Consider the following 115,343-nt stretch of genomic DNA (forward strand, 5'->3'; position numbering starts at 1 on the left):
GAAGTAGCTGCTGGTGCCGTCGCGGGTCAGCAAGCGCTTGACGGCGATTTCAGCGAACTGGTTCCACTGCCCGCCGGCGCGGCCGTCTTCGTTGGCGAACACCAGCTCCACGCTGGCGCGGCTGGCCGGTTTGCGATTGCCCGAGCCGTTGAAGATCACGTCCTGCATGGACTCGCCGCGCAACTCCGAGGCCTTGCTCTCGCCCAAGACCCAGCGCACCGCATCCATGATGTTGGATTTGCCGCAGCCGTTGGGGCCCACCACGCCCACCAATTGCCCAGGCAACTGGAACACCGTCGGATCGGCAAAGGACTTAAAGCCCGAAAGCTTGATCGAGTTCAGACGCATGCTTGCTTGGCACCCTCGCGGTGGCGCACCACCGAATAACCGCTAAACCATTGATTTATCTAAAAAAAAGCGCCTTCACTCGGCGCCTCGACGGGGCCAAATCATAGCATCGCGTACCGCCCTAGCCGGGCACGGTGGCGCAGCCCCTGTCGTGCAGCAAAGCCGGCCTGTTTTGCGGCAGACGCCGAAGGCATGGCCAGGACCGGCAAAGCTGCGGGCCAAGACGCTTCTCAGTCTTCGCCAGACTTCAAGGCCTGCCGCGCTAAGCTCTTGATTTAGCGACATAAAGCCAGGCCACGCACCAGGCCCAAAGCCCGGCGACCCAGGCGGTGCCAAGGGGCGCGGTGTTACCATCGCGCCCTCCTTCTGAATTGACAGCGGGGCGTTTGCGCGCCCGCGCCAGCACCGACCCATGGCCAAGACTCCCTCGCCCAAAGCCGCAGCCGCGCTGCCCAAGACCAGCGCCGCCGCCCCTGCTGCCAAGCCCAAGCCGGCCGCTCGCAAGGCCAAAGCCACGGCCGAACTTGCGCCGCCGATGCGCGAGATGCCGCCCAACCCGCCCTCGCGCCCCAGCAAGGAATTGCACGCCTTCCCTAACCCCGCGCCTGAGCGGGACTATGTGATCCAGTTCCAGGTGCCCGAGTTCACCTGCCACTGCCCGCTGACCGGCCAGCCGGACTTCGCCCACTTCACCATCGACATGATTGCGGACAAGCATTGCGTCGAACTGAAGAGCCTGAAGATGTATTTCTGGAGCTACCGCGACGAAGGCGCCTTCCACGAGAAGGTCACCAACACGATTCTGGAAGACATCGTGCGCGTCACCCAGCCGCGTTTCATCCGCATCACGGCCAAGTGGTATGTGCGCGGCGGCATCTACACCAATGTGGTGGTGGAGCATCAGAAAAAGGGTTGGAAGCCGGCACCCCGCGTCGACCTGCCCACGCATGGTTTTGAGTCAGGCCTGCTGCGCTGATGAACCCGGCCATGCCCGCGCCCCACAATCCCCTGCTCGACCGCCTTCACCCCTACCCCTTTGAGCGCCTGCGTGCGCTCAATGCCGGCATTCAGCCCAACCCCGCGTTGCGGCCGATCAGCCTGGGCATTGGCGAGCCCAAACACCCGGCGCCCAAGCTGATCGAAGACGCCTTGATGGCCAGCCTCAAGGGCTTGTCGGTCTATCCGGCCACGGCCGGGGAGCCGGCTCTGCGCGAAAGCATTTGCGCCTGGATTGAGCGGCGCTATGGCCTCAAACTCGACGCAGCCAGCCAGGTGCTGCCGGTCAACGGTTCGCGCGAGGCCTTGTTTGCCCTGGCGCAAACCGTGATTGACCCCAACCGCCCCGGCGCCACGGTGGTCTGCCCGAATCCGTTTTACCAAATCTACGAGGGCGCGGCCCTGCTGGCCGGCGCGCAAACCGCTTTTGCCAACAGCGACCCGGCGCGCAATTTCGCGGCCGACTGGTCGCAGATCGACGCCGCCACCTGGGCCAAAACCCAGCTGCTCTACGTCTGCTCGCCCGGCAACCCGACAGGCGCAGTGATGCCGCTGGAAGAGTGGCGCACCCTGTTTGAGCTGAGCGACCGCTACGGCTTCGTGATCGCTTCGGACGAGTGCTACTCCGAAATCTACTTCCGCGATGAAGCGCCGCTGGGCGGCCTGGAAGCGGCGGCCAAGCTCGGCCGGCACGACTACCGCAATCTGATCGCCTTCACCAGCCTATCCAAGCGCAGCAATGTGCCGGGCCTGCGCTCGGGATTTGTGGCAGGTGACGTGGCCATCCTCAAGCGCTTCTTGCTCTACCGCACCTATCACGGCAGCGCCATGAACCCGATGGTGCAAGCCGCCAGCATCGCGGCCTGGAACGATGAGGCCCATGTGGTGGCCAATCGCGAGCAGTACCGCGCCAAATTCGCCCAGGTTACGCCGGTGCTGACGCCGCATCTGCATGTGGCCTTGCCGGATGCCGGCTTCTATCTGTGGGCGCAAGTGCCGGCCAACTGCTGCGGCGGGGACGACATCGCCTTCGCCCAGGGCCTGCTGGCTCAATACAATGTGGCGGTCCTGCCCGGCAGCTTGTTGGCGCGCGAGGCCCACGGCGTGAACCCGGGCGCCGGGCGCATCCGCCTGGCCCTGGTGGCCGAGACGGCGGAATGCCTGGAAGCCGCCCACCGCATTGCCGCCTTCGCTCAGCAAGAAACCCGCGCTTGAACCCTTTTTTCACCTTTGCCTGATTCCATCCCCATGACACAACAGCTGCAATCCATCATCGACCAAGCCTGGGAAGGCCGTGCCTCCATCAACGCCAGCAACTCCCCCGAAGTGCGCGAAGCCGTCGAGCATGTGATTGCCGAGCTGGACGCCGGCCGCCTGCGCGTGGCCGAGCGCCAAGCCGTGGGCCAGTGGACCGTGCACCAGTGGATCAAAAAGGCCGTGCTGCTGTCCTTCCGCCTGAATGACAACCAGATCATGGGTTCGGGCGATATGACCTTCTTCGACAAGGTGCCGACCAAGTTCGCTGGCCTGAGCGACGAAGCCATCCGCGCCATGGGCGTGCGCGTGGTGCCGCCCGCAGTGGCGCGCCGCGGCAGTTTCCAGGGCAAGAACGTGGTGCTGATGCCTTCCTACGTGAACATCGGCGCCTATGTGGATGAAGGCGCCATGGTGGACACCTGGGCCACCGTGGGTTCCTGCGCGCAGATCGGCAAGAACGTGCATCTGAGCGGCGGCGTCGGCATTGGCGGCGTGCTCGAGCCCCTGCAAGCCAACCCCACCATCATCGAAGACAACTGCTTCATCGGCGCACGCTCCGAAGTGGTTGAGGGCGTGATCGTGGAAGAGAACTCGGTGATTTCGATGGGCGTTTACATCGGCCAAAGCACCAAGATTTATGACCGCGCCACCGGCGAAGTGAGCTACGGCCGCATCCCCGCAGGCTCGGTGGTGGTGAGCGGAAATCTGCCCTCGGCCGATGGCAAGTACAGCCTCTACTGCGCAGTGATCGTCAAGCGCGTCGATGCGCAAACACGCTCCAAGACCAGCATCAACGAGCTGCTGCGCGGCGCCTGAGCATGGCCCTGCCCTTGAGCGCGAGGCACGCCACCCACAGGGGGCGCGCCGGCACAGCCGCCCCAAGCCAGCCTAGCGGCCCAGCCGCTATGGCTGCGGGGGCGAAGCGCTCTGGGGCCAGCACGGAGCCGCCACGGCTTGTCGGACGAAGCGTTGAAGGAATTCCCACATGAGTGGAAACATGGAGCGCATCCTGCGCCTGATGGCCGACAAGGGTGCGTCTGACGTCTACCTCTCGGCCAATATGCCGGTGCTGATCCGCTTGAACGGGCAGATCGTGCAGCTGTCGGATCAGCTGCTCTCGCCTTCACAGCCCCGCCAATTGCTGGCCGAGGTGCTGAGCCCGCCTCAACTGGCCGAGCTGGATCAGAGCGGCGAGCTGAATATGGCGGTGTCGGTGCCCGGCGTGGGCTCCTTCCGCCTCTCGGGCTTTCGCCAGCGCGGCACCATTGCCGGCGTGTTCCGGCATATTCCGCATGTGATCCCTTCGCTGGAGCAGCTCAATCTGCCGCCCGTGCTGGGCAAGCTGGTGCAGGAAAAGCGCGGCCTGATCCTGATGGTGGGCGCCACCGGCACGGGCAAGAGCACCACGCTGGCCTCCATGCTGGAGCAGCGCAATCTGAATATGGCCGGCCACATCCTCACCATCGAGGATCCGCTGGAATACCTGTTCAGCAATAAGCGCTCGGTGGTCAACCAGCGTGAAGTCGGCCGCGACACCGCCTCGCTGCAAGTGGCGCTGAAAAACGCGCTGCGCCAATCGCCCGACTGCATCTTGATTGGTGAGATCCGCGACCGCGAGACCATGACGGCGGCGATTTCCTACGCCCTGTCCGGCCACTTGGTGCTGGCCACCTTGCACGGCAATAACAGCTATCACGCGCTCAACCGCATCTTGTCCTTCTACACGCCCGAGTCACGCCCGGCGCTGCTGAACGACTTGGCGGCGGGCCTCAAGTCCATCGTCTCGCAGCGCTTGGTCAAGGCCACGGCGGGCGGGCGCATTCCGGTGATTGAGATCTTGCTCAACACCAAGCTGATCGCCGAGTTCATCGAGCAAGGTGACTTCGCCTCGGTCAAGGAAGCGATGGAGAAGTCCATCGCCGAAGGCTCGCAGACCTACGAAGAGCATTTCGCCAAGCTCATCAAGGACGGCACCATCACCCGCGAAGAAGGCCTGGCCTTCGCTGACTCGCCCACCAATCTGCTCTGGCGTTTGCAAAACGAAGGCCCCGCAATGGGCAAGGCAGCTGCAGGCAAGAAGGAAGAAGCCGCCAGCGACGAGGCCAGCTTCACCGAAATCACGCTCGACGTGCGCCACGACTGAGCCCGCCCCTCGATGAGCCAAACCCTTGCCCTTTTGGAGGCGCTGATCGCGCGCCCTTCGGTCACGCCCGATGACGCCGGTTGCCTGGAACTGATCGGCCAACGCCTGTCTCAGCTGGGCTTCGAGCTGCAGCGCATGGACAGCGGCCCGGACAATTTCCGCGTCAGCAATCTGTGGGCCATCAAGCGCGGTGCGCCGGACGGCCCGGTGCTGGTGTTTGCCGGCCACACCGATGTGGTGCCGCCCGGGCGGCTCGACGCCTGGAGCTCCGACCCCTTTGTGCCCAGCTACCGCGACGGCCGCATCTACGGCCGCGGTGCCGCCGATATGAAGGGTTCGCTGGCCGCTTTTGTGGTGGCCGCCGAAGAATTCTGCGCCGCCCATCCCAGCCATATGGGCAGCCTGGCCTGCTTGCTGACCAGCGATGAAGAAGGCCCTTCGGTCGATGGCACCAAGGTCTGCTGCGAACAGCTCAAAGCCCAAGGCCAACGCCTGGACTATTGCATCGTCGGCGAGCCGACCTCGGTGGAACGCGTAGGCGATATGGTCAAGAACGGCCGGCGCGGCTCGCTCAGCGGCAAGCTGCGCATCAAGGGCGTGCAAGGCCATGTGGCCTACCCGCAATTGGCGCGCAACCCGGTGCACCAAGCGGCACCCGCCATCGCCGAGCTGACGGCCATGCACTGGGACGATGGCAATAGCTACTTCCCGGCCACCACCTTTCAGATTTCCAACATCAAGGCCGGCACCGGCGCCACCAATGTGATTCCCGGTGAGATGGTGTTGGACTTCAATTTCCGTTTCTCAACCGAGTCCACGCCGGAGTCGCTGAAGACCCGGGTGCAAGCCCTGCTGGCCCGCCACGGGCTGGAATATGCGCTGGACTGGACCCTGGGTGGCGAGCCCTTCCTGACCCCGGTGGGCAGCTTGAGCGAAGCCTTGAGACAGGCCATCCTGGCCGAGACCGGCTTGAGCACGCAGCTGTCCACCACAGGCGGCACCTCGGACGGCCGCTTCATCGCCAAGATCTGCCCCCAGGTCGTGGAATTCGGCCCCATCAACGCCAGCATCCACAAGATCGACGAGTACCTGCCCGCCGACAGCCTGGAACCGCTGAAGAATATCTACCGACGCACGCTGGAGAACCTGCTGCTGTGAACCTGATCTCCTGCATTGAATTGCACGCCGCCCGCCTGACCGAGGCGGGCGTTTCATTTGGGCATGGCACCACCAACGCCTTTGACGAAGCCGCCTGGCTGGTCTTGTGGCGCTTGCAATTGCCGCTGGACAGCCTGGACGAACACGCTGAGCGCGCGCTCAGCGATGCCGAACAAAGCCAAATCGCCGCCTTGATTGAAGAGCGCATCGCCACCCGCAAGCCGGCCGCCTACCTGACCCGCGAGGCCTGGCTGCAGGGCGTGGATTTCTACGTCGACGAGCGCGCCATCGTGCCGCGCAGCTTCATTGCTGAGCTGCTGGCCGATGGCAGCATTGACGCTTGGTTGTCCGACCAAACCCAGGCCGTGCTGGACCTGTGCACCGGCAATGGCAGCCTGGCAGTCTTGGCAGCCATGGCCTGGCCCGAGGTGGCGGTGGATGCCATCGACCTCAGCGCCGACGCCCTGGCCGTGGCCCGCATCAATGTGGACAAACACGGCCTGCAAGCGCGCATCCGCCTGCTGCAAGGCGACGGCCTGCAGCCCGCCGGGGCCAAGCGTTATGACCTGATTCTGTGCAACCCGCCTTACGTCAACAGCCAGTCCATGGCCGCCCTGCCGGCCGAGTACCGGGCCGAGCCCGAGCTGGCCCTGGCGGGCGGCAGCGACGGCATGGACTTTGTGCGCGAGCTGCTGCGTGCCGCGCCCGCGCACCTCAACGAGCACGGCGTGTTGGTGCTGGAGATCGGCAACGAGCGCGAGTTTTTTGAAGCGGCATTCCCGCAATTGGAAGTGGCCTGGATGGAAACATCGGCCGGAGAAGATCAGGTGTTGCTGGTGACCCAGGAAGCGCTGTTGAAGTCGATGAACAAGAACAATGAGGGCGCCCAGCCATGATCACCATTCGCAATGTCACCCTGCGCCGCGGCAGCAAAATCGTCCTGGACGATGCCTCGGTCACCCTGCAGCCGGGTGAAAAAATCGGCCTGGTGGGCCGCAACGGCGCCGGCAAGTCCAGCTTGTTCGCACTGCTGACCGACCGGCTGCAAAGCGATAAGGGTGAGGTCGACATCCCACGCCAATGGGCGGTGGGCGAAGTGGCGCAGAACATGCCGGAAACCGAAGACTCGGCCACCGACTATGTGCTGGAAGGCGATGTGCGCCTGATGGCTGCACGCAAGGCACTCGAAGAGGCGGAAGCCGCCGAAGACGGCCACGCGATGGCCGATGCCCACGCCATGCTGATGGACGCCGGCGCTTTCGACGCCAAGCCGCGCGCGCAAGCCCTGCTGATGGGCTTGGGCTTCAAGGGCGAGCAGGTCGAGGCCCCGGTGAATAGCTTCTCGGGCGGCTGGCGCATGCGCTTGCAACTGGCGCGCGCGCTGATGTGCCCGGCCGAGTTGATGCTGCTGGACGAGCCGACCAACCACTTGGACTTGGACGCCCTGGTCTGGCTGGAAGCCTGGTTGCAGCGCTATGACGGCACCCTGATCGTCATCAGCCATGACCGCGAATTCCTCGATGCCATCACCAAGGTCACCCTGCACCTGGATGAAACCAAGCTGATGCGCTACGGCGGCAACTACACCGCCTTTGAATCCATGCGCGCCGAGCGCATGGAACAGCAAACCGCCGCCTTCGGCAAGCAGCAAGAGCGCATCGCCCACTTGCAGAAGTTCATTGACCGCTTCAAGGCCAAGGCCAGCAAGGCCAAGCAGGCACAAAGCCGGGTCAAGGCCCTGGAGCGCATGGAAAAGCTGGCGCCAGTGCTGGCGGCGGCCGACTTCAACTTCGAATTCCGCGAGCCCGTCAGCCTGCCCAACCCCATGCTGATGTTCGACGAAGTGGCTTGCGGCTACGAGGTCGATGGCGTCGAGAACATCATCGTGCGCGGCATCAACCGCTCGGTGCTGGCCGGCCAGCGCATCGGCATCTTGGGTGCTAACGGCCAGGGCAAGTCCACCGTGGTCAAAACCGTGGCGCGCATGCAGCGCGCCATGGGCGGCAAGATCACCGAAGGCAAGGGCCTGACCATTGGCTACTTCGCCCAGCAGGAAATGGATGTGCTGCGCCCCGACGAAGGCCCGCTCTCGCACATGGTGCGCTTGGCCAAGGAATGCAGCCCTGGCGCGCGCGAGCAAGAGCTGCGCGACTTCCTGGGCCAGTTCCGCTTTGTCGGCGAGATGGTGAACCAGCAAGTGGGCAGCCTCTCGGGTGGCGAAAAGGCGCGCCTGGTGCTGGCCATGCTGGTCTGGCAGCGCCCCAACCTCTTGCTGCTGGACGAGCCAACCAACCATTTGGACCTCAACACCCGCGAGGCACTGTCCATCGCGCTGAACGAGTTTGAAGGCACGGTGATGCTGGTCAGCCACGACCGCGCCTTGCTGCGTGAAGTCTGCGATGAGTTCTGGCTGGTGACCAAGGGCGCGGTGTCTCCCTTTGACGGTGACCTGGACGACTACCAGAAGTGGTTGCTCGAGCAATCCAAGGAAGCCGCCAAGGCCGCCAAGGAAGCTGCCAAACAAGCCAGCAAGGCGATGGGCAAGAAGCCCGCTGTCGCTGCTGAGGCCGCGCCCGTGGCAGCCGCCGCACCTGCCGCCGAAGCGGCCAAGCCTGCGGCGCGCGAGGATCGCAAACTCAGCGGCCAAGCCCGTCAACGCCTGGCCGAGCAGACGAAACCGCTGCGCCGCGAGATGGATGCCATCGACGTCAAGCTGAACAAGTTGGCCGATGAACGCAGCGCGGTTGAGGCCGAACTGGCCTCGGGCAAGGCAACGCCCGCGCAAATCGCCGAATTGGGCAAGCGCCTGAAAGGCATTCACGACGAACTGGAAGCCGCCGAGCTGCGCTGGCTGGCCCTGGGCGCCGAGGTCGACGCCATTCAGGCGGCCAGCTAACGCTAGGCCTCAGCGCATCAGCGCACCAGCCGTATTTCCGCATCAAAGCGCAGCTAAGCGCGCAACTGCGGAATGCAAACAAAAGGGCCTTCGGGCCCTTTTTTCATACCTGTTCGCCTGGCTGCCGACCTGGGGCAGACGCTCCGAACTTGCCCAAACGCCCTAGCCCGTTTAGCACTTCTCTGAATAACCATTTAAGTTGTACGCAATTCAATTGCCAACTACAGTTACGCCATGCCTTCCACGCAAAGCCCCAAATCAGCCAACACCGCAGGCTCATCACGCCGCAGCCCACCCGATTGGCTACAGCTGGACCAGCAACTGTGCTTCGCGCTCTACGCCAGCTCGCTGGCCATGACCAAGCTCTACAAGCCGCTGCTGGCGCCGCTAGGCCTGACCTATCCGCAGTATTTGGTGATGCTGGTGTTGTGGGAGCAAGACGGCATCAGCGTCTCGGCCTTGGGTCAGCGCCTGTCGCTGGACTCCGGCACCTTGACGCCATTGCTCAAGCGCTTGGAAGCCGCCACCCTGATCAGCCGCCAGCGCGCCAAAGATGACGAGCGCCGTGTCGACATTGGCTTGACGCCTGCTGGCAAAGCATTAAGGGCCCAAGCCAAAAGCATCCCGCATGAACTGGCTTGCGCCAGCGCCTGTTCACTCGAAGAAATCTCCTCCCTCACACAGCGTTTACATGCGCTGCGCCTGGAGCTTTCCAAAGCCCAAGCCAGCGACTGATTTCGTTTTTCATTTTTTTTTCCCCCACCCACCAACGACCTCACGGAGTACATGACCATGGCCCTCGACAAAGTTCTCTACACCGCTACCGCTACCGCCAACGGCGGCCGTCAAGGCAATGCATCGTCCAGCGACGGCGCGCTCAAAGTTGAGCTGAGCACACCCCGTGAATTGGGTGGCGCCGGCGGCCCCGGCACCAACCCGGAGCAGCTCTTCGCGGCCGGCTACTCCGCCTGCTTCATCGGCGCCATGAAGGCTGTTGCTGCCGGCCAAAAGATCAGCGTTCCGGCGGATGTTTCCATCACCTCGGACGTGGGCATTGGCCCCATCACCGGCGGATTCGGCATTCAAGTGGCAATGCGCATCAGCTTGCCGGGCATGGACCGGGACGCTGCACAGGCCCTGATCAACGCCGCGCACCAGGTCTGCCCTTACTCGAACGCCACCCGCGGCAATATCGACGTGACGCTGACGTTGGTCTAAAAGTCCTCGTCACAAGGGAGTCACGGAGGGGCTCTATGGTTTGAAGCTTTGTCGAACTTCTTCCACAAAGGTCAAGCCATGAGCTCCAAGCACGCCCTTCAACGACTCGCCAGCCTGATCGCCATCGGGCTGGCAGCCGCCGCAGCCGCCACGCCGGCCGCAGCGACCATCACTTTGGTGGCCACGGGCAGCCTGAGTGGCGCGCTGCGCGATCTCTCCGGCCAAAGTGCCGCACTTGAAAACGGCATCGCCGGCGATCTGCTTGGCGGCCTCGGTTCAGCCGTGGCCTGGGCCGGCGGCAACACCTTCATCGCACTGCCTGACCGCGGTCCCAACGCGACAAACTGGAACGGCGCGGTCGACAACACCACCTCCTTCATTCCTCGCCTACAAACCATGCAGCTGAGCTTGACCGCATCAGCCGGCGGCGCCCTGCCCTTCACCTTGGGTGCCAAGCTGAATGCCACCACCTTGCTCTACAGTGCCAGCGCCTTGAACTACGGCAGCGCACCGAGCTTGAGCAAGGATGGCAAGAACTACTTCACCGGCCGCTCCGATGCCTTCGGCGCCGGCGGGTCTTTGAACAGCGGCAACGCCCGCCTCGACCCGGAAGGTCTGCGCCTCTCGAACGACGGCCGCAGCGTCTTCGTGAGCGATGAGTACGGCCCCGCCGTCTATCAATTCGACCGCGCCACCGGCGCCCGACTCAAGTCATTCGTCCTGCCGGCCAATCTGGGCATCAGCCAGCAAAATGCTCAAGGCGCCCTCGAGATTGCCAACAACACCGGCAGCGGACGCGTCACCAACAAGGGCATGGAAGGCCTGGCCATCACGCCCGATGGCAAGACCCTGATGGGCTTTATGCAAAGCCCGCTTGCACAAGACGGCGGTGACGGTGGCGCTGCCAACCGCTTCATCAGCATCGACATCGCCACCGGCGCCACCAAGCAATTCGCCTATAACAACTACGATCCCATCACCAAGAAGAACTACAACAGTAGCGAAATCCTGGCGCTGAACGATCACGAGTTCCTGGTCTTGGAACGTGATGGCAAGGGCTTGGGCGACGACTCGAGCACCAAGTTCAAAAGCATTTACAAAGTAGATCTGGCCAACGCCACCGACGTCAGCGGCATCTCCGGCGAGAAAAACCTGCTGGCACTCGCTCCAAGCAAGAGCCTGTTCCTGGACCTCAAGCAAGCCCTGAATGCCCAAGGCATCAGCGATGCGCAGATTCCAGCCAAGCTCGAAGGCATGAGCTTTGGCGAAGACATCATGGTGGGCGGCGTGCTCAAGCACACCCTGTACATCGCCAATGACAACGACTTCTTGGCCAGCTCACCCAAGGGCTTGAACAACCCCAACCAGTGGTATGTGTTTGCTTTCAGCGATGCAGATCTGAACGGCTCCGCCTACGTGCCCCAGCAAATCAGCGCCGTGCCGGAACCCGGCAGCTATGCGCTGCTGCTGGCCGGTTTGATGGCGGGCATCCCCTTGGCCGCCGCCCGCCGCCGCAAGGCAGCCAACAGCAACTGAGCGCGGATCTGTCCGCAGTTCAGGCCAGGAGCTGAAGCATCAGCTCCACCCTGGCCTTGACGGCCGACAGCGTGCCTGCACTGGGCAGGCCGCTGTCGTCGCCACCGATCACCGGCCCCGCGTCGCAGCGGCTGCAGCGCAGCACCCGCACGCCCTGGGCCTGAGCCTGCAGCAAAGCCTGAGTCAGGCGCTCGCTCAGCGTGCCATTGCCGGTGCCGGCCACCACCAAGCCGGCGCAGCCCAAGCCCACCAAGGCTTCCACCAGCAGCCCATCGGCACCCACATGGTTCAGCACAATCTGCACCTGTGGCCACTGATCCGCCGGCTTGGCGATGCGATCCAGGCCCACCGCCACACCGCGCGGCCAAGCGCCCCACTCACGCAAAACGCCCTCTTCCATCACGCCGCAAATCGCATCGTCGCGGGAGCGAAAAGCGTCAATGCGGTAGCTGTGCGCTTTTTGCACTTGCTCGGCCGCATGGACACGACCAGCGGCCATCACAAGTACACCCGAGGCACGTGCGTCCTGGGCCAGCACCACGGCATCCAGCAGATTCTGCGGGCCATCTGCCTGCAAGGCCGTGGCCGGGCGCATCGCACAGGTCAGCACCACCGGTTTACTCGGCGCCAGCACGCGCTGCAAAAAGTAGGCGGTTTCTTCCAGCGTATCGGTGCCATGGGTGATGACAATGCCAGCCACTTCTGGGCGCGCCAAATGTGCGGCAACTGCTTGAGCCAAGCGTTGCCAGGTGGCGATGTCCATGTCTTTGCTGTCTAACTGCGCCACTTGCTGCATTTCCAGCCGGTGGCTGGCCAGCGCAGGGACGGCCTGCACCAAATGATCGACACCGAGCTGGGCGGCTTGGTAACCCACATTGTCCGCAGCATTGGCCGCGGTGCCGGCAATCGTGCCGCCGGTGCCAAGAATGACGACCAGACTGGCGGTAGTGGAGAGAGGGCCAACACCCTCGATGCTTGATTTTTCGGCGCTCATTGACATATTTTCTTGCTTTGACTGGATGAAAATACAGCTACTGGATATATATTCAGGCAGTTGATCATTGGATCACAAACGAGGACCGATATGGATGACAGCCCCAAACTCACGCCCCGCCAACAGCAAATTCTGGATCTGGTGCGCCAAGCCATCGAACTGACTGGCGCCCCACCGACGCGTGCAGAAATCGCAGCCGAGCTCGGCTTCAAATCGGCCAATGCGGCGGAAGAGCATCTGCAGGCCTTGGCGCGCAAGGGTGCGATTGAATTGGTGGGCGGCACCTCGCGTGGAATTCGGCTCAAGTCAGGCACTTTGCGTGCGCTGAATGAAGCACGCGATGCCAAAGAGGCGCGCGCCAGCGGTATTTCTGCGGGCGGTAGCCGCTTGAAAGGCCAGTCAGCCGCGCAGTTTTCGCTGCCGCTGGCCAGCTTGGCTCAGCTGACCCTGCCTTTGGTCGGGCGCGTGGCAGCTGGCCACCCCATCTTGGCCCAGGAACACATCGAACAAAGCTATACGGTCGAAGCCAGCATGTTCGCGCGCCGGCCGGACTTTCTGCTCAAGGTCAAAGGCATGAGCATGAAAGACATCGGCATTCTGGACGGCGACCTGCTCGCGGTGCAAAAGTGCAGCGAAGCCAAGAATGGCCAGATCGTTGTGGCGCGCCTGGGTGACGAAGTGACGGTCAAGCGCTACCAGCGCAGCCGCAACGGCATTGAATTGCACCCCGAGAACGCCGAGTTCGAGCCCATACTGATTGCGAAAGCGGATGAAGACAGCTTCGCCCTGGAAGGCTTGGCCGTCGGCTTGATTCGCAACAGCCTATTTAATTGAGGCGATTGGGCAGGCAATTAGAGGGCGGTTGATTGGCGCTTGGGGAATGATCTGCACGAGTATGCAAATACTCTTGCCGATCATCACAGCCACGAAGTAACTGCATACCAATCTAATTCTGTTTGCCAGTTAAGTATTCAGGCAAAGAAAAAGCCCCGATAACAAGTTATCGGGGCTTTCAAAATGTTGGCGGAGTGGACGGGACTCGAACCCGCGACCCCCGGCGTGACAGGCCGGTATTCTAACCAACTGAACTACCACTCCAGATGTGCGAATATAGTTTCGCAACATCGATAAGTTATGTAACTGCTAGCAGTTACCAAGCCTTATCAAACTTGGCGTCCCCTAGGGGATTCGAACCCCTGTAGTCACCGTGAAAGGGTGGTGTCCTAGGCCTCTAGACGAAGGGGACTAAACCTTCTAATTTTCAATTCACACCCGAACCGCGCGCCGCCTTGACCCCACCCACAGGATGAAATCATGGTGGAGGTAAGCGGGATCGAACCGCTGACCTCTTGCATGCCATGCAAGCGCTCTCCCAGCTGAGCTATACCCCCGAATCTTGTCAGAATGCGGGCATCGCGCCGTTCAAGCTAAAACTCTAAACTCAACTCTTAAATGCAAGCGGCCAATCTCTTGGCCGCTTGTCGACTCATTAAGTTGAGCCTTCAAACACATACACAGACCGAAATCTATGCATTTAATACGTTGGCGGAGTGGACGGGACTCGAACCCGCGACCCCCGGCGTGACAGGCCGGTATTCTAACCAACTGAACTACCACTCCAGATGAAGAACTGATATTATATCAGCACTCATCGACAAGTTTTGTAAATATTTTCAGATTATTTCTAATCTCTCAAACATTTACCAAGCCTTATCAAACTTGGCGTCCCCTAGGGGATTCGAACCCCTGTAGTCACCGTGAAAGGGTGGTGTCCTAGGCCTCTAGACGAAGGGGACTAAACCTTCTTCAATATTGCTGCGCATTATACACAACATTATCGCTACTTACCGAACTGCGCGCCACTTAGAGTATAAATTTTTAAATCTAATACTTTGGTGGAGGTAAGCGGGATCGAACCGCTGACCTCTTGCATGCCATGCAAGCGCTCTCCCAGCTGAGCTATACCCCCAAACTCTTTACTTTTTGCCGCACAAGAATTCTAGCTAGCCAGACCCTCATTCGACCCAAAGCAGCGTTTTGATGTTTCGCGCTGTTCAAGCAAGACGTAGATTGTAGAACGAAAATTAGGCGCTGCGCAAGCGTTTGATGACAATTTCTTTATCAAACAGTTCCAGCACTGCATCGACGCTGGGCGTTTGCACCCGACCGCACACCAAAGCACGCACCGGCATGGCGAGTTGGGGCATCTTCAAGCCATGGGCAGCGATGGTTTCCTTGATGGCCGCGGCAATGCTCGCCTTGTTCCACTCGATGCCAGCCAACTTGTCAGCGAAGGTCGCCAAAGCGGGTTTGACTGCATCGGTGACATGGGTCGCCAGATCGTCAGCGCTTGGGTTCACATCATTGAAGTACATGGCCAGCCAATCGGTCAAGGCCACTGTGGTTGCACAACGATCCTTGAACAAGGCCGCCATGGCTTTCAACTGCGGTAGTTCAGCGCTGATGCCACGCTTGAGCAATTGCGCTTGCACCAGACCAGCCAGATGAGCGTCATCAGCCTGCTTCATGTAGTGGCTATTGACCCACTCCAGCTTGGCCGGGTCCCACTGCGCCGGGCTCTTGTTGAGATGGGTGCCATCGAACCAAGCCACCAATTGCTCACGCGAGTACAACTCGTCATCACCGTGGCTCCAGCCCAGGCGTGACAGATAGTTGAGCATGGCTTCCGGCAGATAGCCCATTTCTTCATAGTTGGTGACGCTGACGGCGCCGCGGCGCTTGGACAGCTTCAAACCATCGTCACCCAGAATCACCGGGAAGTGGCCGAACTTGGGCAGCGGTGCACCCAGGGCATTGAAGATATTGATCTGCCAAGGCGTGTTGTTGACATGCTCGTCGCCGCGGAAGACGTGGCTGATCTTCATGTCCCAGTCATCCACCACCACACAAAAGTTGTAGGTCGGCACGCCGTCGGGCCGCACGATGATCAAGTCGTCGATTTCGCGGTTATTGATGGTGATGGGGCCTTTGACCAGATCGTCCCAAGTCACATCGCCTTCGGGCGGGTTCATGAAACGGATCACCGGCGCCACGCCTTCGGGCACGGGCGGCAGCACCTTGCCGGGAGCCGGGCGCCAACGGCCGTCGTAGCCGGTCTTCTCACCACGCGCGCGCTGGCCTTCGCGCATTTCTTCCAGCTCTTCCGGCGAGCAATAGCAGCGATAAGCGGTGCCGGCAGCCAACATGCTGTCCACCACGGCTTGGTAGCGATCCAGACGCTGCATCTGATAGATCGGGCCTTCGTCGTAAGTCAGGCCCAGCCAGTTCATGGACGCAATGATTTGATCCACCGAATCTTGGGTGGAGCGGGCCACATCGGTGTCTTCAATGCGCAGCACGAACTCACCACCGAAGTGGCGGGCATAGGCCCAGGAGAACAAGGCGGTGCGGGCCGTGCCCAGGTGCAGGAAACCGGTCGGCGACGGCGCAATACGGGTGCGGACAGGGGTGATGGCTTGGCTCATTTCGAGTGATTCAAAGTTGATAGACCGCGAAGCAGGTCGTCGGTGATGTCGTCCACATGCTCCAGGCCAACGGCCAGACGGATCAAGCCCTGGCTGATGCCGGCGGCTTGGCGCTGCGCGTCAGACAAGCGCCCGTGCGAGGTGGTGGCCGGGTGAGTGATGATGGACTTGGTGTCGCCCAGATTGGTGGCGACGCTGAGCACGCGGGTGCTGTCGATGATGTGGAAAGCCGCCGCCCGTGCCGCTTCAGGTGAATCGGCATGCAGTTCGAATGACAGCACCGCACCGCCCTGCCCCGACTGCTGGCGCATCGCCAAATCATGCTGGGGATGCGAGGCCAGCGTCGGGTAGTAGACGCGAGCGACCTCGGGGCGGGCTTCGAGCCAGCGGGCCACGGCCAATGCTTGATCGCTCTGTGCCTTCATGCGCAAGCTCAAGGTCTCCAAGCCCTTCAGCACAACCCAGGCGTTAAAGGGCGCCAAGGTCATGCCGACTGTGCGCAGCACCGGGCCAAACACGTCACGGATCAGACGATTCGTGCCACACAAGGCACCGGCCATCACGCGGCCCTGGCCGTCCATGTACTTGGTCGCCGAGTGCATGACGACATCGGCACCGAAATCGACCGGCCGTTGCAGTGCGGGCGTCGAGTAGGTGTTGTCCACCGCCAGCAAGGCACCGGCCGCGTGGGCGATGTCGGCCAGCGCCTGGATGTCGCACACCTCGGTCAGCGGATTGGTCGGCGTCTCGGCGAACAGCAGCTTGGTCGTTGGCCGGACGGCAGCCTGCCATTCAGCCGGATCGGTCTGCGAGACGAACGTGGTCTCGACACCGAACTTGCCGAACTCCTTGGCGAACAGATTGATCGTCGACCCGAACACCGAGCGCGAGCAGATCACATGGTCGCCCGCTTTCAGCAGGCCCATGCCGAGCAGCAGGATGGCGCTCATGCCGGTTGCGGTAGCTACGGCGGCTTCGGTGCCTTCCATCGCCGCCAGACGTGCTTCAAGGCTGCGCACGGTCGGGTTGCTGGTGCGCGCGTAGGTGAAATCTTCAGAGGCTGCAAAACGCTGCGCCGAGGTGGCAGCGTCGGGCTGCACAAAGGCGCTGGTCAGGAACAAGGCCTCGGAATTCTCGCCATGCTGGCTGGGCGCCAGCGCGGTGCGCACCGCCAGCGTCTCGGGGCGCAAGCCCTCGGGCAGGCGAGCGCGGGCAATGCGGCGCTCTTCGTCACTCAAACTCATCCCGCTCACTCCTGCCGGCTTTGCAGTGCCAGGCGGCTGCGCGCCGGGCCTTCTTCCTCGTCGCCTTGGCTCAGGCGCTGAGCCTCCATCTTGGCGAAGTCTTCTGCCGTCACATCGCCGGTGATGTAGTGCCCGTCGAAGCACGAAGCTTCGAAGCCCTTCAGCGCCGGCTGCAAGGCCGCCACCACTCGCTTCATCGCGTCCACGTCTTGGTAGATCAGCGCATCAGCGCCGATGAACTGGCGGATCTCTTCGATCGAGCGGTTGTGCGCCACCAACTCGGAGCTGGTGGGCATATCGATGCCGTAGACATTGCGATAACGCACCGGCGGCGCGGCCGAGGCCAAATAGACCTTGCGGGCACCGGCCTCGCGGGCCATCTGCACAATTTCCTTCGAGGTGGTGCCGCGCACGATGGAGTCATCCACCAGCAGCACATTGCGGTTCTTGAATTCCAGGCCAATCGCATTGAGCTTCTGGCGCACCGACTTCTTACGCGCGCCCTGCCCCGGCATGATGAAGGTGCGGCCGACATAGCGGTTCTTCACAAAGCCTTCGCGGTAAGGCTTGCCGATACGGTGGGCCAATTGCATGGCCGAGGGACGGCTCGACTCCGGAATCGGGATCACCACATCGATGTCGCTGGGCGGCATGGTGGAGATCAGGCGCTGGGCCAGCGTTTCACCCATATTCAGTCGCGCTTGGTAGACCGAGATGCCGTCCATCACCGAGTCCGGGCGGGCCAGGTAGACAAACTCAAACATGCACGGGTTCAGCGTCGGGTTCTCAGCGCATTGCTGGCTGGTCATTTGACCCTTCATGTCGATGAACAAGGCCTCGCCCGGCGCCACATCGCGCACCAGTTGGTGGCCGGTGCCTTCCAAGGCCACGCTCTCGCTGGCCACCATGAATTCACCATCCGCCGCTTGGCCGAAGCACAGCGGGCGAATGCCGTAGGGGTCACGGAAAGCCAGCAAGCCGTGGCCGGCGATCAGCGCGATCACGGCGTAGCTGCCCTTGATGCGCTTGTGCACGGCGGCGACGGCCTTGAACACCTCGGCGGGTGTCAGCGGCAGGTCGCGTGCCACCATTTCCAGCTCATGGGCCAGCACATTCAGCAACACCTCAGAATCGCTTTCGGTGTTGATATGGCGGCGATCCACATCAAACAACTCGGTCTTGAGGCTTTGCGCATTGGTCAGGTTGCCGTTGTGCACCAGCACGAGGCCGAAAGGCGCGTTGACGTAGAAGGGCTGGGCCTCTTCTTCGTTATAGGCATTGCCGGCCGTGGGGTAACGCACCTGGCCCAAGCCGATGCTGCCCGGCAAGGCGCGCATATTGCGGGTGCGGAACACATCGCGCACCATGCCGCGGGCCTTGTGCATGAAGCACTTATTGCCTTGCATGGTGACGATGCCGGCGGCATCCTGACCACGGTGCTGCAGCAGCAACAGCGCGTCGTAAATCAGCTGATTGACGGGGTTGGGGGAGATCACGCCGACGATGCCACACATGGCTTTTCCTTCACTCACTGCTTCTAAACACGAGGCCCAAGCAAGATGCTCAGGCCGGAATCAACTTCAATACTTCCGCCGGCAATACCGGCTTGGCGGCCTGGATCACAGTTTGCAAACCAGGCACCAATTGCGAACTCAACCAAATCTCGGACTCGACCGCTGGCGTCATGCTGACCAAGAGCACTACCGCAATGCAAATCAAGAGCCCGCGCAGCACGCCGAAACCTGCGCCGGCCAGCCGGTCCAGCACGCTCAGCGGCGTGGCATGAATCAGGCTGCGCAGCAGCTTGGCGCAAATGCCCCACAAGAGCAAGACCAGCACAAAACTCAAGCCCAAGCTGAGGGCCTGCGCCAAGCCCGGGCCCAACTTTTCTTGCGGCAAAAATTCTTGCAGCACCGGCGCCAACCAGGGCATGCAAAAGTAGGCCACCACCCAGCCCGCCAGCGACAAAACCTCAAACACCAAGCCGCGCCACAAGCCCATCAAGATGGACAAGGCCAGCACGGCCAGAAAAATCCAGTCAAGCCAAATCATGCGCGACCCCGCAAGAAAGCGGCCGACTCACAGCGTCAGCACAGCCGTGCTCAGGCCCGTGGCCCGCACCTTGGCTGCGGCTTTGTCCGCTTCCTCGCGGCTGGCGAAAGGCCCCACCCGCACGCGGATGCGCGTGCCTGAAGGCGTATTCACCTCTTGCGTATAAGTCTTGAGGCCCAGCTTTTCGACCTTGTGCCGCGCCTCTTGAGCCGCATGCATATCCGCATAAGCGCCCACCTGCAGGATCACGCGTATGGCGCCATCGGCGGGCTTTTTGTTCTCATCCGGCTTGGGCGGCATCTTGCCGTCCAGCAAGGCTTGCACCCGCGCCGCTTCTTGGCTGCTGGCACTCGTGGACTGCGGCTTAGGCTTATCGGCGGGCTTTTCGGCCACTTTCTCGGCGGGCTTGTCGACGTGCCTATCTGCCTGTTTCTCGGCCGCCTTCTCGCTCGCTTTCGCGACAGGCTTGTCAGCCGCCACCTTGGCGCTTGGCGCTGGGACCGGCTTGGCAGTTTCTGTAGCCGCAACTTGGCTAGGCTTCGGGGCTGCCAACTGAGCTGACTGAGTCGACTGCGCCGGTTGCGGCTGGGGTTTGACTTGCGCCACCGGCTCACTGGCCGTCCCTGGTTCAGGCTGCACCGGCTCGGGCCGCGAAGGTTCAGTCGTGCGGGTCAACGCAGGCGGCTCCAACACCGCCACTTTGGGGCCCACCTTGCCGGCCAAGCCCGGGGGCGAGCTCAACACCGGCACGCCATCTTTGTCCGGAATGGTGATCAAAAGATCGACCGGAATGGGCCGAGGCTGGGTCTCAAACACCAGCGGGAAGCCGATCACCCCAATCGCCACCAGCACCGCGGCACCAATCAAGCGTCGGCGTGCGCGTACCCGCAACTGCTGAACCGCATCGGCTGTGTCAGACACCGGCTTGGCCGCCGGCTTATTGCTTGATCGCTTAAGGAATGACAGCAAGCCCATGGCTAGATTGGCAGCTCAAACGCTGGGTTAGGGGTTACAAGTGAAGGGCGCAACGCCCAATAGTGCAAAACCAAGACCGCCCCCGGCTACTGCAAACCCGGGGAGACGGTCAAAAAAAACAGCTGTTCGGTGGCGTTCAAACCCTGCCCGGCATGGCTCAGGCGCGCTGCAAACGAGGCACGCCCTGCTTGAGCACGCCGCCCACCGTGTAGAAGGAACCAAACACCAGAATTCTATCAGCCGGGTCTGCCACAGCCGCTGCTGCAGCCAGGGCGGCCAGGGGATCGGCATGGGAGTGCAAGCTGACTTGCGGCGGTGTTTTCAAGGCACCTGCTTGCTGCAGAGCTTCAAACTGCTGCCGCAGGTCGGCGGCCTTGGCGGCGCGCGGAATCTCCAGGTCGCAGAAGTGCCAAGCATCGACCAGTGGCGCCATCTTTTGGAAGATCGCGGCGAGGTCTTTATCGGCCATGGCGCCAAACACCACATGGGTGCGCGGGAAGAAACCCATTTGATCGAGGTTCTGGGCCAGCGCCGCCACCGCATGCGGGTTGTGCGCCACGTCCAGCACCAGCGCGGGCTGGCCCGCCACCACTTGGAAACGGCCGGGTAACTCCACCATCGCCAGACCATTGCGCACCGCTTGGGCACTGATGGGTAGGCGCGCATACAGTGCCTCGAACACGGCGAGCACACCGGAGGCGTTGAGCAGCTGATTGACGCCACGCAGCGCCGGATAAGCCAGGCCGCTGAAACGCTTCTCACGGCCGGTCCACTGCCATTGCTGACGGTCGCCGCTGTAGGTGAAGTCTTTGCCCAACTGGCGCAAGTCGGCACCGATCTCGGCCGCACGCGCTGCCAGGCTGGCCGGCGGCATGGGGTCGCTCACCACCACCGGGCGGCCGGCCCGCATGATGCCGGCCTTCTCGCGGCCCACCGACTCTCGGTCGGGGCCAAGGTATTCGGTGTGATCCAGGTCGATGCTTGTGATGACCGAGCAGTCCGCGTCGATCGCATTGACGGCGTCCAAACGACCGCCGAGACCTACTTCCAGAATCACCAGATCCAGCGGCTCGGCCGCCAGACGCAGCATGATGGCCAGGGTGGTGAACTCGAAGTAGCTCAGCGTCATCTCGCCGCGCGCTTCTTCAACGGCGGCGAAGAATGGCAGCAGCGACTCTGCGGTCACCGACTCGCCGCCCACCCGGCAGCGCTCCTGAAAATGCACCAGATGCGGCTTGATGTAGAGACCCACCCGGTAGCCGGCCTGCAAGGCAATGCACTCCAGCATCGCGCAGGTGCTGCCCTTGCCATTGGTGCCGGCCACCATCACCACCGGGGCCTCGAACTTCAGGCCCAGGCGGTCGCGCATCAGCTGCACGCGCTCCAGGGTCATGTCGATGGTCTTGGGGTGCAGGCGCTCGCAATGGGCGAGCCAGTCATCAAGCGTTTGGGGCAACATGTCTTTTTTCCGCTCAAGCAAAACGGCCAAGCCTTGTGGGCCTGGCCGTTGAATTCAAAAAATCAGGAGGTTTGCGATCAAGCCACCGCGTCGGAGCTCTGGCGCTGCAGCATGGCAAGCTGGCGGGCGATGGTCTCGCGCAGCTTGCGGCGATCAACAATCATGTCGACTGCGCCCTTCTCCATCAAGAACTCGGCGCGCTGGAAGCCGGCTGGCAGCTTTTCACGCACGGTGTTCTCGATCACGCGCGGGCCGGCAAAGCCGATCAGCGCCTTGGGCTCGGCAATCACCACATCGCCCACAAAGGCAAAGCTGGCCGACACGCCGCCCATGGTCGGGTCCGTCAACACACTGATGTAAGGCAGTTTGGCCTTGGCCAGGTGCGTCAAGGCCGCATTGGTCTTGGCCATCTGCATCAAGCTCAGCAAGCCTTCTTGCATGCGCGCGCCGCCGGTGGCGGTGAAGCAGATGAAAGGCGTCTTTTGCTCGATGGCGGTTTCCACGCCGCGCACAAAACGCTCACCCACCACGGAGCCCATCGAGCCGCCCATGAAGCTGAACTCGAAGCAAGCAGCCACCACAGGCACCGTCATCACCGCGCCGCCGAACACCACGAGCGCATCGGTTTCACCGGTGTGCTCCAGCGCTTCTTTCAGGCGATCGGGGTACTTCTTGCTGTCCTTGAACTTCAAAGCATCGACGGGCAGCACTTCCTGACCGATTTCGTAGCGGCCTTCGCCGTCCAGGAAGGCGTTCAGGCGCTCACGCGCGCCGATGCGGTGATGGTGGCTGCACTTGGGGCAGACGTTGACGTTCTGCTCCAGGTCGGTCTTGTAGAGCACGGTCTCGCAAGACGGGCATTTGATCCAAAGCCCCTCGGGCACCATGCGGCGCTCGTTGGGATCGGTTTGCTGCATCTTGGGCGGCAGTAGTTTTTCAAGCCAACTCATGGGCAGATTCCTCTAAAAAAATTGACTCTGACCCCAGATACTGGGATTTAGGCGTCGAGCGCGGCGCGGATTTCTCGGATGAACTGCGCCCCTGTTGCGGCGACATTATCGCGCGGCTGAGCCTCGAGCAATTCAACCAGGCGCGAACCGATGACGACGGCGTCCGAGTGATCGGCCACCGCGCGCGCGCTGACGGCATCGCGAATGCCAAAACCCACACCCACCGGCACGCTGACATGGCGGCGGATGCGCGGAATCATCGCAGCCACCGCCGCGGTGTCCAGATGCCCTGCCCCGGTCACGCCCTTGATCGACACATAGTAGACATAGCCGCGCGCCACCTTGCCGACGCGCGCCATGCGCTCCTCGGTCGAAGTGGGGGCCAGCAAGAAGATGGGATCCATGTCCTGCGCATGCAGCAGCGCGGCAAAGGCCTCGCATTCCTCGGGCGGATAGTCCACCACCAGCACGCCGTCCACACCTGCCGCCTTGGCATCGCTGACAAAACGGGCCTGGCCGTAGCGCTCAATCGGGTTGGCATAGCCCATCAACACCACCGGCGTACTGGTGTTGCTGGCGCGAAAGCGCTGCACATCGGCCAGGACTTGCTTCATGCCCACACCGGCGCGCACGGCGCGCTCGGCCGCGCGCTGAATCACCGGGCCGTCGGCCATGGGGTCGGAAAATGGCACGCCCAGCTCGATCACATCGGCGCCCGCCTCGGCCATGGCCAGCATCAGCTCGACGGTGACATCGGGATAAGGATCGCCGCTCGTGACGAAGGGAATCAAAGCCTTGCGGCCCTCAGCGGCCAGGCGCTCAAACGTGCTTTGGATGCGGCTCATGGCTGGGCTCCTGTCTTGCTTTGCCCATGCAAGGCATCCAGCGAAATCGTGTCACCCCCCTTGACCGATTGCCCGGTGCAAGAAGGTCGGCAGAAGAAGGAGGCGTGCGACAAATCAGCCACCGTGCCAATGTCCTTGTCACCGCGACCGGACAAGTTCACCAGCAAATGCTGATCCGCCGGCAGCGTTGGCGCCAGCTTGATCGCATAGGCCAGCGCATGGCTGGATTCCAGCGCCGGGATGATGCCTTCGGTGCGGCACAGGCGATGGAAGGCGCTGAGTGCCTCATCGTCCGTGACCGACACATATTCGGCCCGGCCGATGTCTTTCAAATACGCATGCTCTGGGCCCACGCCGGGGTAGTCCAGGCCAGCCGACACCGAGTGCGTCTCGATGATCTGGCCGTTATCGTCCTGCAGCAAATAGGTGCGGTTGCCATGCAAAACGCCCGGCGTGCCCTTGGACAGCGTGGCGGCATGCTTGTCGGTGTCCACACCCAAACCAGCCGCTTCAACGCCGATCAGGCGCGTGGCTTCATGCTCGATATAGGGATAGAAAATGCCGATGGCATTGCTGCCACCGCCCACGCAGGCGATCACCGCATCGGGCTGGCGGCCAGTCATCTCCGGCATCTGCGTCAGGCACTCATCGCCGATGATGCGCTGGAAGTCGCGCACCATCATTGGATAGGGATGCGGGCCGGCCACGGTGCCGATGATGTAGAAGGTCGATTCCACATTCGTCACCCAGTCGCGCATCGCTTCATTCAGCGCGTCCTTCAGGGTCTTGGAACCCGACTCCACCGGCACCACACGGGCGCCCAGCAGATTCATGCGGTAGACATTGGGGCTTTGGCGCTTGACGTCCTCGCTGCCCATATAGACCACGCACTCCATGCCGTAGCGCGCGCAGATGGTGGCCGTGGCCACGCCATGCTGGCCCGCGCCGGTCTCGGCAATGATGCGCTTCTTGCCCATGCGCTTGGCCAACAAGGCCTGGCCGATGGTGTTGTTGATCTTGTGCGCCCCGGTGTGGTTCAGGTCTTCACGCTTGAGGAAGATCTGCGCGCCACCGAGTTCGCGGCTTAGGCGGTCAGCGTGATAGATGGGGCTCGGGCGGCCCACGAAGTGCGCCAGTTCCTTGTTGAACTCAGCGATGAACTCGGGATCCCTGCTGTAGTGCGCATAGGCTTGCTTGAGTTCGTCAAGCGCGTGGACCAGGGTCTCGGCGACAAAGCTGCCGCCATAGGTCTGGCCCTTGACCGGGCCGAAATGCCCATTGGCATCGGGCTGTTGATACTTGCTCATGGTGCTGGATTTCTCTGTTCAGGTTGAAAGTTCCTGGATGCGCGCATCGGCTTGACGCACGGCATCACAGAACTGACGGATCAGGGCGGCGCTCTTGAGGCCTTTGGCCTCCTCCACGCCGGAACTCACGTCAACGGCGATAGGCCGAACCTGAAGAATCCCGGTCAGCACATTTCCGGCATGCAACCCACCAGACAAAACGACTGGAGAGGGCACGTTTTTTGGAATGAGTGACCAATCGAAAACCTTTCCACCGCCGCCGTAACCCTCGACATGGGCGTCGAGCAGCACGGCTTGGGCACTTGAGTACTGTGTGGCGAAGTTTAGCAAATCAAAACCCTCGCCCATGCGCGCGGCACGCAGATAGGGCCGCCCTGCCCGCTCGCACTCCTGTGGACTTTCATCCCCATGAAACTGCAGCAGCATATTGGGCAGCGCCTGCAAGCCCGCCGCCAACTCGGCCTCACTGGCGTTGACGAACAAGCCCACCGGCGTGACAAAGGGTGGCAGCAAGCGCGCCAACTCCGCCGCGCGGGCCGGGCTGACATAACGCGGGCTTTTGGCGTACATCACAAAGCCGATCGCATCGGCACCGGCTGCCACGGCCGCGGCCACATCGGCCTCACGGGTCAGGCCACAAATCTTGATTCGGGTACGGCTCATCATCGTCATCCGGGCAGCCAGTCCATGGTTGCGGTGTGTTCGGGAATATCAAACTGAGGCTCGTAGTACGGCCCAATGAAGTAAAGCCCATCGGCCGGAAAGGTGGGCGCGGCCAAGGCGCGGTCCCGCCCCGCCAAGACCTGAGCCAACCACTCGAGCGACTGGCTGCCATTGCCCACGGCGATCAAGCAACCCATGATGTTGCGCACCATATGGTGCAAAAAGGCCGAGGCATCAAAGTCAAAACGCCAATAGGCGCCGCGCCGGCTGATGCTGATCTTGCGCAGGGTTTTGATGGGCGACTTGGCCTGGCATTGCGCAGCGCGAAACGCACTGAAGTCATGCTCGCCGATCAGCAGGTCAGCGGCCGCGCGCATGGCCTCAGCGTTCAGCGGCCGAAACACCCAGCCCACGCCGCCGGCTTCAATCGCCGGGCGCACCACCGACTCCAGCACCAAAAAGGTATAACGCCGACCTTGAGCGGAAAAGCGCGCATGGAAGTCGTCACCCGGAAAGCGGCACCACTGAACCGCCACGTCGGCAGGTAGATAACGATTGGTGCCCCGCACCCAGGAGGCGGCCTCGCGACTGATCTCGGTATCAAAGTGCACGACCTGGTTGAGGCCATGCACCCCGGTATCGGTGCGGCCGGCGCAAATGCTGCGAATTGGCGTGGCCGCGAACTCGCTCAGGGCTGCTTCCAGCACATCCTGAACCGTTTGCCCATCCACCTGGCTTTGCCAGCCGTGATAGGCCTGACCGCGGTAACTCACTCCCAGCGCAACGCGCATGCCATCCATCCTCATTTGCCTATTGGCGCTTTGGCGACTCGGCTGCTTCAGTAACAAGCCTTGCCGCCATGAAAAAAGGCGCCCCGGTTGCGAGCGCCTTTTGGGTTCAAGTCGAGCAGCTTAACTTAACGCAGCTCGTTGAGCATGGACTGAGCCTTTTCCTTCAGCAGGCCGCTGGCCTTACCGATCAGTTCCTGCAGCACTTCGCGAGCGCCTTCGGTGTCACCGATCTGACGGAACTCGTCGGCAAGTTCCAGCTGCCGCATCAGCGGATCGCCATCGTCATCGGGCAATTCCTCGATCACATGAGCAACGGGCTCCTGCGGCGCTTCAGCGGCTTCAACCACCTCACCCGGCTGATTCAGCATGGCGGCGAAGTCGGCCGGCAGATCATCGTCCAAGCTCGAAGACTCGGCAGCCGGAATCGCTGCAGGTTTGCTGTCATCCAGACTCAGGTCGATGGACGACATATCGAAGTCCAGCGCGCCGTCAGTCGCAGGGGCAGCAGGGGCCGATGCGGGTGCGCTGGCATGCTCGCCCAGATCAGGTAGATCCAGATCAAACTCTAGATCCGCCTTGCCATCGCTTTGCACCGTGGTGGGCTCAGGATCCGACAAGTCGAAATCCATTGACAAAGGCGCTTGCTCCACCGAGGTGGCCATAGCCTGCGTGGCGGCCATGGCTGAAGCTGGCGCCGGGCTTGGGCCACCCAGATCAAGATCGAGATCCAGATCGAAGCCACTCATTGGGCCGGAATCGGCTGCAACACTGCTGGACAGCGGCGCGGTAGCCAAATGGGCACCGGCACTGACTGTATGCGGCATGGTGCTGGCATCCATCGGCTCGGGATGAATGTCGCGGCCATCATCGGTCTGCGTCGGCGCGCCGCCGGGCTGATAAAGCGGGTTGTCAGGGTCAATCTGACGACCCAGCTCTTGCGCCTTGGCCCAGTCATCACCCAGGCCATGGGTCTCAGCAAACAACTGAATGGCCAGTTGCTCAAAGCCCTTCGTATCGCGGCGTTTGGCGTAGACCTCCAGCAGCTTGAGGCGAATCGCCAAGCGCTCGGGATTGGCGCGTAGGGCTTCCTTGAGGATTTCCTCGGCCTGCAGGTCACGGCCATAAGCTAGGTAAACATCGGCCTCGGCCACCGGGTCGACGTCGCCAATTGCATCCAACTGGCTGAGCGAATAATTCATCGATGAACCGGTCGCTTCACGCGTATCCACTCTGGCCCCACCCGAGGCACCGAAGAATGAATCCGGTTGCGCACGACTCTCTTGGAAGCCGGTGTCCGCCTTGCTGGCCACCTTGCGGCCACGCAAGCGATACAGACCGAAGGCGCCAAGCGCGGCCACCAGGGCACCGGCAATCGGCAGCACCAGGGGACTCTCAAGCAAGTCTTCCAGGAAGCTGGGTTCGGCGGGGCTGCTGACCGGCGCCGGCATGGCGGGCATGCTGGCAGCCGAGGCGGCGGCCAGCACAGGCCGTGCGGCTGAGGCCGGCTTGCTTGCTGGCTCTGCGGCCACCACAGCAGGCGCAGCACTGGCTTGCGGCACGGCCGGAACAGGTGCTGCCACCACGGCAGGTGCCGCAGGCATCGCTGGCGCCGTCGAAGCCGCGGGCGCAGTTGCAGGCGCTGGCTTAGCCGCGCTGGAGAGCTTTTTCAGCTCTTCCACATTGCGGGTCAGCTCGGCCATGCGGGCGCTGGCATCCTTCTTTTCAGTCTCTTTGGAAGCCTGAGCCAATTTAGCGTTAGCCGCGCTCTGCGCCTCGGCCGCGCTGGCGGCCTTGCTCAGCGTCAGCTTGTCGGGTTTGGCCGCTGCAGATGCTTTCTTGTCATCTACCGCTGCTTGCACCTGGCCTTTGGCGGCACGCTCGTTCTGCTCTTGCTGCAGCGCAGGCGCAGCCGTACCCAGTTGTTGGCGGTAGGCATTGAAGTCCGTGCTCTGCGCACGGATCACTTGCCTAGCTTGCGCGGTGCTGAGATCACTCAGGCTATCGCTGCTCGGCACTTGCATGACGGCACCGACCTTCAGGCGGTTCATATTGCCGTCGACAAAAGCCTCCGGATTGCTGCGGTACAAGCCCACCAGCATTTGATCCAGCGAAACGCCTTGCGGCTGTGTCTTTGCGGCGATGCGATACAGCACGTCGCCGGGCTTGACGCGATATTCGGAGGCCGACTGCGGCGCTTCAGCGCGCGGCTTGGGTTCGGGCTTGGCTTCGGCCTTGGCACGAGTGGCTGCTGGGGCCGCCGGGCTCGGCGCGGGCGAAGGCCTGGGGGCAATCGTGGACGAAGCGGACGGCGTCGGCGCGGCAACGGCATCACTCACTGCACCAGATGGCTGAGGGGCGGCGGCAATCACTGCAGGCGCCACCGGCGCAGGTGCGGCGCCGGGGCGCGGGGCATTCACTGGCGGATCGAACAGCAAGGTGTATTCGCGCACCAAGCGGCCGGTGGCCCAGTTCAGCTCAAGAATCACGTCCACAAAGGGCTCTTGCACCGCGCGGTCACTGCTGACGCGCAGGTAGGTGCGGCCGTCACGGCGGCTCACCTGCACCTGGGTGCCGGTCAAGACGCTGTTGTATTCCACGCCGGTGGCGCGGTAGGCATCCGGCGAGGCAACCTTGACCCTCAGGGTGCTGGCTTCCTCGGCACTCAGGCTGGTGACATCGATCTCGGCCTTGAGCGTTTCGCCCAAAGCGGATTGCACCGTCAAACGCCCCAAGCCCACGGCACCCGCTTGGGCGCTGAGCAAAAGCAAAGTCGCCGCAGCGATACGGGAGAAGGCAAAAAGGCCGGGCTGCAAGAGCCCTTGGGTCAAGCGGCTGGGCGCTTGGCCCGTGGCTTCATTCATTGCGCTGCGACTTTGTTTCAAGGCATCCCCCAAAGCAAGAAAGCGGGTCCTCCCGGGCGCCCGCTCGCTTCATTGATGATCATTTCTTTGTATTGAACAGCGCTCACGGTGCCATCCCTTGACGCGGCATCGCCCTCGCGTGCCACTGAAATTCCTAACAGGGGCAAGCATATACGCAAGCAAGCTCAGGTAAAGCCGCATAAGCCCTCAGGAGGCCCGGCAGTTCAAGGCACTGGACATCGCCTGTCGTATACAGACAACGGCCGAGCAAGTGCTCGGCCGCGGTCTGTGACTCTTTGTAAAAGTGCTTGCAAGCAGGCGCTTGCCAAGCACTTGGCTGCGGCGGCTCAGCGCGCCAGCAGAATGCGGAGCATGCGGCGCAGCGGCTCGGCAGCACCCCACAGCAACTGGTCGCCAATGGTGAAGGCGCCCAGATACTCAGGGCCCATGGCCAGCTTGCGCAGGCGGCCGACGGGGATGGTCATGGTGCCGGTGACGGCGACCGGGGTCAGGTCTTTCACCGTCGCCTCGCGGGTGTTGGGCACCACTTTGACCCATTCGTTGTCGGCGGCAATCATGGCCTCAATGTCAGCCAAGGGCACATCTTTCTTCAGCTTGAAGGTCAGCGCCTGGCTGTGGCAGCGCATCGCACCGACGCGCACGCAGAAGCCGTCCACCGGAATGGCTGGCGCGCTAAAGCCTTCGCCCTGACCCAGGATCTTGTTGGTCTCGGCCATGCCCTTCCACTCTTCCTTAGACATGCCATTGCCCAAGTCTTTGTCGATCCAGGGAATCAGCGAGCCGCCCAGCGGCACGCCGAAATTGGCCGTCTCGGCGGCACTCAGGCCACGCTGAGTCGCGATGACCTGGCGATCGATTTCGAGAATGGCGCTCTTGGGGTCATCCAGCAGACCGCGCACCGACGCATTCAGCGTGCCGTACTGCGTCAGAAGCTCGCGCATATGCTGCGCGCCACCGCCCGAAGCAGCCTGGTAGGTCTGGGTGCTCATCCACTCGACCAAGCCGGCCTTGTAGAGCGCGCCCACGCCCATCAACATGCAAGACACGGTGCAGTTGCCGCCGACCCAGTTCTTGCCGCCCTTGTCCAATGCTTGCTGGATCACCGGCATATTGACGGGATCCAGGATGATGACGGCATCGGACTCCATACGCAGCGTGGACGCGGCGTCAATCCAGTGGCCGTCCCAGCCGGCAGCGCGCAGCTTGGGGAAGACCTCGCTGGTGTAGTCGCCGCCCTGCGCGGTGATGATGATGTCGCAGCGCTTGAGCTGCTCGATATCAAACGCGTTCTGCAGCTTGGTCTCGTTCTTGGCTTGCGCGGGAGCGGCGCCGCCGGCGTTCGATGTGCTGAAGAATAGCGGCTCGATCAAGTCGAAATCGCGCTCAGCGCTCATGCGATCCATGAGCACCGAGCCCACCATGCCGCGCCAGCCTACCAGTCCAACCAGTGTTGTCATCTTGATTACCTCTATCGCCCTAAAGATTCAGTCCAACTCTCGCCAAAGCGCTGCAGCGTTTCTCAAGTGCACGGCAGTACAACTAAGTACTGTCTTTGACTCTTGGCTTCGCTGCAGCAGTATTTTTGAAAGTCCTGTTAACTTGGAACTTTGCTCCCCCCGGCTTGTTCGCCTAAGGGGTAGGGGCGAGACAAACCGGAGCTGAACTAGCCCTTAATGGTTTTGGTCATGGTGATCGCAGCGACAACCGCATCACCCATCTCGCGCGTGCCCACCTTCTGGGTGCCCTCGCTCCAAATGTCTGGCGTGCGCAGACCTTGGGCCAATACAGCGGCCACAGCCGACTCAATACGAGCGGCGGCAACTGGTTGGTTGAGGGAAAATTTGAGCATCATGGCAGCAGAGAGAATTGTAGCCAAAGGATTGGCCACGCCCTTGCCTGCGATGTCCGGCGCACTGCCGTGACTCGGTTCGTACAGGCCTTTGTTGTTCTTGTCCAACGAGGCCGAGGGCAGCATGCCGATGGAGCCGGTCAGCATTGCTGCCGCGTCCGAGAGGATGTCGCCGAACATATTGCCGGTCACCAGCACGTCAAAGCGCTTGGGCGCCTTGACCAACTGCATGGCGGCGTTGTCCACATACATATGATCCAGCTCCACATCCGGGTACTGGGCGCCGATCTCGATCATCACGTCTTTCCAGAACTGGAAGGTCTCCAGCACATTGGCCTTGTCGACGCTGGTGACGCGCTTGCCGCGCTTGCGAGCAGCCTGGAAGGCGACGTGGGCAATGCGCTCGATCTCCGGGCGCGAGTAGCGCATGGTGTCGAAGGCTTCTTCGCTGCCGGGGAAATGACCGTCCACCGCCGTGCGGCGGCCGCGCGGCTGGCCGAAGTAGATGTCACCGGTCAGCTCACGGATGATGAGGATGTCCAGGCCGGCCACCAGCTCGGGCTTCAGGCTCGAGGCATGTGTCAGCTCGGGGTAGCAAATCGCCGGGCGGAAGTTGGCAAACAGACCCAGATGCTTGCGCAGACCCAGAATCGCTTGCTCAGGGCGCAGCGGGCGATCGAGCTTGTCGTATTTCCAGTCGCCGACGGCGCCAAACAGAATGGCATCGGCATCTTTGGCCAGTTGAAGCGTCGCGTCGGGCAGCGGATGGCCGCTGGACTCATAGGCCGCGCCGCCCACATCGGCATGCTCCAACTCCAACGGCAGGTCCAAGACCTTCAGGACCTTGACGGCCTCGGCGACGATTTCGGTGCCAATGCCGTCACCTGGCAAAACTGCGATTTTCACGATATCTCCTTCACTTCGACGACTGGACCGAAGTCTTTTGGGGTTAGTGGTTGATAGGGGTAGCAACTGACTTAACGGGAGAGGCCGTCAGCGACAGGGGTCTTTCAATAAGAACGAAAAGCAGGAATGACGGAATCAAGGTAACAGCAAACAGCAATGGCACCAGCAATAAGAACAGCATGGGACCAACCGCAGCCACAGGCAAAGCGTATGGAAGAATCAGAACGGCGGCATTGAGCGCCAAACCGTGAATCAAATAGTAGGAATAGGACATATTGCCCAACCAACGCAAGGGTGTCCAACTCAGTGCACGCGCCAGAAAAACCTCTCGCGAATAGAAGACGGATAGGCAAAGCACAAAAAACAAAAAACCGAGCAATAGAGTCCAGCCAACCTGAGCCTCCGGCCCTGGGGCCGGTTGCATGGCAAGCATTAGGGCCAGTACAAGAGATATCAATCCCAAGCCGCTACCCAAAGTTCTACCCAAGCCTGCCGCACGGGCCTCAAACAACAATATGCCAGACACGAACATAAGCATGCGAACTGGCCCGCCAAGCAGTGAAAAAGCAATGGATGCGCCTGCTCCGAGTACGATAAAAAACAATACTCGGGTGCGCCGACCACAATCGCGCAAACCAAAAACACCAATTAACACCGGCATCAATAAGTAATAAAAAACCTCATAACTCAAAGACCAGGCCACGGTAATCAAGGGCTCGATCGGCCATAGGCCTGGCATCAAGAGCAGGTTTTGCAATATATAAACTAAGGTGGCATCGGCTTCTTGCGGCAACTTACTTTTTGACGGCACCAACCAAGACAACATTAGGTAGACGAAAAACACCACCAGAAAGGTTGGATAAATCCGCCGAATGCGCCTAGCGACAAATCCCCAAAAAGGCTGAACTTTGCTGATGAGCGCGCCATAAATTAGAAAGCCACTCAATACAAAGAATAAGTCCACCCCAACATTACCCATCGCGTGCACGTTAGTTGCAATTTGAGCAAGCCTCACCTTTTCTTTCCACCATGGCTCCGTCAAGGAGACAAAGTGCACCAAAAAAACCAAAAATACTGCGAGCCCCCGCAACCCTTCCATCGGTCGTAAATTCGAGCTGGATCCAGCACGATCTAGCTCCAATTTTTGCTCGAACCAGGCATGTAAGCGCCAGTTCCTAGATTCGCCAGCATTTTTGGGAAATTCAGGCTTCATTGCGATCTCAGCGCAATCGATTGTTCAACCAGGGCTTGGCTGCCAAGCGCTCGGCTTCATAGCTGCGGATCTTGTCCGCATGGCGCAGCGTCAGGCCAATATCGTCAAAGCCGTTGAGCAGGCAGAACTTGCGAAAGGCTTGCACCTCGAAGGGCACTTCGCTGCCGTCGGCCAGGATCACCACCTGGCGCGGCAAGTCCACCGTCAGCTGATAGCCCGGGAAGGCGGCCACTTCGTCAAACAGCTTGGCCACGACGCTCTCAGGCAACTGGATCGGCAGCACCCCGTTCTTGAAGCAGTTGTTGAAGAAGATGTCGGCAAAGCTGGGCGCGATGATGACGCGAAAGCCGTACTGCTCCAGCGCCCAAGGTGCATGCTCCCGGCTGGAGCCGCAGCCGAAATTGCTGCGTGCCAGCAGCACCGAAGCGCCTTGGTAGCGCGGCTGATTCAGCACGAAATCCGGGTTGGGCTTGCGGGTGGCGGGGTCTTGGCCGGGTTCGCCGGCGTCCAGATAACGCCACTCATCGAACAGGTTGGGGCCGAAGCCCGAGCGCTTGATCGACTTGAGGAATTGCTTGGGGATGATGGCATCGGTGTCGACGTTGTCGCGATCCATCGGGGCCACCAGGCCCTTGTGCAGGGTGAACTTTTCCATGATGTTGTGAGGCTCCTGATCAGGACTTGCTGACGTCAACGAAATGGCCGCGCATGGCTGCCGCAGCGGCCATGGCCGGGCTAACCAAATGGGTGCGGCCACCAGCGCCTTGACGACCTTCGAAGTTGCGGTTGCTGGTCGAGGCGCAGCGCTCGCCCGGCTCCAAGCGGTCGGCATTCATGGCCAAGCACATGCTGCAGCCAGGCTCACGCCACTCAAAGCCAGCGGCCTTGAAGACCTGATCCAGCCCTTCGGACTCAGCTTGCGCTTTCACCAGGCCGGAGCCCGGCACCACCATGGCCAGCTTGACGTTGGCCGCGATCTTGCCGCCCAGCTTGCGCACCACGGCGGCGGCTTCACGCATGTCTTCGATGCGGCTATTGGTGCAAGAGCCGATGAAAACCTTGTCGATGTGGATGTCGGCAATCGCCTTGTTCGGCTGCAGCGCCATGTACTGCAGGGCGCGCTCGATGGCGCCGCGCTTGACGGCATCCTTTTCCTTGTCGGGATCGGGCACACGGTCATTGATGGACAGCACCATCTCGGGCGATGTGCCCCAGGTCACCTGGGGCTGAATCTCAGCGGCATTGAGTTCAACCACCGCGTCAAACTTGGCGCCGGCATCCGTGTGCAGCTCGCGCCAGTAAGTCATGGCCTGCGCCAACTCGACGCCCGTAGGCGTGAAGGGGCGGCCGACCACGTAGTTGAGCGTGGTGTCGTCCACACCGATCAGGCCCGCGCGCGCGCCGGCCTCGATGGCCATATTGCAGACCGTCATGCGGCCCTCCATGCTCAGGGCGCGAATGGCCGAGCCGCCGAATTCGATGGTGTAGCCGGTGCCGCCAGCGGTGCCGATCTTGCCGATGATGGCCAGAACGATGTCTTTGGCGCCCACGCCGGGTGCGACCTGACCCTCGACGCGGATCAACATATTCTTGGCCTTCTTGGCCAGCAAGGTCTGGGTCGCCAGCACATGCTCCACCTCGGAAGTGCCGATGCCATGCGCCAGCGCGCCGAAGGCGCCGTGGGTGGAGGTGTGGCTGTCACCGCAAACGACGGTCATGCCAGGCAAGGTGGCGCCCTGCTCCGGGCCGATGACGTGGACGATGCCTTGGCGCAGATCGTTCATCTTGAACTGGGTCAGGCCGAAGCGGTCGCAGTTCTGATCAAGGGTGTCGACCTGCAGTTTGGACACCGGGTCGCTGATGCCGCCGCTGCGGTCGGTGGTGGGCACATTGTGGTCACTCACCGCCAGATTGGCCGAGACGCGCCAAACCTTGCGCGCGGCCAGATCCAGGCCTTCAAAAGCCTGCGGGCTGGTGACTTCGTGCAGCAGATGGCGGTCGATGTAGAGCACGGTGGTGCCGTCTTCTTCGACGTGCACAACATGCTCATCCCAGAGCTTGTCGTAAAGCGTGCGCGGATTGTGGTTCGCAGTCATGGGGACTTCTTCCTTTTTCTGAAGGGTCAATGCTCGGAGCTTGTTCTCGATTGGGGGCACAGCGCATCAACAAAGCGCTGCAGCACGGCCGGCATGCGCTCTTGCTGGGCCACGCCCAAGCGGTATTCGCGGGCGGCCCAGCTCTCGTCCAAGCGCAGCAGGCGCAGCTTGAAGACGCGGGAAAATCGTTCGGCCGGCCCTTCGGGCAAAACCGCCACGCCCAGGCCCGCTTCCACCAACTGGGCGATGGCGTCAAAGCCACGCACTTGCAGGCGCGCCTTGAGCGTACGGCCGCGCGCCTGCGCCTGTTCACGCATCAATTCCTGGGCGCTGGCGCCGGCATGAAGGCCGATCAAATCAAAGTCCAGCAGGTCGGAGAAATTCACCGCCTCACGGCCCGCCAATTCATGGTCCTGCGGCACCAAGACGGCCAAGCGCGCTTCCCGGTAAAGCCAATGTTGCAAGCGGTTGTCCAGCAAGGGCGGCGTGAATATGCCGACATCGGCACGCCCCTCAGCCACCGCCGCTTGCACCTCGGCGCTGGTTTGATCTTCCAGGCTGATGCGAATTTGCGGGTGCGCTTGCGAGAAGGCGGCCAAATCAGCGGGCAGGCATTCGGCAATCGCGCCGCTATTGGCGGCAATGCGCAAATGCCCTTTGATGCCGCGGGCGAACTCCACCACTTCGCTTTCCAGCGCATGCAAGGATGCGTGCAGACTGCGGATATGACGCACCAGAGCGCGGCAGGCCTCGGTGGGCTCCACGCCACGAGCGCGGCGCTCAAACAGCTGCACACCCAGGCGCGCTTCCAGGTCCGACACCCGCTTGCTGGCCGCCGCGAGCGCCAAATGCTCGCGCGCCGCCCCCTTGGTGATGGAGCGGGTTTGCTCGATCGCCAAGACGAGGTTGAGGGTGGTCAGGTCAAGCCGCATGGGGAGGAGAATAAACCTTCGCGCAAATGATGCGCTGCGTCAGAAAACAATAGACCATTCTCGCACCGCGAAGGGTTGATATCCCAATTCCGCTGCAATTCGATCAGCGCCCACACCCTCACCGACTCCTCAGCAAGGCATATCGAGAAGCGCAAACAGCCCTGCGCTCGCCATGCAGTCACGACCGCGCGGCGGGATGCAATTCAGCCGAGCGTGCAAAGGCCTCAGGGGGAAAAAGTGGCAGGAATCAGGTATTTCAGGATTCGACTACCATCAACCCGGCGTAGGCTCGCGCAGAGCGCGCCAGGACCAGCAAGCAGGGAAGCGCTGAATTCGGTTTGCGATATCAACCCCCGAGCGCGTGCCCACAGCACGCCGGACAGACATGATTTCTCGTCGAGTTCATCCACTGAAAGTCGGGCCATGCCCATAGCGCGACGCAAACTCATACTGGCCGGCCTGGGCGGCGCGTCAGCCTTGCCCAGCTGGGGCCAGACCGGCACCGGCGACGAGCGGGACGTGACTTGGGTGGTCGAGAACTTCGAGCCCTACTTCATTCAGTCCGGCCCACTGAAGGGCAAGGGAATTGGCGATCGCGTCAATCAAACCCTCATCGGCGGGCTGCCTGACTACCGGCATCAGACCGCCCATGTGCCAATATTGCGCATCACCGAAGGCTTCAAAGCCGGCCGACACCTGGCCATCACCACCTATCTCAAAAACCCCGCCGACGTTGAACTGGTGCACTACAGCATCACCAGCCTGGTGGTTCCGCCGCTCGAATTGACGCTGCGCCGCGCCGACTGGCAACTCATCTGGCGCTCCGCCCCGCAGATCAGCCTGCGGCGCTTTTTGCAAAGCGGCAAGGTGATTGGCGTGGCCGGCAGGCGCTTTTACGGCGAGGCCATTTCCAACATCGTGGCGGACAAGCAGCATGACCCCAAGGGCGTCTTCACTCAACAATCCACCCATTACCGCAATCTGGCCGAGATGGTGGCGCGCAAGCGTATTGACGCCACCATTGGCTACGGCGCCGAACTGAGATTTCTTGAGTTGAGTAACCCGCCTGCCGAGCCCCTGGTCAGCGTGCCGATTGTCGAAAACGCCGACTATCTTTATGCCCACGTCGCCGTGCCAAAGACACCCTGGGGTGAAGAGCTGCGGGATCAGGTGGACAAAGTGCTGCGCAAACAACGCAACACCCCCGCCTACCGCGCCATCATGCTGGATTGGTTCGGGCACTCAGCGGCGCTGGAGCACGCCATCACGGCGCGCTTTAGTTCAGGGCTCTGAGGCAAGCCGAGCCGGGGCCACACAAGCCAGGCCAAGGCCCTGCCCATGCAGCACAGCCCGTTTCAGGACAAGGCCGCCACAACGTCCGGCGGCGCCTGCACCAACTCGATCAACACGCCCTCCCCGCCAATCGGGAACTCGGCGCTGCTCTTGGGGTGGATGAAGCAGATGTCGTAGCCCGCTGCGCCAGGGCGGATGCCTCCCGGCGCAAATCGCACACCATTGGCGCTCATCCATTCAACGGCCTTGGGCAGGTCATCCACCCACAGGCCCACATGATTCAGCGGCGTGCTGTGCACGGCGGGCTTTTTCTCGGGGTCCAGAGGCTGCATCAGGTCAACCTCCACCTTGTGCGGGCCGCTACCAATGGTGCAGATGTCTTCGTCCACGTTCTCGCGTTCGGAGACGAAGTTGCCGGTGACAGTGAGGCCCAGCACATCCACCCACAGCTTGCGCAAAGCGGTCTTGTCAGGGCCGCCAATGGCAATCTGCTGAATGCCGAGAATCTTGTAAGGCTTGCTCGTGCTCATCACTCGAACCTCAGAATCGGCTGATCCACCGACAGGCTTTCGCCCGGCTTGGCCAGTACTTCAGCGACCTTCACATCCTGCGTTGCCAGCAAAATGTTTTCCATCTTCATGGCTTCGATGATGGCCAGGCGCTCACCCGCCTGCACCACCTGGCCCGGCTGCACCGTCACCTGGGCCAGCAGCCCCGGCATGGGCGAGAGCAAGAACTTGCTGGTGTCCGGCGGCGCCTTGTAAGGCATCAAGGCATGCAACTCGGCCGCGCGCGGCGACAGCACCGTGACCTTGATGGACAAGCCGTTGTGGCTGATGCGATAGGCCAAGGGGTTCTTGGTTGTGCCGCGCTCGGCCTGGGCGAAGAAGGGCTGGCCATTGACCAAGCCGCTGACGCGGATATCACTCAGGCGCGAGCGGCATTCGATCTTGTAGCTTTGCTCGCCGATGCGGATGGTGGCTTGGCCGGCCAGGCCCAGGTACTCCGACACATGCACCTCATGGCGCAAGACCTGACCCTGGCCTTGGTGAACGATGGCGACGTAGTCACTGTCCAACTGCATTTCATGGCCAGCCAATTGCCCGCTGATGCCGGCGGCGCGCTCATTGGCCTTGCGGCGAATGAAGGCCGCCAAGGCCACCAGGAACAAGGGGTCCTCATGCGGCACATCCTCGGCACGGAAGCCGTCCGCATAGTGCTGGGCGATGAAGCCGGTGTTGAAGTTGCCCGAGACGAAGTCCGGATGCGCCAGCAGCGCCGACTGGAAGGGGATGTTGCTGGAGATGCCGCGAATCACAAAGCCATTGAGTGCCTCGCGCATCTTGGCAATGGCGTCCAGGCGATCCTTGCCGTGCACGATCAGCTTGGCGATCATCGAGTCGTAGAACATCGGGATCTCGCCGCCTTCGTAGACGCCGGTATCCACCCGCACGCCATCCGGCAAGGGCCGGTCACGCGGCGGCGTGGTGGCGGCCTCCAGGCTGGTGGGCGGCGGCAGATAACTCACCAAACGGCCGGTGGAAGGCAGGAAATTGCGGAACGGGTCTTCGGCATTGATGCGGCATTCAATCGCCCAGCCATCACGGCGCAGGTCTTCTTGCTTGAAGGCCAGCGCTTCGCCGGCCGCCACGCGAATCATCTGCTCCACCAGGTCCAGGCCGGTGATGCATTCCGTCACTGGATGCTCCACCTGCAAGCGGGTGTTCATCTCCAGAAAGTAAAAGCTCTGGTCTTTACCGACCACAAACTCTACCGTGCCGGCGCTCTGGTACTTCACGGCTTTAGCCAAGGCCACGGCCTGCTCGCCCATGGCTTTGCGGGTGGCTTCGGAAATGAAGGGCGACGGCGCCTCTTCGATCACCTTCTGGTGGCGGCGCTGGATGGAGCATTCACGCTCCCAGAGGTAAAGCACATTGCCCTGCGAGTCGCCCAGCACCTGTATCTCGATATGGCGTGGCTCCTCGACGAACTTCTCCATGAAGACGCGGTCGTCGCCAAAGCTATTGCGCGCCTCGTTGCGGCAGCTGGTGAAGCCTTCGAAGCACTCCTTGTCGTTGAAGGCAACCCGCAAGCCCTTGCCGCCGCCACCGGCGCTGGCCTTGATCATCACCGGGTAGCCGATGCCTTGCGCGATCTTGACGGCATCTTCGGCCGCCAGAATCGGCTCGTTGTGGCCGGGAATGGTGTTGACCTGGGCCGCGCCGGCCAGCTTCTTGGAAGCAATCTTGTCGCCCATCGCCGCGATGGAATGCGCCTTGGGGCCGATGAAGACCAAGCCTTCTTCTTCCACACGGCGCGCGAACTCTTCGTTTTCGCTCAGGAAACCGTAGCCGGGGTGGATGGCTTCAGCACCGGTGCTCTTGGCCGCCGCAATGATCTTGTCGGCCACCAGATAGGACTCGCGCGAGGGTGCTGGGCCCAGCAGAACGGCCTCGTCGGCCAGCTCCACATGGCGGGCGTCACGATCCGCCTCGGAGTAAACCGCCACCGTCTTGATGCCCATTTTCTGGGCCGTCTTGATCACCCGGCAGGCGATCTCACCTCGGTTCGCGATCAGGATTTTCTTAAACATGCTGCTCTCCCGGGGTGAACTCGCCTGCGGCGCAAGCACCGCGATGGGTCATGAGGAACTTGGTCAACATTGTCAGTCTCCAAACTAAATTTTTTGATCGTTTACTTGGGCAGCAGCAAGCGGCCGGCCAGGCATTGCTCGGTCCAATCGGCCACGCGGCGGTCGATCCAGGCCCGGCTTTGCCCCACCACCGGGCCAGCGCCCTGGTAGGTGAAGGACAGCATCAAGGGCGCACGGCGGGCCTGCTCACCCTCGTCGTCCAAGCCGCCGGCCCGCTTCAAATCGGCGGCGGCTGCGGCGCGGCTTTGGCCATCGACGCGGTAGAGCAAGATCACCGGCAAGGTTGTTAAATCAAACTCGCAAGCCGCGATCCGCGCCTGCGCGCTCTCGCCGTAAATGCGCCGGGCGCAAGCGGCAAAGCCCTCCGCAGCGACGGCGCGGCTCTTGGCCTCGCTCCACTCGCCTTGTTCGGCCAAGGGTTTGGCCGCACTCAAAGCCTGCTCCAGGTCGCGCGCCAAGACGCCTTGCGCCTGCGCAGCCGAATCTAGGCTCTGGCGTGCAGCCGCCTCGCCCTTGGCCGCCGGCGCGATCAGCAAGGACTGCTCCAGCGGCAGCGCATGAATGGCCACGCAAGGCTTGGCTCGGCTGGGCGTGGCGCCCCCCAAAGGCATGAGGTTAGGCGCCTGCGCTTGCACCGCCTGCGCCAAGCCGGCCGAAGCCAAGCCCGCCGCCAGCAGCGCATTCAAAAAGACCTTGGCACGCATGGGGCGCCCCATCACAGCGGCATATTGCCGTGCTTGCGCCACGGGTTTTCCAGCTTCTTGTCCTTCAACATGGCCAGGCTGCGGCAGATGCGCTTGCGCGTCTCATGCGGCTGGATCACATCGTCGATGAAGCCGCGCGCGCCGGCCACAAAGGGGTTGGCAAAACGGGCCTTGTACTCGGCTTCTTTGGCGGCCAGCTTGGCGGGGTCACCCTTGTCTTCGCGGAAGATGATCTCCACCGCGCCCTTAGCGCCCATCACCGCGATTTCAGCGTTAGGCCAAGCAAAGTTGACGTCGCCACGCAGATGCTTGGAGCTCATCACATCGTAAGCGCCGCCGTAGGCCTTGCGGGTGATCACGGTGACCTTGGGCACCGTGCACTCGGCATAGGCATAAAGCAGCTTGGCGCCATGCTTGATGATGCCGCCGTACTCTTGGCTAGTGCCGGGCATGAAGCCGGGCACATCGACGAAGGTGATGACGGGAATATTGAAGGCATCGCAAAAGCGCACAAAGCGCGCGGCCTTGATGCTGCTCTTGATGTCCAGGCAGCCGGCCAGCACCAGGGGCTGGTTGGCGACGATGCCCACCGTTTGACCTTCCATGCGGGCGAAGCCGGTGAGGATGTTTTTGGCGTACTCGGGCTGCAGCTCGAAGAAGTCGCCGTCGTCCACGACCTTGAGCAAGAGCTCCTTCATGTCGTAGGGCTTGTTGGCGTTGTCGGGCACCAAGGTGTCCAGCGAATAGTCCAAGCGGCCAGCCGGGTCGCCACCGTTGAAGCCCTGACGGGTGGGGGCCTTTTCGCGGTTGTTCAGCGGCAGGTAGTTGAAGAAGCGACGCAACATCAGAATCGCCTCGACATCATTGTCGAAAGCCAGGTCGGCCACGCCGCTCTTGGATGTGTGCGTCGCCGCGCCGCCCAATTCCTCGGCGGTGACTTCTTCATGAGTGACGGTCTTCACCACCTCGGGGCCGGTGACGAACATATAGCTGGAGTCCTTCACCATGAAGATGAAGTCCGTCATCGCCGGGCTGTAGACCGCGCCACCGGCGCAGGGGCCCATGATCATGCTGATTTGCGGAATCACGCCCGAAGCCAGCACATTGCGCTGGAACACATCGGCATAGCCGCCCAAGGAGGCCACGCCTTCCTGAATGCGCGCACCGCCCGAGTCGTTCAAGCCGATCACCGGCGCGCCGACCTTCATGGCCTGGTCCATCACCTTGCAGATCTTCTCGGCATGCGATTCGCTCAGCGCGCCGCCGAAGACGGTGAAGTCCTGGCTGAAGCTAAAAGCCAGGCGCCCGTTGATCATGCCGTAGCCGGTCACCACGCCGTCGCCGGGGATCTTGTTGTCGGCCATACCGAAGTCCACGCAGCGGTGCTCGACGAACATATCCCATTCTTCGAAGGTACCTTCGTCGAACAGCAGTTCCAGCCGCTCGCGCGCCGTCAGCTTGCCCTTGGCATGTTGGGCCGCAATGCGCTTCTCGCCGCCGCCCAGGCGGGCCAGGGCGCGCTTTTCTTCTAGCCTTTGTTGGATGTCATGCATGCTTGTCTCCAGAGAAATGAGCGAGTAGTTGACGCGCCGCCGTACTGGGCGCGAGTTGGCCGGCCAGCACTTGTTCAATGCTAGGTGCCAGGGCCGCTTGCACGGCGGTGTGGGTAGAAAACTGTTGTTGCAAGCCGGCTTGGATGCGTTCCCACATCCAAGCCAGGGCCTGCTGGCGGCGCTTCTCGGCCAAAGCGCCATTGGCCTCTTGCAGGCTGCGGTAGCGACACACCGCCGCCCAAAACTCTTCCAGCCCTTGGGCTTTCAAAGCGCTGAGTTGCATCACCTGCGGATACCAGGCCGGAGCCTGCTCCGCATGATCGTGGCCGTGGCCATGCATGGCATGGACGCGCAGATTGCTGCTGATGTGGGCACGCGCCCGGGTGGCGGCGAGCGGGTCGAGATCGGCCTTGTTGATCACCACCAAGTCGGCCAACTCCATCACGCCTTTTTTGATGGCCTGCAAGTCATCGCCCGCATTGGGCAATTGCAAGAGCACATACATATCCGTCATGCCGGCCACGGCGGTTTCGCTCTGGCCCACACCCACGGTTTCAACGATGACGACGTCATAGCCCGCCGCCTCACAAACCAGCATGGCTTCGCGCGTTTTCTCGGCCACGCCGCCCAGGGTGCCGCTGCTGGGGCTGGGGCGGATATAAGCTTGGGCATGCATGGAAAGCCGCTCCATGCGGGTCTTGTCACCCAAGATGGAGCCGCCGGACACGGTGCTTGAGGGATCCACAGCCAACACCGCCACGCGCAGGCCGCGCTCGATCAAGAAGAGGCCAAGCGCTTCAATGAAAGTGCTCTTACCCACACCTGGCACGCCGGAGATGCCCAGGCGAAAGGCGCGGCCGGTCAGCGGCAGGATCTCGGTCAGCAAGGCATCGGCCTGCAAGCGATGGTCCGCGCGGGTCGACTCCAGCAAGGTGATGGCCTTGGCCATGGCCCGGCGCTGCACCGGCCCAGAGCCTGATTGCAAGTCCGCCGCCAGCTTCATGTGCGCAACTCCATGGCCGGGCTCCAGCGGTACTCCACATCGAACTCCTGCTCGGCCACTTGCTGAAAGCCGTGGGCCTGGTAGAAGTCATTCGACCGGCTCAGCTTGAGTGCGCCGAGGCTGATCTCACAAGCGCTCAGGCGCGCTTGACGCTTGATATGTTCCATCACCCAGCTACCGGCCCCGTGGCCTTGAGCTGCTGGACTGAGGTAGAGATGCTCCAAACGCAAGACCTGACCCTCAGGGCGTGGCTTGACGGTGAAGAAGCCCAGCCTCTGCCCGGACCCGGCACTGACGATGTGATGCATGAAAGCGGGCTCGAAGCCGGCCTGAAAGCGCGCCCGCGCCCGCGCTGGGTCAAAACGACCCAGCCGTTCCAGGCTTTCCTGCAAGGCGGCGATGCGCAGGGCCAGCAGCGACTCAAAGTCGGCCTCGACCACGGGCTCCAGCCGCCATTTCAGCGATGCTGGCGCAGGGCTCAAGCGGCCACCGCCTGGCGGATTTGCTCCAGCACGTCTTTGGCACTCGCCGGGATGGGCGTGCCCGGGCCGTAAATGCCCTTGACGCCGGACTGGTACAGGAACTCGTAATCCTGCGCCGGGATGACGCCGCCGACAAACACGATGATGTCGTCCGCGCCTTGCTCTTTCAGCGCCGCGATGATGGCGGGCACCAAGGTCTTGTGCCCTGCCGCCAAGGTGGACACGCCAACGGCGTGCACATCGTTCTCGATCGCTTGGCGGGCGCATTCTTCGGGCGTCTGGAACAGCGGGCCGATGTCCACATCGAAGCCCAGGTCGGCATAGGCACTGGCCACCACCTTGGCGCCGCGGTCATGGCCGTCCTGTCCCAGCTTGGCGATCATCACGCGGGGGCGGCGGCCTTGGCCTTCAGCAAAAGCCTTGATCTCGTCTTGCAGCTTGGCCCAACCTTCGGCCGAGTCGTAAGCGGCGGCATAGACACCGCTGACCTTCTGAGTGTCGGCGCGGTGGCGGCCGAACTCGGCTTCCAGCGCATCGCTGATCTCACCCACAGTGGCGCGCAAACGGGTGGCCTTAATGGCCAAGTCCAGCAGATTGCCCTGCCCGGTACGGGCCGACTCCGTCAGCGCCGCCAAGGCGGCCTGCACCGCCGCCGCATCCCGGGTGGCGCGAATCTGCTTCAGGCGGGTGATCTGGCCATCGCGCACGCGCACATTGTCCACATCAAGAATCTCGATCGGGTCTTCCTTGGCCAGCTTGTATTTGTTGACGCCAACAATCACGTCTTTGCCGGAGTCGATGCGGGCCTGCTTCTCCGCCGCGCTGGCCTCGATCTTGAGCTTGGCCCAGCCTCTGTCCACCGCCTTGACCATGCCGCCCATGGCCTCGACCTCTTCGATGATGGACCAGGCCTTGTCGGCCATGTCCTGCGTCAGCTTCTCCATCATGTAGCTGCCGGCCCAGGGGTCGATGACGCTGGTGATGTGCGTCTCTTCCTGGATGATCAGCTGGGTGTTGCGGGCGATGCGCGAGGAAAACTCGGTGGGCAGCGCGATCGCTTCGTCCAGCGAGTTGGTGTGCAGCGACTGCGTGCCGCCAAACACCGCTGCCATCGCTTCGATGGTGGTGCGCACGACGTTGTTGTAGGGATCTTGCTCGGTCAGCGACCAGCCCGAGGTCTGGCTATGGGTGCGCAGCATCAGGCTCTTGGGCTTCTTGGCATCAAAGCCCTTCATGATCCGGCACCACAGCAGGCGTGCGGCCCGCATCTTGGCGATTTCCAGATAGAAGTTCATGCCCACGGCCCAGAAGAAGCTCAGGCGGCCGGCAAAGTCGTCCACATCCATGCCCTTGGCAATGGCGGTCTTGACGTACTCCTTGCCATCGGCCAGGGTGAAGGCCAGCTCCAAAGCTTGATTGGCGCCCGCCTCTTGCATGTGATAGCCCGAGATCGAGATCGAGTTGAATTTCGGCATGTGCTGGGCCGTGTACTCGATGATGTCGCCGATGATCTTCATCGACGGCTCGGGCGGGTAGATGTAAGTGTTGCGAACCATGAACTCCTTGAGGATGTCGTTCTGGATCGTGCCGCTCAGCTGATCTTGTGCAACGCCCTGCTCCTCGGCCGCCACCACATAGCCGGCCAACACCGGCAGCACCGCACCATTCATGGTCATGGACACCGAGACCTTGTCGAGCGGAATGCCGTCGAACAAGATCTTCATGTCCTCGGCCGAATCAATCGCCACACCGGCCTTGCCGACGTCACCGGTGACGCGCGGGTGATCGCTGTCATAACCGCGGTGGGTCGCCAGGTCGAAGGCCACCGACACGCCCTGCCCGCCCGCCGCCAAGGCCTTGCGGTAGAAGGCATTACTTTCCTCGGCAGTAGAGAAACCGGCGTACTGGCGAATGGTCCAGGGGCGCACCGCATACATGGTGGCTTGCGGGCCGCGCAAAAAGGGCTCGAAGCCGGGCAAGGTATTGGCGTGGGGCAGTTCCGCCGTGTCTTCTGCCGTGTACAGGGGCTTGACCACCAAGCCTTCCGGCGTATGCCAGTTCAAAGCATCCACATTGCCGCCGGGGGCCGACTTGGCAGCGGCCTTATGCCACTGCGCCAGATCGGCTGCAGCAAATTCGCCAGCCGCCGAAGGCGAGTTGACTGACGCCGTTGACGCGGGCGCGGGTGCTGCTGCAGCTGAGGCGGGAACTGATGAACGTGAATCTGACATGGGATGCTCCGGTCGTTCAACTACGCTGTCGAACTTTGATTCATAATTATAAATTCAAAAATGACTGAACTCTGACAAATCCAATGGCCACACCCCAAGCTCTGGCACCGCGAGCCCTCTACCAAGAGGTGGCCGAACGCCTGCGCGCGCAAATCTTCAGCCGCGAACTCGAGCCCGGCCATTGGATTGATGAGCTCAAGATTTGCCGCGACCTCGGCATCAGCCGGACGCCACTGCGCGAAGCCCTGAAAGTCTTGGCGGCCGAAGGACTCGTCACGATGAAGGTGCGGCGTGGCGCCTATGTGACCGAAATGTCGGAGCGCGATGTGCGCGAGGCCTACCAACTGCTGGCCCTGCTGGAAAGCGATGCCACCGCACGCGTCTGCCAACTGGCAAACGCGGAGCAACTGCGAGAGCTACAGGCCCTGCACCAGACCCTTGTGGACCAAGCAGAGCATCACGAGGCCTTTTTCGCGACCAATGAGCGCTTTCACCTGCGCATCCTGGAAATTGAAGGCAATCGCTGGCGCCAGCAAATCGTCACTGACCTGCGCCGGGTGATGAAGCTCAATCGCCATCACTCCTTGTTCAAGCAAGGACGCATCCAAGATTCGCTGCAGGAGCATGACATGCTGATCGCCGCGCTGGTCGAACGCCGCAGCGAGGACGCGGCGCGACTCATGCGCATGCATTTCGACAACGGCCTCGCCGCGGCCACCCACGGCACGCCCGCATCAGGCGCAGCAGACTAACGTCAGGCTGCGACGGCGCGCACCACATACTGAAGCGGCAGCGCATCCCGCACCGCCCCTTCCGGGTCCCGCCCCATGGCCACGGCCATTTGCCGGATGGCCGCCAGCACAGGCTCCCGCCCCGGCTCGTTGAAAATGCGCGGCACGCCGGCCTCCACCCTCAAGCCGGCCGACTGAAACAGCTCGAACAAGGTGATGCGGGTGAACCAGCGCAAATGGGTTCGGTCCAGCAGGCCATCGGCCTCATAACGGAAATCCCCCACGGCCAAACGCCCTTGCAGGCTCCAATGCTGCACATTGGGAATGCTGGCCACCACGCAAGCGCCCGGCGGCATGACCTTGCGTATCTGGCTCAGCACGCGCCAGGGGTCGCGCAAATGCTCCAGCACATCGCCAAAAATCCAGCAGTCGCGGTCGGCGAAGTCACGGAACAAGGCCTCGTCGGCCGCTTCGATGTCCAAATTCAAGACCTCGTTGCAATGCCCACGCGCCACTTGGGCCGCCTTGGGATCAAGCTCCAAGCCCATGATGTGCACATCCGGCCTTTGTAACTTCAGGGCATGCGCCAGCGCACCGGTGCTGCACCCCACCTCCAGAATGCGCCTCGCGCCGGGCGGAATCATGGGCAGCAAATCGGGGTTGTAGCCGGTTGGCGCCGTGCCTTGAGCTTGTGCCAGCTTTTGCTGGGCCCGCGCCTGCGTCTCAGCCATCCACTCTTCCAAGTGGTAGCCCTGGGTAGCGGTGACCGTGCCACGCCCGATGTGATCCAAATAGAGCTTGCGGGTATCAGGGGTGACGTCGTTGAGCGTCCAGTCCAGATGCCGCAGCAGATGCGAGCGCCCCGCATCATGCAGGGCCAACATCGGCGCCACCATGGGCGCGCCATGCTTGATGGGCAGCGGCCATTGCTTCATCACCTCGATATTGCACAGCATGCAAGGCGGGTGGAGATAAGGCACGGCCCCGTAGGCATAGGGAATATCAAAACCCTCGCGATTGACGTAGGCCACGCCACCCACGCCATAGTCCTCGGGCTGCAGATGGGACAGCAAATCCTCAATAAAGCCCGGCTTCAGGACCACGATATCGCTATCCAGAAACAAAGCACGAGGCCCCAGATCCAACTGACTGATGGCCCAGGCCATGCCCGGGCCATGGTGGATATTGAATTCCTGCGCATGCAGAGTCACGCCCTCAAACTCGGCCAGCATGGTGCGGATGTCGGCCAATGGACCGGGCTCCGACCCGTCCACCACGTGGACAGGATTGGGATAGAAGCTCCGAAAGGAGCTCAATAGATTGCGCAGCAAGTCCACGCTGTTGTAGGACACCACCACCACCGGCAGGGTTTGGGCTTCAGAGGCAACAAGACTCATGGCTGGCTTTCTGGCGAATCGTTCTCGGGCACTTGGTTCGGAATCAAAACTTGTGGCTGCGCAGGAATTGCTCCCACAGGAGCAGGAACTCCGCCTCAGCCTCGGCTTCGCCCGCAGCCAGGCGCCCCAGCACGGGAATGAAGGGCGCCACATCGGGCTCAGCGGCGTAACGATCCAGCAAGGCCTGATGCAGGCCAGCGTAACCCTTGCGCGCACTGTCAGGGCTTAGACGCTCCAGACGCACCGCACCCAGGCTCAAGGCTGCGTAGGCCAGATGAGCGGCCTTCATATGCTTGCCCAGCAACTGCGCCGAGTGCCCCTCGCCGCCCGCCCGGAACGCACCCAATCGGTCCTGGATATAGGCCACCGGCCCGATCAGGCTGGCCGCCAAAAATGCACCCAAATCCCACAGGCCTTCATAGGAGACGCCAGCAAACTGGGGGCTGAACAGCAAATCGGCGGCCTCCTTGCGCATCACGCAGTTGGAGAACTCGCCCAGCCAGTTGGTGCAATCAGGCAAGGTGCTGGAAAACAGCAAGGATGCTTCGAGCAAGACGATACGGTCGTTAGACAGCCAGACATTCTTCGGAATGGGCATGCCCTCCACCGGCTGGCCGCGCTCATTGGTGCACCAGCGGGCGCTGATGCTACTGGGGCTGCGGCAGCTGGCATGCGCCATCAGGTGGCGCATATAAAAGTCGGGGTAGAGGATGTCGTCATCCAACAAGAGGTGGACCAATTCGGTCGAACCATCCCACAAGCGCAGCAGGTGTTTGAAGTTTTCGTAGGCACCAGCGCGCGGGCCGGTGTGCACCTCGATTTGCAGCTTGTGCCGCGCCAACTCCATCTGCGGCGACTGCAATAAGGCACCGAAAACGCCATCCGGGCTGTCGTCCGACACGATGACTTTTTGCGGCTTGAGCGTCTGCGTCATCAGCCCCGTCAACAACTCAACGATGTACTTGGTCTTGTAAGCAGGAATCAGGGTGGTGACTTGCATGGCGAGTGTGCCCAACAGGCTTGACGCCGATGTTGAGCATTACAGCGAGAACACAGGCACAGCCATCCTGCCAAAAGCTGCACGTTTGGGCAGCTTTTCCATCCAATGCCTGCTTGCCAGACACCTAGCATGCCGACAGAGATTTGCTGAGATGCCTGACTGCGTCGTTTTGACGTTATCCAGCCAGAAAAAGCATTCGGCAAAAAACACCTAATCAGCACATGTCTGAGCGAAAGCCCTGCATGTGAAGCCATGGCTGCTAAAGATTGGCAGCCTTGTGCCGAAGTTTGCAGATATCGCCCCAGAGCCCAAGCCCAAATTGAGCCCAAACCCTGGAACCACAGACAGTTTTTAGTTCTGTACCTGAGCACGGCACCCTGCGTTTTTGACGCCGAGCGCCGTGCCCAAAGCATTCACGTGACTGTAGCGAAACGATCCGGTGAGCCTCCAAGTTCAGTCTTGAATTCACCAGCCCCGAACGGTCACGCCCACCTGAGGTAAAGCTCATGCCCTCGATCATCACAAGCCTTTCCACCGACCAAATTGATGGTCTGACCACGGCGACTCTGCGCAAGCTGACTTCAGAAGACTGGGCAGCATTTACGTCTGATCAGCTGAAAGCGCTGACGACCGAGCAGACGGCCAGCTTGTCCACCTTGGCGATCAAGTCACTCAGCTCGGAGCAGATCAGCTTCTTCGAGACCGAGGACTTCGCTAAATTCAGCACGGCGGCCATACAGGCCTTCAGCGCGAATCAGATCAAGGGCATGACCAGTGAGCAAGCACAGGCACTGACCACTAAACAGGTCAGTGCCTTTGTCACTGAACACATGGCCGCTTTGGAGTCGCAGGACCTGAAAGCCTTGGGGACCGAGGTTTTCAAGGTCATCAATTCCAAGCAACTCGGCGCCCTGACCTCGGATCAGCTTTCAAAGATCGAGACCGAAGACGTCGCCAAGCTGAGCACCTCAGCACTGCGAGGCGTCACCAGTGATTCACTGGGCGCATTTGGCACCGACCAGATCAACGCCCTGCTGACCAATCAGATTCAGGCCCTCACGACCCAGCAGCTCAAGGGCATGGGAACCGACCAGGTTGCCAAACTGGAAACCGAGGATTTGCGCGCCCTGTCGACGGCGCAGATTCGTTCCTTGGCCACCGATCAATTCAACGCACTGGGCACCGACCAGATCGCCCAGCTGACCACGGCACAGGTCCAGTCGCTTAACACCACCCAGCTTGCTGGCATGGAGTCGGCCGACCTGAAAGCCCTGGCCACCGACCAAGCCAAGATCCTCAGCTCCGCGCAAGTCGGCGCCCTGGCTTCGGACCAACTCAACAAGCTGGAGACCGAAGACTTCGCCCTGCTGACCACGGCCGCCCTGCGTGGCCTGACGTCCGACGGCATCCGTGCCCTGGTGTCTGACCAGATCAACGCGCTGGGCTCGGCTCAGATCCAATCCCTGACGACCCAGCAACTCAAGGGTCTGGGCACCGATCAGGTCGCCTCGATGGAAACCGCCGATCTGCGCGCGCTGACCACCGTGCAGTTGCGCTCCCTCGGCACCGATCAGTTCAATGCGCTGGGCACCGATCAGATTGGCCAGCTGACCAACGCACAGATCCAATCCCTGACGACGGCTCAACTCGCCGGCATGGAATCGGCCGACCTGAAGGCCCTGGCCACCGATCAAGCCAAGCTGCTCAGCTCCGCTCAGATCGGCGCGCTGGCCTCGGATCAGCTCAACAAGCTGGAGACCGAAGACTTCGCCCTGCTGAGCACGGCCGCTCTGCGTGGCCTGACTTCCGACGGCATCCGTGCCCTGGTGTCTGACCAGATCAACTCCCTGGGCTCGAACCAGATCCAGTCGCTGACGACCCAGCAACTCAAGGGCTTGGGAACCGATCAGGTCGGCTCGATGGAAACCGCCGATCTGCGCGCGTTGACCACGGCACAGATCCGCTCTTTGGCGACCGACCAATTCAATGCCCTCGGCACTGACCAGATCGGTCAGCTGACCACCCTGCAGGTGCAAGCCCTGACGACGGCCCAGTTCGCCGGCATGGAATCGGCCGACCTGAAGGCCTTGGCCACCGACCAGGCCAAGATCCTCAGCTCCGCCCAAATCGGCGCCTTGGCTTCGGATCAGCTCAACAAGCTGGAGACCGAAGACTTCGCCCTGCTGACCACGGCCGCCCTGCGAGGCCTGAGCTCCGACGGCATCCGTGCCCTGGTGTCTGACCAGATCAATGCGCTGGGCACAGCACAGATCCAGTCCTTGACCACCCAGCAACTCAACGGTCTGGGCACCGATCAGGTCGCATCGATGGAAACGGCCGATCTGCGTGCCCTGACCACCGTACAACTGCGCTCCCTCGCGACCGATCAATTCAATGCGCTGGGCACCGATCAAATTGCCCAGTTGACCAGTGCGCAAATCCAATCCCTGACAACGGCCCAGGTCGCTGGCATGGAGTCGGCCGACCTGAAGGCCCTGGCCACCGACCAAGCCAAGCTGCTCAGCTCGGCCCAGATTGGCGCCCTGGCCTCGGATCAGCTCAACAAGCTGGAGACCGAAGACTTCGCCCTGCTGACCACGGCCGCCCTGCGTGGCCTGACTTCCGACGGCATCCGTGCCCTGGTGTCTGACCAGATCAATGCCCTGGGCTCGGCGCAGATCCAGTCGCTGACCACTCAGCAACTCAAGGGTCTGGGCACCGATCAGATCGCCGCGATGGAAACCGCCGATCTGCGTGCCTTGACCACGGCGCAGATCCGGTCCCTCGGCACCGACCAGATCAACGCCCTGGGCACCGACCAGATCAGTCAGCTGACCACGGCTCAGATACAGGCCCTGACGACTGCACAAATGGCCGGCATGGAGTCGGCCGACCTGAAGGCACTGGCCACCGACCAGGCCAAGATCCTCAGCTCCGCTCAGATCGGCGCCCTGGCTTCCGACCAGCTCAACAAGCTGGAGACCGAAGACTTCGCCCTGCTGAGCACCGCTGCATTGCGCGGCCTGACGTCCGACGGCATCCGTGCCCTGGTGTCTGACCAGATCAATGCCCTGGGCTCGAACCAGATCCAATCGCTGACAACCCGGCAACTCGACGGTCTGGGCACCGATCAGATCGCCTCGATGGAAAGCGCCGATCTGCGCGCGCTGACCACGGGTCAGCTGCGCTCCTTGGGCACCGACCAACTCAATGCCTTGGGCACCGACCAGATCGGCCATCTGACCACCACTCAGATCCAGGCCATCACGACAACACAGGCCGCCGGAATCGAAACCACCGATATCCGTGCCCTGACCACTGAGCAGGCCAAAGTTCTGAGTTCGGCCCAAATCGCCGCACTGGCGTCTGACCAGCTCAGCAAGATGGAGACCGAAGACTTCGCCTTGCTGACCACAGCCGCCCTGCGTGGCCTGGGTTCCGACGGCATCCGTGCCCTGGTGTCTGACCAGATCAATGCCCTGGGCTCGAACCAGATCCAGTCGCTGACCACTCAGCAACTCAAGGGTTTGGGGACCGACCAGGTCGCCTCGATGGAAACCGCCGATCTGCGCGCCTTGACCACGGCCCAGATTCGCTCCCTGGCCACCGATCAGTTCAATGCCTTGGGCACTGACCAGATCGCGCAGCTGACCACCCTGCAGGTGCAAGCCCTGTCGACGGCCCAGTTCGCCGGTATGGAGTCGGCCGACCTGAAGGCCCTGGCCACCGACCATGCCAAGATCCTCAGCTCCGCTCAGATCGGCGCCCTGGCCTCGGATCAGCTCAACAAGCTGGAGACCGAAGACTTCGCCCTGCTGACCACGGCCGCCCTGCGTGGCCTGGGTTCGGACGGCATCCGTGCATTGGTGTCTGACCAGATCAATGCCTTGGGCTCAGCTCAGATCCAGTCCCTGACAACCCGGCAACTCGACGGTCTGGGCACCGATCAGATCGCCTCGATGGAGACCGCTGATCTGCGCGCTTTGACCACGGCGCAGATCCGCTCCCTGGGTACCGACCAGATCAACGCCCTGGGCACCGATCAGATCGCTCAGCTGACCAGTGCGCAGATCCAAGCCCTGACGACGACCCAGGTTGCCGGCATGGAGTCGGCCGACCTGAAGGCCCTGGCCACCGACCAAGCCAAGCTGCTCAGCTCGGCCCAGCTCGGCGCGCTGGCGTCGGATCAGCTCAACAAGCTGGAGACCGAAGACTTCGCCCTGCTGACCACAGCTGCCCTGCGTGGCCTGACATCCGACGGCATACGCGCCCTGGTGTCTGACCAGATCAATGCCCTGGGCTCGAACCAGATCCAGTCGCTGACCACTCAGCAACTCAAGGGTCTGGGCACCGATCAGGTCGCATCGATGGAAACCGCCGATCTGCGTGCCTTGACCACGGCACAGATCCGTTCGCTGGCCACCGATCAGCTCAACGCCATGGGCACCGACCAGATCAGCCAACTGACCACAACTCAGATCCAGGCCCTGACGACCATCCAATTGGCGGGCATGGAGTCGGCCGACCTGAAGGCCTTGGCCACCGATCAAGCCAAGATCCTCAGCTCCGCTCAGATCGGCGCCCTGGCTTCGGATCAGCTCAACAAGCTAGAGACCGAAGACTTCGCCCTGCTGACCACGGCCGCCTTGCGAGGCCTGACATCCGAAGGCATCCGCGCCCTGGTGTCTGACCAGATCAATGCCCTGGGCTCGGCCCAGATCCAAGCCTTGACGACGCAACAGCTCAAGGGTCTGGGCACCGACCAGCTTGCCTCGCTGGAAACCGCCGATCTGCGAGCCCTGACCACGGCACAGATCCGCTCCTTGGCCACCGACCAGCTCAATGCCTTGGGCACTGACCAGGTCGCGCAGCTGACCACCCTGCAGGTGCAAGCCCTGTCGACGGCCCAGTTCGCCGGTATGGAGTCGGCCGACCTGAAGGCCCTGGCCACCGACCATGCCAAGATCCTCAGCTCCGCACAGATCGGCGCCCTGGCCTCGGACCAGCTCAACAAGCTGGAGACCGAAGACTTTGCCCTGCTGACAACTGCAGCCCTGCGTGGCCTGACATCCGACGGCATCCGCGCCCTGGTGTCTGACCAAATCAATGCTCTGGGCACAGCACAGATCCAGTCGCTGACCACCCAGCAACTCAACGGCCTGGGCACCGATCAGATCGCCTCGATGGAAACGGCCGATCTGCGTGCCTTGACCACCGCGCAAATCCGCTCCCTGGGTACCGACCAGATCAACGCCCTGGGCACCGATCAGATCGCTCAGTTGACCAGTGCGCAGATCCAAGCCCTGACGACGACCCAGGTTGCCGGCATGGAGTCGGCTGACCTGAAGGCCCTGGCCACCGACCAAGCCAAGCTGCTCAGCTCGGCCCAGATCGGCGCCCTGGCCTCGGATCAGCTCAACAAGCTGGAGACCGAAGACTTTGCCCTGCTGACCACGGCCGCCCTGCGTGGCTTGGGTTCGGACGGCATCCGTGCCCTGGTGTCTGACCAGATCAATGCCCTGGGCTCGGCGCAGATCCAGTCGCTGACGACCCAGCAACTCAAGGGTCTGGGCACCGATCAAGTTGCGTCGATGGAAACCGCTGATCTGCGGGCCTTGACCACGGCACAGATCCGCTCCCTGGCCACTGATCAGCTCAACGCCATGGGCACCGACCAGATCAGCCAGCTGACGACCGCCCAGATCCAGTCTCTGACGACCACCCAGTTGGCCGGCATGGAGTCGGCCGACCTGAAGGCCCTGGCCACCGATCAAGCCAAGATCCTCAGCTCCGCTCAGATCGGCGCTCTGGCTTCGGATCAGCTCAACAAGCTGGAGACAGAAGACTTCGCCCTGCTGACCACAGCTGCCCTGCGTGGCCTGACGTCCGACGGCATCCGTGCCCTGGTGTCTGACCAAATCAACGCCTTGGGCTCGAACCAGATCCAGTCGCTGACGACCCAGCAACTCAAGGGCCTGGGCACCGATCAAGTTGCGTCGATGGAAACCGCTGATCTGCGGGCCTTGACCACGGCACAGATCCGCTCCTTGGCGACCGATCAGTTCAATGCCTTGGGCACTGACCAGATCGCTCAGCTGACCACCCTGCAGGTGCAAGCCCTGACGACAGCCCAGTTCGCCGGTATGGAGTCGGCCGACCTGAAGGCCCTGGCCACCGATCAGGCCAAGATCCTCAGCTCCGCTCAGATCGGCGCCCTGGCCTCGGACCAGCTCAACAAGCTGGAGACTGAAGACTTTGCCCTGCTGACCACGGCCGCCCTGCGTGGCTTGGGTTCGGACGGCATCCGTGCCCTGGTGTCTGACCAGATCAATGCCTTGGGCACAGCACAGATCCAGTCGCTGACCACCCAGCAACTCAACGGCCTGGGCACCGATCAGATCGCCTCGATGGAAACGGCCGATCTGCGCGCCCTGACCACTGCGCAGCTGCGTTCCCTCGGCACGGATCAAATCAATGCCCTGGGCACCGATCAAATAGCACAGCTCACCAGTGTGCAGATCCAAGCCCTGACGACGGCTCAGTTCGCCGGCATGGAGTCAGCCGACCTGAAGGCCCTGGCCACCGACCAAGCCAAGCTGCTCAGCTCGGCTCAGATCGGCGCCCTGGCTTCGGATCAGCTCAACAAGCTGGAGACAGAAGACTTCGCCCTGCTGACCACAGCGGCCCTGCGTGGCCTGACATCCGACGGCATCCGCGCCCTGGTGTCTGACCAGATCAATGCCCTGGGCTCGGCGCAGATCCAGTCGCTGACGACCCAGCAACTCAAGGGTCTGGGCACCGATCAGGTTGCCGCGATGGAAACCGCTGACCTGCGGGCCCTGACCACGGCACAGATCCGCTCGCTGGCCACCGATCAGCTCAACGCCATGGGCACCGACCAGATCAGCCAGCTGACCACGGCTCAGATCCAGGCCCTGACGACCACCCAGTTGGCGGGCATGGAGTCCGCCGACCTGAAGGCCTTGGCCACCGACCAGGCCAAGGTCCTCAGCTCCGCTCAGATCGGCGCCTTGGCTTCGGATCAGCTCAACAAGCTGGAGACCGAAGACTTCGCCCTGCTGACCACGGCCGCCCTGCGAGGCCTGGGTTCGGACGGTATCCGCGCCCTGGTGTCTGATCAGATCAATGCGCTTGGCTCGGCTCAGATCCAGTCGCTGACGACTCAGCAGCTCAAGGGCCTGGGCACCGATCAGGTCGCCTCACTGGAAACCGCTGATCTGCGTGCATTGACGACGACTCAGATTCGCGCCCTGGCGACAGACCAGCTCAATGCCATGGGCACGGACCAGATCGCTCAGCTGACCACCCTTCAGGTGCAAGCGCTGTCGACGGCCCAGTTCGCTGGCATGGAGTCGGCCGACCTGAAGGCACTGACCACTGAACAGGCCAAGATCCTCAGCTCCGCTCAGATCGGCGCCCTGGCTTCGGACCAACTCAACAAGCTGGAGACCGAAGACTTTGCCCTGCTGACCACGGCCGCCCTGCGTGGCTTGGGTTCGGACGGCATCCGCGCCCTGGTGTCTGACCAGATCAATGCCCTGGGCTCGGCTCAGATCCAGTCGCTGACAACCCAGCAGCTGAAGGGTCTGGGCACCGATCAGATGGCCGCTCTGGAAACCAGCGATCTGCGTGCCCTGACGACGGCGCAGATCCGCGCCCTAGGCACCGACCAGCTCAATGCGCTGACTTCCGACCAAATCGGCCAGCTGACCTCGGCGCATATCCAAGCGCTCAGCACGGCTCAGTTTGCCGGCATGGAAACAGCTGATCTGAAGGCGCTGACCAGCGATCAGTTCAAGCAACTCAGCTCGGCTCAACTGTCCGCACTTGGCTCCGACCAGGTCCGGGCGCTGGAGACCGATGACCTGAGCCAGCTGAGCAGCAATGCCCTGCGCGGCTTCGGATCCGAACATCTGGCCGCCTTCATCACCGATCAGATCGTGGGCCTCAGCAGCGCACAAATTGCGTCTCTGAGCACGACACAGATCCGCGGCATGACGAGTGAACACTTCCGGGTCATGGAATCGGAGGACGTGCAGGCCTTGAGCACAGCACAAATCCGCGCCATCGCCTCCGACCAGTTCACCGCCCTGCACTCGGATCAGCTGACGGCGATGAGCAGCGCACAGCTGGCCGCGATCAACTCTGAGCAACTGCACACGCTGAGCTCGGAAGAGATTCGCGCCTTCGACAGCAGCGACATCAGCTACTTCAGCACGGCGGCTCTGCGTGGCTTCACCAGCGACCAGATCCAGGCCCTGCAGACCGATGACATCAAGGCCTTGACCTCGGCCCAGTTCTCTACCTTTACGACGGAGCAGATCCACTCGTTGATCAGCGAGCAGATTGCCGGCTTGGATGCGTCGGATATCAGCAAGCTCTCGATGACGCAGGCGACCTCCTTCGCCACCGAGGCGATCAACGCCATGAGCAGCGAACAGCTCAATGCACTGGTCGCAGCCCAGGTCTCGCCCATCATCCTTGACCTGGACGGCAACGGCGTGGAGACCATCGCTGCCGAGAACGGCGTCACCTACGACCTCCTGGGCATGGGTGTCTGGCAGAAGTGGGGCTGGGTGGGTGGCAATGACGGCCTGCTGGTACGCGACATCAACGGCGACGGTCAGATCAACGATGGCCGCGAACTCTTCGGTGAAGGCACCCGCTTGGCCGATGGCTCACACGCCAAGGATGGCTACGCGGCGATGTCAGCCCTGGATGGCAACCAAGACGGCAAACTGGACGCCAAGGACAAGGACTTTGCCCAGCTGCAAGTGTGGGTGGACGGCAACCACGACGGCGTCACCCAGGCCGGCGAGCTGAAGTCCCTGGACTCCCTGCATATTGCCAGCCTGGATCTGCACGCCCAGACATCGACGGCGGTCAATAACGGCAATCTGGTGGGCCTGGTCTCTGGCTATCAGACGACGGACGGCAATACCCACGATATGGCCGACGTCTGGTTCAGCCGCGACTCTAGCCAAGCAGCCTCGACCACGGCGCCCACGGCCGTGACGGGCAGCGACGGTGCCAAGCTGCAGCTCAGCGATGTGCTGGTGCCGCCCGCCGAGGTTCCGCTGCCAGGAGCGCCAAGTGTCGACAGGCTGACGCAGCAGGCCGTGGATGGTCCGGCCCTGATCAAGCAGAAGAACCCGGGCGATGACGACGACCTGAGTCGCCACCTGCCTCTGATCTGAGTTTGATCGACGACAAATCCGGATGCATCGTGAACGATGCATCCGGTTTGTCCACTTTGTGAGGCCCTGTTTGAACGAGAGCCAAGCGCCGCCCCCTAACATCCCAGCCAAGCGTCGCGCCTACTCCAGGGCGATCGCGCCGCTGGGGTTGAACCCTTGTCCTTTTGCAATGCTGCTGCCGGCTCCAGCCTGATCAAGCAGAACAGCCATGGCCACCTCCGTCCCCACACCACCGAGCCCCGAAGAGCTTGCTCAGCTGAGCACGCAGGCCCTCGCCAAGCTCAGTCCGGCTGTGTGGGCGCAGTTCACCCCTGACCATATTGCCGCGCTGAGTTATGAGCAGGCCCTGTCATTGAAGGCTGGGGCGTTCAAATCTTTGCCCGCCAGCTTGATGTCGGCCTTTTCCGTCGAACAGCTGCAGGCCCTCACCCCCACCGTCTTCAAGGCGCTCAACACTGCCCAGCTGGGCGCCTTGACCCTGGACCAGTTTTCTCAGCTGCTGCCCGAGCAGGTCGGCAGCCTGCAGTCCAAACAATTTCCAGGTATACGTGCCGAGCAATTTGAGGTCTTGGGCGTGGACCAGTTGGTGCAGATCAATCCCGCTCAGCTCAAGGGCATGTCCACCAGCCTGTTGGCGGTGATCGCACCCAACGAGCTCAGCGAGCTGAGCACCAAGTTCATTTCCAGCCTCTCCGGCGGCCAGCTCAGTTCCCTGGCGCCCGAACAAATCACCGCCTTGACGGTGGAGCAAATCGGCGGCCTCAACGGCAGCCACGGCAGTGCGCTGAAGGCGACGCTGCTCGCCACCTTATCGCCGGAGGCCTTGCAAAACCTGTCCTCAGCGGCCATCCGAGCCATCAGCGGCGCCACTTTGCGCGAACTGCCGGCCGAGCTGCTGCAGACCTTCGCCAGCGGCCAAATCCGAGCCATGAGCACCGGCCAGATCAGCAGCTTGGGCAGCGCCGGCATCGACGCCCTGAGCAGTGATCAAATCCCTGCCCTGAGCACGGCGCAACTCAAGAGCCTCAGCACCAGCCAGCTGAGCGTACTCAGCACCAGCGACTTTGAGCAGCTGGGCACCAACGCCCTGAAGGGCTTTAGCGCCAAGCAGCTGGGCGTGCTGCAGTCGGACCAGCTCGGCGGGCTCAGCGGCGCACAACTCGGTGTGCTGACCTCCGCCCAAGCCATGGGGCTCAAGTCGGACCAGCTGCAAATGCTGTCCAGCGATGCCTTGCCCGGCTTGTCCACCGGCGCGATTCGTGGTCTGACGCTCAGTGCCTTGCAAGGTCTGGTCAGCGATCAAGTCGCCTCGCTCGCCACCCGCCAGATCGCCTCATTCAGCTCCCGCCAGTTTGCGGTGCTGGACAGCGCTGACCTGATGGCCATGAGCACCCAGCAGTTCCGCAGCCTCAGCTCTGCCCAACTCGTTGCCCTGAGCAGCCGTCAGATCGGTGCCCTGGAAACCGAAGATGTAGCCGCCATCAGCAGCGCTGGCATACGCGCACTCAGCGGCAACACACTCAATGCCTTGGCCAGCGATCAGCTGCAAGGCCTACGCACATCCCAGGTCGCAGCATTGAGTTCGGCCCAAGTCTCTGCGCTGAGCAGCAAGCAACTGAGCCTGCTGGAAACCGAAGATCTGCGCAGCCTGAGCACATCAGCCCTACAGTCCTTGCGCAGCACACAGCTGAGTGCACTGAGCAGCGATCAGTGGCAAAGCCTGTCCACCGTCCAGATTCGATCACTGAGCACGGATCAGATTCAGTGGCTGAGCACCGAGCAGCTCAATCTGATGAGCACCTTGCAAATGGCCGCGCTCAGCTCCAAGCAATTGCAAGCGCTCAGTGCCAATCAACTGGCCCATCTGGAGACCGACGACTTTGCCGCGCTGTCGACCGCCGCATTCAAGTCGCTGACCGGGGAGCAGCTGCATTCGCTGGACCCCAATCTCTTGCGCGTGCTGAGCAGCAGCCAGGCTGCAATTCTGAGCTCGGCCCAGATTGCAGGCCTGAGTTCCGAGCAGTTCGTGCAGATCGGCAGCGAAGCCTTGCAGGCCTTCAGCAGTGGCGCCATTCGAGGCTTGCAAGCCACCCAGCTGAACCAGCTGACCGAGGCTCAGGTGCAGATGCTGAGTTCACGCCAGTTGATGGCGCTGAGTTCGGAGCAAATTGCAGCGCTGCGCATCGATCAACTCATCGCCCTGGCTACCGAGCAATGGGCGGCCCTTGGCTCGCAGCAGGTCGCAGGCCTGAGCCCTGAGCGCATTGACGAGCTGAGCATGCAGTCCCTCAATGCCTTGACCAGCGCCGGACTGCGAGCTTTGTCGGCCGCCCAGGTCGATGCCCTCACCGTTGATCAATGGGGGGCCATCAGTTCCCGCCAAATGGCCTTGATGACTTCACAGCAATTGGCCAAGTTGGGCACCGACGAGATGTGGGCCCTGCCGGTTGATGCCTTGTTGGCCATCAGCACCGCCGCCATCCGGGGACTCACCTCCAGCCAGCTGGCCAATATCGACCTGAGCCAAGTTGCGACCCTGACTACCGCCCAAGTTGCAGCGCTGAGCAGCCAGCAGCTGGGTCAACTCAGCACCGACGCCATCCAGGTCATGCTGAGCGAGCAATTCAGCGTCTTGAGCGACAAGCAACTGATGGGCCTAAGCACCCAACAAGTCGCGGCCATGGAGCTGGCCGATGTGGTGGCCCTCGGTGCGCGCGGCGTGCGAGCCTTGTCAGCGAAGCAACTCGCCGCCATGACGCTGGAGCAGTTGACAGGACTCAGCAGCGCCCAGGTCGCGGGCCTGGGCACGTCGCAGCTGGCCCTGCTCAGCTCGGACCAAATCATGGCCATCGTCGCCGACGATCTGGCCGCCATGACCACGGCCGCCTTGCGCGCCTTGTCCACCGCCCAATTCGCAGCCTTTGGCGCGGCGGAGCTGGTGCAGCTCAACACGGCGCAGCTCGCCACCCTGGGCTCGGTGCAGCTGGCAGCCATCAGCACCGAAGAGATCGCCCAGCTGCTGCCCGAGCAATTCACCGCCCTGAACGCCGATCAGCTGCGCTTTCTCGACAGCGCACAACTGACAGCCATCAGCGCCGATGGCCTCGCCGCCATCAGCAGCCAGGCCCTGCGCGGCTTGAGCAGCAGCCAGCTGCAGCAGCTCAATAGCGAGCAGTTCGCCTCGCTCAGCAGCGAGCAATTGCAGTCACTCAATAGCGCGCAACTGCGCAGCCTGGAGACCAATGACCTGGTGGCGCTGACCGAGGCTCAATGGGCGGTGATGAGCTCGGCCCAGCTCAATGGCTTGAGTTCGACCCAGATCGCCAGCATTGAACTCGCGGACATTGCCGCCATCAGCAGCAATGCCCTGCGCGGCTGGTCCACCGCTGGCCTAGATGCCTTGCAGAGTGATCAGGTGGCCACCCTCACGGCGCAACAAGTAGGTGTTTTGCAAGCCAATCAGATGGCTGGCCTGAACAGCGCGGACATCGCCCTGCTGTCAGCGGAAGGCCTGGGCCTGCTCAGCAGCAAGTCCATCCAGGCCTTGAACAGCAGCCAGGTCTTTGCACTCAATGGAAGTCAAATCCAAGCCTTGAGCAGCGAACAGATCCGCGCCATCAGCACCTTGGCCGTGGGCAATCTCTCCAGCGAGGCGGTGCTGGCACTGGCAACCGAACAGATCACAGCCCTGAGCACGGCACAACTGCGGGCCCTCAGCAGCGAGGAGCTGCAGCTGTTTTCGCAGCAGCAACTCATCAGCCTGGAATCCGACCAGATTCGCGGTTTGGGCTCGCGCCAACTCAGCATGTTGGCCAGCGAACAGTTTGCCCTGCTGGCCAGCGAACAACTGGGTCTGCTGAGCAGCGCACAAATCCGCGGCCTTTCCAGCGAAGACATCACAGCACTGAGTCCTTTGCAGCTGCAGGCTTTGAGCACCGGCGCGCTTGCCGGCATGACCACCTTGCAAATCGCCAGCTTGAGCGGCGCACAGGTCGAGGGCCTGAGCACGCTGCAGATTCGCTCGCTCTCCTCCCTGGCCCTCAACGGTTTGAGCACCGAGGCCTTTGATGCCTTGGGCTCAGACCAGATTGCGGCCCTCAGCAGCGCGCAGCTGGCGCGCCTGAGCACCGAGAACATCTCTTTGTTGGCGGGCAGCGATATGCACGCCATGCTGAGCGAATCCCTGCGCGCCTTCAGCAGCCTGCAGCTCGGCGCCTTCAGCACCGAAGCCATTGCCGAGCTGAGTCAGGCGCAGATGAGTGCCCTGAGCAGCCGCCAAGCGGGTGGCTTCAAGCTCGCCCAGCTGGCGGCCATCGAGACCGAAGACATCGTGGCTTTGAGCACCTCGGTCTTGCAGTCACTCAGCACCAACCAACTCAATGCCTTCACCACAGACCAGTTCGGCGCCCTGCTGACCCAGCAGCTGAGGGGCCTCAGCAGCAAGCAGATTCGCTCCCTGGAGACCGAAGACATTGCCGCCTTGCAGACCTGGCAGATCGCGGGCCTTAACTCCCGCAGCATTGCCGCGCTGAGCACTGATCAGATCCGCGCACTGGAAACCGAGGATATCGCGGCCCTCAGCTCAGCCCAGCTGCGCGCCTGGAGCACGGCCCAGATTCACGCGCTGCTGACCGAGCAGATCCAGGGCCTGGAATCGCAAGACATCGCCGGCTTGAATATGCAGCAGGTGCATGCCTTCAGCACCGAGCAAATCGCGGCCATGAGCGCCAATCAGGTGGATGCCTTGTTCGCGGCCACACCCATCGTGCTGGACCTGGACGGCAATGGTGTTCGCACCAGCGCTGCGGCCCAGGGCGTGCAGTTCGACCTCAATGCCACCGGCAAGACCCAGCAATGGGGCTGGACCGATGGCAAGGACGGATTGCTGGTGATGGACCGCAACCACAATGGGCAAATCGACAACGGCGCCGAGTTGTTCGGCAGCGGCGTGCATTTGGCCGATGGCAAACGCGCGGGCGACGGTTATGCCGCCATGCGCAGCCTGGACAGCAATAGCGACGGGCTTCTGAATACTCACGACGCGGCCTTCGCCGATCTGCGCGTCTGGGTGGACAGCAATCGTGATGGTTTGAGCACGGCGGCGGAGCTGCTCAACCTGTCTGAGCTGAACATCGTCTCGCTGGACTTGCAGGCCCAGAAGAGTAGCCAGATGGATGCGGGCAATCTGATCGGCCTGGTGTCCGGCTACACCTTGAGCGACGGCAGCCAGAAGCTCATGGCCGATGTCTGGTTCGCCAAAAACACGCCCGAGGATGTGCCTCTGGCCCAGGAGATCGCCACTCATGGTGAGCACGATGCCGTCCAGCCTGTGCAGCCTGGAATAGCCAGCGCAAACACCCCGCTACCCAATCTGCAGGACCTGTTGGTGGCGGCCGATCAAATCCTGCCGGCCTCACTGAGCCAGGCGGCCCCGGCCGCGCAGGCCCAGGCCGCGGACCCAGACGCCCTTCTGCGTCAGGCGCTTGCACACCGCCGACCCGCTCATGAAGATGGCGACCCCTGGTTGCCGCTGATCTAAGCGCAACACAGGTCTCGCAGGAAATGGTGGCAGGCATGGGTATGCTTGCCATATGAGCGAACAGAACGACGCCCCCAAGATTCACCCCCTGGCCGATGTGGCCAGCCCCCATATTGGCCCGCGCACCCGCATCTGGCAGTTTTGCGTGGTGCTGGCAGGCGCCCGCATCGGCGCGGACTGCAATATCAACGCCCAGGTGTTGATAGAGAACGAGGTCGAGATCGGGGACCGGGTCACCGTCAAGAGCGGCGTGCAACTGTGGGACGGCCTGCGGGTGGAGGACGATGTCTTCATCGGCCCCAACGCCACCTTCACCAATGACCGCACACCGCGCTCACGCCAGTACCCGGCGCAGTTTCAAACCATCACGTTGGAGCGCGGCGCCTCCATCGGCGCCAATGCCACCATTCTGGGCGGGGTGCGCATCGGGTCCGGCGCCATGATTGGCGCCGGCAGCGTGGTCACACGCGATGTGCCGCCGGGCGAGCTTTGGGTGGGCAATCCGGCACGCAGCCGAGGCCCGGCTCCCGCGCCTTGGGTGAAAAAAAGCGAAGAGGCTTAAACGCTGGCCCGTACGACACGAATCACGCGATCGATCTGCGCCTCGCTCATGCCGGGCCACAGTGGCAAGCTCAGCACCTCGCGGTGCATGGCCTCGCTGATGGGGAAGTCACCCGCCGCATAGCCCAATTCGGCATAAGCCGGCTGCAGATGCGGCGGCACCGGGTAGTGAATCAGGCTGCCCACACCTTGGCGGGCGAGTTCGGCCTGCAGGCGATCCCGTGCCTCATGCCTCACGACGAACAAATGCCAGGCCGACTCCAGATGCGCGGCCGGTGATGTTGGCAGTTGCAGGGGCAGACCCGCCAGGCCATCGAGCAAACGTGTAGCAATGCGGCGCCGCTCTTCGGTCTGAGCCTGCAGATGCGGCAGCTTGGCAGACAGCACGGCGGCCTGAATTTCGTCCAGCCGCGAATTACGTCCCTTGACCTCGTTGTGATACTTGACCCGCGAGCCGTAGTTGCGCAGCACCCGGATCTGATCCAGCAAGGCCGGGTCGGCGCCGGTCACACCGCCACCGTCACCAAAAGCGCCGAGGTTTTTGCCGGGATAGAAGCTCCAGGCCGACAAATCCGCCAGGCTGCCAACAGCGCGGCCCCGATACATCGCCCCATGGGCTTGGGCGCAATCGTCCAGCACCTTGAGGCCATGGCGCCGGGCGATCTGCAAAATCTCATCCATCTCGGCCGGCAAGCCGTAGAGATGCACCGGCAGGATGACCTTGCTGCGCGGCGTGATGGCCGCCTCAATTCGGGCGGGGTCGATGTTGTAGCTGAGCGGATCAGGCTCCACCGGCACCGGGCGGGCGCCGCATTGGCTGACGGCCAACCAGGTGGCGATATAGGTATTGGCGGGCACGATGACCTCATCGCCCGGCCCCACGCCAAGCGCTTGCAAAGCTAAGGCCAGCGCATCCAGGCCATTGGCCACGCCCACACAGCCTTGAGCGCCCACGCTTCGCGCATAGGCCACCTCGAAGCTTTGCAACTCCTGCCCCAACAAGAACCAGCCGCTACGGGCTACGCGCAGCAGGGCAGCATCAATCTCGGCCTGCGCAAGCTGATAAGCGGGCTGCAAATTCAGGAACGGGATGGGCGCCTCGGGAGCGGCAGCTTCAAGCACGGCAGCTTCAGGCACGTTGAATGGCGGCGAGGTAGTCGTCATAGCTGCGGATGTAGTCTTGAGCGTCATAGGGGTCCGAGGCCAGCACCAGCAGGACGGCGTCGGCGCTGAAGCGGTACTGTATGCCCCAGACCATGGGCGGGATGTGTAAGCCCAGGCGGGGGTTGTCCAGCAGCAACTCGTCGCGGCGCTCGCCATCGTCCAGCACCACGCTGAGGCTGCCCTTCACACAAACCAGAAATTGATGGCAGAGCTTGTGCGCATGCTCGCCACGCACCTCGCGACTGGGCACGTCGTAGACCATGAAAAAGCGCTGCGGCGTGAAAGGCAGCTGCTTGCCGATCTCCCCCACGCAAAGCGAGCCCCGCATATCCACGGCTTGCGGCAGTTGCACCAGCGAGGCGCCGGCCACCTGCAAGCGCTCAGGCGCCTGGCCAGGCCGTGTTGCCGAGGGCAGCGTGGCAGGCTCCGCCGGATGCAAGGTATCCACATAACCGATGACATGAGCGGGATTTCCCGCCACGATGGCATTGGCCGGCACATCGCGGGTCACCACCGCGCCGTCCTGCACCATGGCATGGGCGCCAATGGTGACGCCTGGCCTCACGGTGGCATTGGAGCCCAAGCTGGCCCCCTTGCGCACGCGGGTCTGAACAAACTGCTCGGGCCGCTGCTTGCTGCGCGGGAAGGCATCGTTGCTGAAGGTCACATTGGGGCCGATGAAGACATCATCCTCAATGCGCACCCCATCCCAGAGTTGTACGCCGCACTTGATCGTCACCCGATCTCCCACCTCCACATCGTTCTCGATGAAGACATGGTCACAAATATTGGCGTCCCGCCCGATGCGCGCACCCGGCAGGATGTGCACAAAGGCCCAGACCCGTGTACCCGCGCCGATATGCGGGCTCTCGACCAGGGCATGGGCATGGATGGAGCAAGAGGAGGTCGACGGCATGGCTTGGACTTGAAAACAAGAATGCCTGAACGCTAACAGCTGCGGGCACCCTGCGATGGCCAGAAATCCGGGGCAATCCCTGCCCTGCATTTCTTTGCTGGGCCAAGCCCCTGGCAAGGCCACTCTGCCCCGAGCGCCCAGGGCTGCAAAATAGACCACCCGCCTGCGCTTTTTTCAGGGATCAAGCACCCTCAAGTGCGGCGAAAGTCACAACAAGCCTGTGGTTCAGCCTGGGCACCCTTCAACCAACCTTCGGCACACCATGCTCAACGGCAAATCCATCCTCATCACCGGCGCTACCGGTTCCTTCGGCAAGGCATTTGTCGACACGGTGTTCAAGCGCTATCCCGATGTCCGGAGAGTGGTGGTGTTCTCGCGCGACGAGCTCAAGCAGTTTGAGATGGCCCAACGCTTCAGCGAGCGGGAGTTCCCCAGCATTCGCTATTTCCTGGGTGATGTGCGTGACGAGTCCCGGCTGCGCCGCGCGCTTGAAGGCATTGACATCGTCATCCACGCCGCTGCGCTCAAGCAGGTGCCGGCGGCTGAGTACAACCCTTTTGAGTGCATCAAGACCAATATCCTGGGTGCGCAGAATTTGATCGAAGCCTGCATGGACCAGAACGTGGAGCGGGTGGTTGCCCTGTCCACCGACAAGGCCGCTGCGCCCATCAATCTCTACGGCGCCACCAAGCTGTGCTCAGACAAGCTCTTCATCGCCGCCAACAATATCCGCGGCCATCGCCCCACCCGCTACTCGGTCGTGCGCTACGGCAATGTGATGGGCAGCCGGGGCTCGGTGATCCCTTTCTTCGTGGATAAGCGCGCCAGCGGCGTCTTGCCCATCACCGATCCCAATATGACCCGCTTCAATATCTCCTTGCAAGACGGGGTGGAGATGGTCTTGTGGGCCTTGCAAAACGCCGAAGGCGGCGAGATCTTTGTGCCCAAGATTCCTTCTTATCGCATCGGCGATGTGGCCACCGCCGTGGCGCCCGACTGCCGCCAGGAGATTGTGGGCATTCGCCCCGGCGAGAAGATCCACGAAGAGATGATCACCGGCAGCGACAGCTACCAAACCGTTGATCTGGGCCGTTACTACGCCATCCTGCCCTCCAACTGCGAGTACAGCATTGAGCAGTATTGCAAGAAGACCGGTGCCGAGCGCGTGCCCGCCGGCTTTGCCTATGACAGCGGCAGCAACCCCGATTTCCTCAGCGTGGCGCAGTTGCGTGAGCTGATCATGGAGCATGTACCCGAAGCTCGCCTGAGCTGAGAGGGTGAGAACTTTTTACTGCGCGGCCGCCATGCGTCGTTGGCCAAATGCTCGAAATCCTCACGTACAGGAAGTACGTTCCGGTTCCTGCGCTTCGTCCGCCTAGCTTGACAAGCGCTCGCTACAAAAGTGCCCACCCTCTAAGCCCCGCTCATGACAGTTGCATCCATCCCCTACAGCCGCCAGCAGATCAGCGAAGAAGACATCGCTGCGGTCTGCGCCGTGCTGCGCTCCGACTTCCTGACGCAAGGCCCCGAGCTGCCCGCCTTCGAGGCCGAATTCGCCGCCCTGCACCAAGTACCGCACGCCATTGCCGTTAGCAATGCCACCGCCGGCCTGCACATTGCTTGCCTGGCGCTGGGCGTGGGCCCGCAGTCCCTGGTCTGGACGACACCGAACAGCTTTTTGGCCTCGGCCAATTGCGCGCGCTATTGCGGCGCCAGTGTTGACTTCGTCGAGATTGATCCCTTCAGCCGCCAAATGGGCATCGAAGCCCTGAGCAGCAAGCTGGCCCAAGCCCAGAGTGCTGGCCGCCTGCCCGATGTGGTGATCCCGGTGGACTTTGCCGGCCTGCCTTGCGACTGGCCGGCCCTGCGGGCCCTGGCCGATCGCTATGGCTTCAAGCTGCTGCAAGACGCCTCCCACGCCACCGGCGCCAGCCTGCAAGGCCGGCCCATGGGTTCGGACTGGGCCGATATCTCGGTCTTCAGCTTTCACGCCGTCAAGGTAGTCACCACAGCCGAAGGCGGCATGCTCACCTGTCGTGATCCGCAGCTGGCCCAAGCTCTGCAAGGCCTGCGTTCGCACGGCATGGTGCGCGAAGCCTCCGCCATGACCCAGCCGCCCGAAGGCGCCTGGGTTTATGAGCAACAGGCGCTGGGCTACAACTACCGCATGACGGAGTTGCAAGCTGCCCTCGGCCGCTCGCAACTGCGCCGCCTGCCCCAGATGCAAGCCGCACGCGAAGCCCTGGCGGCGCGCTATGACCAGTTGCTTAAGGACTTGCCGCTGCGCCTGCCACCGCGCTTTGCCGACCGGCAATCGGCCTGGCATTTGTATGCCGTGGAGCTGGATGCCCAGCGCTGCCCCATCACTCGGGCTCAGCTCTTTGCCGCCCTGCGCGAGCAAGGCTTTGGCGTGCAGGTGCACTACATCCCCATTCACACCCAGCCCTATTACCAAGCCCTGGGCTTCAAGCCCGGCGACTTCCCGCTGGCCGAGGCCTATTACGCCCACTGCATCTCCCTGCCCCTGTTCCCTGCCATGACGGAGGCTGATCAGGATCGCGTCGTCGCCACGCTGCGTCAGCTGCTGGCGCAATGAGTCAGGCCATGGAACTGGCGCTGGGTACTGTGCAATTTGGCCTCGCTTATGGCGCGGTCGGCAGCGGCCAGACCGTGGCTGAGGCTGAGGTCGAACGCATCTTGGCCGCCGCCTGGCAGCAAGGCGTGCGTACGCTGGACACGGCAGCGGCTTACGGCGATATCGAAGCCAGGCTGGCCCGCCTGTGCGGCACGCTGGGCTTTCGCATCATCAGCAAGATCAGGCCTTTGAGCGGGCTCTCGCAAGCCCAAGCCTTGGCTGCCGTGCAGATGAGCATTGAGCAATCCCGCCAACGCCTGGGCGAACGACTGAACGCGCTGCTGTTCCACAGCGCCGCTGACCTTTTGGCCGCAGGCGGCCCAGCGCTTTGGGAACAGGCCGAGCAGCAACTCAAGGGCAGCGGCATCCGCCTGGGTGTCTCCTGCTACGGACCGGAGGAGTTGCTGACGCTGCGCCAGCGCCAAGACATTCGCATCGCCCAGCTGCCGGCCAATGCCCTGGATCAACGCCTGCAGCAAACCCTGCAAGGCCCACAGGCCGAGCTGCTGACGGGTGTGGAACTGCATGTGCGCTCGGCCTTTTTGCAAGGCCTGCTGCTGGCGCCTGAACGCGGGGCCCAACGCGTGCCGGCGGCCGCGCCATTTCTGCAAGCCTGGCAAAAAGACTGCCAAGCCCAAGACCTATCGCCCACCGTGGCCGCGCTAGGCCTCGTCAAGGCCCTGCCCCAGGTGCACAGCTGCGTGGTCGGCGTGGAGAGCTTGGCGCAATGGCAAGACATCGCCGGCGCCTGGCAGCATGCCCGGCCCCTGCATCGCCCTCACCTGGCCTGCGACCTGCCCGAAGCCTACGACCCCCGCCTGTGGCCCAAACCATGAGTTCAATGAATCCGCGCCCTGCTTGCTTGGCGATTGTGCAAGCCCGTCTGTCCAGCAGCCGCCTGCCTGGCAAGGTCTTGATGCCGCTGGCCGGCATGCCGATGATTTTGTTCATGCTGGAGCGCGTCAAACGCGCCACGCTCATCGACCAGATCGTGCTGGCCACCAGCACCGACGCCAGCGATGACGCGCTGGCGGACGCCGTGCGCGAAGCCGGTTATGCAGTTCATCGTGGCCCGCTGAACGATGTGCTGGCCCGCTTTGCCGGCGCCGCCCAGGCCAGCGACGCCGAACTGATCGTGCGCCTGACAGGCGACTGTCCCCTGATTGACCCGGCCCTGATCGACCGCGTCATCAGCCAGCTCTGTGCGCAGAAGCTGGACTACTGCACGAATAGCGAGCCCGCCAGTTACCCCGATGGCCTGGATGTCGAGGTCTTCACCCGCCAAGCCCTGCTGCAAGCCGCGGAACACGCCCGCTTGCCCAGCGAGCGTGAGCACGTCACCCCCTGGCTGCGCGCGCAAGCCCAGAAGCTGCGCATTGGCAGCCTGAGCAGCGTGATTCCACTGGCCCAGCTGCGCTGGACCGTGGACCATCTGGATGATTTGCAACTGGTGCGCGCCCTGGTCGACGCCCTGGATGCCCAAGCCGGCCCCGGTGCCGCCCTGCGCGCCGATCTGTTTGACTTTCTGCGCTTGCTCGACGCCCGGCCTGAGCTGCTGCAGCTCAACCCGCACCAGCGCAATGAGGGCTATGCCAAGAGCCTGCGCAATGACGCGCTGCAAGCCGCTGCCGCCCAGCCCTGACTCCGAACACCTATTTCCAAAGAGACTGCCATCATGCGTACATTCACCGCTTCCGAAGCCATGCTGGAGCGCGCCGAGCGCGTCATCCCCCTGGGCAGCCAAACCTTCAGCAAGAGCCGCACCCAGTACCCCAAGGGTGTCTCGCCCTTCTTCATCGAACGTGGCCAGGGTGCGCGCGTTTGGGATGTGGACGGCAATGAGTATCTGGACCTGGTGATGAGCCTGGCCTCGGTCACCCTGGGCTATCAAGACGCAGAGGTCAACAGCGCCGTCAGCCGGCAACTGCAGGATTCAGGCGTCATCTTCAGCCTGCCGCACCGCTTGGAGTGCGAGGTGGCCGAGCTGATCGTGGACATGGTGCCTTGTGCCGAGAAAGTGCGCTTCGGCAAGAACGGCTCCGACGCCACCTCCGGCGCCGTGCGCCTGGCCCGCGCCTTCACCGGCCGCGACCATATCGCTGTTTGCGGCTACCACGGCTGGCAGGACTGGTATATCGGCAGCACCGCCCGCCATCGCGGCGTGCCCGAAGCCACCCGCGCCCTCACCCATGCCTTTGCCTACAACGATCTGAGCTCGCTGGAGGCCTTGTTCCAGCAATTCCCCGAACAGCTGGCCGCCGTGATTCTGGAGCCCATGAATGTGGCCGCGCCGCAGCCCGGCTTTCTGGAAGGCGTCAAGGCCCTGGCCCACAAGCATGGCGCCTTGCTGGTGTTTGATGAAACCATCACAGGCTTCCGCTTCGCCAACGGCGGCGCGCAGGAGCTGTTCGGCGTCACCCCCGATCTCGCCACCTTTGGCAAGGGCTTGGCCAATGGCTTCCCGGTCTCGGCCATTGCTGGTCGGGCCGATGTGATGCAGCTGATGGAAGAGATCTTCTTCTCCTTCACCTTCGGCGGCGAAGCCCTGTCCCTGGCTGCTGCCAAGGCCACGCTGAGCAAGCTCAAGCGCGAGCCTGTTTTGGCCGGCATCGCGGCCAAGGGCGAACAGCTGCAAACCGGTTTGCGCCGCTTGCTGGATGAACAGAACTTGAACGATTTGTTCTCGGTCAGCGGCCATCCGAGCTGGACCTTCCTGAACGTGCGCGAAGCGCGTGGCGCCAATATCTTCGACATCAAAACCCTGCTGGCGCAAGAGCAGCATCAGCGCGGCGTGCTGGGTCTGGGCACCCACAACCTCAGCCACGCTCACAGCACGGCCGACATCGAGCAGGTGCTGGCCATGTACCGCGAGCTGCTGCCCATGGTGGGTGAAGCCGCCAGTGCCGGCCGGGTGCCGGAACTCTTGCGCTGCGCCCCCCTGGTGCCCCTGTTCAAGCTGCGCTGATGCGGGTCGCCTTCCGCGCCGATGGCTCCTCCCAGATCGGGCTGGGTCATCTGCGCCGCTGCCTCTCGCTCGCCCAGGCCTTGCAGCGTCTGGGGGCTCAAACGCTGTTTCTTTGCCGAACCAGTGATGTTGACGCGCAGGCCTTGCTGGCCTCGGCCGGCATCGAATGCCGCCTGCTGGCGCAGCTGCCGGCGGTCATTCAGCCGGGCGCTTTGGCCGACGCGGCAGACGATGCCCAAGCCTGCATCGAAGTCCTCAAGAACGAGGCGCCCGCCCTGCTCGTCGTTGACCACTACGGTCTGGCCGCTGACTGGCACGAGGCCTTGCGCCAAGCCCTGGGCTGCCGCATTGCGGTGATCGACGATCTGGCCGACAGGCCTTTGAGCGCCGACGCCTTGATCGACCAAAACCTCTGCGTCGAGTCCAGCCATCAAACCCGTTATGCCCCCTGGCTGCGCCGCCCGCCCGCACGCAGGTTTTGCGGACCCGGCTTTGCCCTGCTGGGTGAAAGCTATGCCGAACTGCAAGCTCATGTGCCAGCGGCCGAGGTGCGCAGCATCGGCATATTTCTGGGTGGCACCGACCCACTGAACCTCAGCCCCACGGCCCTGCAAGCCTGCCGAAGCGGCGTTGGTTTCCAAGGGCCGATCGAGATCGTTTCCACCCACGCTAATCCCCATCTCGCCAGCTTGCGCGAAGCCGTGCGCGCAGACCCGCAAGCCCAGCTGAGCCTGGATTTGCCCGAGCTCAGCGCCTTCTACGCCCGCCATGATTTGCAGGTCGGCGCGGCCGGAGGCGCAGCCTGGGAGCGCTGTGCCGTCGGCGTGCCCTCCTTGACGCTTTGCCTGGCCGACAACCAGCGCGCCGTCCTGCCCGAGCTGGAACGCCGCCAGGCCGTGCTGGCCGCCACCGGCCTGGATGCACCCGCACTGGCCAAAGGCCTGCGCCGCCTGCTGGACGATGCGAGCTTGCGCCAGACGCTGGCGACGAATAGCCGCGCCCTGGTCGATGGCCAAGGCGCGCGCAAGGTGGCGCTGGGCTTGCTGGTGCTGGCCCAGGCGCCGCTGCAACTGCGCCCGGCCGAGCTGAGCGATGCCGAATGCCTATGGCGCTGGCGCAATCACCCCAGCACCCGCCAGGTCTCACGCTCGCAAGAGGAAATTCCGCTGAGCGCCCACCGCGCTTGGCTGGAGCGCCTGCTGGCGGCCGGGCAGAGTCGGCTCTTTCTGGCCTATCTGGGCTCGTTTGCAGTCGGCGTGATTCGCTTCGATCCCTTGCTCACATCGGATCCGGAAGCCGCCGTCGAGGTCTCGCTTTATCTGGATCCTCAGCTGCAAGGCCTGGGGCTGGGACGCGCCCTGCTGCAAGCCGGTGAAGCGGCAATCGCCGAGATGCATGCGGATGCCGCCTTGAACATTCATGCCGAAGTCTTGCCCGGCAATGAGAGCTCCCTGGCCTTGTTCCGCGGCGCCGGCTATGGCCCTGGGGCCACGCCGCTGCGCTTCATCAAACGCCTGGTGCCATAGGCCAGACAAACTCTGGCCGAGCAAACACATGGCTGGCAAAGCCCTGCTTGAAGGCTGAAATCGACAGTTGCTTGGCGCTGGGCGTGGGCTGATCCTGGGCGAATTGCCGCTCGCCCAGGCGGTACCAACGGGTGCCCTGGCGCTTGAGGTACTCAATTGCCACCTGCTGCACCACATGGCCCAAGGGCTTGTCGAACAGGGCGCGGTCATAAGCCCCCACGCCGTACAAGCCTTCATCCCGGTTGATCTGGAACACGCCAGCCCCCACCAGCCGGTGAGTCTCCGGATCGCGCAAGGTGACCATAAACGCCTCGCCCGCCTGAATCATGGAGAACTGGCGCTGCCAACTGTCGTCACTGCGAGTCTTGCGCCCGGCCACGTCCAGATGCAAGGCTTTGAGTTCCTCCCAGACTGCTGCATCCGCCGCTGCCGCGTCCATCAAGTCCACCTGCCAATGGCGCAGGCCAGCGTTGATCAAGGGGCGAAAGCTCTTGCGAAAACCAGCGCGGATCTCGTCCAAAGAGGGGCTCAGATCCACAAACAAATCATGCTTGACCGTGACCGAGGCACCGGCCGCCAGCAGCTGTTGAGACCACTCGCTCAGGCCCAGCGCTGCTTGATCAGGCAGCACAGCCTGCTGCAGACTCAGGCTGCTCTGGCTCAGGCGTTGCGCCAGCATTTGCAGCAGTTCCAGCAGGCGCGCGCAGATCTTCTTGACGGTATTGGGCGACAGGCCTTGCACAAACAGCGGCGCCATCAAGGGCCCACCAAAGCCGCTCAAGCTCACGCTACCCGGCGGGCCACCCAAGGCGAGCGGGAAGATACCGCAGGGTCGGCCATCGGTTTGCAGAATCAGGCTGATGTCCTGCAACTGCCAGCCGGCATCCTCCAGATAGGCTTGCTGATAAGCCAGCGAGCTTGGCGCATAGCTGACCGAGCGATAGGCCAAGCCCTCCCACACCTGCGCCCAGGCCTGGGGCTGCTGATGCGCCAGGCTGGCGTCCAGGCGGCTGTCATTCAACAAGGCCTGCAAGGCAGCAGGCTCAAGCATTTGCTTCATTTCAGGCATGGGCATGCTCGCAAGGCTCAGGCGCTGACCAGCAAACCATGCTGTTTGAGTTGGCTGACAACGGGGCCTAACTCCCAAATCGGGCGGCCAATGCGCTCGGCCACTTCCAGCAAGCTCTCGCTGCCGTCGCAATAGGCCAGCAAATTCATCATGGCCTCCACTTGCTTACCGCTTTCCTTGGTGCTGATAGAGGGGTAAAGCCCGCGCTTGCCCAGCTGGGGTTCACACAGGGTGGTGCAGTTGAGGGTCTCGTCGGCTTCGATGGCCTCGATGCAGCGCTGCACGGCGGTGAAACCACCGGCTAGGCCGGCTGGCGTCACCAGTTCCAGATCGTCCAGCGAGGTGTGGTACTCGGGGTAGCAGGCGTATTTGCTGCGCATCACCGAGGCCACGGGCAGGTCCACGCCAGGGCTGCAGTACTGGCGCTCATCGCTGCCACGGTCCAGAAAAGAATAGCTGCCATAGCCCGGTGCCAGATGCGACAGCACATGGCGCGCAGCTCGGTCGGCCAGCGTCGTGCCCCGCCGAGAGGGCAGGAAGGAATAGGCCCGCTCATCCCCCATGCAGCTCAAGACATAGCCCGCCACCACATTCTTCTTCATGGCGTCGAGATGGCGACTGAGGTAGGTGATGGCGCCAATCGTCTCAGGCACGATCAGCAGACGGTAGCTATAGCGGCGCCGGGGCAGGCTTTGCAGCCAGCGGGCCAAATAGGTCCCCACCACCGGACCACTGAGCTCGTTATTGGCCATGGAGGGGTGGCAGAGATAGCTGGACAGCAGCACCTCTTGCTCGGTCTCGCCTCGGATCAAGGCCTCGCCGTAGTTCAAGACGCCGGGCTCCAGGCTGGCGTCGATATGCACGCGGTAGCGCCCGGGCTGCAGGGTTTGACGCTGCTTGTGTGTCAGGCAGAACCCCCAGCGGCGGCTGTAGTAGGAGGTGATGTAGGGAATCGCGTCCGGCTGCTCGGGCAGGGAATACAGATGCGGCTGCAAGTCCTCTAGCGACAGTTCGGCCTCCACCGGCTCGGAGTAGCCCATCACATGCAGATTGTGCTGGGCCAAATCGCAGATGCGGCTGCCGTCTGGGGCCTCAATCCAGGCGGAGCGGATATTCCACTCCAGCGGCACGGTCCAGTCGAAGGCCTGGGTGCCGCTGGGCACCGCATGCATCGTCAGGGCCGGCAGTTCGCGCCGCAAGATGTCCATGGAGCTGCGAAAACCTGCGCCAGTGAGCGAGCGACAGATAGGAAACAGCTCGCGGCAAAGCGCGTGCATCTGCTGACCTAATTCAAGATTCATAGTTCCCAATTCCTACATCCAATACCCACTTCACGGCAAAGCGGGCCCACTTAAGCGCTCGCCTTGGCGCATCCTATGGCAGGCCAAGCATGGCCGAGGTTCGGAGTATCCGGGCGCAAACCGCCTATCTTTGCGGACGCCTGTATTGGGCCGGCTCCCGCCCCCTATTTCACTCTTGAGCGAGCACCTAGCTGTGCGAGCATGCGAAACCGAAAGCCAATTGCCACAGGCCCACCATGCAGATTTCGCAACGCCTCATTGATCAAACCCAAAGGCCCTATCTGATTGCCGAGATGTCGGGCAATCACAATCAATCGCTGCAAAGGGCTTTGCAGATCGTTGAGGCCGCCGCGGCCTCGGGTGCTGACGCGATCAAGCTGCAGACCTATACCGCCGACACCATGACCTTGAAGGTCGACGCACCCGACTTCGTCATCCAGGACAAGAACAGCCTGTGGGCGGGCCGTCATCTGCATGAGCTCTATGATGAGGCCCACACGCCCTGGGAATGGCATGGCCCCATCATGCAAAGAGCCAAGGAGCTGGGCATGCACTGCTTCAGCACGCCTTTCGACGAGACCTCGGTCGACTTCCTCGAAGAGCTGGGCGTGCCCGCTTACAAGATTGCCTCTTTTGAGCTGACCGATCTGCCCCTGATCGCCAAGGTGGCCAGCACCGGCAAGCCCATGATCATGTCCACCGGTATGGCCTCGGTCGCCGAGATTGATGAGGCCGTGCGCACCGCACGCGGGGCCGGCGCCAAGGACCTGATTCTGCTCAAGTGCACCAGCACTTATCCCGCCACGCCTGAGAACAGCCATTTGCGCACCCTGCCCAATATGCGCGCCACCTTCGGCTGCGAAGTGGGTCTGTCAGACCACACCATGGGTGTGGGCGCGGCCATCGCCGCTGTGGCCCTGGGCGCCAGCTTGATCGAAAAGCACTTCACCTTGCGACGAGCTGACGGCGGCGTGGACTCGGCCTTTTCGATGGAACCCGAAGAGTTCAAGCTTCTGCGCTGCGAGACCGAGCGCGCCTGGGCGGCCCTGGGCCAGACCAATTACGGCGGCAGCCAGGCGGAGGAAAAATCCAAGGCCTTCCGACGCTCCATCTATGTGGCCGTGCCAGTGCAGGCCGGCGAAGCCCTGCGGGCCGAGCACCTGCGCATCGTGCGCCCCGGCTTTGGCCTGGCGCCCAAGTTCTACGACACCGTGCTGGGCAAGCGCGCCAGCCGCGATTTGAGCCCGGGCACGCCCCTGGCCTGGGACTGCATCGGTTAATTTGCCTTCATTGCGGAGACTGAATTTGAGCGAGATCGTCGTCGTCGTCAATCGATTCGACCTGCCGATTGCGGCCACCTTGCTGAGTCAGCGGGATGCGCAAGTGCTGGTCGCTGACCCCTTGTTGCAAAACCACGCCCAGGCCCAAGGCATGGCCGCGCCACTGCTCGAGCCTGGCCTGGATGCCCACGCCTACCTGCGCGCGTTCCGGCAGGCCGAACAAGCCGCCTTGCAACTCAACCGAGCGCTGGCACCTTTGCTAGAGCATTGGGCGCCCAACGCCGCCGCCGCCGCCTGGTCCAGCCACCGCACGCTGCAGATGTTCTCCACCCTGTTCTGCTACCGGGACATCTGGAAACATGTGGTCCCCGCCCATGCCCAGCGCAGCTGGCATGTGCTGCTGCCCAGCAACCCGCATGACTATGGCGTGCACTCCTTTCTGCCGGGCCTGACCCTGGTGGATGCCTTGCAGGCGGCGGGTATCTCGCACACCGCCTATGGCTATGACTGCCCCGGTGCCGACGCTTTTGTCTTGCCGGACTTGCGCCAGCTGCCGGCCGAGATGGACCTGCTCTGCCATCTGCCAACTTGCTTCCACGACGCCGCCTACTTCGGCGAAGAGCTGCATGCCAGCGGCCTGCGCTGCGGCATCCTCAGCTCGCAGCGCTACGACGTGGCCTTGCCAGGTCATACAGCCACCGGTCTGATTGATCTGGCTACCGTGGCCGCTGAACTCGGTGCAGAAGGGCGGGCCCGGATTGATGCGCTGGAAGTCGAGATCAAAGAAGTCTTGCTCAGCCATCTGCGGCCCCACATCCTGCAGCGCAGCTTTCTGCTCAAGCAGATCGATTCGCTGTGGGAAGTCTTGGCCCTGCAAGGCCTGTTCTACCTCTGGCTAGAGCAGCGCCTGGGCGCCAAGCCACCGGCGCAGCTGCTGATCTCCAATCACGACGCCACGGTGCACGGCGCCTTGATGAGCTTTGCCCAGAATCACGGCATGAAGATCACCGTCATACCGCATTCCCGGGTGCACAACTCCTTGCTCAAGACCGATGGGCTCAAGCCGGTTTGCCTGCACCACGGCATGCAAGATGGCCCGGTGCTGGACTTGTCGGAGCGCGTATTGCCCTCGCGCCGCCTGAGCTACCCAGGCGCCTGGCAAGCGCCACAGGTGCTGGCTCAGGTCGAGGCCAAGCCCTTTCAAACCCTAGGCCTGATCCTCAACGGCATCAGCGGCAACGGGGTTTGCGTGGTCGACTTCGATCAGTACATCGCCGATATCGACCACATCCGCAGCTGGGCCAAGGCGCGCGGCATCCAGTTCAAGCTGCGGGTACGCGCCGCTGAGACGCCGATAGGCTTGGTGGGCGAGCGCCTGAACATTCCCGCGCAAGAATTGCTGCAGCATGCCCAAGGCAGTTTGCTGGACTTTGCCCGTGGCTGCGATGTCTGCGTGGGCTATGACTCGCCGACCTCGGGCCTGCAGGATCTCATCCGCGAGGGCGTTCCCAGCTTGCAGATCGACCGCCGGCCACTGTCACGCCTGGAGTGGAGCATCATCGACGCCCGCATCGTGCCGCGCTATGCCATGAGCGAGGGTTTGGAGCGACTCGGCTTTATGCACGCCAACCCGGCTGAGTTCCAGGCCTTCGCCCAGCGGCAACACGAAGCCGGCTTGGCCAGCCAGCTCGGCGCCCAGCCCTTGCGACACTGGCTGCTGGCCAACTAGACCAGCACTTAAACATCAAGGGATGTAGTACGGCGTGACGGTATAGACAAAGCCCGCGCCGACCGAGGCCAGCAACACCTTCTTGCCCGGCGCAAACCAGCCGGCGTCGAAGGCCTCATCCATCACCGTGCCCAAGGAGGCCTCGGCCGTGTTGCCGATCTGCTGCACATTGTTGATGGTCTTGCTCATGGGCACGCGCAGGCGAGCCATGCAGTATTCGATCAGGCGCAGATTGGCTTGGTGGAAGAGGATCAAGTCCAGATCGTTCACCGTCCAGCCCAAATCATCCATGGCGCGACGGATGATTTTGGGCAACTCCACCACCACCTCCTTCCAGACGCCCAGCCCCGTGTGCTCGTAGTACAGCGCCTTGCTGTCCTGCTCGAACAAGGCCGGGCTATGGGGAAAGCTGGAGCCACCGCCGCGCAAGCGCACCAGCTCATAGTTCTTGGTGTTGCTGGTGAAATAACTGGGCAGTAAGCCACCAGCCTCAGCCTCGGCTTCACTGCGCCGGAGCAGCACAACCGAAGCCGCATCGCCAAAGAAGTAGGCGCTGTTTTCGTCAAACGGATCCACAAAAGGCGACTGTTTGGCCAGCCCCACCACAGCGATCACGCGCAGCGAAGGGTTGCCCTGCAGCAGGCAGCGGGCGTTCTCCATCGCCACTTGCATGCCGGCGCAATTGGCCATCAGATCAAAGGCGATGCCGGCTTTGAGCCCCAAGGTCTGCACCAGTTTGAGGGCCGTGCTGGGATAAAGATAGTCGCCGGTGAAGGTGGCGACGATGACGCCGTCGATCTCGTCCTTAGCAATTCCGGACTTGGTGATGGCGGACTCCAGCGCCTTGTGCGCCATCGACGAGGCCGATTCGTCGCCGGCCAGATGGCGCTTCTCGATGCCGGTCTTGTGGAGGATGTCCTCGGTCGACAGGCCCAAACGCTCGGCCACCGTCGCGGTGGTCTCAAAGCCCGGGGGGATGTACTTCCCGGTGCCAACAATCCTAACTGCCATGTCCCTGCCTTTGCAAAATATGCGCCCACTTCTTGTTGTGGGCGAGTTCTGCCTCGACCGTGCTGCGATCACCATGCCCAGGCAGGATGACAGTATCCGGGCGAAACTGGGGAATGATGCTTTGCAGGAAGTGGAGAAACTCGGCCTTGTTTTCGCGGCTGTCGAACAGGGTGATTTTCAGCTTGTGATGCAGGGCCAGATCGCCCGTGATGATGAAGTCACGGTTCAGGCTGTGAAGGATGCAGCTGCCCTTGGTATGCGCGCCCACATGTTGGATGATCAGCCCCCAATCCAGCAGCAGCGCGATCAGCGCCTCGCTGAAGGCCGCCGTTTTGGCCGGGCGCATTTTGCGCTTGAGCAGCATCAATGAGTAGGACTGGGCGCGCTTGGCTTCGTCCAGGTCCAACTCGTGCAAATACAAGGTATCGACCAGGCCGCTATCAATCATGCCGGCCGCGGCCGAGATGTGGTCGAAGTGAGCATGGGTGCTCAACATGAACCGCAGCTTGAGCTTGTGCTCATGCAGATAGGCCAGGATCTGCTCCGGCTGATCGGTGGGATCAACCAGGATGGCCTGATCCCCTTGCTGCAGGATGTAGCAGTTGGTCTTGAGTTCGTTGAGCAGCAGGCGGTGGATGTTCAACGCGCCGGCTTGATAAATGATCACGACTCAGACTCCGCCGAAGTACAAGGTTTGGCCGCCGATGTCGCGTCCATTGGCCTCGAAGAACTCAATCGCGTTGATGATTTCCGTCAGCGGCGCGAACTGCTTGTGCGGAATCAGGTCCAGCACCTTGTCGGTGTTCTTACCCACGATCTGATCCAACATGCCGCTGGGAAAGGCGGACAGGCCGATATTGTTGACGTGCACACCGAAGGGATGGCCTTCCTTGTTGAGCACGCGTGAGAACGCCTCCAGCCCGCTCTTGGTCGCGGCGTAGACGGAGTCGCCCACCACGCAGAGCTTGGGCGCCATGGACAGGATGTTGATGATCTGGCCGCGCTTGGCGCCGACCATTTTGCGAAACACTGTCTTGCTGGCCAGGATGGGCGCCTTCAGGTTCACATCAATCATGCAGGCGATGTCGCTGGCTTTCATGATGCCCAGAGGCAAGGAGGTCAGGATGGCAGCGTTATTGATCAGCACATCGATCTGTGGCATTGAGCGGCAGATCTGCTGAAAGGTCGACACGGTTGCTGCCTCGTCGGCCAGATCACAGGCATGAAAGTGCACAGAGGGGCTAGCTGCCGCCAAGGCATCAAAAGCCTCGGAGGACTTGCGGGCCACGGCGATGACGGTGTTCTCCGCCGCCCAATGCTGCGCAAGCGCCAACCCCAGGCCGCGCGTCGCGCCGGTGATCAGAATCGCTTTATGCCGCATTCGCTGAGTTCGACTTGGCGATGGCCAGGGCGGCCAGGGTGCTGGCGTTTCTGAACGGCGTCTTGCCCTCGGTGATGATGGCGTCTTCGTCGATCACCTGCACTTCCTTGCCGGTGCGCTCGAAGATGAACTCCTCCACCTTGATGATCAGGCCCACCAGGGCCAGCGAGTCGATGATGCTGCCGCTGCCAAAGAGCACGGTTTCGCGGTCCACGGGACCGGCGTCAATCTCGTTCTCTTCGCAAATCACCTTCAGCTCGGCCAGGATCACATCGATCAGTTCGGCTTCATTCATGCTGTTCATCCTCTTTCTTTGATGTTCTTGATAGCGCAATAGTAGGGCTGGGCCTGCAGCGTGTGCAGCAAGCACTCGTGCGCAGGCTTGATGTCGATGGCGAAAATATTCGCCCCGGCCAGATTCTGCTGGCGCACCAGGCCTTGGCTGACGAAAAGGTCCCAAACCGGGGCCCAGTCGTTGTCGTATTCATACGCATCCGTGATCTCACGGACATACATGCGGAAGTTGTCCGCCTGCGCCTGCCCCTGGGCGTCCAGGACCTGGCCCGGAAACTCCTTGTAGAAGCGATAGGGCACGGCCGCAACTTCTTCGGTGTGATGCAAAAAGGTGGCCCCGCCGACAAACTCGGTGCCCAACGCCAGATTGACCGCCTCCATCTCGACCAACTGCTCAAAAGGCGAACCCGGGCCAAAGGAAGACAGATTCTTGCAACTGGCAAAGGCATGCGCCTGCGGCCCGCTGACGCTCAGCGAGTGAAAGGGGTGCAGCGTGCGCAGCACGCCGGGCCGCTTGCGGAAGTACTCGGTCAGCGCGCCGGTTTCGGCAGGTGTCGTGCGGCTGTCCCAGACCCGGCTGGCGCCATATGCAAATGTGAAGGCCGGCATCAGCAAGGTCGTTTGCTCGCCCAGCACCTCATTCAAGACACGCATCACGCCGGGCAAGCCGCCTTCGATCAGGCCAAAGGTCAGCAGAGAGCTGTGCACGATAACGACGTGGTTGCGCGGCAAGCCCAGCCGCGCAAGTCCAGCACCCAGATCATCCAACGAGGTGCGCTTCATTGCTGCCCCCAGACCTGTCGCTTCGCGCCAGGCCCCCCGAGGGGGTGGAGAAACAAGCTTGGGACGGCCCGGCGATTGTTTCTCATGCGCTGCGCACCTTCTTGAACCGGTCGTTGACGAAGTTTTCCCAGTTGAAGATGAACTGGCTGGGCACCTTGAACTTTTCCATGCGAGCCAGGCAGTGGCGCTTGATCAAACGCTCGGCCTCGGCCTTTTCAAGCGTGCCGTTTTGCAGGATGTAGGCCACCACAATCTGGCCCAACATGGGATGCTTCTTGGCCTTGACGAAGACATCGTCGATGAAGGGCAGCTCGTGGATGCAGTTCTCCACCTCGCTGGGATAAACCTTCAAGCCACCCACATTGATGATGTCGGTCTGGCGACCCAGAATCATCAGGTACTCACCATCGGTCTCCACCAGATCATTGGTGCAAAACCACTCATGGCTGTTCTCCTCTAGCTTCAGACCCTGCTCGGTGAACAGCACCTTGCCCAGCAAATTGGACTGAGTCTTGATCCAGAGAATATGGTCCTCGACCTTGGACTGAACGCCGGCATCGATGAATTTGAACCACAGCGTGTCGTTGGAGCGCGACTTGATCTGCAGCACGCCGGTTTCCGACAAGCCATAAGTCTGCTTGAACACACAGCCCGGCAGTACCTCGTTCATCTTTTTGAGCACGGCCTCGCTCATCACCTCGGTGCCATAACTGACCACTTGCAGTGAAGACAAGTCGTAGCTGGCATAAGCACGCGACATCAGCAGCTGTGACAAAAAGCTGGGTGTTGTTGGCAGCAGCTGGCAGCGGTACTTCTGCACCGCCTGGCAGACGATGTCCACCTGGCGCTCCGCCACATTGACCGCCGTGCCGCCACGGAAGAGCAGGAACAGCACCGTGTTGATGCCGCCCATATGGTCGAATAGCAGAAAGCAGATGGAGCTGAGCGGCTCCTTCTTGTCCAGATAGCGGTAGCACAGCGAATCGATGTTGTGCACGATGGCCTTGGGCACGCCGGTGCTGCCCGAGGTGAAGACAATCAGGCCGCCGGTGTCGCTAGGCAGGATGCTGCGCCACTCATTGCCTGCCTGGCAGGGCTTGGCCTCTGGCGCGCCAGCCGGCTGTATCGCCGTGTCGGGCGGCGCATAGGTATCGATCAGAAAATCAACACCCAGTTGCTCGACATACTTGCCGAGCTTGGCATGCGCCTCGCGGGTCAGGGGCACGACCGTGGCCTTGCGGAAAAACAGGGCCAGCATGCAAGCCAGCGCGGCAAACGAAAACTCGCCGATCAAGGCCACCACATGGCCAGGGCCGATGTTCGCTGCGGCCAAACGCGCTTCTTCAGCGCGCACCGCATCGGCCAGCATGCGATAGCTGTACTCCCGCCCGTCCGAGACAATGGCGATGCGCTCGGCGTTTTCTTCCATCCGCTCGCGCAGGACTTCAAACACGGGTGGCTCCTTGAGGCGCTGTTGGGGTCTTCTTGCACAGCGCCGCGTAATTCACCTCGACCTTGAGTTCCTTCCACTGCTCACGCGGGAACTTGTCCTCCACCGGCAGGATCTTCTCTGCCACGATGGTGAGGCCGGCGTCGGCGATCTGGGCCTGCATGGCCTCGACCGAGTCGTACAAAAAGATGTGATCCACCGAGGGCGCGTTGGCGCAGGTGGTCAGGAAGACATGGCCTTCATCGCCGATCAAGCCGGCAATCGTGCGCATCATGGCCAGCGGGTCTTCCAGATGCTCCAGCACCTCATTGATCACGACCAAATCGTAGGCACTGGCGCCACTGAATTCGCAGACGTCTTTCTGGTGAAAGCTAACGGCATGCCCAGGCGCAAACTGCTGCACCACTTTTTGGCTCAGGGCCAGTGAAATCGCGCTGATGTCCACCACATCGAAGTGGGCCGACTTCAGGCAGCGCAGAGACTCGACCAGATGCAGGCCATGGCCGGGGCCAATCTCCAGATAGCTGCGCACCGGTTTGCTGGCTTCCAGGCGGGCGATGGTGTCGATGAAGAAATCGAACAAGCCGTAATGATTGCGCCACAGGAATTGTGAGATGGCCAGGCCGTAGACCATGGCCTCCATCTCCGATTCCGAGTGGTAGACGCGCTGAGCCACCTCGGCGAAAGAGGTCGAGCTGTAGCGTCCGGTCTTGCGGAATTTGATCTGCTCCAGCAGCATGTCTTTGCAGAGCTTGGTGTAGCAGTCCGCCACCTTCTCGACCGGAATTGCGTGCGCTTGCAGCAGGCGGCCGAAGTTCTCCGAGAAGCTGGCCACGCGCGCATGGAAGAGCGGATCGGCATTGGCCATCACGCCGGCAATCATCTTCTTCTGCAGCGGGTTCTTCTGACCGATGGCCTGGATGATCTGATGAAAGACCGACTCCGTCTGCGTGTCGGCTGATGCTGCGCTGAGGGCGATGCTCATGGATCGGGCTCTCTGGTTCAGTGGTCAGGCTGGGCTGGGCTGGAAGCTCAAGCCGGCAGCTTCTCGCGCAGATAAGAGCGGATCAACTCAAAGCTGATCAATTCCACGGCCTCATCGTCTTTGAACTCGATGCCGAACTCTTCTTCCAAAGCCACCACCAAATGCATGTGATTGACCGAGTCCCAGCCCTCGACGTTGTCAACGCTCGAGGCCGCGGTGATCAGGCTCTTGTCGATGTCGAAGACGCTGGCCAGCAAGTCGGTCAGCTTTTCGTCCAGTCCCTTGTTTGTGCTCATCTTGTTTACTTTGCTATGAGTTGAATATGGCAAGGCTGCGCGTAGCTGAGCGCATCGAGCCGGGCATGGCAGCGCTGGCGGCCATCGGCCTCCTGCTCAACCTGGAAACCCAGCTCGGCCCAGAAGGCCGCGGCCAATTGGTTTTTGCTACTTGGGATGAATTCAGCGCAGACATTGTCCACGCCGAAAACTGCCCTCGCCTGCTCAGCGCAGGCATGGAAGAAGAACTGCTCAAGCTCCCGTTTGATCACCCGGCAGCTCATCAAAAAGGTGTCCACAAAAGCGCCACCCTGGCCGTCTAGATGCAGGATGCAGACGTGGGTGATGCCCAGTTCGCCGAACTTATCGCGCACCTGCATATGGAAGACCAGGTGCTGATCCGAGGCGACGAAGGACTCGATCTCCTGCACGGTGTAACGCACGGTGCGCAGATTGAATTGATTGGTCTTTTGCGTCAGCTGGGCAATGCGCGCGATGTGCTCGGCATGGCCGGGCCGATTCAACACCAGCTCGACACGCGTATCCAGTGATTGCAAAAAGGCAGCGATGTTTTGAAAGCCCGCAGCACTCTCGGCCCGGTTGTCATTGTCTCGGTACTGCTGCAGCTTGGCGCCGTCCTCGGCCGTGCGGTGGGGGATGAAGAACAAGTCCTCGGCCTGCCAGATGCGCTCGAACTGGCTGGGGTCTGAGGGCGCTTGAATCACATCCAGCTCGGGCAGGCTTTGCTCCACCAGAGCGCATTCCACCGAGCTGTCATCGATGAAGACGAAGTTGTTTAGCCCAAGCTGCAAGGTCTTGGCGATGTCGGCAATGTTCTCCGCCTTGTTCTTCCAGTTGGCGCGGATGCAGACAAAGTGTTCCTTCTTCAGCAGGCTGTGCGGATGACGCTCGAACACCTCCAAGGCATCGGCCTCATTGTTCTTGCTGCAAATGGCCAAGAGCACGCCGCGGGCGTGCAGGCCGAGCAAATAGGCCTGGAACTGGTGATAAGCCACGCCGGGGAATTTGCTGGCGTCGAGCGCGATGCCGTCCAGACCGTCCTCGCCGATCACCCCGCCCCAGAGCGTGTTGTCGCAATCGAGGATCACGCACTTCTTCGCCCGGCCGTAATGCGCGGCGATGATGGTCGCCATCTCACGCGCCAACCAGGACCACATCGGCGATTTGTAAGGCGCTTTGCTGGAATGCCAGAGCTTGCTGTCATGCACCTCGCTCGCACCAAGCAGGCCCACCAGGCGATTGACTTCGACCAGAAAGAACTGGCTCGCATGCTCACGCACATAGGCTGCCAGCGCTGTGTTGAGCACGCGCACCTTGGCCTCTAGGCTGGGCGCGCCGCGCATGTCGGGCAACAAAGGCAGGGCAAAGTCGGTCACGATCACCGGCGCCTTGATGCGGGCACGGGCCAAGTCCAGCAACTGGATCAGGGCTTCGGCCTCGCGCGCCTCATCCCAAGCATTGGCCAGATAGTCCTTGATCAGGATGCGCAGGTCTAGGCTGAGCACAACGAAGTCGGGCTTGCTGCGATGCAAGGACGAATCCTCGTCCAGCAAAGTCTGCGCCACCACATTGAAGTCGCTGAAGGTGATCTCGGGCCGCAGCTTTTGCTTGAGCAAGTGGTAGGACAGAAAGAGCTCTATCCCATTCAGCGTGTAGTTGGACAGGCAATACACCTTCGGCGCAGGCGCGGCCCAGTCTTCACGCCGCCATTGGTTGACGGCCTTTTGCACCGCCACACGCTTTTGCTCCTCGGGCGGGAAGGCATCAAATGCGGCCAGCCTCATCAGCAAACGCCCCCGTTCACATGCAGCACCTGCCCGGTCATATGCGCGGCGCCCGGGCCGGCGAGAAAGACCACCGTGCTGGCGATGTCAGCGGGGCTTGCAAGACGGCTCAGCGGCGTCTTCATCTTCAGCAGCATGCGCTGGCGCTCGGGCATGTCTTGCGTCATCTCGGTCTCGGTCATACCCGGTGCGACGGTATTGATCCGTACGCCCCGGCTGCCCAAAGGGCCAGCCAGATTTTTGGTGAGCAGATGGACGCAACCCTTGCCCAGGTTGTAGCCCAACCATTTGGCAGGCGGTTCGTATTCGGCGACGACGCTGCCAATATTGACGATGGCGCCGCCCCCATGGGCTTCAAACAAGGGCAAGGCCGCCTTGATGGTGCAAAACATCGCGCGGGTATGCGGCAGGAACTGGGCCTCGAAGGCCGCCAGATCCAACTCGAAAATGTCGCGCTCCTCGATTGCGGGCGAGGCATTGTTGACCAGCAGATCCAGGCCTTGATGGCGCAGCTTGATCTCCGAGAACATGCGCTCCACCGCCACCGGGTCAAACACATCGCCGCGCAGCAGTTCGCCGCCGCCGCCAAGCACTTTGACCTGTTCCAGCAAGGCCTCGGCCTTGGCCTGTGAACGCTGGTAATTGATGTAGACGAAATAGCCTTGACGGCCCAATTCCAGCGCGATCTCGGCGCCGATGCCGCGTGAAGCGCCGGTGACGAGCGCGATCTTTTGAGCAGGCTTGGCGGCCACGGCAGGCTCCGCCGCTTGGCGCTCCTCCGGCCACTTGACCACCGACTCACCGCGGATGACGCTGCGATTGAGGTGGTTTCTGATGTCGATGGCAATCGTCAGCAAGCGATTGCCCAAATGAATCTTTTTGATCTCGGCGGCAATCTCGATCCGGTCGCCCACCCGCACCGGGGCCAGGAATTCCAGCTTTTGCGATACCCACAAAGCGCCAACACCGGGCAGATGCTTACCGATCACGGTGGAGATGAAGGAGGCCGTCAGCATGCCATGCGCCACCGGCGAGCCCACCTGAGTCTGCGCGGCAAACTCGGCATCCACATGCATGGGGTTGTCGTCCCCAGTCAGGTCGACAAAGCGATCGACATCGCGTTGCGAGATCTCATGCGAGAACACAACCGACTGCCCGACTTGAAAACTTTGGATATCCGCTAATGCCATGAATCGCCTTCGATAGTGGGGTCAAGCCAACTCGCTTTGCCTACAGCGATAGCGCTGTTGCGCAACTATTTAGCTAGAAGCGCGAGCTCACAGCCGCCAAACAACCCGCGGCCATGATACTGGCGCTTGCCCCGCGCTCTTGCATCTCTGAGCGCATGAAAGCCCCGGCTATTTATTCGATGGCCGGCGCCTTGAAATAGCGCTTGCTCAGCGCAGAACCGCCAGCACACCCGGGCCCAGGGACCACATATTCAGCACACCTTGCTGCACCTCGGAAAGTGCAGAAATATGGGCCACGCGCAGCGAGTAATAGTCGGACTCGGCACCCATCACATCGAAGAGCGAGCGCCGGCCCATCTGCTGCCACTGCACCATGGTGGCGCTGCGCAGTCGCTCGCTGGCGCGCAGAATTTCCACGATGCGGCGGGCACGCTCCAGCGCCGCCCCCGCATTGAGGTGCAACTCCTGCAACTGGAAGTTGCGCACGGTCATCGCATCTTGCAACTGCAGTTTGCTGGCGTCGGCGCGGCGCTGGGCCGCCAGCTTGGAAGCGTCAAGGCCAGGCGCATAGATCGGCATGGTCACAGTCACGCCGGCGCTCCACTCGCCCGCCCGCGTCCCCGTCGAAGTACCGGTGCCGTTCGCCGCCATACCCAGGCTGACCTGCGGCTTGCTTTGCGCCGCCACAACCGAGGCATAACGCTCCTGGGCACGCGAAGAAGCCTCCAGCTGCTTCACATCAGAGGACTGCAGCGCAGCCTCTTGCAAGCCTGGCAAGTCAGGCAATTGATTCAGCAATGAGGCATAGCTGGCACTGGCCGGCAGGGCGTCGCCAACCAGGCGCTTGAGCCGCACCTCCACCACGCGCAAATCAGAGCGGGTCTGTTCCATCGACAGCTCGGCCGTCATCTGGCTCTTTTGGGCCTGAGTCAGCTCGCTGGCGCGGCCCTTGTCGGCCTTGACCACGGACTCCAGCGCGTCGACCAGACAGGCCATGCGCTTGGTGTACTGACGGTAAACCTGGGCTTGCAGCAATAAGCGGCCACGGTCCAGGGAGTAACTCACCACCTGCGCGGCCAGCTGTTGCTCGCTGCTGATCAGGCCTTGTCGAGCGGCTTCGGCCAGCTGCAAGCGCCAGGCAGCGGTCTGAGCAATACGGCCAGCATCCCAGAGCGGCATGCTCAGATTCAAACCTGCTTGGGCCTGCCCCTGATTCTGGCGCACACCTCTAACTTGTTGGCCAGCACCACTGGTCGAAGCCTGGGCCTGCACCACGGGCAGGCGAGCCGCTGCCGCCTCTTCCCAATCATTTCTTGCGGCTTGGGCCAACAAATTGGCCGCGCCGAGTTGCTGGCTGCGAGCCAAGGCCAGATCGATCATCTCCAGCAACTGTCCACGGGGATCCGCACTGCCGAAACCAGGCAGCGCATCTTTGCCTTCAATCGCTGTGCGCTCCTCTTCGTTACAGCGCAGCTGCGCCTGCACCGACAGGGTCGACAAAGCCAACGTACTGCCGAGGAGCAGGCCCAAGACAGGACGAGGCAAGACGTTGAAAAAATGGCTATTCATGGTCGGCAATCAGGCTCGGAAAGACACCTATTCACTAGACCACACAAGCCCTGGAGGTGAAGGCCGGAGTTGCCACCCGGCGACCCCGCAATTTGAAGACCAGGCCCGCTGGCGCTTCACACAGTCAATGCACCGCTAGGTGCATCTACCGCGTTTTCAGCGCTCCTTCAAGGCCTCATTGCTCTTGAGCAATGGCCGGAGGATAAAGCTCAGCACCGTGCGTTCACCGGTCTTGACTTCCACATTGGCGGCCATGCCAGGCAGCACAGGCAAAGGCTCGCCGGCGCGGCGCAAGGTGTTCTTGTCGGTGCGGATCAGCACGCGGTAGTAGCGCGCGTCACCAGTCGCCGCGGTCTTCTCGTTGTCACCCAAGGTATCCGCGCTGATCAACTCCACATGGCCTTCCAGGCCGCCGTGAATATTGAAGTCATAGCCTGCCAGCTTGACGACGGCGCGCTGGCCGACGCCAATGAAGCCCACTTCGGACGGAGGCAGACGCGCCTCCACCAACACATTGGGGCCAATCGGCACGATCTCCATCACCGGTGAGCCGCCGGCCACCACGCCGCCCACGGTGTTGCTGCGGATGTTCTTGACCAGGCCATGCACCGGCGAGCGCAAGACCGTGCGGGCCATCGCATCCTTGCGCACCACCTGCTGCTCATCCAAGGCCGCCAACTCGTTTTGCTGGCGCGCCAACTCCTGGCTTGCGTCCTGCCGAAAGCGGCTGACCCGCTCCTGGCGCTGTTGGCGCAAATCATTGACCTGGCGGTTCAAGCGCATCACTTCCACTTCGGACATCAGGCCGCGCGTGGACAAGTCCTGCGCCACCTTGAGTTCACGCCCCAGCAAACCCACGCTGCGGTCCAGCGCCACCACGGCCTCATCCAACACATGCATGCGCGACTCGTAAGTCTGCAACTCGGCCGCCGCCAGCTCGGGCGCGGCCTTGACTTCGGCGGGCCACTCCGGGCGGCCACCATAGGCCTCGGCCTTAAGTCGAGCTACCGCCGCCTTCAAGGCCAGGCGGCGCAAGCTGCCTTCGTTCTGCTGAGCCTCCACGCGCGTGGGATCTAGGCGCATTAACTCCTGACCAACGGCGACCTCCTCGCCTTCAGCCACCAGCAACTCGGCCAGCAAGCCGCTTTCCAGGCTGGCAATCACCTGTTCCCGCGCCTCTGGCACCACACGACCCTGCATGCGGCTGACCTGATCCACCCTGGCGAATGCAGCCCAGGTGATGGCGGTTGCCACAGCGGCCAGCAAGAGGTAGAGCGCCCACATCGCATGCGGCAGCGGCTCGTCGAGCTGCGCCCGGGCAAGGCTACTGAGAAAGGGGCTGTCGTCCGCGGCTTTCGCCATATCTTTTTCTCTATCTGGCGCCGTAGCGCGTCTTCGTTATTGCTGTGAGATCGTGTCCAGAACCGTCAACCGGGGCCTCAAACGGAAGCCTTGCGCTCAACCGGTTGGGCACTGGGATGCATGTGCACGCGAGAGTCCTCTCCACCTCGGCCTCCCGCCTGCACCGTGGCTGCCGGCTGCACGCCAGAGAGCGCGGCCAGCACCTTGTCCCTCGGACCGTCCAGCACCAGCTTGCCCGCATCCATCACCATCACCCGGCCCACCAACTCCAGCACGGCGGGGCGGTGCGTCACCGCGATCAAGGTGCAACCTGCGGCCGCCTCCTTGAGTTGACGCAGAAAGCTCATCTCGGACTGTGCGTCCATGGAGCTGGTCGGTTCATCCATCAGCAAGAGTTTGGGCTTGTTGACCAGAGCGCGTGCCAAGGCCACCAATTGGCGCTGGCCGCCAGACAGCAGGCCGCCCATCTCACCCACGGGCAGATCCCAGCCCATGGGGTGAGCCGCGACAACGCGGTCCAGGCCGGTCAAACGAGCCACCTCAACTAGGCGAGCCGCCGGCACTTCACCGCGGCCCATCAAGACATTGTCTCGGAGCGTGCCCTGGAAAAGGCGCGGCTCTTGCGACACGAAGCCAACATGCGAGCGGTACTCAGCCGGGTCGATCTGACGCAGATCGAGACCTTCCACCTCGACCATGCCCTCGGTCGGCTGATACAGGCCGGCGATCAAACGCAAAACGGTGGACTTGCCACTGCCAATGCGCCCCAGAACGGCGATGCGCTCACCCGGTTGGATCTGCACATTCAGTCCACCCAACACCCGAGGCGCCGCCTGGCCAGGCGCTGCCGGGTACTGGAAGCCCACGTCCCGCAAGACGATGCGGCCCTGCACACCGGTCAGCGGCACATAGTTCTGAGCGCTATCACGTTCGGTGGGCTTGTTCATCAGCGAATCGATGCTCTGCAAGGCGGCCCGCGCCCCTTGGTAGCGCGTCACCAGACCCACCATGCTGCCCAAAGGGGCCAGCGCACGCGAGGCGAACATGATAGAGCCGATCAAGGCACCCTGCGTGATCACGCCTTCACGGATCAAGTACACGCCCCACAACAGCATCAGCAGCGTGTTGATCTGATACATCGAGTGGGACAGATGATTGATCAAGCCGTGCATGCTGCGGGTACGCAGGCTGGATTCAGCGGCCACCGCATTGCTGATCTCGTAGCGGTGTTGAAACTGCGGCGCAGCGCCCGAGGTCTTAACGTCCTCCAGGCCCTCAAGTGCCTCCACCAAATTGCCCTGCACTTCAGCCTGCTCGGCCATGCCGGTGCGCACCGAACGCCGCACCAAAGCCTGCAGCACGATGATGCCTGCCACCATGATGGGCACCGTCAGTGTCACCACCCAGCCCAGAGGGCCGCCGATGGTGAAGACCATGCCGACAAAAATGATGATGAAGGGCAGATCGGTCAACACCGACATGCTGGCCGAGGCGAAGAAGTCACGCACCGTTTCGACCTGGCCCATGTAGTGGGCACAGGAGCCCGCCGAGGCCGGCTTGTGCTCCATACGGATCGACAGAATGTGGCGGAACAACTTAGCGCCGATGATCAAATCAGCCTTGCGCCCCGCCAGGTCGATCAAGTCGGCCCGCAAATGTTTGGCGAACAGATCGAACACCAATGCCAACGCGCCGCCGATAACCAGGGTCCACAAGGTCACCAAGGCATCTTGGTGCGGGATGACCTTGTCGTAGATCACGGCCGTGACCATGCCCGTGGCCAACATCAAGACATTGCTAAGCAAGGCCGCCAACATGGCGCCACGGTAGTAAGGGATGAAACGCTTGAGCGTGCCCCATAGCCAGTGATCGGTGGCATCCATCACCACATGGTGATGGGCTTGGGCTCGGGTCTGCTCCTTGGGGCTGACCAGCAGGCAAAAGCCGCTGTATTCAGCCTGCAACTCGCTCAGATTGGCTTCGCAGAGTTGCGACTCGGCGCCTGGGAACAAGACCTGGTAACGGCCGCTGGCCTCGTCCAGCACGCGCACCAGCACGCAGGCGTCGCCCTCATTGAGCAGAATCACCGTTGGCAGCATCAAGCTGTTGATCTGATTCAGCGCGCGACGCTGAACGGCCGCCTCGTAGCCCGCCTCCTTCATCAGCCGCACCGCTTGCGCGGGCGACAAGACACCATCAACCGCGCCATTGGCCCGCAAGGACGCGGCTGAGCGAGGGCGTTTGTGGTGGTGGGTCAGCCAGACCAGCGCCTGCAGCAAGGGATCACCGATGTCCGCCCCGACTTCGTCCTCGGCGTCCAGGACAGGCTCCTGACGCACGACCCCATCCTCGGCAGAGGCGGCCAAGCGCAGGCCCGGCCCTCGGTCGGTGCCAGCGGGGTCAAAGAAATCGTCGCGTCGGGACACCCGATTCACTCCTCAAAACGTCCAAAACGAGGGCTTGAGCACATCGCTTCAGGCCTCACGCTGGGCCAAAGCCATGCGTTCAAACTGAGCTTCCATATCGGCCACCAAGGCCGGAATATCAAACAAGGCCGAGCTTCGACCAAACTCTTGCAGATAACGTTTATAGGATAGTGCCCGCGCCGGCTGCTGGCCAATCTGAATCGCGCGCTGCTCATACTCCGTCACGGAATAGGTAATCAGATCCGGCAAGCCGACCGCCGTCAAGAGGCTGCCCGCCATGCGCGAGATATAGCTGCGCCCGCTCAGCGTCAGAATGGGTGCTCCCATCCAGAGGCAATCATTGGCCGTCGTCCCGGCGTTGTAGGGGAAGGTGTCCAGCACCAAATCGGCCAGCTGAAAGCGTGCCAGATAGTCCGGCGGCGCTGCACGTGGCGCAAAGATCAAACGCTCCGCCGCCACCCCTTGCGCTGCCGCATGGGCCAGCATGTTCTCGCGCGCCTTGGCGTTATCTGCCAGCAGCCACAAAACCGAGTTGGGTACCGCCTGCAGCACCCGCATCCAGGCCTGAAACATGGGCTCGGTGTACTTGTGGTTGTTGTTGAAGGAGCAGTAGACGAAGGCGTCTTCCGGCAGACCCAACTGGCTGCGCGTCGGCGTGGCGCCAATCGGCCGCTTGCGATCGCTGGACTGATAGCACTTATCCAAGTAAATCGGCCGCTCGGTACAGAAAGGCAGGTACTCGGGCGGCATCACAAAACGATCCGCCAGAATCCAGTCCACGCCGGGAATGGCCGAGGTGCCAGGCAAGCCAAGGTAGCTGACCTGAATGGGTGCGGGGCGGTAAGCCAGGATGTTCGGTCGAGCGCCGCTGGTCAGGCCCTGCAGGTCAACCAGCACGTCGATACCCATGCTGGCGATCAGCTGGGCGGCCGCCTCATCGCTGAGACCTTGCAAGGGGATCAGCTGATCCATGGCCGAGCGGATGCGGGCCCGCTGGGCCGAACCGTCTTCGCCGCTCCAGCAAAAGGCGAACACCTCGAAGCGCGAACGGTCGTGCAGCTCGAAGATTTCCGGCGTCAAGAAGCCCACGGCATGCATGCGCAAGTCGCCGGAGAGGTAGCCAATCCGGATCCGCCCTTCCCTGGGCTTACCGCTTTGTTTGTACAAGGGCGGGCCGGCGTACTTGATCACCTTCTCGTGCACAAAACGCTGAGCGACCAGCAACTGCAGCGCCGGGTCATCGCTATAGCTCAGCATGGCCAGCAAAGAGGTATTGAGCAGCAACTGATTGGGCGTGACCGCGCCGACAGGCTCATACACCGGCCAAGCGCATTGCTTTTGGCGGATGTGTACATAGTGCTGCAACACATCGCCCTGATCGGCTTTGAGCATCAGCGCCTGCCGCATGACGGCCTCGGCCTCCGGATAGCGCTTTTCTTGCTCCAGCAGGCGGGCACGATTCTTCAAAGCATGCAGGCGCAGCTCCAGGGCATCAGTACCCATGATCTCGCCGACAGATGTGTCATTGGCAGCATCTGCCCAGGTCTTTAGCGCATTCTCGACCTGCCCCAGATGCTCTTGTTGATGCCCCAGATTGACCTTGGCCTGCAGAAAGTCGGGTTTGAGTGCCAGGGCTTGCAGATAGGCCTGCTCTGCCTCGGCATGTTTGTGGATGCTGGCCAGGGTGGCGCCCATGTTGTAGAGGGCGACAACCCGCAGCGGTCCGGTCTGCTTGTCCAGCCAGGCGCGGTACAACTCACCCGCCAACTCGCCCAGTCCTTGAGTCTGCAACTGGGAAGCGCGGCCCATCAACTCGGCCAAGGGCAAGCTGGCCTCCTGGCAGCGGCGCAGGAGTTGATCCCACTCGGCGCTGAGGGCGGCGGGAATGCTCAATGTTTGCATGCGGGGTGAAGCAAGGTCCATGGCGGTAGAGGCCTATGTAAACGTGTCGCGAAGCGCGTGTCTAAGACCTTGGCTTTGCCCAAGGAGGACGCAACCTGGCCAGGGACGGGCCCACAAGGGCTTCCCCGTCCCGATTCTCCAAGCACTACTCCCTGCAGGATCGCCGCAAATAGCCGGGTCCAGGGGCCCAATTCCCCGCATGTCGCCCTGCTCCTCTGCATTTCGCTCGAGCAGGCAGGAACTTGAGTTTCGATTTACTCCCTCTTGCCCCTGCATTTCGGCGCTTCAGGTCAAAGCCGGGCTGGTCAGAATGGTTTCACCTCTGTAGGAGGAGGGCGCGCCCGAAACCGGTCGCTGTTTAGAAAGCAAAAATATGCTGAATGCCATTCTGACTCGATGGGCCAGGACACGCGGAGCCTTGTCGTCGACCTCGTCCATCACGACCCAGCCTCACGGCCTGCAGCGGCCCAGTGGCAGCTTTCCGCCGCCGCGCAGCACCATCAACAGCAACTCGGATTCGATTTGGCAGACCTTGCTGCGCCGCCGGCCCGCCGATGTTGACCCTTGGGCAGCGCAGTCCCAAATGCCCGACGCCGGCCGGCAAGCCAATGTGACCGTCGCCCGCGTTCAGTTTCAGGCCTCTTTGCAAGGGCTCAGTGGCGAGACGGTCGAAGCACTGGAGCGCAGCATCTGCCGCAGCCGCAATCTGCGCGACCTTTGGCATTTGCGCGCCTGGCTGTATACCGAGGTAGCGCGCGCCTACTCGCAGCATGAGGCTGAACGCCGCCTGCAAGCCTTGAACAGCTTTTTCAGCAGCCAAGCGGCCATGCTCAGCTTCAGCGCCACAGGCCCAGGCTTGGTTCAGACCAAGAGCAAGCGGCACTAGGCCTGACATTTAGACCGCCAGACCAAGCCAGCCAGCCGACCATGTACCTCACTCTGCGCGAGATCCCCGACTTCCCGCCCCCCTGGGGCTTTGCCAGTGCCGGCCGCCCGGACGAGCGACGCGGCCGCAGCGCGGCGCGCCAAGCCCTGGTGCAACTCAAGCTGGTGTTCCAACGCGCAGCGGCCGATGTGCCAGGCGAAATCGGCCAACACTTGCAGCAAACCATCCGCCACGCCAGTGAGCCGATCGAGTTGTGGCTGCTCCGCGCCAGCTTGCTGGCCGCCCTGCCCGCCGACTGCAGCCGGGCCGCGATGCACGAACTGGCCATTCGCACCGCGCTCTGAGCCAGGCCGCCCAGGCCTAACTCGCAGATGCGAGAGGCGGCAGCAATGCCGCGCGCGAGCCGAAACAACATCTCGTCACCCGCCCGTTCAAGCCCGCGGCAAGAACAAGGCAAAATGACCCGCACACATGAATATCATCATCCTCGACGACTATCAGGATGCCGTGCGCAAGCTACGCTGCGCGGCGAAGTTGGAGCACCTCCATGCCAAAGTCTTCACCAACACGGTCAAGGGCATAGGCCAGTTGTCCGTGCGCCTGCGTGACGCCGAGGTGCTGGTCTTGATTCGGGAGCGCACCGCCTTTCCCCGCCAGTTGCTGGAAAAGTTGCCCAAGCTCAAGCTGATTTCGCAGACCGGACGAGTCGGCGCCCATATCGACGTGGCCGCCTGCACCAAGCTAGGCATTGCCGTCGCTGAAGGCGTGGGTTCGCCCACGGCGCCGGCGGAGCTGACCTGGGCCTTGATCATGGCCGCGATGCGGCGCCTGCCACAGTACATCAGCAACCTCAAGCATGGCATCTGGCAGCAGTCGGGTCTGAAAGCGGCCTCGATGCCGCCCAACTTCGGTCTAGGGATGGTGCTTAAGGGCAAAACCATGGGCATCTGGGGCTATGGCCGCATCGGCCAACTGGTGGCAGGCTACGCCCGCGCTTTTGGCATGCAGGTGATGGTGTGGGGCAGCGAGGCCTCGCGCCTGCGGGCCTCGGCCGATGGCTACCTGGCGGCGGAGAGCCGCGAACAGTTTTTCGAGAGCTGCGATGTGCTGAGTCTGCATCTGCGACTGAGTCCAACGACGACCGCACTGGTCGGCCCCGAGGACTTTGCGCGCATGAAGCCCACGGCGCTATTCGTCAACACCTCGCGGGCCGAGCTAATTGCCGAAAGCGCGCTGGTGTCGGCACTCAATCGCGGCCGGCCCGGCATGGCCGCCATCGATGTGTTCGAAACCGAGCCCGTGCTGCAAGGCCACCCTCTGCTGCGCATGGAAAATGCCGTTTGCACGCCGCATATCGGCTATGTGGAGCAGGACAGCTACGAGCTCTATCTCGACGCCGCCTTCGAGAATGTGCTGAATTTCATCAAGAGTGAACCGAGCAACCTGATCAATCCCGAGGCCCTGAAGGTCATGCGGTGAGCCCCGCTGCCCAGCCAGCGGGAGCTGCAGGAACTGATGAAACAGGAAGCGCACGCCCGGCCTCGCTGTGGGAGCTTTACTGGGCTTTCAACCGACTGGCCTTGCAAGGCTTCGGCGGCGTGCTGGCGGTGGCCCAGCGTGAGCTGGTGGAGCGCCTGGGCTGGATGAGCCAGGAGGAGTTTCTGGAGTCACTCGCTGTCGCCCAAGTCCTGCCAGGCCCCAATGTCGTGAATCTGTCCTTGATGATTGGCGACCGCTTCTTTGGCGTGCGTGGTGCCTTCGCGGCGCTGGCCGGCATGATGCTGCTGCCCTGCGTCCTGATGCTGAGCATGGCCGCCCTGTACGGCCAATTTGCCTCGCATCCTGTGGTGGGCAATGCCTTGCGCGGCATGGGTGCCGTGTCGGCGGGCCTAATCTTGGCTACGGGCGTCAAGCTGGCGCCCTCGCTGCCCGGCAATCCGATGGGGCGCTGGTGGGCCTGGGGCTTGGCCGGGTTGACCATCGTGGCCATCGCCGTGCTGCGCCTGCCGCTGCCCTGGGTACTGGCGTGCCTGGGCCCGCTGGGCATGTGGGCGGCTTGGCGGAGGCTCAAAGCATGAGCTTCCCTCCCGAGCTTCTGCCGCTGTTTCTGCACTTTCTGACCCTGTCTCTGCTGTCCATCGGCGGCGCGATTTCTACCGCGCCGGAGATGCACCGCTATCTGGTCGGGCAGCAGCATTGGCTGACTGATCTGCAGTTCACCAATTCCATCGCCCTGGCGCAGGCTGCGCCTGGGCCCAATATCTTGTTCGTGGCGGTGCTGGGCTGGAATATCGCGGGCTTGAGCGGCGCGCTGGCAGCGCTGGCGGGCATCATGCTGCCCTCCACCACCTTGGTGCTCGCCGCCACTCGCTGGGCGCAGAAAAACCAGCAAAGCCTGGGTGTGCGTGCCTTCAAGGCAGGCATGGCGCCCATCACCTTGGGCCTGCTGATCGCCACCGGCTATTTGCTGGCTGAGCCTTATCTGCGCCAGCCGGAGCATCGCTGGTTCACCCTGGGCTTGGTCGCCGCCACCGTGCTGCTGACGGCCAAGACACGCATCAGCCTGGTTTGGCTGGTGCTGGGCGGCGGCGTGCTGGGGGCTTTGGGCTGGGTCTGAGCCCAGCCCTTTTTGTGCTTACTCTTTGGTGCGCTTACGCTTTGTGGCGCTTACTCTTTGGTGCCGAAGATCTTGTCGCCGGCATCACCCAAGCCCGGGATGATGTAGCCGTGCTCATCCAGATGGCTGTCGATGGTGGCCGTCCAGCAGCGCACATCGGGGTGAGCGTCGTGCATGGCCTTGACGCCTTCGGGCGCAGCCACCAGCACCAGGGCGCGGATGTCCTTGCAGCCGCGGCGCTTGAGCAGGTCGATGGTGGCGATCATTGAGCCACCGGTCGCCAGCATCGGGTCCACGATCAGCGCGGTGCGCTCATCCAGTTGGCCGACAAAGCGCTCGAAATAATGCACCGGCTGCAGCGTCTCATGGTCGCGGGCCAGGCCCACGACACTGATCTTGGCATTCGGGATCATGTCCAGCACGCCGTCCAGCATGCCCAGACCGGCGCGCAAAATCGGCACCACGGTGACCTTGCGGCCAGCGATCTGGTCCACCTCGGTGGGGCCGCTCCAGCAGTCGATGGTGGTTTTTTCAAGCGGGAAGTCGGCCGTGGCCTCGTAGGCCAGCAAACGGGCCACCTCGCCGGTGAGTTCACGGAACTTCTTGGTCGAGATGTCGTTCTCGCGCATCAAGCCGATCTTGTGTTTGACGAGCGGGTGTTGAACTTCAATGACAGCCATGGTGTGAAACTCCTTCGCGCTTAGCTGTTTGTCTTCTTGGCGGCTGCAGCGCGTTGGCGCGCCACTTCGTACAGGCACACGCCTGCGGCCACGGAGACATTGAGGCTTTCCACCCCACCGGCCATGGGGATGCGCACCAGCTCATCGCAAGTCTTGGCCGTCAGCTGACGCAGGCCGTCACCTTCGGCGCCCAGCACCAGGGCCACCGGGCGATTCAGGTCGAGGTCGTAAATCGACTTTTCGGCCTGGTCGGAGGTGCCCACCACCCAAATATCGAAGTCCTTCAACTCACCCAGGGTGCGGGCCAGATTGGTCACCATCACATAGGGCACGGTCTCGGCTGCGCCACTGGCCACCTTGGCCACGGTGGCGTTGAGGCCAACGGCATGGTCCTTGGGCGCCATCACGGCTTGGGCGCCTGCACCGTCAGCCACGCGCAGGCAGGCACCCAGATTGTGCGGATCGGTCACACCGTCCAGCACCAAGAGCATGGGCATGCCCTGGATGTTGTCCATCACATCGTCAAAGGTATTGGCCAGGGCCACAGCCTGAACCTTGGCCACCACACCTTGGTGGCGGGTGGTGCCGGCGATCTTGGCGATGCGGTCGTCGTCGCTTTCGATCAGCTTGGTGCCGCTGGATTTGACCCGCTCGATGAACTGCTTCATGCGCTGGTCGCGCCGCGTCGCATCGACATGGATCTCGGAAATGGTGGTGGGATGCGTCTTCAGACGCACCGTGACGGCGTGGAAGCCGAACAGGATTTTGTTGGAACTCATGCCCGCATCGTAGCCGCTAGCATGAGCAATCCGATCAAGACCGGCTGATGGAGCATGTAAAAACTCAATGACCATCGGCCCAAAACCGCCAGCGGGCGTGCGAATGCCGGCAGCGTGCCGGTCAGTAGCGCGGGGCGTGCGAGCAAAAGCCAACGACCCAGCACAAAGCCCCAGAGCATCACCCCCAGCCAGGGCAGCACGGGCACATAGTCCTCGGTGATGGGCTTGTGGGTCACCAGGCCCAGCCAATTGGTCCAGCGGCTGTCAAAGAATTCGTGCTGCAGCCACAGCGGCAGCAGCAAAGCCGCCAAGCCCAGCAGCAGGCCGGCCAGATTCGACAAGCGAGGCCCTGCCACGCGCAGCAGCAAAAGCATCACCGCCATGCCGTGCAGCACGCCGAAGCTGATGAAGCTGCGCGGATACATCAGGTAAGAACCCAGGCTCACCAACAAGGCACAAATCGCCACCTGCCCCCAACGCCGCCAAAAACGCGGCCAGCTCAAGCCTTGATGAAGTGCCAAGGCCTGGCCCATGCCGGCGCAAAGCAGAAACAGGCTGACGATGGCGGTGCGCTGGCCGGTCCAGACCGGGTCGCGGTAGAAGTCCTGCCGGATCCAGCCGAAGTGATTGAGGTCGAAACAGAAATGAAAGACCGCCATCCAGACGATGGCCAGGCCGCGCAAGGCATCGAGTCGATCAAAGCGCATAGCGCGCATTACAGGGGCAGGCAAGGCAGTCACAGTTCGATTCGGCACAATGGCGGGACGCGGCGCGCCAGTCTATGTCAGCGGCGCAGCGCCGCCACTGGGATCGTCATTCATTGCCACTTCAGCGCCACTTGAATCAATTGCGCGCCACAAGAAACACCGCCATGTCTCGTCAAAACAAAGCCGTTCTTTCCCTGGCCCTGCTGCTGTGTTTGAGCCTGCTGGGCTATAGCTGGCTGGCGCCGCAAAGCGCGCAAAGCAAGCCCCAAGCCGAGCCGCGCGGCGTGCAGCCCCGCGGGCCGCTGGATGCCACCGAGCAAAACCATGTGAATGTGTTCAAAAAGGTCTCGCCCTCGGTGGTGCACATCACTACCTTGGCGCGCACCCGGGACATGTTCTCACTCCACATCACCGAGCAGCCGCAAGGCACAGGCAGCGGCTTCATTTGGGATGAGGCCGGCCATGTGGTGACCAATTTCCACGTCATCCAGGGCGGCAGCTCGGCGGTGGTGATGCTGTCCAACGAAGCCAGCTACCCGGCCACCCTGGTGGGCGTGTTCCCCGACCGCGACCTGGCCGTTTTGCGCATCGACGCACCCAAGGAGAAGCTGCAAGCCATTGCCATCGGCAGCAGCCGCGATTTGCAGGTCGGCCAATCGGTCTACGCCATCGGCAACCCCTTCGGCCTGGATCAAACGCTGACCCTGGGCATCGTCAGCGCCCTCAACCGGGAGATCGAATCGGTCACCCGCCGCATGATTCGCGGCGCGATTCAAACCGATGCGGCCATCAATCCTGGCAATTCGGGCGGGCCGCTGCTGGATTCCGCCGGACGGCTGATTGGCGTCAACACCTCCATTTACAGCCCCAGCGGCGCCAGCGCGGGCATCGGCTTTGCGATTCCGGTGGATGAGGTGAACCGCATCGTGCCAAGGCTGATCCGCGATGGCCGCATCATCCGCCCTGCCCTGGGCGTCACCGCTGCGGCGCCGAATGTGCATCAGGCGCTGAACTTGCCCAAGGGCGTGGCGCTGGTGCGCGTCAATCCGGGCAGCCCGGCGGCGAAGGCCGGCCTGCAGGTGTTTGCCCGTGAACGCAATGGCCGACTGATCCAGGGTGATGTGATCACCGCCATCAACGATCAGCCGGTGCGGGATCTTGATGAGATGCTCAACCTGCTGGAGCAGCGCCAGGTCGGTGAGCGCATCACGCTCACACTGTGGAATGAGGGCAAAACGCGCAAGCAGGCGCTGCAGCTGGGCGACTCGGACTGAAACTGCCAAGCCGGCTCACTGTGTCCCGCTGTGCAGCCAGAGCCGGTATTTTCCGCGCGGCTGTGATACCGTCAAAGCGCCGAGACTGAAGCGATAGGTAAGCGGCCCATGAGTCTTGATTCGAGTGGGGACGCAGTCCTCGACAATCCAGCAGTTCGCCCACCCGCCTTTGCCGCCAAGCATTGGGCTTGGGCCCACTGGGTCACCCTGCTGACCGCATTGACCGGGCTGTCCCTGTGCCTCGCCCTGGGGCTGGCCCGGCAGCAGCAGCGCGTGGCCAGTGAGCAAAGCCAGGTGCACGAAGCCCTCAGCGCCGTGCGCACCAGGCTCGAAGCAGTGGCTCAGGCTACTTTTGGGCCCACGCTGGCCCTGGAGGCCATGATTCAGCTGGACCACGGCATCAGTGCCGAGCGCTTTGATGCACTCAGCCAGCGGGTGGTCAACTTGCTACCGCAGGTCCGCAGCATCGTTGTTGCCCCCGATGATGTGGTGCGTTATGTCTACCCGCTTGACGGCAATGCCGCTGTGCTGGGCCTGCGCTACGCCAGCATCCCCTTGCAATACGCCCAGGTGCAACAGGCGCGCCAGCAAGGACACCCTTTGTTGGTGGGGCCGGTCAAACTGGTGCAAGGCGGTGTAGGCGTCATCCAGCGCACACCGGTCTTCTTTGCCAGCCCGAACGGCCAGCCGCCGACCTATTGGGGTGTGGTGTCGGTGGTGGCCGATCTGCCACGCTTTGTGCAGGCCGCCGGCCTGAGTGATAGCTCACCACTGCGCCTGGCGCTGTTTCAGTGGCGGGCCGACAGCCAAGGCCTCAACGAGCTGATCTGGGGCGATGCCAGCCTTGCCAAAGAAGCCTTGGCGGTGACGCAATTTGTGCATTTGCCAGGCGCCACCTGGGCCATCGCCGCCTACCCCAAGCAAAGCCGCGCGGCGGCCAGCGCGTGGTTGGATGCCGAGATGATCGCCGGCTTGCTGGCCAGCGCTGCACTCTCCTTGCTGGCCGCCCTGCTGGTGCAACGCCGCCGGCATCTGCAAACGCAAAATCTTGCGCTGAGCCAGTACATCCAGCAAATCCGTGAGCAGCAGTTAGCGCTGCAAGCGACCGAGCAGCGCTTTCGCAGCCTGACCGAAATTTCCAGCGACTGGGTTTGGGAGCAAGACGCGGAGTTTCGCTTCGTCTACTACTCGCGTGAAAGCGACCCCGAACTGCGCAAATACACCCCGACATTGATTGGCCAAAAGCGCTGGGAAGGCCCGCAGGCTGGTGTCGACATCGACTGGGGCGAGCACATCGCCACGTTGAAACGGCATGAGCCTTTCCGGGACTTTGGCTACGGCCGCCGCTTGGCCTCTGGGGAGATGCGCTACATCAGCATCTCCGGCTCGCCGATCTTTGATGCGCAAGGGCGTTTTACCGGCTACCGCGGCACCGGGCGCGACATCACCATGACCAAGAGTGCCGAGTTGGCCCTGCGCGCCTCAGAAGCAGCGCTGGGAGCCGCCAAAAACCGCTTGCAGGCGGTGCTGGACTCGGCCCTTGAGGTAGCCATCATCGTCACCGATATGGAAGGGCAAATCGAGCTCTTCAATCGCGGCGCCCAACTGATGCTGGGCTATGCCGAGGACGAGATGCTGAACCGATGCATCAACCTGCTGCACCGCGAAGAGGAGTTGCTGGCGCGCGGCGTGCAAATCATCCATGAGGGCGGGCGCACGCTGATGCGGGTGGACCCCGCCTCGGTGCAGGCCTTCGACACGCAGACTAGCTTCTGGATCTTCGTCCGCAAGGATGGCGCGGAGCTGGAAGTCTCGCTGACCGTCAATCTGATGCGCGAGCAGGACGGCAGCCTCAAAGGCTGGCTCTGCATTGCCCGCGATGTCAGCGCCGAGCGACAGGCACAGCGCGAGTTGGTGACCTTGAATGCGGAGCTGGAAATGCGCGTGGACAAGCGCACGGCGGAGTTGCAGCAAGCCCTGGTCACCCTGCGCCAGGCGCAGGCCGAACTGATGCGCTCAGAAAAAATGGCCGCTTTGGGCTCGCTGGTGGCTGGCATTGCGCATGAACTCAACACGCCGCTGGGCAATTGCCTGACCACCGCCTCCACCCTGGAGAGTTTGACCCAGCAAACCCGGCGCGATTTCGACGCCGGGCAGATGCGCCGCTCAGGTCTGGACGCCTACCTCGCCGATGCGCAAACTGCCTGCGCCATCCTGCTTCGCAGCATGAGCACAGCGACCGAACTGGTCGCACACTTCAAGCAAGTGTCGGTCGATCAGGCCACCGCACAGCGGCGCGGCTTCACGCTGCAATCGTTGGTCAACGATGTTTTGAGCCTGCTGGGGCCCCAACTGCGCAAGTCACCGCTACAAATTGAGCAGCAAGTCAGGCTGGACGAACCCTTGGACAGCTACCCCGGCCCGCTGGGGCAGGTGCTAACCAATCTGATCATGAATGCCATGATTCACGCCTTCGATCCGCCCACCGCTGAGCGCAAGGAAGGCGATGAGAACGGCACGCCGCCGGCCGAGCAGCGCCTGCGCATCGAGGCCGAAATCGACCCGGCGGACCCGGCCATCGTGATCCTCAGCGTGGCCGACAACGGCAAGGGCATGAGCGCCGACATCCGGCGCCGCGCCTTTGATCCCTTTTTCACCACCAAGATGGGCCAGGGCGGGACCGGCCTGGGCCTGAACATCGTCTACAACATCGTGACGGGCATCTTGGGCGGGCAGATCGAGCTGCAGAGCGAGCCGGGTGTGGGCAGCCGTTTTGTGATGCGCCTGCCCATCAAGGCGCCGATGTTGGCGCATTGATGGCGCAATGATCGCGTATTCGTGGCGCACTGGAGGGGCCGAGAGGCCCCTCCGATCAACCGATCAGGCTAATTAACCGATCGCACGGCGCGCATTGCGGAACATGCGCATCCAGGGGCTCAGGTCGCCCGCGTCGCCCGAAGTCCAGCTCATCTGCACATTGCGGAACACGCGCTCCGGGTGCGGCATCAGCACGGTGAAGCGGCCATCCGCCGTGGTCACCGAGGTCAGGCCATCCGGGCTGCCGTTGGGGTTGAGCGGATAGACCTCGGTGGGTCGGCCCGCGTTGTCCACATAGCGCATGGCTCGCGCCACCTTGGCCGCATCGCCGCGCTGCGAGAAGTCGGCAAAGCCCTCACCGTGGGCCACGGCGATGGGCAGACGCGAACCCGCCATGCCTTGGAAGAACAGGCTGGGACTTTCCAGCACTTCCACCATGGCCAGGCGGGCTTCGAACTGCTCGCTGCGGTTGCGGGTGAACTTGGGCCAGTCTTGGGCGCCGGGGATGATGGGCGACAGCGCCGCCATCATCTGGCAGCCATTGCAAACGCCCAGGGCAAAACTGTCCTGGCGGGCAAAGAAGGCCTTGAACTGGTCTGCCAACACCGGGTTGAACATCACCGAGCGCGCCCAGCCTTCGCCGGCACCCAGGGTGTCGCCGTAGCTGAAGCCGCCGCAGGCCACAAAGCCCTTGAACTCGGCCAGGCTGACCGCGCCCGCCTGCAAGTCACTCATGTGCACGTCGTAGGTGTCGAAGCCGGCCTTGGCCATGGCGTAGCTCATCTCGACATGGGAGTTCACGCCCTGCTCACGCAGAATCGCCAGCTTGGGCTTGGCGCCCACATTGATGAAGGGCGCAGCCACATCTTCGCTGGGGTCGAAGCTCAGATGCACATGGCGACCGGGGTCGGCTGCCAAGCCGGCTTGCTCATGCTCACTCTGGGCGCAAGCCGGGTTGTCGCGCAGGCTGGCAATGCGCCAGGACACCTCGTCCCAGCTCTTGTGCAGGGCTTCCAGCGGCGCGGCGAACACCTTCTTGGCATCGCGCCAGACTTCCATCTGGCCATTGGCATTGGGCTTGCCCACCACATGGCTGCACTTGGACAAGCCGTGGGCGCGCAGGGTCTGCAGCACGCTGTCGCGCTCGCTCACCCGCACTTGCAGAACTACGCCCAGCTCTTCGCTGAACAAGGCCTTAAGTGTCAGCTCTTCGCGGCGCGCGCCGACCTGGCTGGCCCAGTTCTTCGAGTCGCCGACATCGGCGCGGCTGTCGCTGACACCATCACCTTCGGTGACCAGCATGTCCACATTCAGGCTCACGCCGGTGTGGCCAGCAAAAGCCATCTCGCAGGCGGTGGCCCACAGGCCGCCATCGCCACGGTCGTGGTAAGCCAGCAGCTTGCCTTCGGCGCGCAGCGCATTCACGGCGGTGACCAGATTCTTCAGCAAAGCGGCATCGTCCAGATCCGGCACGGCGCCGCCAAACTGGTTCAGTGCCTGCGCCAGGATGGAGCCACCCATGCGCTGCTTGCCTTGGCCGAGGTCAACCAAAATCAGGCAGGTATCGCCTTGGTCGCGGCGCAATTCAGGCGTCAGCGTGGCGCGCACATCGGCCACCGAAGCAAAGGCCGTGACGATCAGCGAGACCGGCGCAGTGACTTGCTGCACCTGGCCGTCGTCCTTGGTCCAGCGTGTGCGCATGGACAGGGAATCCTTGCCGACCGGAATCGAAATGCCCAGCGCCGGGCACAACTCCATGCCCACGGCATGAACAGTGTCGAACAGCGCGGCGTCTTCGCCCGGCTCGCCACAAGCCGCCATCCAGTTGGCGCTGAGCTTGACTCGCGGCAGCTCAATCGGTGCGGACAGCAAATTGGTGATGGCTTCAGCCACGGCCATGCGGCCGGAGGCCGGGCCATCGATGGCGGCCAGCGGCGTGCGCTCGCCCAAGGCAAAGGCTTCACCGGCAAAGCCCTTGAAATCAGCCAGAGTGACGGCGCAATCCGCCACCGGCACCTGCCAAGGGCCGACCATCTGGTCACGGCTATTGAGGCCGCCCACGCTGCGGTCACCGATGCTGATCAGGAAGCGCTTGGAGGCCACGGTGGGGTGGCGCAGCACGTCAAACGCGGCCTTCTCAAGGCTGGTGCCACTCAAGTCCAGCGTACCGCCCGAACGGGCCAGGCGCGAGACCTCGCGGTGCATCTTGGGCGGCTTGCCCAGCAGCACGTCCATGGGCATATTGACGGCGAACTCGCTGTCCGTGCCCTTGGCCAGGCCGTCTTCCAGCACCAACTCGCGCTGCTCGGTGGTCACGCCCACCACGGCGAAGGGGCAACGCTCACGCTCGCACATGCTGCGGAACAACTCCAAGCTGTCGGGCGCAATCGCCAGCACATAGCGCTCCTGGCTCTCGTTGCACCAGATCTCCTTGGGCGCCATGCCGCTTTCTTCCAGCGGCACTTTGCGCAGGTCGAACAAGGCGCCGCGATGGGCGTCATTGACCAACTCGGGGAAGGCGTTGGAGATACCGCCGGCGCCCACATCGTGGATGGCCAGGATGGGGTTCTTGCCACCCAGACCCCAGCAATGGTTGATCACCTCTTGCGCGCGCCGCTCAATTTCGGGGTTACCGCGCTGCACCGAGTCGAAGTCCAGGTCAGCCGTGTTGGTTCCTGCCGCCATCGAACTGGCCGCGCTGCCACCCATGCCGATGCGCATGCCGGGGCCACCCAGCTGAATCAGCAAGCTGCCTGCCGGGAACTCGATCTTCTCGCACTGGTCCGCACGGATCGCGCCCAGGCCGCCGGCGATCATGATGGGCTTGTGATAGCCGCGCTGCACGCCGTCCACGTTCTGCTCGTAAACGCGGAAATAGCCGTTCAGATTGGAGCGGCCGAATTCGTTATTGAAGGCCGCGCCACCGAGTGGGCCTTCGATCATGATTTGCAAGGCGCTGGCGATATGCGCGGGCTTGCCGACCGGGTTCTGCTCCCAGGGCTCGCTCAGGCCCGGCAGGTGCAAATTGGAGACCGAGAAACCCGTCAGGCCCGACTTGGGCTTGGAGCCACGGCCGGTGGCGCCTTCGTCACGGATCTCACCGCCTGCTCCGGTAGAGGCGCCGGGGAATGGCGAGATGGCGGTCGGGTGGTTATGCGTCTCGACCTTCATCAACACATGGGCCAACTCTTCACGCGCCTGGTACTGCGGGGCGCGCTGGTCGCCGGCGGGCATCCAGCGTTCGATCAAATGGCCTTCCATCACCGAGGCGTTATCGGAATAGGCCTTGACGGTGTGCTGGGGGCTCAGCTTTTCGGTATTGCGGATCATGCCGAACAGGCTCAGCGGCTGATCCACGCCGTCCACAGTGAACTTGGCGTTGAAGATCTTGTGGCGGCAATGCTCGGAATTGGCCTGCGCGAACATCATCAACTCGACATCGCTGGGGTTGCGATTCAGCGTCTTGAAGGCGGCTTCCAGGTAATCGATTTCATCGACCGACACGGCCAGACCAAAAGTCACGTTGGCGGCTTCCAGCGCCGCCCTGCCCTGGCCCAACACGTCCACATGTTCAAGCGGCTGCGCAGCCTTTTCGTCGAACAAATGGGCGGCGTCTTCGCGCGCCAGCAGCACGCTTTCGGTCATGCGGTCATGCAGCAGCGCGGCGCAGGCGATCAGCTCCGCCTGGCTCAGCGTCTTGACGCCACCCAAGAGGCCGGACTTCAAAACGATGCGGTACTCGGTCACGCGCTCGACGCGGTGAATTTGGCTCAGGCCGCAGTTATGGGCGATGTCGGTCGCCTTCGAGGCCCAGGGGCTGACGGTGCCCAAACGCGGGGCCACCACCACTAGGCTGCCCTCAGCGCCGCCCACATAGGCATCGCCGTAGTTCAGCAGCGCGGCCAGCTTGGTGGCATCGCTTTCAGCCAGAGCCACGTCGCTCCAGACCCAATGCACATGGCGGGCATGGACCGCCTTCACGCCTTCGTGGATGGCCTGCAATTGCGGCAGCAAGGCTTGGGAGCGGAACGCTGACAGAGCGTTGCCGCCCTCGAAAGAAAGCAGATGCTTATGAGTGGCCATGGGATCCCGAAGCTGGGTTGGCGCGCTGGGCTACAACGCTTTGATTGCAAAAAATGAATACTGGCGGGGCCCAAGGCGGCCGATTCAGCCATGCCTGGGCACCAAAACCCGGGATTTTACCGAGGACTGGCAAGCTTTCCGCCTCCACGCAGCAAACTTGCTGTCACCCTGCTCCGCGCTCACACGCTGTACCTCTCAAGCTTGTGCGAATGCCGCTCAAGTACGGCTTTCAAATTTTGTGACAAAGCGCACGCCGCGCCAGTTGCGCAAAGAGCATCTCGATACAAATCGCCTCGCCCGAGCTTGTGCGCAATCCGTACATTCAAGGCAGCGTTCGTCACCCTCCCCTTTTCGGCGGGCGCCCAGCGCCGCTGCCCGCAGCGGTGACTTCTCAGCAGTTCTTGAGGTCCTGGTCCATGAAAACTCCCCAATCTCTGGCTTGGCGCCGTACCGCCGGCATCTTCGTCAGCTTGCTAACTGCAGCCGCCCTAGCCGCCTGCGGTGGCGGTGGTGGCTCGAACAGCAGCGCTGACACGCCCGCACCACCCCCTGCCCCTGCACCGACAGCCCCACCCGCGCCTGCCGCCTCAGCGGCCAGCTTGCTGGAAGGCACGATCACCGGCTTTGGCAGCGTCATCATCGACGGCCAACGCTTCGACGACACCGGCGCCAAGGTCGCCATCGCCAACAACCCCGAAGCCAGCAGCCAAGCCACCCTGGGTGATTTGCGCACCGGCATGCGAGTGCAGGCCGACTTGAAAGACGGCGTGTTGCAAAACCTGGCGGTGAATTTCGCCTTGGTCGGCACGCTCAGTGCCATCGACACCAGCGCCGGCAGCCTGAATGTATTCGGCCAAACCATCAAGGTGGTCAGCGCCACCGCCACCGGCCCCTTGCCCACCGTATTCGAAGGCTTCAATGCCTTGAACCAATTGGCGGTGGGCGATCTACTCAAAGTCTCGGGCACGGTCGCCAGCGACGGAAGCATCACGGCCACCCGGATCGAGCGCCGCCTCAAGGACGGCAGCGAGATCTACCGCCTCAGCGGCGCCGTGCAGGGCCTGGACAGCGCCAACAAGCGCTTCACCTTAGGCGGCAACAGCAGCGTCACCGTGGACTACAGCAATGCGAAGCTGCTGCCCAGCGGCGCGGTGATCGAGAACGGCAAGTTGGTCAGCGTGGTCGCCAAGAGCGCGCCGGCCACAACTGGAGGCAGCACCGTGCTGACGGCCAGCGCCGTTGAAGTGCGCAGCAAGAAATTGCCTGACAGCCCTGACCTGTCGATTGGCGGGCAGATCAGCGACTTCCAGTCACTGGCCTCCCTGCGCATCGGTGATGTGCAAGTGGATGCCAGCAGCGCCACGCTGAAAGAAGGGACCGTAGCCGCCGATGTGGTCAACGGCGCGCAGGCTTACGCGAAAGGTGCACTGAGCGCCGGGGTGCTGAAGGCCACCAGCCTGAAGGTGTTCAAGCCGGAAACCGCCTTGAAAGCGCAATTGAGCGGCCAAGTGATCGACTTTGTCTCCATCGCCAACTTCACCCTGCGCGGCACGGTCGTGGACGGCAGCAATGCCAGCTTCAGCAAAGGCAAGGCGGCGGACATCGCCACCGGCACCTGGCTCAAAGTGACGGGGCCGTTGACCAGCAGCGGCGTCGTGGCCAAGGAGATCGAAGTGCAAGCCCCGCCGGCCAACAAACCCTCGAGCCTGCAAGGCGCAATCAGCGGCCTGGATCTGGCCAATAAGAAGCTGAGCTTGCTGGGCGTGACGGTGCAATGGAGTGATGCCACCAAGTTCAGCTTTGAAGGTGGACTGAGCCTGAGCACCCTGGCCAACGGCATAGTGTTGAGCGTTGAAGGCAGCTTCGACGCCGCCACCAACGTCTTTACCGTCACCAGCATGAAGGGCTCGGCCGCCAGCGCCAATACCGGCGGGATCCGCACGGTGGGCTTCTCCGGCCTCATCTTCAATGCCAGTAGCAGCAGCTTCCAGGTCGGCAGCAATACCGTTCTGATCAGCAGCACGACCCAGTTGCAACCCAGCGGCAGCACCTTGGCCGACTTGAAGAACGGCGCCAAGGTCAGCGTCAAGGCCAGCTTGACGACAGTGGACGGCAAGCCGGTGTTGACAGCTCTGTCGATTGAAATTGAGAAACCAGAAAAGGATTCCGCGGGTGGCGATGTGCTTTATCTGGCCGGCTTGGTGACCGACTTCAGCAGCAGCGCTAACTTCATGCTTGCAGGCCAAAAGGTCGATGCCAGCGGCAGCAAGGTCGAGTTCATCGATGGCAATGCCGCCAAATTGGCCAATGGTGCCAAGCTGGAAATCAAGGGCAGCCTGACCAATGGCGTGCTGATCGCCAAACGCGTGCATTTCATGCCGGGTTGAGTCAGCTCCACGGAAAGCAAAAAGGGCCTGCGCTTGCAGGCCCTTTTTTTTCGCTTCACCTTCAGCGCCACATTTTTAGGCAAGGCAGGGAATCCTCGATGCCTACTGGCCTCTGCCCAAGACTCCAGCGGCCATCCCCATAGTTACCCACAGCTGGTGTGGACAGGCGGGGCCGTGCGAAGCGGCGTTATGGGCGATCTACGCCCTTTTCCGACTTCTGGCATGCCAGAAGTCGAGGCTCACGCTGAACAGCGAGCCTTGATGCCGATCAGCGTTGCGCCTGCATCTGCGCCACGATGTGCTCGATGCGATCCAGCACATCCGCCTGCTCGACCTGGGTCAGCACCCGGTCTTGCAGCACACGGCGGCCACCGACCCACACGTCGGACACATGCTCACGGCCGGCCACGTACACCAACTGCGCCTCGGGGTTGTAGACCGGGCGGCACTCCAGCGCGCTCAGGCTCACGGCCACCACGTCGGCCAGCTTGCCCACTTCCAGCGAACCCAGATCCGCCTCACGGCCCATGGCCTTGGCGGCGCGGATAGTGGCCATTTCCAGCGCGGTGCGGGCGCTGACGGTGGTGGAGTTCTGCGTCACGCCCTTGGCCAGCAAGGCGGCCGCGCGGATTTCGCCGAACATGTCTTGGCGGTTATTCGAGGCCGCGCCATCGGTGCCCAGAATGGTGTTGACGCCCGCCTCTTCCAACGCCGTGACCGGGCAGACGCCCGAGGCCAGCTTCATATTCGAGTTCGGGTTGTGCACCAGGTGCACACGCTGCTTGGCCAGCATAGCGATTTCAGCCTCGTTCAAATGCACCATGTGCACGGCCATCATGCGCTCATCCAGTAAGCCCAGCTTGTTCAGACGCTCCAGCGGGCGCATGCCGTGTTGCTTGACGCTCTCGTCCACCTCGAACTGGGTCTCATGGATATGGCAGTGCATCTGCAGGTTCAGGCGGTCGCGCAGATCGCGCAAATGCACAAAAGTCTCGTCCGACACGGTGTAAGGCGCATGCGGGGCCGAGGTCCAGTCCAGCAGCTTTTCGTTCTTGAACTGCTCGTAGGCTTCCAGGCCTTTGGCGATGTACTCGGCCGCGTTGGCCGCATAGCCGGTGGGGAAGTCAATCACATTGATGGAGACGCCGGCGCGCACGCCGCTGTCAATCGCTGCCCGCGCCATCGCGGCAGGGAAGAAATACATATCGTTGAGATAGGTGACGCCGCCGCGCAGCGCCTCGCAGGCACTCAGCAGCGAGCCCTGGTAGGTCCAGTCATCGCTGACCCACTTCTTTTCCAGCGGCCAGATATGGTTGTTGAGCCAGTCCATCAGCGGCACATCGTCGGCAACGCCGCGCAGCAAGGACATGGCGGAATGGGTGTGGCCGTTGATCAGGCCTGGGATCAGCACATGCTCGCCCAGCTCGACACGAGTCGCGTCCGGGTACTGCGCCTCGGCCTGCGCCCAGGGCAAAACGGCGGCAATGCGCTCGCCCTGCATCACCAGCGCATGGTGGTCGAGCACCGAGCTGCCCGGGCTCATCGGCAGCAACCAACGGGCTTTGAGGATGGTGGTGGTGTTAGGCATTGAAAGCTACTCCTGGAAAAACAAAGCTCGCCAAGTGGCGAGCATGAACTTTAGTCGTTTGCGGCGGCATCGAAGGCCTGATCAAACAGATCCAGCACCCGCTGGCTCTGCACCGCCACGCAGACTTGCTGCGATGGCGCCTGCGCCCAAGCTTCGGCATGACGGCCGGGCGCGCGCAGGCTTTGAATCGTCTGGCCGCGCGCAATGCCTTCCAGCGCCACGCGCACCGGGCCGGCACGCAGGGTGAAGGCCTCTGGCTCAATGGCATAGGCAATCGCGCTGGCATCGTGGGCGTAGATGCCGATGATGCCGTCCACCGAGTGGTAGAAGTCTTGGTAATGGCGGGTGGCTTGCCAAAGGAAGTCCCCCACCGCGCCGCCGCGACCTTGCAGCGCCGCCAGGTGATCCTGGCTCATCACCACGGCCTGGGTCACATCGAGGCCAACAATGACGACGGGCCAGTTGGCGGTGAAGACGATGTCGGCCGCCTCGGGGTCATTGATCATGTTCGCTTCGGCCACCGGCGTGACGTTGCCGCCACGGCCTTCAATGCCGAAGGCGCCGCCCATCACGATGACTTGCTTGACCTTAGCGGCGATGCTGGGGTCATGACGCAAGGCCAAGGCCAGATTGGTCATCGGGCCTACGGCGATCAGGGTGATCTGGCCCGGCTCAGCATTGACCATATCGCAGATCAGCTGATGCGCCGGGCGCGGGTCTAGCGGGTGCAACTCCGTCGTGGCGGCCACGGCGACCTCCGCCCTGCCGCCCAGGCCGTCATCCCCGTGCACATGGGTGGAATGCTCACGCTCGGCCTCAGGCAGCAAGGGGCCTGCGGCACCGGCCGCCACCAAGACCTGCGCAGCATCCAAGCCATACAGGCCGCACAGGGCGCGGGCATTGCGGGTGGTCACCGCCAGCGAGGCATTGCCGAACACGGTGGTGATGGCGCGCAGGCGCAAGGCCGGATGGCGCGCCAGCAGATAGAGGGCCATGGCATCGTCAATGCCGGGGTCGGTGTCAAAAATGACTTGCAGTGGAGATGTGTGTTGGCTCATGCGAGGCTCCTCATGGATGCGAATTCAGCGGGCAACTCGGCACGCAGCGGCATGGCGCTTTGCACGCCGCTGCGGCTCACCGCAATGGCAGCGGCAGCCATGCCCAAGCGCACCGCCTGCTCGGCTGAGCAGCCTTCGGCCAAACCGGTGGCCAGGCCACCGACAAAGGTGTCGCCGGCGCCGACCGTGTCCACCGCCTTGACGGCCGCGGCCGGCAGGCGCTGCATCTGGCCCACAGCATCGAGCATCAACACGCCGGCGGCACCCAGGGTCACCAGCAGCTCACGCGCGCCGCTTGCTTGCAGCAAGCGCGCGGCGGCTTCCACATCCTCGATACCCGCCAATTGCTGGGCCTCGGTCTCGTTGAGCACCAGCCAGTCGCACAGGGCCAGCAAGGCGGGCGGCACGGCCAGGGCCGGCGCCGCGTTCAAGACCGTGCGGGCGCCAGCGGCGCGCGCCAACTCAAAAGCCTGCTGAATCGCTGGCACCGGCACTTCCAACTGCGCCACCACCACCGCACCGGGCTGGAACTGATCGGCAGCGGCCTGCACATCAGCGGCCGTCAAATCAGCATTGCTACCGGGCACGTAGACGATGGCGTTCTCGCCGCCTTCGCTTGCCACCATGATGACGGCCACACCGGGCAGGACCGCAGGGTCGCGTACGACGGACGAGGCATCCACGCCTTCGGCCTGCAAGGCCTGCAGCAATTCAGCGCCATGCTGGCGGGTGCCGACGCGGGACACAAAAGCCACCCGCGCGCCCAAACGTGCGGCGGCCACGGCCTGATTGGCACCTTTGCCGCCGGGTGCCATCACAAAGCTCTGACCCACCAAGGTCTCGCCGGGGGCTGGCAGACGCTGGGCATGGGCCACCATGTCCATATTGA

Annotated in this window: 86 protein-coding genes and 6 tRNA genes (2 of these 92 cut by a window edge); 32 read left to right on the forward strand and 60 right to left on the reverse strand. The window is 62.5% G+C overall.

The window, feature by feature from the left end:
• Positions 1–348: the start of a chromosome segregation protein SMC gene (gene smc, locus AABB87_RS06550; protein ID WP_341970510.1), read on the reverse strand. It extends 3,168 nt beyond the left edge of the window; 348 of the gene's 3,516 nt are visible here — the first part of the coding sequence; the start codon lies at positions 346–348; its stop codon lies off the left edge, out of view.
• Positions 349–892: 544 nt separating this feature from the next.
• On the opposite strand from smc, the gene queF reads away from it, so the two are divergent.
• The 10 genes from queF (at position 893) to AABB87_RS06600 (ending at position 11,552) form a co-directional block, all read left to right on the forward strand.
• A complete protein-coding gene (gene queF / locus AABB87_RS06555; RefSeq protein ID WP_058722190.1) occupies positions 893–1,324 on the forward strand; it encodes a preQ(1) synthase in 432 nt (143 codons plus the stop codon).
• 11 nt (positions 1,325–1,335) lie between these two features.
• A complete protein-coding gene (gene dapC, locus AABB87_RS06560) occupies positions 1,336–2,559 on the forward strand; it encodes a succinyldiaminopimelate transaminase (RefSeq protein ID WP_341970511.1) in 1,224 nt (407 codons plus the stop codon).
• A 33-nt stretch (positions 2,560–2,592) separates the two neighbouring features.
• On the forward strand, positions 2,593–3,417 hold the full coding sequence (gene dapD, locus AABB87_RS06565; protein WP_058719802.1) for a 2,3,4,5-tetrahydropyridine-2,6-dicarboxylate N-succinyltransferase: 825 nt from the start codon (positions 2,593–2,595) through the stop codon (positions 3,415–3,417).
• 169 nt (positions 3,418–3,586) lie between these two features.
• Complete coding sequence (locus tag AABB87_RS06570; protein ID WP_058719803.1) at positions 3,587–4,744, forward strand: PilT/PilU family type 4a pilus ATPase; 1,158 nt, start codon at positions 3,587–3,589, stop codon at positions 4,742–4,744.
• A gap of 12 nt (positions 4,745–4,756) precedes the next feature.
• Positions 4,757–5,902: a succinyl-diaminopimelate desuccinylase gene (dapE, locus tag AABB87_RS06575; protein WP_341970512.1), complete on the forward strand. Its 1,146-nt coding sequence runs from the start codon at positions 4,757–4,759 to the stop codon at positions 5,900–5,902.
• A complete protein-coding gene (gene prmB / locus AABB87_RS06580; RefSeq protein WP_341970513.1) occupies positions 5,899–6,798 on the forward strand; it encodes a 50S ribosomal protein L3 N(5)-glutamine methyltransferase in 900 nt (299 codons plus the stop codon). Before dapE ends, prmB begins: the two co-directional genes overlap by 4 nt.
• Positions 6,795–8,798, forward strand: coding sequence for an ABC-F family ATP-binding cassette domain-containing protein (locus AABB87_RS06585; RefSeq protein ID WP_341970514.1), 2,004 nt, complete (start codon positions 6,795–6,797; stop codon positions 8,796–8,798). Before prmB ends, AABB87_RS06585 begins: the two co-directional genes overlap by 4 nt.
• Positions 8,799–9,032: 234 nt before the next feature.
• Positions 9,033–9,533: a MarR family winged helix-turn-helix transcriptional regulator gene (locus tag AABB87_RS06590; protein ID WP_341970515.1), complete on the forward strand. Its 501-nt coding sequence runs from the start codon at positions 9,033–9,035 to the stop codon at positions 9,531–9,533.
• Positions 9,534–9,590: 57 nt separating this feature from the next.
• On the forward strand, positions 9,591–10,016 hold the full coding sequence (locus AABB87_RS06595; protein WP_058722192.1) for an organic hydroperoxide resistance protein: 426 nt from the start codon (positions 9,591–9,593) through the stop codon (positions 10,014–10,016).
• A 78-nt stretch (positions 10,017–10,094) separates the two neighbouring features.
• Entirely contained in the window at positions 10,095–11,552 is a 1,458-nt protein-coding gene (locus AABB87_RS06600) for an esterase-like activity of phytase family protein (protein WP_341970516.1), read from the forward strand.
• Positions 11,553–11,571: 19 nt separating this feature from the next.
• Here the strand turns inward: AABB87_RS06600 and AABB87_RS06605 are convergent, their stop codons facing one another.
• Positions 11,572–12,546, reverse strand: a complete 975-nt coding sequence (locus AABB87_RS06605) for an asparaginase (protein WP_341970517.1) — start codon at positions 12,544–12,546, stop codon at positions 11,572–11,574.
• Between the two features lie 90 nt (positions 12,547–12,636).
• On the opposite strand from AABB87_RS06605, the gene lexA reads away from it, so the two are divergent.
• A complete protein-coding gene (gene lexA, locus AABB87_RS06610) occupies positions 12,637–13,380 on the forward strand; it encodes a transcriptional repressor LexA (RefSeq protein ID WP_341970518.1) in 744 nt (247 codons plus the stop codon).
• Between the two features lie 187 nt (positions 13,381–13,567).
• Here lexA and AABB87_RS06615 read toward each other — a convergent pair.
• From AABB87_RS06615 to AABB87_RS06730, 24 genes are all read right to left on the reverse strand, one after another.
• Positions 13,568–13,644, reverse strand: a tRNA-Asp gene (locus AABB87_RS06615).
• A 72-nt stretch (positions 13,645–13,716) separates the two neighbouring features.
• Positions 13,717–13,792 (reverse strand) — tRNA-Glu (locus tag AABB87_RS06620).
• Positions 13,793–13,861: 69 nt separating this feature from the next.
• Positions 13,862–13,937 (reverse strand) — tRNA-Ala (locus AABB87_RS06625).
• A 152-nt stretch (positions 13,938–14,089) separates the two neighbouring features.
• Positions 14,090–14,166, reverse strand: a tRNA-Asp gene (locus AABB87_RS06630).
• A 100-nt stretch (positions 14,167–14,266) separates the two neighbouring features.
• Positions 14,267–14,342, reverse strand: a tRNA-Glu gene (locus tag AABB87_RS06635).
• Positions 14,343–14,439: 97 nt separating this feature from the next.
• Positions 14,440–14,515, reverse strand: a tRNA-Ala gene (locus AABB87_RS06640).
• A gap of 115 nt (positions 14,516–14,630) precedes the next feature.
• Positions 14,631–16,031 (reverse strand): glutamate--tRNA ligase, encoded by a 1,401-nt coding sequence (gene gltX / locus AABB87_RS06645; RefSeq protein ID WP_341970519.1) that lies wholly within the window; start codon positions 16,029–16,031, stop codon positions 14,631–14,633.
• The gene (locus AABB87_RS06650; protein WP_341970520.1) at positions 16,028–17,275 is read right to left on the reverse strand and encodes an O-succinylhomoserine sulfhydrylase; all 1,248 of its coding nucleotides are present in this window, start codon (positions 17,273–17,275) and stop codon (positions 16,028–16,030) included. The genes gltX and AABB87_RS06650 overlap by 4 nt, the downstream gene beginning before the upstream one ends.
• Positions 17,276–17,280: 5 nt before the next feature.
• The gene (purF, locus tag AABB87_RS06655) at positions 17,281–18,789 is read right to left on the reverse strand and encodes an amidophosphoribosyltransferase (protein ID WP_058719811.1); all 1,509 of its coding nucleotides are present in this window, start codon (positions 18,787–18,789) and stop codon (positions 17,281–17,283) included.
• A gap of 49 nt (positions 18,790–18,838) precedes the next feature.
• Positions 18,839–19,327, reverse strand: a complete 489-nt coding sequence (locus tag AABB87_RS06660) for a CvpA family protein (RefSeq protein ID WP_341970521.1) — start codon at positions 19,325–19,327, stop codon at positions 18,839–18,841.
• A gap of 27 nt (positions 19,328–19,354) precedes the next feature.
• Complete coding sequence (locus AABB87_RS06665) at positions 19,355–20,302, reverse strand: SPOR domain-containing protein (protein WP_341970522.1); 948 nt, start codon at positions 20,300–20,302, stop codon at positions 19,355–19,357.
• A gap of 157 nt (positions 20,303–20,459) precedes the next feature.
• Entirely contained in the window at positions 20,460–21,761 is a 1,302-nt protein-coding gene (gene folC / locus AABB87_RS06670) for a bifunctional tetrahydrofolate synthase/dihydrofolate synthase (RefSeq protein WP_341970523.1), read from the reverse strand.
• Positions 21,762–21,838: 77 nt separating this feature from the next.
• The gene (gene accD / locus AABB87_RS06675) at positions 21,839–22,711 is read right to left on the reverse strand and encodes an acetyl-CoA carboxylase, carboxyltransferase subunit beta (protein WP_058719815.1); all 873 of its coding nucleotides are present in this window, start codon (positions 22,709–22,711) and stop codon (positions 21,839–21,841) included.
• Positions 22,712–22,758: 47 nt separating this feature from the next.
• Positions 22,759–23,556, reverse strand: coding sequence for a tryptophan synthase subunit alpha (gene trpA, locus AABB87_RS06680; RefSeq protein WP_341970524.1), 798 nt, complete (start codon positions 23,554–23,556; stop codon positions 22,759–22,761).
• On the reverse strand, positions 23,553–24,863 hold the full coding sequence (gene trpB, locus AABB87_RS06685) for a tryptophan synthase subunit beta (RefSeq protein ID WP_341970525.1): 1,311 nt from the start codon (positions 24,861–24,863) through the stop codon (positions 23,553–23,555). The genes trpA and trpB overlap by 4 nt, the downstream gene beginning before the upstream one ends.
• A gap of 18 nt (positions 24,864–24,881) precedes the next feature.
• Entirely contained in the window at positions 24,882–25,526 is a 645-nt protein-coding gene (locus tag AABB87_RS06690) for a phosphoribosylanthranilate isomerase (RefSeq protein ID WP_341970526.1), read from the reverse strand.
• A gap of 5 nt (positions 25,527–25,531) precedes the next feature.
• Complete coding sequence (truA, locus tag AABB87_RS06695; RefSeq protein ID WP_341970527.1) at positions 25,532–26,317, reverse strand: tRNA pseudouridine(38-40) synthase TruA; 786 nt, start codon at positions 26,315–26,317, stop codon at positions 25,532–25,534.
• 125 nt (positions 26,318–26,442) lie between these two features.
• Entirely contained in the window at positions 26,443–29,178 is a 2,736-nt protein-coding gene (locus tag AABB87_RS06700; protein WP_341970528.1) for a FimV/HubP family polar landmark protein, read from the reverse strand.
• A gap of 347 nt (positions 29,179–29,525) precedes the next feature.
• The gene (asd, locus tag AABB87_RS06705; protein ID WP_341970529.1) at positions 29,526–30,656 is read right to left on the reverse strand and encodes an aspartate-semialdehyde dehydrogenase; all 1,131 of its coding nucleotides are present in this window, start codon (positions 30,654–30,656) and stop codon (positions 29,526–29,528) included.
• A 206-nt stretch (positions 30,657–30,862) separates the two neighbouring features.
• Complete coding sequence (leuB, locus tag AABB87_RS06710; protein WP_295085149.1) at positions 30,863–31,954, reverse strand: 3-isopropylmalate dehydrogenase; 1,092 nt, start codon at positions 31,952–31,954, stop codon at positions 30,863–30,865.
• A gap of 43 nt (positions 31,955–31,997) precedes the next feature.
• On the reverse strand, positions 31,998–33,167 hold the full coding sequence (locus AABB87_RS06715) for an acyltransferase family protein (protein ID WP_341970530.1): 1,170 nt from the start codon (positions 33,165–33,167) through the stop codon (positions 31,998–32,000).
• Positions 33,168–33,174: 7 nt separating this feature from the next.
• Positions 33,175–33,822, reverse strand: a complete 648-nt coding sequence (leuD, locus tag AABB87_RS06720) for a 3-isopropylmalate dehydratase small subunit (RefSeq protein WP_341970531.1) — start codon at positions 33,820–33,822, stop codon at positions 33,175–33,177.
• Between the two features lie 19 nt (positions 33,823–33,841).
• Entirely contained in the window at positions 33,842–35,263 is a 1,422-nt protein-coding gene (gene leuC / locus AABB87_RS06725; RefSeq protein WP_058719821.1) for a 3-isopropylmalate dehydratase large subunit, read from the reverse strand.
• 26 nt (positions 35,264–35,289) lie between these two features.
• Positions 35,290–36,195, reverse strand: a complete 906-nt coding sequence (locus tag AABB87_RS06730) for a LysR family transcriptional regulator (protein ID WP_341970532.1) — start codon at positions 36,193–36,195, stop codon at positions 35,290–35,292.
• 423 nt (positions 36,196–36,618) lie between these two features.
• Here AABB87_RS06730 and AABB87_RS06735 point away from each other — a divergent pair, with 423 nt between their 5' ends.
• A complete protein-coding gene (locus AABB87_RS06735) occupies positions 36,619–37,488 on the forward strand; it encodes a transporter substrate-binding domain-containing protein (RefSeq protein WP_341970533.1) in 870 nt (289 codons plus the stop codon).
• Between the two features lie 62 nt (positions 37,489–37,550).
• Here AABB87_RS06735 and AABB87_RS06740 read toward each other — a convergent pair whose 3' ends face one another.
• From AABB87_RS06740 to scpA, 7 genes are all read right to left on the reverse strand, one after another.
• Complete coding sequence (locus AABB87_RS06740; protein WP_341970534.1) at positions 37,551–38,018, reverse strand: VOC family protein; 468 nt, start codon at positions 38,016–38,018, stop codon at positions 37,551–37,553.
• Entirely contained in the window at positions 38,018–40,081 is a 2,064-nt protein-coding gene (locus AABB87_RS06745) for an acetyl/propionyl/methylcrotonyl-CoA carboxylase subunit alpha (RefSeq protein ID WP_341970535.1), read from the reverse strand. Before AABB87_RS06745 ends, AABB87_RS06740 begins: the two co-directional genes overlap by 1 nt.
• A 101-nt stretch (positions 40,082–40,182) precedes the next feature.
• A complete protein-coding gene (locus AABB87_RS06750) occupies positions 40,183–40,887 on the reverse strand; it encodes a hypothetical protein (RefSeq protein WP_341970536.1) in 705 nt (234 codons plus the stop codon).
• Complete coding sequence (locus AABB87_RS06755; RefSeq protein ID WP_058719827.1) at positions 40,857–42,398, reverse strand: acyl-CoA carboxylase subunit beta; 1,542 nt, start codon at positions 42,396–42,398, stop codon at positions 40,857–40,859. Before AABB87_RS06755 ends, AABB87_RS06750 begins: the two co-directional genes overlap by 31 nt.
• Positions 42,391–43,401, reverse strand: a complete 1,011-nt coding sequence (gene meaB, locus AABB87_RS06760; RefSeq protein ID WP_341970537.1) for a methylmalonyl Co-A mutase-associated GTPase MeaB — start codon at positions 43,399–43,401, stop codon at positions 42,391–42,393. The genes AABB87_RS06755 and meaB overlap by 8 nt, the downstream gene beginning before the upstream one ends.
• Positions 43,398–43,883 (reverse strand): GNAT family N-acetyltransferase, encoded by a 486-nt coding sequence (locus AABB87_RS06765; RefSeq protein WP_341970538.1) that lies wholly within the window; start codon positions 43,881–43,883, stop codon positions 43,398–43,400. Before AABB87_RS06765 ends, meaB begins: the two co-directional genes overlap by 4 nt.
• Positions 43,880–46,114 carry a methylmalonyl-CoA mutase gene (gene scpA / locus AABB87_RS06770; RefSeq protein ID WP_341970539.1) on the reverse strand — a complete coding sequence of 745 codons (2,235 nt, stop codon included), beginning with the start codon at positions 46,112–46,114 and terminating at the stop codon, positions 43,880–43,882. The genes AABB87_RS06765 and scpA overlap by 4 nt, the downstream gene beginning before the upstream one ends.
• Positions 46,115–46,197: 83 nt before the next feature.
• Here scpA and AABB87_RS06775 point away from each other — a divergent pair, with 83 nt between their 5' ends.
• The gene (locus AABB87_RS06775) at positions 46,198–46,866 is read left to right on the forward strand and encodes a GntR family transcriptional regulator (protein WP_341970540.1); all 669 of its coding nucleotides are present in this window, start codon (positions 46,198–46,200) and stop codon (positions 46,864–46,866) included.
• 2 nt (positions 46,867–46,868) lie between these two features.
• On the opposite strand, the gene AABB87_RS06780 is transcribed toward AABB87_RS06775, so the two are convergent.
• Together AABB87_RS06780 and AABB87_RS06785 are read right to left on the reverse strand one after the other, a co-directional pair.
• Positions 46,869–48,242: a methyltransferase domain-containing protein gene (locus AABB87_RS06780; protein ID WP_341970541.1), complete on the reverse strand. Its 1,374-nt coding sequence runs from the start codon at positions 48,240–48,242 to the stop codon at positions 46,869–46,871.
• Between the two features lie 43 nt (positions 48,243–48,285).
• The gene (locus AABB87_RS06785; protein ID WP_341970542.1) at positions 48,286–49,242 is read right to left on the reverse strand and encodes a glycosyltransferase family A protein; all 957 of its coding nucleotides are present in this window, start codon (positions 49,240–49,242) and stop codon (positions 48,286–48,288) included.
• A gap of 506 nt (positions 49,243–49,748) precedes the next feature.
• Here AABB87_RS06785 and AABB87_RS06790 point away from each other — a divergent pair.
• From AABB87_RS06790 to AABB87_RS06800, 3 genes are all read left to right on the forward strand, one after another.
• Positions 49,749–58,460, forward strand: a complete 8,712-nt coding sequence (locus AABB87_RS06790; RefSeq protein WP_341970543.1) for a heme utilization protein — start codon at positions 49,749–49,751, stop codon at positions 58,458–58,460.
• A gap of 208 nt (positions 58,461–58,668) precedes the next feature.
• Complete coding sequence (locus tag AABB87_RS06795; RefSeq protein ID WP_341970544.1) at positions 58,669–63,999, forward strand: hypothetical protein; 5,331 nt, start codon at positions 58,669–58,671, stop codon at positions 63,997–63,999.
• Positions 64,000–64,051: 52 nt separating this feature from the next.
• A complete protein-coding gene (locus AABB87_RS06800; RefSeq protein ID WP_341970545.1) occupies positions 64,052–64,561 on the forward strand; it encodes an acyltransferase in 510 nt (169 codons plus the stop codon).
• Here the strand turns inward: AABB87_RS06800 and AABB87_RS06805 are convergent.
• Together AABB87_RS06805 and AABB87_RS06810 are read right to left on the reverse strand one after the other, a co-directional pair.
• On the reverse strand, positions 64,558–65,724 hold the full coding sequence (locus AABB87_RS06805) for a DegT/DnrJ/EryC1/StrS family aminotransferase (RefSeq protein WP_341970546.1): 1,167 nt from the start codon (positions 65,722–65,724) through the stop codon (positions 64,558–64,560). The genes AABB87_RS06800 and AABB87_RS06805 overlap by 4 nt on opposite strands.
• Positions 65,690–66,640 (reverse strand): WxcM-like domain-containing protein, encoded by a 951-nt coding sequence (locus AABB87_RS06810; RefSeq protein WP_341970547.1) that lies wholly within the window; start codon positions 66,638–66,640, stop codon positions 65,690–65,692. The genes AABB87_RS06805 and AABB87_RS06810 overlap by 35 nt, the downstream gene beginning before the upstream one ends.
• A gap of 262 nt (positions 66,641–66,902) precedes the next feature.
• On the opposite strand from AABB87_RS06810, the gene pseB reads away from it, so the two are divergent.
• From pseB to pseG, 6 genes are all read left to right on the forward strand, one after another.
• The gene (gene pseB / locus AABB87_RS06815; RefSeq protein WP_341970548.1) at positions 66,903–67,913 is read left to right on the forward strand and encodes a UDP-N-acetylglucosamine 4,6-dehydratase (inverting); all 1,011 of its coding nucleotides are present in this window, start codon (positions 66,903–66,905) and stop codon (positions 67,911–67,913) included.
• A 153-nt stretch (positions 67,914–68,066) separates the two neighbouring features.
• Entirely contained in the window at positions 68,067–69,236 is a 1,170-nt protein-coding gene (pseC, locus tag AABB87_RS06820; RefSeq protein WP_341970549.1) for a UDP-4-amino-4,6-dideoxy-N-acetyl-beta-L-altrosamine transaminase, read from the forward strand.
• Positions 69,233–70,111, forward strand: coding sequence for an aldo/keto reductase (locus tag AABB87_RS06825; protein WP_341970550.1), 879 nt, complete (start codon positions 69,233–69,235; stop codon positions 70,109–70,111). Before pseC ends, AABB87_RS06825 begins: the two co-directional genes overlap by 4 nt.
• Positions 70,108–70,917, forward strand: a complete 810-nt coding sequence (locus AABB87_RS06830; protein WP_341970551.1) for a glycosyltransferase family protein — start codon at positions 70,108–70,110, stop codon at positions 70,915–70,917. The genes AABB87_RS06825 and AABB87_RS06830 overlap by 4 nt, the downstream gene beginning before the upstream one ends.
• A 33-nt stretch (positions 70,918–70,950) precedes the next feature.
• Positions 70,951–72,240, forward strand: a complete 1,290-nt coding sequence (locus tag AABB87_RS06835) for an aminotransferase class III-fold pyridoxal phosphate-dependent enzyme (protein ID WP_341970552.1) — start codon at positions 70,951–70,953, stop codon at positions 72,238–72,240.
• Complete coding sequence (gene pseG, locus AABB87_RS06840) at positions 72,240–73,766, forward strand: UDP-2,4-diacetamido-2,4,6-trideoxy-beta-L-altropyranose hydrolase (protein ID WP_341970553.1); 1,527 nt, start codon at positions 72,240–72,242, stop codon at positions 73,764–73,766. Before AABB87_RS06835 ends, pseG begins: the two co-directional genes overlap by 1 nt.
• On the opposite strand, the gene AABB87_RS06845 is transcribed toward pseG, so the two are convergent.
• Both AABB87_RS06845 and AABB87_RS06850 read right to left on the reverse strand, forming a co-directional pair.
• The gene (locus AABB87_RS06845; RefSeq protein ID WP_341970554.1) at positions 73,747–74,841 is read right to left on the reverse strand and encodes a FemAB family protein; all 1,095 of its coding nucleotides are present in this window, start codon (positions 74,839–74,841) and stop codon (positions 73,747–73,749) included. The genes pseG and AABB87_RS06845 overlap by 20 nt on opposite strands.
• Before the next feature lie 11 nt (positions 74,842–74,852).
• The gene (locus AABB87_RS06850) at positions 74,853–76,136 is read right to left on the reverse strand and encodes a DUF4910 domain-containing protein (protein ID WP_341970555.1); all 1,284 of its coding nucleotides are present in this window, start codon (positions 76,134–76,136) and stop codon (positions 74,853–74,855) included.
• A 236-nt stretch (positions 76,137–76,372) separates the two neighbouring features.
• On the opposite strand from AABB87_RS06850, the gene pseI reads away from it, so the two are divergent.
• A complete protein-coding gene (pseI, locus tag AABB87_RS06855; protein WP_341970556.1) occupies positions 76,373–77,416 on the forward strand; it encodes a pseudaminic acid synthase in 1,044 nt (347 codons plus the stop codon).
• 25 nt (positions 77,417–77,441) lie between these two features.
• The gene (locus AABB87_RS06860; protein ID WP_341970557.1) at positions 77,442–79,145 is read left to right on the forward strand and encodes a hypothetical protein; all 1,704 of its coding nucleotides are present in this window, start codon (positions 77,442–77,444) and stop codon (positions 79,143–79,145) included.
• A 15-nt stretch (positions 79,146–79,160) separates the two neighbouring features.
• Here AABB87_RS06860 and AABB87_RS06865 read toward each other — a convergent pair whose 3' ends face one another.
• From AABB87_RS06865 to AABB87_RS06930, 14 genes are all read right to left on the reverse strand, one after another.
• On the reverse strand, positions 79,161–80,156 hold the full coding sequence (locus AABB87_RS06865) for a 3-oxoacyl-ACP synthase III family protein (protein ID WP_341970558.1): 996 nt from the start codon (positions 80,154–80,156) through the stop codon (positions 79,161–79,163).
• A complete protein-coding gene (locus tag AABB87_RS06870; protein ID WP_341970559.1) occupies positions 80,146–80,823 on the reverse strand; it encodes an MBL fold metallo-hydrolase in 678 nt (225 codons plus the stop codon). Before AABB87_RS06870 ends, AABB87_RS06865 begins: the two co-directional genes overlap by 11 nt.
• 3 nt (positions 80,824–80,826) lie before the next feature.
• A complete protein-coding gene (locus AABB87_RS06875; RefSeq protein ID WP_341970560.1) occupies positions 80,827–81,537 on the reverse strand; it encodes an SDR family NAD(P)-dependent oxidoreductase in 711 nt (236 codons plus the stop codon).
• A complete protein-coding gene (locus AABB87_RS06880) occupies positions 81,527–81,832 on the reverse strand; it encodes a hypothetical protein (protein WP_156421961.1) in 306 nt (101 codons plus the stop codon). The genes AABB87_RS06875 and AABB87_RS06880 overlap by 11 nt, the downstream gene beginning before the upstream one ends.
• Positions 81,833–81,837: 5 nt before the next feature.
• Complete coding sequence (locus tag AABB87_RS06885; protein WP_341970561.1) at positions 81,838–82,614, reverse strand: AAC(3) family N-acetyltransferase; 777 nt, start codon at positions 82,612–82,614, stop codon at positions 81,838–81,840.
• Between the two features lie 82 nt (positions 82,615–82,696).
• Complete coding sequence (locus AABB87_RS06890) at positions 82,697–84,067, reverse strand: class I adenylate-forming enzyme family protein (RefSeq protein WP_341970562.1); 1,371 nt, start codon at positions 84,065–84,067, stop codon at positions 82,697–82,699.
• Complete coding sequence (locus AABB87_RS06895; RefSeq protein ID WP_341970563.1) at positions 84,060–85,049, reverse strand: class I SAM-dependent methyltransferase; 990 nt, start codon at positions 85,047–85,049, stop codon at positions 84,060–84,062. Before AABB87_RS06895 ends, AABB87_RS06890 begins: the two co-directional genes overlap by 8 nt.
• Before the next feature lie 47 nt (positions 85,050–85,096).
• Positions 85,097–85,345, reverse strand: coding sequence for an acyl carrier protein (locus AABB87_RS06900; protein ID WP_058719853.1), 249 nt, complete (start codon positions 85,343–85,345; stop codon positions 85,097–85,099).
• Between the two features lie 5 nt (positions 85,346–85,350).
• The gene (locus tag AABB87_RS06905; RefSeq protein WP_341970564.1) at positions 85,351–87,129 is read right to left on the reverse strand and encodes an HAD-IIIC family phosphatase; all 1,779 of its coding nucleotides are present in this window, start codon (positions 87,127–87,129) and stop codon (positions 85,351–85,353) included.
• Positions 87,129–88,319, reverse strand: a complete 1,191-nt coding sequence (locus AABB87_RS06910; protein ID WP_341970565.1) for an SDR family oxidoreductase — start codon at positions 88,317–88,319, stop codon at positions 87,129–87,131. The genes AABB87_RS06905 and AABB87_RS06910 overlap by 1 nt, the downstream gene beginning before the upstream one ends.
• Before the next feature lie 207 nt (positions 88,320–88,526).
• Positions 88,527–89,888: a TolC family protein gene (locus AABB87_RS06915; protein ID WP_341970566.1), complete on the reverse strand. Its 1,362-nt coding sequence runs from the start codon at positions 89,886–89,888 to the stop codon at positions 88,527–88,529.
• Positions 89,889–90,044: 156 nt separating this feature from the next.
• Positions 90,045–91,250 carry an HlyD family efflux transporter periplasmic adaptor subunit gene (locus AABB87_RS06920; protein WP_341970567.1) on the reverse strand — a complete coding sequence of 402 codons (1,206 nt, stop codon included), beginning with the start codon at positions 91,248–91,250 and terminating at the stop codon, positions 90,045–90,047.
• Between the two features lie 77 nt (positions 91,251–91,327).
• Complete coding sequence (locus tag AABB87_RS06925) at positions 91,328–93,676, reverse strand: type I secretion system permease/ATPase (RefSeq protein ID WP_341970568.1); 2,349 nt, start codon at positions 93,674–93,676, stop codon at positions 91,328–91,330.
• A 48-nt stretch (positions 93,677–93,724) separates the two neighbouring features.
• Positions 93,725–95,578, reverse strand: coding sequence for an O-linked N-acetylglucosamine transferase, SPINDLY family protein (locus tag AABB87_RS06930; RefSeq protein WP_341970569.1), 1,854 nt, complete (start codon positions 95,576–95,578; stop codon positions 93,725–93,727).
• A gap of 373 nt (positions 95,579–95,951) precedes the next feature.
• Between AABB87_RS06930 and AABB87_RS06935 the strand changes: the two genes are divergently transcribed.
• The 5 genes from AABB87_RS06935 (at position 95,952) to AABB87_RS06955 (ending at position 99,081) form a co-directional block, all read left to right on the forward strand.
• Positions 95,952–96,464, forward strand: a complete 513-nt coding sequence (locus tag AABB87_RS06935) for a hypothetical protein (protein ID WP_341970570.1) — start codon at positions 95,952–95,954, stop codon at positions 96,462–96,464.
• 41 nt (positions 96,465–96,505) lie between these two features.
• Positions 96,506–96,808, forward strand: coding sequence for a hypothetical protein (locus AABB87_RS06940; RefSeq protein ID WP_341970571.1), 303 nt, complete (start codon positions 96,506–96,508; stop codon positions 96,806–96,808).
• 127 nt (positions 96,809–96,935) lie between these two features.
• Positions 96,936–97,943, forward strand: a complete 1,008-nt coding sequence (locus tag AABB87_RS06945) for a D-2-hydroxyacid dehydrogenase family protein (protein WP_341970572.1) — start codon at positions 96,936–96,938, stop codon at positions 97,941–97,943.
• Positions 97,940–98,542: a chromate transporter gene (locus tag AABB87_RS06950; protein ID WP_341970573.1), complete on the forward strand. Its 603-nt coding sequence runs from the start codon at positions 97,940–97,942 to the stop codon at positions 98,540–98,542. Before AABB87_RS06945 ends, AABB87_RS06950 begins: the two co-directional genes overlap by 4 nt.
• On the forward strand, positions 98,539–99,081 hold the full coding sequence (locus tag AABB87_RS06955) for a chromate transporter (RefSeq protein WP_341970574.1): 543 nt from the start codon (positions 98,539–98,541) through the stop codon (positions 99,079–99,081). Before AABB87_RS06950 ends, AABB87_RS06955 begins: the two co-directional genes overlap by 4 nt.
• Before the next feature lie 50 nt (positions 99,082–99,131).
• Here AABB87_RS06955 and upp read toward each other — a convergent pair whose 3' ends face one another.
• Genes upp through AABB87_RS06970 form a run of 3 tightly spaced genes read right to left on the reverse strand, consistent with a single transcriptional unit; the run spans position 99,132 to position 101,256 of the window.
• Positions 99,132–99,761 carry a uracil phosphoribosyltransferase gene (gene upp, locus AABB87_RS06960; protein ID WP_341970575.1) on the reverse strand — a complete coding sequence of 210 codons (630 nt, stop codon included), beginning with the start codon at positions 99,759–99,761 and terminating at the stop codon, positions 99,132–99,134.
• 20 nt (positions 99,762–99,781) lie between these two features.
• Positions 99,782–100,540: a 23S rRNA (guanosine(2251)-2'-O)-methyltransferase RlmB gene (gene rlmB, locus AABB87_RS06965; RefSeq protein ID WP_058719866.1), complete on the reverse strand. Its 759-nt coding sequence runs from the start codon at positions 100,538–100,540 to the stop codon at positions 99,782–99,784.
• Complete coding sequence (locus tag AABB87_RS06970; RefSeq protein ID WP_341970624.1) at positions 100,537–101,256, reverse strand: DUF1624 domain-containing protein; 720 nt, start codon at positions 101,254–101,256, stop codon at positions 100,537–100,539. The genes rlmB and AABB87_RS06970 overlap by 4 nt, the downstream gene beginning before the upstream one ends.
• A 155-nt stretch (positions 101,257–101,411) precedes the next feature.
• Between AABB87_RS06970 and AABB87_RS06975 the strand changes: the two genes are divergently transcribed.
• Both AABB87_RS06975 and AABB87_RS06980 read left to right on the forward strand, forming a co-directional pair.
• Complete coding sequence (locus AABB87_RS06975; protein ID WP_341970576.1) at positions 101,412–102,521, forward strand: S1C family serine protease; 1,110 nt, start codon at positions 101,412–101,414, stop codon at positions 102,519–102,521.
• A gap of 108 nt (positions 102,522–102,629) precedes the next feature.
• Entirely contained in the window at positions 102,630–105,338 is a 2,709-nt protein-coding gene (locus AABB87_RS06980) for a PAS domain S-box protein (protein ID WP_341970577.1), read from the forward strand.
• Between the two features lie 72 nt (positions 105,339–105,410).
• Here the strand turns inward: AABB87_RS06980 and purL are convergent, their stop codons facing one another.
• On the reverse strand, positions 105,411–109,421 hold the full coding sequence (gene purL, locus AABB87_RS06985; RefSeq protein ID WP_341970578.1) for a phosphoribosylformylglycinamidine synthase: 4,011 nt from the start codon (positions 109,419–109,421) through the stop codon (positions 105,411–105,413).
• A 416-nt stretch (positions 109,422–109,837) separates the two neighbouring features.
• Here purL and AABB87_RS06990 point away from each other — a divergent pair, with 416 nt between their 5' ends.
• The gene (locus tag AABB87_RS06990) at positions 109,838–111,808 is read left to right on the forward strand and encodes a DUF5666 domain-containing protein (RefSeq protein WP_341970579.1); all 1,971 of its coding nucleotides are present in this window, start codon (positions 109,838–109,840) and stop codon (positions 111,806–111,808) included.
• Positions 111,809–112,076: 268 nt separating this feature from the next.
• Here AABB87_RS06990 and AABB87_RS06995 read toward each other — a convergent pair whose 3' ends face one another.
• The 3 genes in view from AABB87_RS06995 to rbsK are tightly spaced (at most 50 nt apart) and all read right to left on the reverse strand, a layout consistent with a single transcriptional unit that may run on beyond the window.
• Positions 112,077–113,396 (reverse strand): TRZ/ATZ family hydrolase, encoded by a 1,320-nt coding sequence (locus AABB87_RS06995; RefSeq protein WP_341970580.1) that lies wholly within the window; start codon positions 113,394–113,396, stop codon positions 112,077–112,079.
• Between the two features lie 50 nt (positions 113,397–113,446).
• The gene (locus tag AABB87_RS07000) at positions 113,447–114,454 is read right to left on the reverse strand and encodes a nucleoside hydrolase (protein WP_341970581.1); all 1,008 of its coding nucleotides are present in this window, start codon (positions 114,452–114,454) and stop codon (positions 113,447–113,449) included.
• Positions 114,451–115,343 carry the 3' portion of a ribokinase gene (gene rbsK, locus AABB87_RS07005; protein WP_341970582.1) on the reverse strand. The gene runs 85 nt beyond the window's last position, so only the last 893 of its 978 coding nucleotides appear in the window; its start codon lies off the right edge, out of view; it ends in the stop codon at positions 114,451–114,453. Before rbsK ends, AABB87_RS07000 begins: the two co-directional genes overlap by 4 nt.

The sequence above is a fragment of the Roseateles sp. PN1 genome, assembly GCF_038419725.1.
Lineage (GTDB): Bacteria > Pseudomonadota > Gammaproteobacteria > Burkholderiales > Burkholderiaceae_C > Paucibacter_A.

Excerpts from the sequence above, each read along its gene's own strand:
- queF (WP_058722190.1), top strand. The coding sequence starts at position 893 with ATGCCGCCCAACCCGCCCTCGCGCCCCAGCAAGGAATTGCACGCCTTC.
- dapC (WP_341970511.1), top strand. The coding sequence starts at position 1,336 with ATGCCCGCGCCCCACAATCCCCTGCTCGACCGCCTTCACCCCTACCCC.
- dapD (WP_058719802.1), top strand. The coding sequence starts at position 2,593 with ATGACACAACAGCTGCAATCCATCATCGACCAAGCCTGGGAAGGCCGT.
- AABB87_RS06570 (WP_058719803.1), top strand. The coding sequence starts at position 3,587 with ATGAGTGGAAACATGGAGCGCATCCTGCGCCTGATGGCCGACAAGGGT.
- dapE (WP_341970512.1), top strand. The coding sequence starts at position 4,757 with ATGAGCCAAACCCTTGCCCTTTTGGAGGCGCTGATCGCGCGCCCTTCG.
- AABB87_RS06585 (WP_341970514.1), top strand. The coding sequence starts at position 6,795 with ATGATCACCATTCGCAATGTCACCCTGCGCCGCGGCAGCAAAATCGTC.
- AABB87_RS06590 (WP_341970515.1), top strand. The coding sequence starts at position 9,033 with ATGCCTTCCACGCAAAGCCCCAAATCAGCCAACACCGCAGGCTCATCA.
- AABB87_RS06595 (WP_058722192.1), top strand. The coding sequence starts at position 9,591 with ATGGCCCTCGACAAAGTTCTCTACACCGCTACCGCTACCGCCAACGGC.
- AABB87_RS06600 (WP_341970516.1), top strand. The coding sequence starts at position 10,095 with ATGAGCTCCAAGCACGCCCTTCAACGACTCGCCAGCCTGATCGCCATC.
- AABB87_RS06605 (WP_341970517.1), bottom strand. The coding sequence starts at position 12,546 with ATGAGCGCCGAAAAATCAAGCATCGAGGGTGTTGGCCCTCTCTCCACT.
- lexA (WP_341970518.1), top strand. The coding sequence starts at position 12,637 with ATGGATGACAGCCCCAAACTCACGCCCCGCCAACAGCAAATTCTGGAT.
- gltX (WP_341970519.1), bottom strand. The coding sequence starts at position 16,031 with ATGAGCCAAGCCATCACCCCTGTCCGCACCCGTATTGCGCCGTCGCCG.
- AABB87_RS06650 (WP_341970520.1), bottom strand. The coding sequence starts at position 17,275 with ATGAGTTTGAGTGACGAAGAGCGCCGCATTGCCCGCGCTCGCCTGCCC.
- purF (WP_058719811.1), bottom strand. The coding sequence starts at position 18,789 with ATGTGTGGCATCGTCGGCGTGATCTCCCCCAACCCCGTCAATCAGCTG.
- AABB87_RS06660 (WP_341970521.1), bottom strand. The coding sequence starts at position 19,327 with ATGATTTGGCTTGACTGGATTTTTCTGGCCGTGCTGGCCTTGTCCATC.
- AABB87_RS06665 (WP_341970522.1), bottom strand. The coding sequence starts at position 20,302 with ATGGGCTTGCTGTCATTCCTTAAGCGATCAAGCAATAAGCCGGCGGCC.
- folC (WP_341970523.1), bottom strand. The coding sequence starts at position 21,761 with ATGTTGCCCCAAACGCTTGATGACTGGCTCGCCCATTGCGAGCGCCTG.
- accD (WP_058719815.1), bottom strand. The coding sequence starts at position 22,711 with ATGAGTTGGCTTGAAAAACTACTGCCGCCCAAGATGCAGCAAACCGAT.
- trpA (WP_341970524.1), bottom strand. The coding sequence starts at position 23,556 with ATGAGCCGCATCCAAAGCACGTTTGAGCGCCTGGCCGCTGAGGGCCGC.
- trpB (WP_341970525.1), bottom strand. The coding sequence starts at position 24,863 with ATGAGCAAGTATCAACAGCCCGATGCCAATGGGCATTTCGGCCCGGTC.
- AABB87_RS06690 (WP_341970526.1), bottom strand. The coding sequence starts at position 25,526 with ATGAGCCGTACCCGAATCAAGATTTGTGGCCTGACCCGTGAGGCCGAT.
- truA (WP_341970527.1), bottom strand. The coding sequence starts at position 26,317 with ATGCGCGTTGCGCTGGGAGTGAGTTACCGCGGTCAGGCCTATCACGGC.
- AABB87_RS06700 (WP_341970528.1), bottom strand. The coding sequence starts at position 29,178 with ATGAATGAAGCCACGGGCCAAGCGCCCAGCCGCTTGACCCAAGGGCTC.
- asd (WP_341970529.1), bottom strand. The coding sequence starts at position 30,656 with ATGACAACACTGGTTGGACTGGTAGGCTGGCGCGGCATGGTGGGCTCG.
- AABB87_RS06715 (WP_341970530.1), bottom strand. The coding sequence starts at position 33,167 with ATGAAGCCTGAATTTCCCAAAAATGCTGGCGAATCTAGGAACTGGCGC.
- leuD (WP_341970531.1), bottom strand. The coding sequence starts at position 33,822 with ATGGAAAAGTTCACCCTGCACAAGGGCCTGGTGGCCCCGATGGATCGC.
- leuC (WP_058719821.1), bottom strand. The coding sequence starts at position 35,263 with ATGACTGCGAACCACAATCCGCGCACGCTTTACGACAAGCTCTGGGAT.
- AABB87_RS06730 (WP_341970532.1), bottom strand. The coding sequence starts at position 36,195 with ATGCGGCTTGACCTGACCACCCTCAACCTCGTCTTGGCGATCGAGCAA.
- AABB87_RS06735 (WP_341970533.1), top strand. The coding sequence starts at position 36,619 with ATGCCCATAGCGCGACGCAAACTCATACTGGCCGGCCTGGGCGGCGCG.
- AABB87_RS06740 (WP_341970534.1), bottom strand. The coding sequence starts at position 38,018 with ATGAGCACGAGCAAGCCTTACAAGATTCTCGGCATTCAGCAGATTGCC.
- AABB87_RS06745 (WP_341970535.1), bottom strand. The coding sequence starts at position 40,081 with ATGTTTAAGAAAATCCTGATCGCGAACCGAGGTGAGATCGCCTGCCGG.
- AABB87_RS06755 (WP_058719827.1), bottom strand. The coding sequence starts at position 42,398 with ATGCATGACATCCAACAAAGGCTAGAAGAAAAGCGCGCCCTGGCCCGC.
- meaB (WP_341970537.1), bottom strand. The coding sequence starts at position 43,401 with ATGAAGCTGGCGGCGGACTTGCAATCAGGCTCTGGGCCGGTGCAGCGC.
- scpA (WP_341970539.1), bottom strand. The coding sequence starts at position 46,114 with ATGTCAGATTCACGTTCATCAGTTCCCGCCTCAGCTGCAGCAGCACCC.
- AABB87_RS06775 (WP_341970540.1), top strand. The coding sequence starts at position 46,198 with ATGGCCACACCCCAAGCTCTGGCACCGCGAGCCCTCTACCAAGAGGTG.
- AABB87_RS06780 (WP_341970541.1), bottom strand. The coding sequence starts at position 48,242 with ATGAGTCTTGTTGCCTCTGAAGCCCAAACCCTGCCGGTGGTGGTGGTG.
- AABB87_RS06785 (WP_341970542.1), bottom strand. The coding sequence starts at position 49,242 with ATGCAAGTCACCACCCTGATTCCTGCTTACAAGACCAAGTACATCGTT.
- AABB87_RS06790 (WP_341970543.1), top strand. The coding sequence starts at position 49,749 with ATGCCCTCGATCATCACAAGCCTTTCCACCGACCAAATTGATGGTCTG.
- AABB87_RS06795 (WP_341970544.1), top strand. The coding sequence starts at position 58,669 with ATGGCCACCTCCGTCCCCACACCACCGAGCCCCGAAGAGCTTGCTCAG.
- AABB87_RS06800 (WP_341970545.1), top strand. The coding sequence starts at position 64,052 with ATGAGCGAACAGAACGACGCCCCCAAGATTCACCCCCTGGCCGATGTG.
- AABB87_RS06805 (WP_341970546.1), bottom strand. The coding sequence starts at position 65,724 with ATGACGACTACCTCGCCGCCATTCAACGTGCCTGAAGCTGCCGTGCTT.
- AABB87_RS06810 (WP_341970547.1), bottom strand. The coding sequence starts at position 66,640 with ATGCCGTCGACCTCCTCTTGCTCCATCCATGCCCATGCCCTGGTCGAG.
- pseB (WP_341970548.1), top strand. The coding sequence starts at position 66,903 with ATGCTCAACGGCAAATCCATCCTCATCACCGGCGCTACCGGTTCCTTC.
- pseC (WP_341970549.1), top strand. The coding sequence starts at position 68,067 with ATGACAGTTGCATCCATCCCCTACAGCCGCCAGCAGATCAGCGAAGAA.
- AABB87_RS06825 (WP_341970550.1), top strand. The coding sequence starts at position 69,233 with ATGAGTCAGGCCATGGAACTGGCGCTGGGTACTGTGCAATTTGGCCTC.
- AABB87_RS06830 (WP_341970551.1), top strand. The coding sequence starts at position 70,108 with ATGAGTTCAATGAATCCGCGCCCTGCTTGCTTGGCGATTGTGCAAGCC.
- AABB87_RS06835 (WP_341970552.1), top strand. The coding sequence starts at position 70,951 with ATGCGTACATTCACCGCTTCCGAAGCCATGCTGGAGCGCGCCGAGCGC.
- pseG (WP_341970553.1), top strand. The coding sequence starts at position 72,240 with ATGCGGGTCGCCTTCCGCGCCGATGGCTCCTCCCAGATCGGGCTGGGT.
- AABB87_RS06845 (WP_341970554.1), bottom strand. The coding sequence starts at position 74,841 with ATGCCCATGCCTGAAATGAAGCAAATGCTTGAGCCTGCTGCCTTGCAG.
- AABB87_RS06850 (WP_341970555.1), bottom strand. The coding sequence starts at position 76,136 with ATGAATCTTGAATTAGGTCAGCAGATGCACGCGCTTTGCCGCGAGCTG.
- pseI (WP_341970556.1), top strand. The coding sequence starts at position 76,373 with ATGCAGATTTCGCAACGCCTCATTGATCAAACCCAAAGGCCCTATCTG.
- AABB87_RS06865 (WP_341970558.1), bottom strand. The coding sequence starts at position 80,156 with ATGGCAGTTAGGATTGTTGGCACCGGGAAGTACATCCCCCCGGGCTTT.
- AABB87_RS06875 (WP_341970560.1), bottom strand. The coding sequence starts at position 81,537 with ATGCGGCATAAAGCGATTCTGATCACCGGCGCGACGCGCGGCCTGGGG.
- AABB87_RS06880 (WP_156421961.1), bottom strand. The coding sequence starts at position 81,832 with ATGAATGAAGCCGAACTGATCGATGTGATCCTGGCCGAGCTGAAGGTG.
- AABB87_RS06885 (WP_341970561.1), bottom strand. The coding sequence starts at position 82,614 with ATGAAGCGCACCTCGTTGGATGATCTGGGTGCTGGACTTGCGCGGCTG.
- AABB87_RS06895 (WP_341970563.1), bottom strand. The coding sequence starts at position 85,049 with ATGAGCATCGCCCTCAGCGCAGCATCAGCCGACACGCAGACGGAGTCG.
- AABB87_RS06900 (WP_058719853.1), bottom strand. The coding sequence starts at position 85,345 with ATGAGCACAAACAAGGGACTGGACGAAAAGCTGACCGACTTGCTGGCC.
- AABB87_RS06905 (WP_341970564.1), bottom strand. The coding sequence starts at position 87,129 with ATGAGGCTGGCCGCATTTGATGCCTTCCCGCCCGAGGAGCAAAAGCGT.
- AABB87_RS06910 (WP_341970565.1), bottom strand. The coding sequence starts at position 88,319 with ATGGCATTAGCGGATATCCAAAGTTTTCAAGTCGGGCAGTCGGTTGTG.
- AABB87_RS06915 (WP_341970566.1), bottom strand. The coding sequence starts at position 89,888 with ATGAATAGCCATTTTTTCAACGTCTTGCCTCGTCCTGTCTTGGGCCTG.
- AABB87_RS06920 (WP_341970567.1), bottom strand. The coding sequence starts at position 91,250 with ATGGCGAAAGCCGCGGACGACAGCCCCTTTCTCAGTAGCCTTGCCCGG.
- AABB87_RS06930 (WP_341970569.1), bottom strand. The coding sequence starts at position 95,578 with ATGCAAACATTGAGCATTCCCGCCGCCCTCAGCGCCGAGTGGGATCAA.
- AABB87_RS06935 (WP_341970570.1), top strand. The coding sequence starts at position 95,952 with ATGCTGAATGCCATTCTGACTCGATGGGCCAGGACACGCGGAGCCTTG.
- AABB87_RS06940 (WP_341970571.1), top strand. The coding sequence starts at position 96,506 with ATGTACCTCACTCTGCGCGAGATCCCCGACTTCCCGCCCCCCTGGGGC.
- AABB87_RS06945 (WP_341970572.1), top strand. The coding sequence starts at position 96,936 with ATGAATATCATCATCCTCGACGACTATCAGGATGCCGTGCGCAAGCTA.
- AABB87_RS06955 (WP_341970574.1), top strand. The coding sequence starts at position 98,539 with ATGAGCTTCCCTCCCGAGCTTCTGCCGCTGTTTCTGCACTTTCTGACC.
- upp (WP_341970575.1), bottom strand. The coding sequence starts at position 99,761 with ATGGCTGTCATTGAAGTTCAACACCCGCTCGTCAAACACAAGATCGGC.
- rlmB (WP_058719866.1), bottom strand. The coding sequence starts at position 100,540 with ATGAGTTCCAACAAAATCCTGTTCGGCTTCCACGCCGTCACGGTGCGT.
- AABB87_RS06970 (WP_341970624.1), bottom strand. The coding sequence starts at position 101,256 with ATGCGCGCTATGCGCTTTGATCGACTCGATGCCTTGCGCGGCCTGGCC.
- AABB87_RS06975 (WP_341970576.1), top strand. The coding sequence starts at position 101,412 with ATGTCTCGTCAAAACAAAGCCGTTCTTTCCCTGGCCCTGCTGCTGTGT.
- AABB87_RS06980 (WP_341970577.1), top strand. The coding sequence starts at position 102,630 with ATGAGTCTTGATTCGAGTGGGGACGCAGTCCTCGACAATCCAGCAGTT.
- purL (WP_341970578.1), bottom strand. The coding sequence starts at position 109,421 with ATGGCCACTCATAAGCATCTGCTTTCTTTCGAGGGCGGCAACGCTCTG.
- AABB87_RS06990 (WP_341970579.1), top strand. The coding sequence starts at position 109,838 with ATGAAAACTCCCCAATCTCTGGCTTGGCGCCGTACCGCCGGCATCTTC.
- AABB87_RS06995 (WP_341970580.1), bottom strand. The coding sequence starts at position 113,396 with ATGCCTAACACCACCACCATCCTCAAAGCCCGTTGGTTGCTGCCGATG.
- AABB87_RS07000 (WP_341970581.1), bottom strand. The coding sequence starts at position 114,454 with ATGAGCCAACACACATCTCCACTGCAAGTCATTTTTGACACCGACCCC.